The 115,343-nt window shown below is 38.7% G+C and carries 124 protein-coding genes and 1 tRNA gene (1 of these 125 running past the window's edge); 45 read left to right on the top strand and 80 right to left on the bottom strand.

Going from position 1 to position 115,343, the window contains the following annotated elements; translation table 11 throughout:
- Nucleotides 1-253: 253 nt before the first annotated feature.
- The 5 genes from CA834_RS03280 to CA834_RS03300 form a co-directional block, all read right to left on the bottom strand.
- The gene (locus tag CA834_RS03280; protein WP_094967254.1) at nucleotides 254-1,348 is read right to left on the bottom strand and encodes a DUF3644 domain-containing protein; all 1,095 of its coding nucleotides are present in this window, start codon (nucleotides 1,346-1,348) and stop codon (nucleotides 254-256) included.
- Nucleotides 1,349-1,525: 177 nt separating this feature from the next.
- Nucleotides 1,526-1,861 (bottom strand): hypothetical protein, encoded by a 336-nt coding sequence (locus tag CA834_RS03285; protein WP_094967255.1) that lies wholly within the window; start codon nucleotides 1,859-1,861, stop codon nucleotides 1,526-1,528.
- A 3-nt stretch (nucleotides 1,862-1,864) separates the two neighbouring features.
- Nucleotides 1,865-2,053, bottom strand: coding sequence for a hypothetical protein (locus CA834_RS14815; RefSeq protein WP_094967256.1), 189 nt, complete (start codon nucleotides 2,051-2,053; stop codon nucleotides 1,865-1,867).
- Between the two features lie 6 nt (nucleotides 2,054-2,059).
- Nucleotides 2,060-2,155, bottom strand: coding sequence for a barstar family protein (locus tag CA834_RS14820; protein ID WP_094967257.1), 96 nt, complete (start codon nucleotides 2,153-2,155; stop codon nucleotides 2,060-2,062).
- Between the two features lie 185 nt (nucleotides 2,156-2,340).
- The gene (locus CA834_RS03300) at nucleotides 2,341-3,402 is read right to left on the bottom strand and encodes a GNAT family N-acetyltransferase (protein WP_094967258.1); all 1,062 of its coding nucleotides are present in this window, start codon (nucleotides 3,400-3,402) and stop codon (nucleotides 2,341-2,343) included.
- Between the two features lie 273 nt (nucleotides 3,403-3,675).
- Here CA834_RS03300 and CA834_RS03305 point away from each other — a divergent pair, with 273 nt between their 5' ends.
- A complete protein-coding gene (locus tag CA834_RS03305; RefSeq protein WP_094967259.1) occupies nucleotides 3,676-5,406 on the top strand; it encodes a tetratricopeptide repeat protein in 1,731 nt (576 codons plus the stop codon).
- Between the two features lie 11 nt (nucleotides 5,407-5,417).
- Here CA834_RS03305 and CA834_RS03310 read toward each other — a convergent pair whose 3' ends face one another.
- Together CA834_RS03310 and CA834_RS03315 are read right to left on the bottom strand one after the other, a co-directional pair.
- The gene (locus CA834_RS03310; protein WP_094967260.1) at nucleotides 5,418-5,999 is read right to left on the bottom strand and encodes a non-canonical purine NTP diphosphatase; all 582 of its coding nucleotides are present in this window, start codon (nucleotides 5,997-5,999) and stop codon (nucleotides 5,418-5,420) included.
- Between the two features lie 12 nt (nucleotides 6,000-6,011).
- Complete coding sequence (locus CA834_RS03315) at nucleotides 6,012-7,187, bottom strand: hypothetical protein (RefSeq protein ID WP_240507434.1); 1,176 nt, start codon at nucleotides 7,185-7,187, stop codon at nucleotides 6,012-6,014.
- A 361-nt stretch (nucleotides 7,188-7,548) separates the two neighbouring features.
- Here CA834_RS03315 and hpf point away from each other — a divergent pair, with 361 nt between their 5' ends.
- Nucleotides 7,549-7,848, top strand: a complete 300-nt coding sequence (gene hpf / locus CA834_RS03320) for a ribosome hibernation-promoting factor, HPF/YfiA family (protein ID WP_094967262.1) — start codon at nucleotides 7,549-7,551, stop codon at nucleotides 7,846-7,848.
- 49 nt (nucleotides 7,849-7,897) lie between these two features.
- On the opposite strand, the gene rlmH is transcribed toward hpf, so the two are convergent.
- A complete protein-coding gene (rlmH, locus tag CA834_RS03325; protein ID WP_094967263.1) occupies nucleotides 7,898-8,371 on the bottom strand; it encodes a 23S rRNA (pseudouridine(1915)-N(3))-methyltransferase RlmH in 474 nt (157 codons plus the stop codon).
- Between the two features lie 90 nt (nucleotides 8,372-8,461).
- Between rlmH and nadC the strand changes: the two genes are divergently transcribed.
- Genes nadC through priA form a run of 4 tightly spaced genes read left to right on the top strand, consistent with a single transcriptional unit; the run spans nucleotide 8,462 to nucleotide 13,134 of the window.
- Nucleotides 8,462-9,319, top strand: a complete 858-nt coding sequence (gene nadC / locus CA834_RS03330; protein ID WP_094967719.1) for a carboxylating nicotinate-nucleotide diphosphorylase — start codon at nucleotides 8,462-8,464, stop codon at nucleotides 9,317-9,319.
- Nucleotides 9,320-10,258: a YihY/virulence factor BrkB family protein gene (locus CA834_RS03335; RefSeq protein ID WP_094967264.1), complete on the top strand. Its 939-nt coding sequence runs from the start codon at nucleotides 9,320-9,322 to the stop codon at nucleotides 10,256-10,258.
- A gap of 3 nt (nucleotides 10,259-10,261) precedes the next feature.
- Nucleotides 10,262-10,687 (top strand): DUF2147 domain-containing protein, encoded by a 426-nt coding sequence (locus tag CA834_RS03340; RefSeq protein WP_094967265.1) that lies wholly within the window; start codon nucleotides 10,262-10,264, stop codon nucleotides 10,685-10,687.
- On the top strand, nucleotides 10,684-13,134 hold the full coding sequence (priA, locus tag CA834_RS03345) for a replication restart helicase PriA (RefSeq protein WP_094967266.1): 2,451 nt from the start codon (nucleotides 10,684-10,686) through the stop codon (nucleotides 13,132-13,134). The genes CA834_RS03340 and priA overlap by 4 nt, the downstream gene beginning before the upstream one ends.
- A gap of 83 nt (nucleotides 13,135-13,217) precedes the next feature.
- Here the strand turns inward: priA and CA834_RS03350 are convergent, their stop codons facing one another.
- The gene (locus CA834_RS03350) at nucleotides 13,218-13,913 is read right to left on the bottom strand and encodes a LytR/AlgR family response regulator transcription factor (protein WP_076620930.1); all 696 of its coding nucleotides are present in this window, start codon (nucleotides 13,911-13,913) and stop codon (nucleotides 13,218-13,220) included.
- A 201-nt stretch (nucleotides 13,914-14,114) separates the two neighbouring features.
- Here CA834_RS03350 and rpsF point away from each other — a divergent pair, with 201 nt between their 5' ends.
- The 6 genes from rpsF to CA834_RS03380 all read left to right on the top strand — a co-directional run bounded on the left by rpsF (nucleotide 14,115) and on the right by CA834_RS03380 (nucleotide 17,501).
- Complete coding sequence (rpsF, locus tag CA834_RS03355) at nucleotides 14,115-14,465, top strand: 30S ribosomal protein S6 (RefSeq protein ID WP_094967267.1); 351 nt, start codon at nucleotides 14,115-14,117, stop codon at nucleotides 14,463-14,465.
- Nucleotides 14,465-14,764, top strand: a complete 300-nt coding sequence (gene rpsR, locus CA834_RS03360; RefSeq protein ID WP_206186849.1) for a 30S ribosomal protein S18 — start codon at nucleotides 14,465-14,467, stop codon at nucleotides 14,762-14,764. Before rpsF ends, rpsR begins: the two co-directional genes overlap by 1 nt.
- Nucleotides 14,765-14,776: 12 nt before the next feature.
- Complete coding sequence (rplI, locus tag CA834_RS03365) at nucleotides 14,777-15,238, top strand: 50S ribosomal protein L9 (RefSeq protein ID WP_094967269.1); 462 nt, start codon at nucleotides 14,777-14,779, stop codon at nucleotides 15,236-15,238.
- 119 nt (nucleotides 15,239-15,357) lie between these two features.
- Nucleotides 15,358-16,137 carry a DUF2490 domain-containing protein gene (locus CA834_RS03370; protein WP_133085447.1) on the top strand — a complete coding sequence of 260 codons (780 nt, stop codon included), beginning with the start codon at nucleotides 15,358-15,360 and terminating at the stop codon, nucleotides 16,135-16,137.
- Between the two features lie 15 nt (nucleotides 16,138-16,152).
- Nucleotides 16,153-17,034 carry a glycerophosphodiester phosphodiesterase family protein gene (locus tag CA834_RS03375; RefSeq protein ID WP_094967271.1) on the top strand — a complete coding sequence of 294 codons (882 nt, stop codon included), beginning with the start codon at nucleotides 16,153-16,155 and terminating at the stop codon, nucleotides 17,032-17,034.
- Nucleotides 17,031-17,501 carry a DUF6495 family protein gene (locus CA834_RS03380; RefSeq protein ID WP_094967272.1) on the top strand — a complete coding sequence of 157 codons (471 nt, stop codon included), beginning with the start codon at nucleotides 17,031-17,033 and terminating at the stop codon, nucleotides 17,499-17,501. The genes CA834_RS03375 and CA834_RS03380 overlap by 4 nt, the downstream gene beginning before the upstream one ends.
- A gap of 12 nt (nucleotides 17,502-17,513) precedes the next feature.
- Here the strand turns inward: CA834_RS03380 and CA834_RS03385 are convergent, their stop codons facing one another.
- Nucleotides 17,514-18,761 (bottom strand): ABC transporter permease, encoded by a 1,248-nt coding sequence (locus tag CA834_RS03385; protein WP_094967273.1) that lies wholly within the window; start codon nucleotides 18,759-18,761, stop codon nucleotides 17,514-17,516.
- Between the two features lie 235 nt (nucleotides 18,762-18,996).
- On the opposite strand from CA834_RS03385, the gene hisS reads away from it, so the two are divergent.
- Complete coding sequence (gene hisS, locus CA834_RS03390) at nucleotides 18,997-20,367, top strand: histidine--tRNA ligase (RefSeq protein ID WP_094967274.1); 1,371 nt, start codon at nucleotides 18,997-18,999, stop codon at nucleotides 20,365-20,367.
- A 56-nt stretch (nucleotides 20,368-20,423) separates the two neighbouring features.
- Here hisS and CA834_RS03395 read toward each other — a convergent pair whose 3' ends face one another.
- Both CA834_RS03395 and CA834_RS03400 read right to left on the bottom strand, forming a co-directional pair.
- A complete protein-coding gene (locus CA834_RS03395) occupies nucleotides 20,424-23,102 on the bottom strand; it encodes a LamG-like jellyroll fold domain-containing protein (protein ID WP_094967275.1) in 2,679 nt (892 codons plus the stop codon).
- 182 nt (nucleotides 23,103-23,284) lie between these two features.
- Nucleotides 23,285-23,689 (bottom strand): DUF2452 domain-containing protein, encoded by a 405-nt coding sequence (locus CA834_RS03400; RefSeq protein ID WP_094967276.1) that lies wholly within the window; start codon nucleotides 23,687-23,689, stop codon nucleotides 23,285-23,287.
- Between the two features lie 296 nt (nucleotides 23,690-23,985).
- Between CA834_RS03400 and CA834_RS03405 the strand changes: the two genes are divergently transcribed.
- Nucleotides 23,986-24,990, top strand: a complete 1,005-nt coding sequence (locus tag CA834_RS03405) for a 2-hydroxyacid dehydrogenase (RefSeq protein WP_094967277.1) — start codon at nucleotides 23,986-23,988, stop codon at nucleotides 24,988-24,990.
- 68 nt (nucleotides 24,991-25,058) lie between these two features.
- On the opposite strand, the gene CA834_RS03410 is transcribed toward CA834_RS03405, so the two are convergent.
- From CA834_RS03410 to CA834_RS03485, 16 genes are all read right to left on the bottom strand, one after another.
- The gene (locus CA834_RS03410) at nucleotides 25,059-25,691 is read right to left on the bottom strand and encodes a CDP-alcohol phosphatidyltransferase family protein (protein ID WP_094967278.1); all 633 of its coding nucleotides are present in this window, start codon (nucleotides 25,689-25,691) and stop codon (nucleotides 25,059-25,061) included.
- A 73-nt stretch (nucleotides 25,692-25,764) separates the two neighbouring features.
- A complete protein-coding gene (locus tag CA834_RS03415; RefSeq protein ID WP_094967279.1) occupies nucleotides 25,765-25,953 on the bottom strand; it encodes a YgaP family membrane protein in 189 nt (62 codons plus the stop codon).
- A 16-nt stretch (nucleotides 25,954-25,969) separates the two neighbouring features.
- Entirely contained in the window at nucleotides 25,970-26,275 is a 306-nt protein-coding gene (locus CA834_RS03420) for a hypothetical protein (RefSeq protein ID WP_094967280.1), read from the bottom strand.
- Entirely contained in the window at nucleotides 26,276-29,476 is a 3,201-nt protein-coding gene (locus tag CA834_RS03425) for an efflux RND transporter permease subunit (RefSeq protein ID WP_094967281.1), read from the bottom strand. It abuts the gene before it with no gap.
- A gap of 24 nt (nucleotides 29,477-29,500) precedes the next feature.
- Entirely contained in the window at nucleotides 29,501-30,592 is a 1,092-nt protein-coding gene (locus CA834_RS03430) for an efflux RND transporter periplasmic adaptor subunit (RefSeq protein WP_094967282.1), read from the bottom strand.
- A gap of 1 nt (nucleotide 30,593) precedes the next feature.
- Nucleotides 30,594-31,907 (bottom strand): TolC family protein, encoded by a 1,314-nt coding sequence (locus CA834_RS03435; RefSeq protein ID WP_094967283.1) that lies wholly within the window; start codon nucleotides 31,905-31,907, stop codon nucleotides 30,594-30,596.
- A gap of 22 nt (nucleotides 31,908-31,929) precedes the next feature.
- The gene (locus CA834_RS03440) at nucleotides 31,930-32,388 is read right to left on the bottom strand and encodes a DUF4405 domain-containing protein (protein ID WP_133085448.1); all 459 of its coding nucleotides are present in this window, start codon (nucleotides 32,386-32,388) and stop codon (nucleotides 31,930-31,932) included.
- A gap of 176 nt (nucleotides 32,389-32,564) precedes the next feature.
- The gene (locus CA834_RS03445; protein ID WP_094967285.1) at nucleotides 32,565-33,461 is read right to left on the bottom strand and encodes a hypothetical protein; all 897 of its coding nucleotides are present in this window, start codon (nucleotides 33,459-33,461) and stop codon (nucleotides 32,565-32,567) included.
- 68 nt (nucleotides 33,462-33,529) lie between these two features.
- On the bottom strand, nucleotides 33,530-34,186 hold the full coding sequence (locus tag CA834_RS03450; RefSeq protein ID WP_094967286.1) for a DUF6799 domain-containing protein: 657 nt from the start codon (nucleotides 34,184-34,186) through the stop codon (nucleotides 33,530-33,532).
- A gap of 332 nt (nucleotides 34,187-34,518) precedes the next feature.
- Nucleotides 34,519-35,556: a cytochrome d ubiquinol oxidase subunit II gene (gene cydB / locus CA834_RS03455; RefSeq protein ID WP_094967287.1), complete on the bottom strand. Its 1,038-nt coding sequence runs from the start codon at nucleotides 35,554-35,556 to the stop codon at nucleotides 34,519-34,521.
- 10 nt (nucleotides 35,557-35,566) lie between these two features.
- The gene (locus tag CA834_RS03460) at nucleotides 35,567-36,913 is read right to left on the bottom strand and encodes a cytochrome ubiquinol oxidase subunit I (RefSeq protein WP_094967288.1); all 1,347 of its coding nucleotides are present in this window, start codon (nucleotides 36,911-36,913) and stop codon (nucleotides 35,567-35,569) included.
- Nucleotides 36,914-37,056: 143 nt separating this feature from the next.
- The gene (locus CA834_RS03465) at nucleotides 37,057-37,806 is read right to left on the bottom strand and encodes a class I SAM-dependent methyltransferase (RefSeq protein WP_094967289.1); all 750 of its coding nucleotides are present in this window, start codon (nucleotides 37,804-37,806) and stop codon (nucleotides 37,057-37,059) included.
- A 43-nt stretch (nucleotides 37,807-37,849) separates the two neighbouring features.
- Nucleotides 37,850-39,166, bottom strand: coding sequence for an APC family permease (locus CA834_RS03470; RefSeq protein WP_206186838.1), 1,317 nt, complete (start codon nucleotides 39,164-39,166; stop codon nucleotides 37,850-37,852).
- 42 nt (nucleotides 39,167-39,208) lie between these two features.
- On the bottom strand, nucleotides 39,209-39,649 hold the full coding sequence (locus CA834_RS03475; RefSeq protein WP_240507435.1) for a methyltransferase family protein: 441 nt from the start codon (nucleotides 39,647-39,649) through the stop codon (nucleotides 39,209-39,211).
- 5 nt (nucleotides 39,650-39,654) lie between these two features.
- Nucleotides 39,655-40,998, bottom strand: coding sequence for an MBL fold metallo-hydrolase (locus tag CA834_RS03480; protein ID WP_094967290.1), 1,344 nt, complete (start codon nucleotides 40,996-40,998; stop codon nucleotides 39,655-39,657).
- 201 nt (nucleotides 40,999-41,199) lie between these two features.
- Nucleotides 41,200-41,928, bottom strand: a complete 729-nt coding sequence (locus CA834_RS03485) for a peroxiredoxin (protein ID WP_240507436.1) — start codon at nucleotides 41,926-41,928, stop codon at nucleotides 41,200-41,202.
- Nucleotides 41,929-42,165: 237 nt separating this feature from the next.
- Between CA834_RS03485 and CA834_RS03490 the strand changes: the two genes are divergently transcribed.
- Both CA834_RS03490 and CA834_RS03495 read left to right on the top strand, forming a co-directional pair.
- The gene (locus CA834_RS03490) at nucleotides 42,166-42,531 is read left to right on the top strand and encodes a hypothetical protein (RefSeq protein WP_094967292.1); all 366 of its coding nucleotides are present in this window, start codon (nucleotides 42,166-42,168) and stop codon (nucleotides 42,529-42,531) included.
- A 48-nt stretch (nucleotides 42,532-42,579) separates the two neighbouring features.
- The gene (locus CA834_RS03495) at nucleotides 42,580-44,682 is read left to right on the top strand and encodes a TonB-dependent receptor domain-containing protein (RefSeq protein ID WP_240507437.1); all 2,103 of its coding nucleotides are present in this window, start codon (nucleotides 42,580-42,582) and stop codon (nucleotides 44,680-44,682) included.
- A 78-nt stretch (nucleotides 44,683-44,760) separates the two neighbouring features.
- Here CA834_RS03495 and CA834_RS03500 read toward each other — a convergent pair whose 3' ends face one another.
- From CA834_RS03500 to CA834_RS03530, 7 genes are all read right to left on the bottom strand, one after another.
- Entirely contained in the window at nucleotides 44,761-45,777 is a 1,017-nt protein-coding gene (locus CA834_RS03500) for a c-type heme family protein (protein ID WP_240507440.1), read from the bottom strand.
- Nucleotides 45,778-45,923: 146 nt separating this feature from the next.
- Entirely contained in the window at nucleotides 45,924-46,598 is a 675-nt protein-coding gene (locus tag CA834_RS03505) for an ABC transporter ATP-binding protein (protein WP_094967293.1), read from the bottom strand.
- Entirely contained in the window at nucleotides 46,598-47,860 is a 1,263-nt protein-coding gene (locus CA834_RS03510; protein WP_094967294.1) for an ABC transporter permease, read from the bottom strand. Before CA834_RS03510 ends, CA834_RS03505 begins: the two co-directional genes overlap by 1 nt.
- A complete protein-coding gene (locus CA834_RS03515) occupies nucleotides 47,860-48,951 on the bottom strand; it encodes an efflux RND transporter periplasmic adaptor subunit (RefSeq protein ID WP_094967295.1) in 1,092 nt (363 codons plus the stop codon). Before CA834_RS03515 ends, CA834_RS03510 begins: the two co-directional genes overlap by 1 nt.
- The gene (locus CA834_RS03520) at nucleotides 48,952-49,560 is read right to left on the bottom strand and encodes a WG repeat-containing protein (protein ID WP_094967296.1); all 609 of its coding nucleotides are present in this window, start codon (nucleotides 49,558-49,560) and stop codon (nucleotides 48,952-48,954) included.
- An 86-nt stretch (nucleotides 49,561-49,646) separates the two neighbouring features.
- Nucleotides 49,647-49,946: a thioredoxin gene (gene trxA, locus CA834_RS03525; protein ID WP_094967297.1), complete on the bottom strand. Its 300-nt coding sequence runs from the start codon at nucleotides 49,944-49,946 to the stop codon at nucleotides 49,647-49,649.
- Nucleotides 49,943-50,317 (bottom strand): tellurite resistance TerB family protein, encoded by a 375-nt coding sequence (locus CA834_RS03530; RefSeq protein WP_094967298.1) that lies wholly within the window; start codon nucleotides 50,315-50,317, stop codon nucleotides 49,943-49,945. Before CA834_RS03530 ends, trxA begins: the two co-directional genes overlap by 4 nt.
- 143 nt (nucleotides 50,318-50,460) lie before the next feature.
- Here CA834_RS03530 and CA834_RS03535 point away from each other — a divergent pair, with 143 nt between their 5' ends.
- The 14 genes from CA834_RS03535 to CA834_RS03600 all read left to right on the top strand — a co-directional run bounded on the left by CA834_RS03535 (nucleotide 50,461) and on the right by CA834_RS03600 (nucleotide 63,116).
- Nucleotides 50,461-52,344 (top strand): PAS domain-containing sensor histidine kinase, encoded by a 1,884-nt coding sequence (locus tag CA834_RS03535; RefSeq protein WP_094967299.1) that lies wholly within the window; start codon nucleotides 50,461-50,463, stop codon nucleotides 52,342-52,344.
- Nucleotides 52,337-53,386 (top strand): response regulator, encoded by a 1,050-nt coding sequence (locus CA834_RS03540; RefSeq protein WP_094967300.1) that lies wholly within the window; start codon nucleotides 52,337-52,339, stop codon nucleotides 53,384-53,386. Before CA834_RS03535 ends, CA834_RS03540 begins: the two co-directional genes overlap by 8 nt.
- Before the next feature lie 77 nt (nucleotides 53,387-53,463).
- Nucleotides 53,464-54,309 carry a universal stress protein gene (locus CA834_RS03545; protein WP_094967301.1) on the top strand — a complete coding sequence of 282 codons (846 nt, stop codon included), beginning with the start codon at nucleotides 53,464-53,466 and terminating at the stop codon, nucleotides 54,307-54,309.
- 9 nt (nucleotides 54,310-54,318) lie between these two features.
- Nucleotides 54,319-54,705: a hypothetical protein gene (locus CA834_RS03550; RefSeq protein WP_094967302.1), complete on the top strand. Its 387-nt coding sequence runs from the start codon at nucleotides 54,319-54,321 to the stop codon at nucleotides 54,703-54,705.
- Between the two features lie 501 nt (nucleotides 54,706-55,206).
- Nucleotides 55,207-56,058, top strand: coding sequence for a universal stress protein (locus CA834_RS03555; RefSeq protein ID WP_094967303.1), 852 nt, complete (start codon nucleotides 55,207-55,209; stop codon nucleotides 56,056-56,058).
- A 12-nt stretch (nucleotides 56,059-56,070) separates the two neighbouring features.
- Entirely contained in the window at nucleotides 56,071-56,913 is an 843-nt protein-coding gene (locus CA834_RS03560) for a universal stress protein (protein WP_094967724.1), read from the top strand.
- Between the two features lie 11 nt (nucleotides 56,914-56,924).
- A complete protein-coding gene (locus CA834_RS03565; RefSeq protein WP_094967304.1) occupies nucleotides 56,925-57,755 on the top strand; it encodes a universal stress protein in 831 nt (276 codons plus the stop codon).
- A 68-nt stretch (nucleotides 57,756-57,823) separates the two neighbouring features.
- Complete coding sequence (locus CA834_RS03570) at nucleotides 57,824-58,675, top strand: universal stress protein (protein WP_094967305.1); 852 nt, start codon at nucleotides 57,824-57,826, stop codon at nucleotides 58,673-58,675.
- Between the two features lie 12 nt (nucleotides 58,676-58,687).
- Nucleotides 58,688-59,083, top strand: coding sequence for a hypothetical protein (locus CA834_RS03575; RefSeq protein WP_094967306.1), 396 nt, complete (start codon nucleotides 58,688-58,690; stop codon nucleotides 59,081-59,083).
- A 78-nt stretch (nucleotides 59,084-59,161) separates the two neighbouring features.
- Nucleotides 59,162-60,004, top strand: a complete 843-nt coding sequence (locus tag CA834_RS03580; protein ID WP_094967307.1) for an ATP cone domain-containing protein — start codon at nucleotides 59,162-59,164, stop codon at nucleotides 60,002-60,004.
- A 9-nt stretch (nucleotides 60,005-60,013) separates the two neighbouring features.
- Complete coding sequence (locus CA834_RS03585) at nucleotides 60,014-61,387, top strand: MBL fold metallo-hydrolase RNA specificity domain-containing protein (RefSeq protein WP_094967308.1); 1,374 nt, start codon at nucleotides 60,014-60,016, stop codon at nucleotides 61,385-61,387.
- Between the two features lie 89 nt (nucleotides 61,388-61,476).
- A complete protein-coding gene (locus CA834_RS03590; protein ID WP_094967309.1) occupies nucleotides 61,477-61,929 on the top strand; it encodes an Hsp20/alpha crystallin family protein in 453 nt (150 codons plus the stop codon).
- A gap of 68 nt (nucleotides 61,930-61,997) precedes the next feature.
- Nucleotides 61,998-62,441: a hypothetical protein gene (locus CA834_RS03595; RefSeq protein WP_094967310.1), complete on the top strand. Its 444-nt coding sequence runs from the start codon at nucleotides 61,998-62,000 to the stop codon at nucleotides 62,439-62,441.
- A gap of 3 nt (nucleotides 62,442-62,444) precedes the next feature.
- Nucleotides 62,445-63,116, top strand: coding sequence for a hypothetical protein (locus tag CA834_RS03600; RefSeq protein WP_094967311.1), 672 nt, complete (start codon nucleotides 62,445-62,447; stop codon nucleotides 63,114-63,116).
- 157 nt (nucleotides 63,117-63,273) lie between these two features.
- On the opposite strand, the gene CA834_RS03605 is transcribed toward CA834_RS03600, so the two are convergent.
- The 3 genes from CA834_RS03605 to sqr are packed head-to-tail and all read right to left on the bottom strand — an operon-like array spanning nucleotide 63,274 to nucleotide 65,357.
- Nucleotides 63,274-63,747 carry a DsrE/DsrF/DrsH-like family protein gene (locus tag CA834_RS03605; protein ID WP_094967312.1) on the bottom strand — a complete coding sequence of 158 codons (474 nt, stop codon included), beginning with the start codon at nucleotides 63,745-63,747 and terminating at the stop codon, nucleotides 63,274-63,276.
- Between the two features lie 36 nt (nucleotides 63,748-63,783).
- Nucleotides 63,784-64,092, bottom strand: a complete 309-nt coding sequence (locus CA834_RS03610) for a TusE/DsrC/DsvC family sulfur relay protein (protein WP_094967313.1) — start codon at nucleotides 64,090-64,092, stop codon at nucleotides 63,784-63,786.
- A 20-nt stretch (nucleotides 64,093-64,112) separates the two neighbouring features.
- Nucleotides 64,113-65,357 carry a type III sulfide quinone reductase, selenoprotein subtype gene (gene sqr, locus CA834_RS03615; protein ID WP_094967314.1) on the bottom strand — a complete coding sequence of 415 codons (1,245 nt, stop codon included), beginning with the start codon at nucleotides 65,355-65,357 and terminating at the stop codon, nucleotides 64,113-64,115.
- 330 nt (nucleotides 65,358-65,687) lie between these two features.
- Here sqr and CA834_RS03620 point away from each other — a divergent pair, with 330 nt between their 5' ends.
- Nucleotides 65,688-67,130 (top strand): OmpP1/FadL family transporter, encoded by a 1,443-nt coding sequence (locus CA834_RS03620; protein ID WP_094967315.1) that lies wholly within the window; start codon nucleotides 65,688-65,690, stop codon nucleotides 67,128-67,130.
- 130 nt (nucleotides 67,131-67,260) lie between these two features.
- Here CA834_RS03620 and CA834_RS03625 read toward each other — a convergent pair whose 3' ends face one another.
- Nucleotides 67,261-67,620 carry a DUF2237 family protein gene (locus CA834_RS03625; RefSeq protein WP_094967316.1) on the bottom strand — a complete coding sequence of 120 codons (360 nt, stop codon included), beginning with the start codon at nucleotides 67,618-67,620 and terminating at the stop codon, nucleotides 67,261-67,263.
- A 394-nt stretch (nucleotides 67,621-68,014) separates the two neighbouring features.
- On the opposite strand from CA834_RS03625, the gene CA834_RS03630 reads away from it, so the two are divergent.
- Complete coding sequence (locus CA834_RS03630) at nucleotides 68,015-68,449, top strand: hypothetical protein (protein ID WP_094967317.1); 435 nt, start codon at nucleotides 68,015-68,017, stop codon at nucleotides 68,447-68,449.
- Entirely contained in the window at nucleotides 68,446-69,747 is a 1,302-nt protein-coding gene (locus tag CA834_RS03635; protein ID WP_094967318.1) for a hypothetical protein, read from the top strand. The genes CA834_RS03630 and CA834_RS03635 overlap by 4 nt, the downstream gene beginning before the upstream one ends.
- 249 nt (nucleotides 69,748-69,996) lie before the next feature.
- Here the strand turns inward: CA834_RS03635 and CA834_RS03640 are convergent, their stop codons facing one another.
- Genes CA834_RS03640 through CA834_RS03655 form a run of 4 tightly spaced genes read right to left on the bottom strand, consistent with a single transcriptional unit; the run spans nucleotide 69,997 to nucleotide 73,782 of the window.
- Entirely contained in the window at nucleotides 69,997-70,731 is a 735-nt protein-coding gene (locus tag CA834_RS03640; RefSeq protein ID WP_094967319.1) for a DUF6339 family protein, read from the bottom strand.
- A 1-nt stretch (nucleotide 70,732) separates the two neighbouring features.
- Nucleotides 70,733-71,581 (bottom strand): hypothetical protein, encoded by an 849-nt coding sequence (locus tag CA834_RS03645; RefSeq protein WP_094967320.1) that lies wholly within the window; start codon nucleotides 71,579-71,581, stop codon nucleotides 70,733-70,735.
- The gene (locus CA834_RS03650) at nucleotides 71,568-73,541 is read right to left on the bottom strand and encodes a hypothetical protein (protein ID WP_094967321.1); all 1,974 of its coding nucleotides are present in this window, start codon (nucleotides 73,539-73,541) and stop codon (nucleotides 71,568-71,570) included. The genes CA834_RS03645 and CA834_RS03650 overlap by 14 nt, the downstream gene beginning before the upstream one ends.
- Before the next feature lie 10 nt (nucleotides 73,542-73,551).
- Nucleotides 73,552-73,782, bottom strand: coding sequence for a hypothetical protein (locus CA834_RS03655; protein ID WP_094967322.1), 231 nt, complete (start codon nucleotides 73,780-73,782; stop codon nucleotides 73,552-73,554).
- A 165-nt stretch (nucleotides 73,783-73,947) separates the two neighbouring features.
- Between CA834_RS03655 and CA834_RS03660 the strand changes: the two genes are divergently transcribed.
- The 3 genes from CA834_RS03660 (at nucleotide 73,948) to CA834_RS03665 (ending at nucleotide 76,043) form a co-directional block, all read left to right on the top strand.
- Nucleotides 73,948-75,006 carry a DNA cytosine methyltransferase gene (locus CA834_RS03660; RefSeq protein ID WP_094967323.1) on the top strand — a complete coding sequence of 353 codons (1,059 nt, stop codon included), beginning with the start codon at nucleotides 73,948-73,950 and terminating at the stop codon, nucleotides 75,004-75,006.
- Between the two features lie 103 nt (nucleotides 75,007-75,109).
- Entirely contained in the window at nucleotides 75,110-75,319 is a 210-nt protein-coding gene (locus CA834_RS14690) for a hypothetical protein (RefSeq protein ID WP_206186839.1), read from the top strand.
- On the top strand, nucleotides 75,282-76,043 hold the full coding sequence (locus CA834_RS03665) for an NYN domain-containing protein (RefSeq protein ID WP_094967324.1): 762 nt from the start codon (nucleotides 75,282-75,284) through the stop codon (nucleotides 76,041-76,043). Before CA834_RS14690 ends, CA834_RS03665 begins: the two co-directional genes overlap by 38 nt.
- A 303-nt stretch (nucleotides 76,044-76,346) precedes the next feature.
- Here CA834_RS03665 and CA834_RS03670 read toward each other — a convergent pair whose 3' ends face one another.
- Both CA834_RS03670 and CA834_RS03675 read right to left on the bottom strand, forming a co-directional pair.
- On the bottom strand, nucleotides 76,347-77,420 hold the full coding sequence (locus tag CA834_RS03670; protein ID WP_094967325.1) for a Fic family protein: 1,074 nt from the start codon (nucleotides 77,418-77,420) through the stop codon (nucleotides 76,347-76,349).
- 414 nt (nucleotides 77,421-77,834) lie between these two features.
- Nucleotides 77,835-78,221, bottom strand: coding sequence for a DUF7670 domain-containing protein (locus tag CA834_RS03675; protein WP_133085449.1), 387 nt, complete (start codon nucleotides 78,219-78,221; stop codon nucleotides 77,835-77,837).
- A gap of 765 nt (nucleotides 78,222-78,986) precedes the next feature.
- Here CA834_RS03675 and CA834_RS03685 point away from each other — a divergent pair.
- Nucleotides 78,987-79,229 carry a hypothetical protein gene (locus tag CA834_RS03685; RefSeq protein ID WP_094967328.1) on the top strand — a complete coding sequence of 81 codons (243 nt, stop codon included), beginning with the start codon at nucleotides 78,987-78,989 and terminating at the stop codon, nucleotides 79,227-79,229.
- A 37-nt stretch (nucleotides 79,230-79,266) separates the two neighbouring features.
- Here CA834_RS03685 and CA834_RS03690 read toward each other — a convergent pair.
- Nucleotides 79,267-79,340: transfer RNA gene (locus CA834_RS03690), tRNA-Met, on the bottom strand.
- A gap of 129 nt (nucleotides 79,341-79,469) precedes the next feature.
- Here CA834_RS03690 and CA834_RS03695 point away from each other — a divergent pair.
- Both CA834_RS03695 and CA834_RS03700 read left to right on the top strand, forming a co-directional pair.
- Complete coding sequence (locus tag CA834_RS03695; RefSeq protein ID WP_094967329.1) at nucleotides 79,470-79,862, top strand: START-like domain-containing protein; 393 nt, start codon at nucleotides 79,470-79,472, stop codon at nucleotides 79,860-79,862.
- A gap of 65 nt (nucleotides 79,863-79,927) precedes the next feature.
- Nucleotides 79,928-80,779: an aminotransferase class IV gene (locus tag CA834_RS03700; protein WP_094967330.1), complete on the top strand. Its 852-nt coding sequence runs from the start codon at nucleotides 79,928-79,930 to the stop codon at nucleotides 80,777-80,779.
- On the opposite strand, the gene CA834_RS03705 is transcribed toward CA834_RS03700, so the two are convergent.
- The 5 genes from CA834_RS03705 to CA834_RS03725 all read right to left on the bottom strand — a co-directional run bounded on the left by CA834_RS03705 (nucleotide 80,776) and on the right by CA834_RS03725 (nucleotide 85,322).
- Nucleotides 80,776-81,330 (bottom strand): YqgE/AlgH family protein, encoded by a 555-nt coding sequence (locus CA834_RS03705; RefSeq protein ID WP_094967331.1) that lies wholly within the window; start codon nucleotides 81,328-81,330, stop codon nucleotides 80,776-80,778. The two genes, CA834_RS03700 and CA834_RS03705, sit on opposite strands and share 4 nt — an antisense overlap.
- A 131-nt stretch (nucleotides 81,331-81,461) precedes the next feature.
- Nucleotides 81,462-81,734, bottom strand: coding sequence for an HU family DNA-binding protein (locus CA834_RS03710; protein ID WP_094967332.1), 273 nt, complete (start codon nucleotides 81,732-81,734; stop codon nucleotides 81,462-81,464).
- Between the two features lie 194 nt (nucleotides 81,735-81,928).
- Nucleotides 81,929-82,888, bottom strand: a complete 960-nt coding sequence (gene fmt, locus CA834_RS03715; RefSeq protein ID WP_094967333.1) for a methionyl-tRNA formyltransferase — start codon at nucleotides 82,886-82,888, stop codon at nucleotides 81,929-81,931.
- The gene (locus CA834_RS03720; RefSeq protein WP_165764750.1) at nucleotides 82,885-84,783 is read right to left on the bottom strand and encodes a RecQ family ATP-dependent DNA helicase; all 1,899 of its coding nucleotides are present in this window, start codon (nucleotides 84,781-84,783) and stop codon (nucleotides 82,885-82,887) included. Before CA834_RS03720 ends, fmt begins: the two co-directional genes overlap by 4 nt.
- Entirely contained in the window at nucleotides 84,780-85,322 is a 543-nt protein-coding gene (locus CA834_RS03725; RefSeq protein ID WP_094967725.1) for an AAA family ATPase, read from the bottom strand. Before CA834_RS03725 ends, CA834_RS03720 begins: the two co-directional genes overlap by 4 nt.
- A gap of 91 nt (nucleotides 85,323-85,413) precedes the next feature.
- On the opposite strand from CA834_RS03725, the gene CA834_RS03730 reads away from it, so the two are divergent.
- From CA834_RS03730 to murA, 3 genes are all read left to right on the top strand, one after another.
- A complete protein-coding gene (locus CA834_RS03730) occupies nucleotides 85,414-85,707 on the top strand; it encodes a DUF493 family protein (protein WP_094967335.1) in 294 nt (97 codons plus the stop codon).
- A gap of 88 nt (nucleotides 85,708-85,795) precedes the next feature.
- Nucleotides 85,796-86,443 carry a DUF4290 domain-containing protein gene (locus CA834_RS03735; protein WP_094967336.1) on the top strand — a complete coding sequence of 216 codons (648 nt, stop codon included), beginning with the start codon at nucleotides 85,796-85,798 and terminating at the stop codon, nucleotides 86,441-86,443.
- A 5-nt stretch (nucleotides 86,444-86,448) separates the two neighbouring features.
- Nucleotides 86,449-87,765, top strand: coding sequence for a UDP-N-acetylglucosamine 1-carboxyvinyltransferase (gene murA / locus CA834_RS03740; RefSeq protein WP_094967337.1), 1,317 nt, complete (start codon nucleotides 86,449-86,451; stop codon nucleotides 87,763-87,765).
- 162 nt (nucleotides 87,766-87,927) lie between these two features.
- Here murA and CA834_RS03745 read toward each other — a convergent pair whose 3' ends face one another.
- The 18 genes from CA834_RS03745 to CA834_RS03825 form a co-directional block, all read right to left on the bottom strand.
- Nucleotides 87,928-89,235, bottom strand: a complete 1,308-nt coding sequence (locus CA834_RS03745) for a cryptochrome/photolyase family protein (protein WP_094967726.1) — start codon at nucleotides 89,233-89,235, stop codon at nucleotides 87,928-87,930.
- Nucleotides 89,236-89,272: 37 nt separating this feature from the next.
- The gene (locus tag CA834_RS03750; protein ID WP_094967338.1) at nucleotides 89,273-89,734 is read right to left on the bottom strand and encodes an SRPBCC family protein; all 462 of its coding nucleotides are present in this window, start codon (nucleotides 89,732-89,734) and stop codon (nucleotides 89,273-89,275) included.
- Between the two features lie 17 nt (nucleotides 89,735-89,751).
- Nucleotides 89,752-90,216 carry a TspO/MBR family protein gene (locus tag CA834_RS03755; protein WP_094967339.1) on the bottom strand — a complete coding sequence of 155 codons (465 nt, stop codon included), beginning with the start codon at nucleotides 90,214-90,216 and terminating at the stop codon, nucleotides 89,752-89,754.
- Between the two features lie 3 nt (nucleotides 90,217-90,219).
- Complete coding sequence (locus CA834_RS14560; protein WP_110476924.1) at nucleotides 90,220-90,387, bottom strand: Lacal_2735 family protein; 168 nt, start codon at nucleotides 90,385-90,387, stop codon at nucleotides 90,220-90,222.
- A gap of 6 nt (nucleotides 90,388-90,393) precedes the next feature.
- Nucleotides 90,394-90,933 carry a glutathione peroxidase gene (locus tag CA834_RS03760; protein WP_094967340.1) on the bottom strand — a complete coding sequence of 180 codons (540 nt, stop codon included), beginning with the start codon at nucleotides 90,931-90,933 and terminating at the stop codon, nucleotides 90,394-90,396.
- Nucleotides 90,934-90,936: 3 nt separating this feature from the next.
- The gene (locus tag CA834_RS03765; protein WP_094967341.1) at nucleotides 90,937-91,620 is read right to left on the bottom strand and encodes an SDR family NAD(P)-dependent oxidoreductase; all 684 of its coding nucleotides are present in this window, start codon (nucleotides 91,618-91,620) and stop codon (nucleotides 90,937-90,939) included.
- Between the two features lie 8 nt (nucleotides 91,621-91,628).
- Nucleotides 91,629-91,856 (bottom strand): hypothetical protein, encoded by a 228-nt coding sequence (locus CA834_RS03770; protein WP_094967342.1) that lies wholly within the window; start codon nucleotides 91,854-91,856, stop codon nucleotides 91,629-91,631.
- 3 nt (nucleotides 91,857-91,859) lie between these two features.
- Nucleotides 91,860-92,552: a GTP cyclohydrolase I FolE gene (gene folE, locus CA834_RS03775; protein ID WP_094967343.1), complete on the bottom strand. Its 693-nt coding sequence runs from the start codon at nucleotides 92,550-92,552 to the stop codon at nucleotides 91,860-91,862.
- Nucleotides 92,553-92,607: 55 nt separating this feature from the next.
- The gene (locus tag CA834_RS03780; RefSeq protein WP_094967344.1) at nucleotides 92,608-92,880 is read right to left on the bottom strand and encodes a TIGR03643 family protein; all 273 of its coding nucleotides are present in this window, start codon (nucleotides 92,878-92,880) and stop codon (nucleotides 92,608-92,610) included.
- Nucleotides 92,877-93,308, bottom strand: coding sequence for a hypothetical protein (locus tag CA834_RS03785; protein ID WP_094967345.1), 432 nt, complete (start codon nucleotides 93,306-93,308; stop codon nucleotides 92,877-92,879). Before CA834_RS03785 ends, CA834_RS03780 begins: the two co-directional genes overlap by 4 nt.
- Before the next feature lie 102 nt (nucleotides 93,309-93,410).
- Nucleotides 93,411-94,901 carry a cryptochrome/deoxyribodipyrimidine photo-lyase family protein gene (locus tag CA834_RS03790; RefSeq protein WP_206186840.1) on the bottom strand — a complete coding sequence of 497 codons (1,491 nt, stop codon included), beginning with the start codon at nucleotides 94,899-94,901 and terminating at the stop codon, nucleotides 93,411-93,413.
- Complete coding sequence (locus CA834_RS03795; RefSeq protein WP_094967347.1) at nucleotides 94,894-96,378, bottom strand: cryptochrome/photolyase family protein; 1,485 nt, start codon at nucleotides 96,376-96,378, stop codon at nucleotides 94,894-94,896. Before CA834_RS03795 ends, CA834_RS03790 begins: the two co-directional genes overlap by 8 nt.
- Before the next feature lie 2 nt (nucleotides 96,379-96,380).
- Nucleotides 96,381-97,691, bottom strand: a complete 1,311-nt coding sequence (locus CA834_RS03800) for a DASH family cryptochrome (RefSeq protein WP_094967348.1) — start codon at nucleotides 97,689-97,691, stop codon at nucleotides 96,381-96,383.
- The gene (locus CA834_RS03805) at nucleotides 97,667-97,810 is read right to left on the bottom strand and encodes a DUF2256 domain-containing protein (RefSeq protein ID WP_094967349.1); all 144 of its coding nucleotides are present in this window, start codon (nucleotides 97,808-97,810) and stop codon (nucleotides 97,667-97,669) included. Before CA834_RS03805 ends, CA834_RS03800 begins: the two co-directional genes overlap by 25 nt.
- Nucleotides 97,807-99,228 carry an SDR family oxidoreductase gene (locus tag CA834_RS03810; RefSeq protein ID WP_094967350.1) on the bottom strand — a complete coding sequence of 474 codons (1,422 nt, stop codon included), beginning with the start codon at nucleotides 99,226-99,228 and terminating at the stop codon, nucleotides 97,807-97,809. Before CA834_RS03810 ends, CA834_RS03805 begins: the two co-directional genes overlap by 4 nt.
- Nucleotides 99,228-99,866, bottom strand: a complete 639-nt coding sequence (locus tag CA834_RS03815; RefSeq protein ID WP_094967351.1) for a flavin reductase family protein — start codon at nucleotides 99,864-99,866, stop codon at nucleotides 99,228-99,230. Before CA834_RS03815 ends, CA834_RS03810 begins: the two co-directional genes overlap by 1 nt.
- On the bottom strand, nucleotides 99,867-101,177 hold the full coding sequence (locus CA834_RS03820; RefSeq protein ID WP_094967352.1) for an ABC1 kinase family protein: 1,311 nt from the start codon (nucleotides 101,175-101,177) through the stop codon (nucleotides 99,867-99,869).
- Nucleotides 101,178-101,834, bottom strand: a complete 657-nt coding sequence (locus CA834_RS03825) for a TetR family transcriptional regulator C-terminal domain-containing protein (RefSeq protein WP_094967353.1) — start codon at nucleotides 101,832-101,834, stop codon at nucleotides 101,178-101,180.
- 273 nt (nucleotides 101,835-102,107) lie between these two features.
- Here CA834_RS03825 and CA834_RS03830 point away from each other — a divergent pair, with 273 nt between their 5' ends.
- Nucleotides 102,108-102,953, top strand: coding sequence for a DUF2911 domain-containing protein (locus CA834_RS03830; RefSeq protein WP_094967354.1), 846 nt, complete (start codon nucleotides 102,108-102,110; stop codon nucleotides 102,951-102,953).
- A 59-nt stretch (nucleotides 102,954-103,012) separates the two neighbouring features.
- On the opposite strand, the gene CA834_RS03835 is transcribed toward CA834_RS03830, so the two are convergent.
- The 11 genes from CA834_RS03835 to CA834_RS03885 form a co-directional block, all read right to left on the bottom strand.
- Nucleotides 103,013-103,990: a Gfo/Idh/MocA family protein gene (locus CA834_RS03835; RefSeq protein ID WP_240507450.1), complete on the bottom strand. Its 978-nt coding sequence runs from the start codon at nucleotides 103,988-103,990 to the stop codon at nucleotides 103,013-103,015.
- 2 nt (nucleotides 103,991-103,992) lie between these two features.
- On the bottom strand, nucleotides 103,993-105,792 hold the full coding sequence (locus CA834_RS03840) for a sodium:solute symporter (protein ID WP_094967356.1): 1,800 nt from the start codon (nucleotides 105,790-105,792) through the stop codon (nucleotides 103,993-103,995).
- Nucleotides 105,793-105,943: 151 nt separating this feature from the next.
- A complete protein-coding gene (locus CA834_RS03845; RefSeq protein WP_094967357.1) occupies nucleotides 105,944-108,451 on the bottom strand; it encodes a PIG-L family deacetylase in 2,508 nt (835 codons plus the stop codon).
- Between the two features lie 205 nt (nucleotides 108,452-108,656).
- Nucleotides 108,657-109,724 (bottom strand): magnesium/cobalt transporter CorA, encoded by a 1,068-nt coding sequence (corA, locus tag CA834_RS03850; RefSeq protein ID WP_094967358.1) that lies wholly within the window; start codon nucleotides 109,722-109,724, stop codon nucleotides 108,657-108,659.
- A gap of 11 nt (nucleotides 109,725-109,735) precedes the next feature.
- Nucleotides 109,736-110,269 (bottom strand): mechanosensitive ion channel domain-containing protein, encoded by a 534-nt coding sequence (locus CA834_RS03855; protein WP_094967359.1) that lies wholly within the window; start codon nucleotides 110,267-110,269, stop codon nucleotides 109,736-109,738.
- A gap of 46 nt (nucleotides 110,270-110,315) precedes the next feature.
- Nucleotides 110,316-111,251: a septum formation inhibitor Maf gene (locus tag CA834_RS03860; RefSeq protein ID WP_094967360.1), complete on the bottom strand. Its 936-nt coding sequence runs from the start codon at nucleotides 111,249-111,251 to the stop codon at nucleotides 110,316-110,318.
- A gap of 38 nt (nucleotides 111,252-111,289) precedes the next feature.
- On the bottom strand, nucleotides 111,290-111,874 hold the full coding sequence (locus CA834_RS03865; RefSeq protein ID WP_094967361.1) for a Maf family nucleotide pyrophosphatase: 585 nt from the start codon (nucleotides 111,872-111,874) through the stop codon (nucleotides 111,290-111,292).
- A gap of 5 nt (nucleotides 111,875-111,879) precedes the next feature.
- The gene (locus tag CA834_RS03870) at nucleotides 111,880-112,806 is read right to left on the bottom strand and encodes a geranylgeranylglycerol-phosphate geranylgeranyltransferase (RefSeq protein ID WP_094967362.1); all 927 of its coding nucleotides are present in this window, start codon (nucleotides 112,804-112,806) and stop codon (nucleotides 111,880-111,882) included.
- Nucleotides 112,807-112,813: 7 nt separating this feature from the next.
- Nucleotides 112,814-113,152 (bottom strand): hypothetical protein, encoded by a 339-nt coding sequence (locus tag CA834_RS03875; RefSeq protein ID WP_206186841.1) that lies wholly within the window; start codon nucleotides 113,150-113,152, stop codon nucleotides 112,814-112,816.
- Entirely contained in the window at nucleotides 113,133-113,666 is a 534-nt protein-coding gene (locus CA834_RS03880) for a KdsC family phosphatase (RefSeq protein WP_094967364.1), read from the bottom strand. The genes CA834_RS03875 and CA834_RS03880 overlap by 20 nt, the downstream gene beginning before the upstream one ends.
- The gene (locus CA834_RS03885) at nucleotides 113,653-114,414 is read right to left on the bottom strand and encodes a Rossmann-like and DUF2520 domain-containing protein (protein ID WP_094967365.1); all 762 of its coding nucleotides are present in this window, start codon (nucleotides 114,412-114,414) and stop codon (nucleotides 113,653-113,655) included. Before CA834_RS03885 ends, CA834_RS03880 begins: the two co-directional genes overlap by 14 nt.
- Before the next feature lie 122 nt (nucleotides 114,415-114,536).
- On the opposite strand from CA834_RS03885, the gene mscL reads away from it, so the two are divergent.
- On the top strand, nucleotides 114,537-114,986 hold the full coding sequence (mscL, locus tag CA834_RS03890) for a large conductance mechanosensitive channel protein MscL (protein ID WP_094967366.1): 450 nt from the start codon (nucleotides 114,537-114,539) through the stop codon (nucleotides 114,984-114,986).
- A 104-nt stretch (nucleotides 114,987-115,090) separates the two neighbouring features.
- A protein-coding gene (ccsA, locus tag CA834_RS03895) for a cytochrome c biogenesis protein CcsA (protein ID WP_094967367.1) crosses the window boundary here: on the top strand, nucleotides 115,091-115,343 show its 5' portion. The gene runs 2,945 nt beyond the window's last position; 253 of the gene's 3,198 nt are visible here — the first part of the coding sequence; its start codon is at nucleotides 115,091-115,093; its stop codon lies off the right edge, out of view.

Below are 115,343 nucleotides of genomic sequence, written 5' to 3' on the forward strand. Positions count from 1 at the left end.
TCCCAACCGATGTTGCAATTTGGTTTAGCAGGGCGTTGGGACGGATGTCCAAGGGGCGGGAATTGCGCAGCAATGTAGCGACTTGGTAGAAGCCGCAGGCTTTAAATCCGTCCCAACGGGCTAGTGTATGAGCAGTAGCGGATTAAAACCCACTAACTTTTCGGTTAAGCACTTACCTTTATTAATATTCATTTCATTTCAATTTAGCACCAAACCCGCTATTGCTTATACACATTGTTGGCATTTCGTTATTTTATCCATTCTCTTCAAATTCAGCAATATCAAAACTTTCTTTAGCTCTAAATTTCGCTTTCCAAATATCTTTTGTCAAAGTTCCTTCGTTTATTCCTCTTATAATTAATTCAGCCCAAGCATCTTGATAAACGTAGTCATCGTGAACTTCGTCATAGTGACAATAATTTGCATTAGTATCAAATGGGTCATCAATATTATTAGCACTTCCTGGTCTTATTCTAAAACAACAATATAGACACTTATGGTCGTAATGGTAAATTGTAAAATCTATTTCTGAATTCACTTTTGTAATTACATCACTTGGTTTTCTTCTTCCGGGATTAATTGCTTCTTTTTTGATGACCTTGTCCTTTATGATTGCTGTTACTTTTTCATAATTTTCACGGTCTGCCTCAGATATTGAATTCCAATTGACAAATTCTACTGCTAAGTCATTGCGATTAGTATTTGAAATTTTTGGCACTTGAATAAGCTTAATACTATATTCTTGAGTATTAAAAATTTCATCCGTTAATGAGTTTCTGTAAGTTTCAATAAAGTTTTTCAGTTCTTTAATCTCTTTTGATAATAATTTTTTGCTCGCTTTAAGTTGTGATTTTTTCCTAAGTCTGGAAAACTGAATAGAAAAAGATAAGCTTTCGTTTAAAGCATATTCCTCGCCAAAAAACTCTATCAAAGTATTTTCATAGTTATAAAGTAAAGATTGACATTCTCCAAATATCATTATTCCAACTTCGTCTCTGTCAATATGGCGATGTTCGATTTTATTTCTTAGTTTAATAAAGAAAGTCAAATTTGATTTTACGGAAGCTGGGATTCCTCCGTGTTTTGTTATACACGTTTTTAATTCCCAAGATTTTTTTTCTCCATCAATAGTTTGATATCTGCCATTAGAATTTTTGTAATAATATTTACTTCCAATTGTGTTATTAAAATGGGCGTGAAAGAGTCGAGTCCAAGCCATTATCATTTGAGTAATAAAACCCTCAACTCTAAATGGTGTTCTTGGTTTATTATAAATTTCCACTGCCAAAAGAGCTGATTCAATTGAGCTTTCAAGAGTCGATTTTGTTTTTCCTTTTCTTAATGTCATTTAGTTCTCAGCAGTTTTTCATAATGAATGCCAACGGATTTGTGTATGATTAGTGGCGTGTTCCACGCACTTAATTTAGCAAATAAAAACCGAATAGAAAATCCGAGAGGATTTCGTAAGTAAGCTCGAACCAGCCATTAATTATACACGGTGTTGTGTGTAGTTTTTTTATTCCGCTTATTGTTTTTCAAGGTTTTTCTTGATTCCGAGTTTTATTAAATTCAGAATTCCCAATGCTGGTAAATACATAAAAATTCCGATTATTAAATATGTGTAAGTTTTTCCTGCAACAAAACTGTCAAATTTAAAGTCCGCTGAATTCCATAACCAAGTCAGAAGTATTAAAATTAGTCCGATTACTCCTTGAATTATTAAGGTTTTATTAATTGTTTTTATCAGTCCGATAAAGTTGAAGGATTTCCAAAGTCCGTTTTTTCGAGCATTCCAAATTATTGGAACTCCGAAAAATATTATGACTAATATTGTTACAATTTCTATATCAGGAACAATCATTTTTTAATCTACTGCAATTATTAAATTCGGTTTTTCTCCTTGCTCTATTTTTCTATAATTGACAAAAGCTCCACACTCTAAAATAGCATTTAATAATTTAGGTTTATTTTCTTTTAGAAACTTTCCATTCTCAATTTGCAACAATGTTAGCTTTTCAGTCAATTCATCAACACAGTCAATCCAAGCATCCATATTTTCTCAGTAATAATCTGGAAAATTCAGTTCGGATTTAAATTCAGAGTGAAAAGAATTCCAATCAGTTAGTTTTTTACCATCGATTTTCAATGTTGTCATTTCGTTTTTCTCAAATTACACACAACGTGTTATATCAGAACAAATATATGTGTTTATCGTTTAATATGTAGGGATAACAGAAGTTTTGACCTGTTTTTTTAGGATTTTGTTAGCGCATCTAAAACCTCAATTAATCACTTCATAATCTACGAAGACACACCTCAAGCTAAGCCTTTCTTATTTTTCTAGAAATTGACTTCTTCAAGTCGGTTGCTGCCCTCTCCAAATTTAAAAAAACGACAGGCATTGAAGCCGCTTAAATCGTATCTGGAACCCTTTTTGGCCAACGTCTCTTCTGTTTCGGAATCAGACTCAAAACACACAACCCCGTAAATAGCATCCTGCCTACTATGGACGAAGGGATGTCTTTGCAAAAACCCTTTACTCGCTTCCCTAAGGCTATTTATCTTAAAAATAAACCCACTTCGGCCCACTGCCGTAAATCTGGCATTCCATTTCTTTTTGTACTGCAAAACGCCATCAGAGAGAAACGCACGGGACAAGCCCATGTCCATTTCCTTGTAGCCTTGTTCTGCCAAGTACTGGGCACAGAAAACATAGCTTGCCGAGGCCACGCCCGTTTTCCAATAGTCGGGGTCTGCATTTAGGATGCCTGTAGACCACAGGGTTGGTGTGCTGCCATGCTTGAGAATGATAGTGCCCGCAATAGCCTGCTCTTCCAAGGCTACCAATAGCAATTGTGCACCGTTAGTGGTGATTTCTGCCATCATTTTATCATAGGCCATAATTATAGCACGATCCTCGTGCCGTTGTGCCATACTAGACAAATACATCTGATGATAAAAATGATCGTATTCCGCAACGGTATTGGCCAGGCGGTAGTCTAGGTTATACTTGCGCATGCGCCGGGTATCATCCTTGGTGGAGCGGTTAGTGACTTTTAGGGGTATGGCTGCCTTAGCACCAAGCCACAAGGGAATGAAAAAATCGCTAGCACTCTGGTACCACCATTGCTGAAGGTTTTGACCTTCTATGAAGACCAGGTCGTACTGCACTTTGGTTCTGTGTATCAAACGTCGTAATGCCCAAAAGTTGTAGGTGCCCAAAAGCGTTTCGGAATGTTCACCACTGTAAATAAGATTGGCGATGTAATTTTTATGAACATCACGGCCTGCATAGATGACCGTGCAAGTGGTCTTACTTTGGAATTCCAAGCCACTGAGTTCCCACACCTCCGTTTTCCAGAAGGTAGATAAGGCCTTAAAAATAGTCTTCAAAAGCTGCATACGTCTAGCTTAGCATTTAAAAACGGATCTATCCGTTATTCTAACCGCTTAAAACTACATATAATCACTGCATTTTCTCCATTTTATTCGCCTAATAACGTCCTAATGAGGTTAAATTGTTTAGCGTTTATGATTTGATTGTATTTCAGAAATCAACTCTTTTTAATAATAAACCGATATGCTCAATTCAGGTTTTCGCAGCTGCGTGTAGTTTATGCGCAATATTAGTATCTTTAAGCCGGTTATTGTAAGCTAATCATATTCAGGCGACCTATGGAGGATACATTTTTTGAAAAGTTAAAGAAGCGAAGGGTATGGAAGACCATAGTGGCCTATCCTGCAGCATCATTTGTTATTCTTCAAGCGGTTGATTTCTTTATTTCCAAGTATGGCCTCAATCCCAAAGCCTTAACCTTCACCTTGATTCTATTATGCGGTGGCTTTTTTGTGGCTTTAATTTGGAATTGGCTGCACGGTGAGGTGGGTCATCAAAACTATACCAGGAAGGAAGGTTTGTCTTATGGTATAATTACCGTCTTTACCTTGGTTATGGCCTTTTATATTAACAGTAAGACGCCGACTACGGATTTGGTGTTGAATTCCATAAACCAAGAAAAGGCCTACCGTTTGGCGGTATTACCCTTTGAAGGGATTGCCGGGGATGCTACCCTAGACTACCTTGCGGAAGGTATCCCTGAAAACCTTATCAACCGTTTGGCCCAGAATACAAAGCTGCAATTGGTCTCCAGAGCCTCCTCTTTTATCTTGGATGCAAAGTTGCGAAGTGCTCAAGGAGTCTTGGAGCATTTAAAAGCCAACCTTATGCTCACTGGGCAGATTGAGCGTTTCAATGGCTCCCTTGTAGTGAATTGCCAGTTGATAGATACCGAAAACAATTCCCAGATTTGGGGTGAAAAGGTGGCCTACAACAGTGAGGATATTCTCGAGGTAGAAGAAAATATGGTAAACTCCCTCATTAGTACACTTCCTGAAAAATTTAAGAAAGCAGATGTCACATCTAAAGCTTGGAGCGATAATCCAGAGGCACAGGCACATTATATGAAAGGCAGAGCTTTAAGCTACGGATCTACGAGGGAAGAAGTTGAATCGGCCTTGGATCACTTTAGGGAAGCCATTAAACTAGACCCTAAATTTGTAGCGGCTTATGTGGCTATCGCCAATGAGCAACAGGTACAGGCCATGTTTGCGACCGACACGCGGTCAGAAATATTTAACGAGGCCCGCTTAGCCGTGCAAACCGCTTTGAGCTTAGACCCAAATTATGCGGAGGCCCATACGGTGGATGGGTCCATAAAATTTTATTTGGAAAGGGACTGGGAAGCAGCTGAAGCAGCGTATAAAAAAGCCATCCGTCTCGATGAAAATAATGCCACCGCATTGATACGCTATACGTTCTTTCTCACCACCTTTAAACGCTATGAGGAAGCTTTGGAGATGGCCCATAGGGCAGTAGTCCTTGATCCAATCTCTATTTCAAGCTTGCATAATTTAGGTTGGGCCAATCTGCTTGCTGGTAACTTTGCAGAAGCGGAAAAGGCTTTTGGTGACGCCTTGGAAATACATCCCAACTGGATATGGGGCTACATAAAACGCGGTTATGCACACGTGTATCAGAACAATTGCGAAGCCGCCTATAAGGATGAGGAAAAAGCCCGTGAAATGGTAGGGGATAGGGGCAGTGAGCTTCTCGAGTCCTGTTTAATATTTATTTTAAATCAGTGCAATTATGACGACTTAGTGGCCTCAGCGACGAAACGCTATTTTGATAAGTACAACAGCACCAATTATAAGGACCCCATGGCCATGGCCTTCGTTTACGCTGTAAACGAGAATTTTGAAGAAAGTTTACGTTGGCATCAGATAGCTATAGATGAAGAAACGACGGGTTTTTATCAATTCACCTTAGATTATGCTTATCCTAAGGAAATTCTAGAGGACCCTAGATTTAAGCAGATGAAAAAGGATTTGAAACTACCTCAATAATCCAAACGGTTTTAGTCTTTAGTCTGCTGCAAAAATTGAATCAGTTGTTTTACGGCTTTCCCGCGATGCCCAATAGTATTCTTTAAGGTTAAATCCATTTCAGCAAAAGTTTGCATGTATCCATCGGGTTTGAAAATGGGGTCATAACCGAAGCCTTTGTCACCCTGCTTTTCTAAAGTAATCTGTCCTTTGCAAATACCAGTGAATGTTTGGTGCACTCCATCGAGGTGCAGGGCCACTACCGTCTTAAACTGGGCTGCCCTAGAACTTTTGTCCTTAAGCGCGTGCAATAGTTTATCCATATTGGCATTGGCGTCGCGGCCGGGACCGGCGTATCGGGCGGAATAAACTCCAGGAGCACCGTCTAGGGCTTCTACTTCCAAACCCGTATCATCCGCAAAGCAGTCATAGCCGTAATTCGTCTTGATGTAATCGGCTTTCTGTTTGGCATTACCCGCAATGGTCAATTGCGTTTCGGGTATATCCTCATGGCAATCGATATCAGCAAGACTCAACAGTTGTATATGCGCTGGCAGTAAGTTCTGTACTTCCTTGATTTTGTTCTTGTTGTTGGTGGCGAAAACGAGTTGCATCAATACTAGTATCTATAAACGAACTTGTAGGATAATAGATTTTAGCTGTTGCTTCAAGTCTTCTCCAGAGTCAAAAATCATTTGCTCATTGGGTGGAAAGGGCACAGGTCCCCCTTGGGTTAAAACAACATCCTCATCATTTAAGGCCCTGTCATCGCCCCTAAAGGTGGCATAGATATTTTCAAAAATGAATCCACTTTCAATAGGAAATTGTTTTATAAGGGCATTGTTATTAACATCTAAAAACACTACCTGCCCTAAAATTTGTGACGATTTAAATTGCTGTACTTCAAATACCCTAGCACGCGCTTCGATAAACTTATCGATTTTAATGTCGTTGCCTAAACTGTCTTTCATCACATTACCGTTGCGGTCTAGTTGGTACTCCCAACCGTCCTTTACGCGTCTTTCCCTGAGGATTTCGCGTTCCTTCACTTGTTCTGGCGATAGGTTGATTTGTTGCAATTGCAATTGCATGGCATAGTCAAACGAGTCTTGAGGGGAAATTTCGGAATGATAAGCCGTCCAAAACTGATCTAAGCCATAGGTATTAAAATCGAGCAAAGCATCTTCAAGACGTCTCGGTATAACCTGTTCGGTATTATTTTCAATAGTCACTATAACATGGGCTATACCGCGCTCATGGGCTTCTGCCATAAGTGCTCGTGTTTGTTCATAGTTAGGATTGACTCGCTCGATATAGCTTAAATCTGAATGGGCTTCCCTTATGGCCACTTTATCGTCTAACTCCAACAATGCAATGGCTTTTTCATATAAAAAATCGGAAACGTTTTCCTTGGCGACTATGATATTGTGGTCGTAATTTTTAAACTTAAACCGCACCTCCTTTTCATCCACGTAAAGCGGGAGTAAGGGTTTAATACTTTCTTGTCGCAAATCAAGGGCCACGTAGGTTTCGTAGATTCTTTTGTAATATTCAGGATTGTTTGATGCCTTTAACCCTGAAATGGCATCAATGTCCCTGGCATTGGCCTTATCGTAAGCATCTTTTAGGAGCACAATGATATCTGCCTTGCGCCTAGCATCCTTATTGGTTCTTAATTTATCAACGGCATTGGCTATAGCCTGATTGTAGTTTCCGGAGTTAAGAGCTTTTTCCACTTGGCGTCTTGTACTGCAAGACAAAATGGAAATTGTTAATAGGGCAAGAAGTAATCGACGTATCATAAGCGTAGGTTTTAGGGTTGCAAAATAAGTTTTTTTCAGAAATCGTGCCAAAACCCAAGGATTTTAAATGAACCTATTTTTAATAGAGTCTTCTAAACCCCATGGAATTGGCCTCAAAATGAAATATAACAGCTAAGCTACTACTCCGTAACAAAGTTAGTATGGCTCATAAAACAGGATAAAACTTAGTTATTTAGGGTTGGTTGTAAGCTGCTCGTTTAGATGTGAATAGACGGATGTGGTTTTTGAAATGATTTTAAACCTATAGTTTTAGAATATATTTATGATAATTATCAGTTATAAGATTTAATGAAAGGCGTATATTAGAGGTAGAAATTAGTAATTAAAAATAAGATAGACTATGACGGTAAATTTTCAGTATGTCAATACGGACGTTAGTGAAGCCTTATCAGCTTTTACAACAGAACGACTAGAAAAATTGGCAAATAAATTTGAATTTATCATTTCTGCGCAAGTGTACATTAAGCATGATGACAATAAGCACGATGCAGGTAAAATTTGTAATATAGAGTTGAGTTTACCGGGCCCACGGATCTTTGCGACGTCCAATGAGCGCACCTATGAACTTGCGGTAACGGAAACCATTAACGATTTAACAAGACAATTAAAAAAGCGCAAGCAGACTTATAAAACACACTAACATACATAAAAAACGTTCCGACGTTTTATACCAGAGGGTTTACTGTTTTTCATCCGTGATGATAGGGTTCATTTCTTAAAATAGTAAACCCCCTGTATAACTGTTCTACAAAGAACAATCGTACCATCTGGTGGGAAAATGTCATTTTAGAAAGGCTTAGTTTTCCATTGGCTCTTTGGTAAATCGCATCCGAAAAGCCGTATGGGCCGCCAATAACAAACACCAACGATTTAATTCCTGAATTCATATACTTCTGTAAGTCATTGGCAAAAGCAACAGAGGTCAATGCTTTACCACGTTCATCTAAAAGCACAAGCACCTCTGGGTTTTGTACCTTTGAAAGAATAAGCTCGCCTTCCTTCTCCTTTTGTTGTGCTTCAGAAAGGTGTTTGGCCTTTTTTATGTCTGGTAAAACCTCAAATTCAAATTTAATATAATGGCCCAAGCGCTTTTCATAATCTTCTATAAGCGTTTGAAGGTTAGTATTGTCGGTTTTGCCTATGGCGAGGAGTTTAATCGTCATAATTTCAAAGTTATGTTTTTTTAGAAATTGACACTTGGATTTTCAAATATTTATCCTTCAATTCCTATTTTTACCTTAAATATCCAATCTATGATTTCCCAGGAGCAATTCAATCATGAAATAGAATTAATTATTGCCAATGCCATACGTGAGGACGTTGGTGATGGTGATCATAGCTCCTTGGCCTGCATCCCAGCTTCGGCCCAAGGAAGAGCTAAACTTTTGGTCAAGGATAAGGGTATTATAGCAGGTGTAGAATTTGCAAAGCAGGTATTTGCGCATGTGGACCCCACTCTGAAGGTTGAAACTTTAATTGAAGAGGGGAGCGCAGTAAAACATGGCGATGTCGTATTTTACGTTGAAGGAGCGTCGCAGTCTATACTCAAATCGGAACGTTTGGTGTTAAATGCCATGCAACGTATGAGCGCTATTGCTACCAAGACCAAAAAATTTGTGGATTTACTGGAGGGAACGGGTACTAAAATATTGGATACTAGAAAAACCACACCAGGTATTAGAGCTCTGGAAAAATGGGCGGTGAAGATTGGTGGCGGCGAGAATCATAGATTTGCCCTCTATGATATGATCATGTTAAAGGATAATCACATCGATTTTGCAGGTGGAGTAACCAAGGCCATTGAAAAAACAAAGCAGTATTTGAAGGATACAAATAGAGATCTAAAAATTATTGTTGAAGCGCGCGATCTTAATGAGATTCAGGAAATTTTGAACTGTGGTGGCGTGTATCGTATTTTGATAGATAATTTTAATTACGAACAAACGAGAAAGGCTGTAGAGCTCATAGGTGACCAATGTTTAACCGAATCTTCAGGAGGTATAAACGAGCATACGCTGCGCAAGTATGCTGAATGTGGCGTGGATTATATTTCATCCGGTGCCTTAACGCATTCGGTGTATAATATGGATTTAAGTCTGAAAGCCGTATAGATGTCAAAACCCATAGAAGATAAATTAGATAAAATCCCCATCCTCAATTTGGTGGTGCGTTTCTTTAAGCGCATCCGATTACCAGGGTTTGAAGGCTTGTCCATTTACGATTTGCTTGAATTGTATGTTATGGGAATTGTAAAAGGTGCCTTAACTACGCGCGCTAGTGCCATAGCCTTTAGCTTTTTTACGGCTATTTTTCCGTTTTTGTTGTTTGTGATCATTCTTATGCCTCATATACCTATTGAAGGTTTTGAAAAGGAATTTTTAGAGTTTTTAAATTCGTTTTTACCACCACAGACCTCGGATTTTTTCTTCTCAAATATTTTTGAAAACATAAGTAAAGGCGGAGAGGCAGGTTTGATTTCATCGGTATTCGTATTGTCCATGATACTTATGGCAAACGGTGTTAATGCGGTGTTTTCGGGTTTTGAATATTCCTACCATGAGCAGCTCAGCAGAAATGTATTTCAACAATATTTATACGCTCTTGGGGTGGCATTGATTCTCGCTATTTTGGTGTTGCTGACCGTTGCCGTATTTGGGTATTTTCAAATTTATATTATCCAACCGGTCTACGAAGGTATAACAGGAGACGTCCTGGAGATTAATTCTGATTACATTTGGATTCTCATTGCCAAGTACATGTTTTTTGTTTTAATGGTCTATTTGGCAACAGCCACCTTGTACTACTTTGGGACCAAGGAGGGAAGGCAAACCCGTTTTTTTTCAGTGGGAGCACTCCTCACCACCTTATTAATTATATTAACCTCTTATTTATTTGGAGTGTATATTGACAATTTTTCACAGTATAATGAGCTCTATGGATCCATTGGTGCATTGCTGATTTTGTTATTGTATCTTTGGTTAAACTCCAATATCTTATTGCTGGGTTATGAATTAAACGCCACGCTAAGGCAGTTAAAAAATCAAATTTAAGTGATGACAAAGTTTAGCTATACTCTTATATTTATGTTGGCCACATCCTTGCTAAGGGCACAGGATATTACGGGCAAATGGAAAACCATCGATGACGAAACCGGAGAAGAAAAGTCCATTGTTGAGATTTATGAATCTGATGGTAAGATTTACGGTAAAATTGTTGAGGTTTTAAACCCTAAAAAGAAAAATCCCGTATGTGATAAATGTGAGGGTGAAAACAAAGGAAAGCCTATTGTGGGCTTGCAGATTATTGATGGGCTTAAAAAAGATGATGACGTGTATAACGACGGTAATATATTAAACCCAAGCAATGGCAAGGTCTACAACTGCCGCTTAAAAATCGATGAAGACCCAAACACCTTGCAGGTGAGGGGCTACATAGCGTTTTTCTACAAGACCCAATATTGGAAACGGGTTAAAGAGTGACGCACTACCTCGATGTCATATTGCCTATACCGCTACAAAAGGCCTTTACCTATCATATAACCGAGGCTGAAGCAGATTTTATAACCACCGGTATACGTGTGGCAGTACCCTTTGGGAAAAGCAAGATTTATACGGCACTCGCCTATAAAGTGCATAATAAGGCCCCAACAGCCTATGAGCCTAAGACCATTCATCAAATCTTGGATGAAAAACCCATTGTTACGGAAAAACAACTGAAACATTGGGAGTGGATTGCCGAGTATTACATGTGCAGTCTTGGCGAGGTATTGCGCGCTGCTATGCCAAATGCCTTCATCTTGGAAAGTGAGACCGTGCTTAGTAAAAATGAAGGTATTGATATTGCGGATACCAGCTTAAAGGATGATGAGTTTCTCATTTATGATGCCCTACAATACCAATCGTCCTTAAAGATTGAAGACGTAATTTCCATTTTAGATAGAAAACGGGTATTGCCCGTTATTAATAGCCTGGTTGAAAAAGGTGTGCTCCAATTGCAAGAGGAGCTCTATGAAAAATATCAGCCTAAATTAGTGCGCTATGTAAAATTACGAGAGGAGTACAGGTCGGAAAATCAGTTACAAGAACTTTTGGCAGACTTAAATCGCGCCCCAAAACAGCGTGATGTTATTATGACATTGTTCGCCATAGAGACCGCGTTACATAAACCAATAAAAGTGTCAGAGCTGGTAGAGCGAAGTGGAGCGTCAACGGCTATTGTAAAGGCCTTGATAGATAAGGAGGTGTTAGATGAGTATTACATCCAGACCGACCGGACCCAATATGAAGGAAAAGAGGCGTTGCGTCTAGAATTAAGTACGGAACAAAAACAGGCTTTAAAAGCTATTGAAGATTGTTTCTTAGAAAAATCGGTCACTCTATTGCACGGTGTAACCTCCTCTGGCAAAACGGAAATTTATGTTAAGCTTATTGAAGCGCAATTGGCATTAGGCAAGCAAACACTCTATTTATTGCCTGAAATTGCCTTGACCACCCAATTGGTTCAACGATTGCAAGCTTATTTTGGAGAAAAAGTGGCTGTGTTTCATTCGCGATACTCTGGGAATGAACGGGTAGAGGTGTGGAGAAATTTACTCGAAAAGGCTGATAAGGCCCAGATTGTAATCGGTGCCCGATCGGCCCTGCTTTTGCCATTCTCTAACCTCGGTCTAATTATTGTTGATGAGGAACATGAGCAGTCGTACAAACAATTTGATCCCGCACCGCGCTATCACGCCAGAGATGCTGCCATAGTCTTAGCCAATTACCACAAAGCCAAGACGCTTTTGGGGTCGGCTACGCCGAGTTTAGAGTCTTATTTTAATGCGAGTGAAGGCAAATATGGACTTGTTGAATTGAATATTCGCTATAACAATGTGTTGCTTCCAGATATTGAGCTTATTGACCTAGCGGATAAATACAAGCGCAAACGTATGAAGGGTCATTTTAGTGACCGATTGATAGAGGAAATGCAAGAGGCCTTGGATGATGGCTTTCAGATTATCTTATTTCAAAATAGAAGAGGCTTTTCGCCCATAGTGGAGTGCCTTACCTGCGGTACTTCACCACAGTGCCCAAATTGCGATGTCAGCCTTACCTATCACCAATATAGGGACCAACTCCGATGTCATTATTGTGGCTATAACACGGTAATGATAAAGAATTGCCAGGCTTGTGGTAACGCTACTATGGATACCAAAGGTTTTGGTACGGAACAGATTGAATCGGAAGCTAAGGTGCTTTTCCCAGATGCAAATGTAGCACGGATGGATTTGGATACCACACGCGGTAAATTTGGTTTTGAAAGGCTCATTTCAAAATTTGAACAACGAGACATTGATATTTTGGTGGGTACCCAAATGTTAACTAAAGGATTGGACTTTAGATTTGTAAAATTAGTTGGTATCATGAATGCGGATAACCTTCTCAATTTTCCTGATTTTAGAGCCCACGAAAGGAGTTACCAATTGATGTCGCAAGTGTCGGGTAGGGCAGGTAGAACGGATATTAGAGGTAAAGTACTGATTCAAACCTATAATCCACACCACAAAATACTGCAACAAGTTTCTACCAATGCCTATAAGGAGATGTATATGGAGCAACTAAACGAGCGCTATAACTATAGATATCCTCCTATCTTTAGGTTGATTAGGATTACGCTAAAACATAAGGACTACAATAGGGTGAATATGGCCTCGGATTGGTTTGCTAAATCCTTGCGCCAAGTGTTTAAGACCCATGTTCTAGGGCCGGAGTTTCCCCCGGTTTCAAGAATTAGAAATCGTTTTATTAAAAATATTTTGGTAAAGATTCCACCAGGTCAGTCCTTGGGAAAAACAAAAGAGGCCATCGCTAAAATAGACAGCAGCTTCAATGCTGTAAAGGATTTTAGGGCTGTTCGGGTAATTATCAACGTAGATAATTATTAAAAAAGTATCCCGTTAGAGGAACGGGATACCTAAATTTTTGTGAGTTGGTATAATTCTGCCGAGATATATAAAGTTTGGGGATTTTACATATTATTTAAGGCATCCACCAATTGTGTCTTTTTATTTCGACTTAGTGGAATCTCATAAGCACCAACTTCAACATTTTTACTGTTAAAGCGATCTATTTTATCTAAATTCACAATATATGATTTGTGAATCCTTAAAAACTTACCTTCAGGTAATTCCTTTTCAAACGCCTTCATCGTTGATAATACAACCAGGCTGTTTTCTTCTGTTACGACCTTGACGTAATCGCCCAAAGCCTCAATCCATTTTATATCCTTAATGTAAACTTTACGTTTTTTAAGGTTACTTTTAACGAAGATGTGCTCGCCATCAGTTTCGTTAAAATCTAGTTTCAATTTGTGCTGTTCAATAGCTTTTTCGACAGCGGTATTGAAACGTTCCTTTGTGATTGGTTTTTGGAGGTAGTCCGTAGCATCGTAGTTAAATGCTTTAAAGGCGTATTCGGTTTTACCGGTAACAAAAATAATTTGGGGTTTGTTGTTGAGGACATCTAGGAGTTCAAACCCATTTAAAACAGGCATTTCTATATCTAAAAAGATAAGATCAACCTTATGGGTATTGAGGCCGTTTTTTGTCTCTAATGCACTGCTGTACTCCGCAATAAGGTTAAGTGAAGAATGATTCTCAATTAACTTTACTATAGAGAGGCGCTGAATCGCAGAATCATCAACAACTACACAGTTTAAAGTCATAACATTACATATTTATTAGGTTAAGATATCGACAATAGTACAATATTTTCGGTTAAAAAACAAATTTTACCGACCAACTGTAAAATTTAACAAAATATTTAGTGAATAACCTGTATAAAACTTTACATATCAAAACATTGCCAGAAATATATTTAATATGTATTTTTGCAGCCGTTTTAACATTAAACAATAGTACACATTATGAATCATTATGAAACTGTTTTCATCTTAAATCCCGTTTTATCTGAAGACCAGATAAAGGAGACAGTTAAGAAATATGAGGATTTTCTCGTTTCTAAAGGAGCTAAGATGATCGCCAAGGAAGATTGGGGCTTGAAAAAGTTGGCGTACCCAATCCAAAACAAAAAAAGTGGTTTTTACCACTTATTTGAGTACCAGGTTGCTGGTGAAGTTATTGAACCTTTAGAGTTAGAGTTTAGACGCGATGAGCGTTTTATGCGTTATTTAACTGTAAAACTAGACAAGCATGCTATTGCTTGGGCTGAGAGAAGACGAGAAAAACTGAAAGTTAAAGCAAAAGCAAAAGCGTAATTATGTCATCAATAGAACAACAAGCAAAAGGAAAAAAAGACGGAGAGATAAGATATCTTACACCGTTAAATATAGAGACAACCAAGGCTAAGAAATATTGTCGTTTCAAAAAATCTGGAATCAAGTATGTAGATTATAAAGATGCAGATTGGTTGTTAGGTTTTGTAAACGAGCAAGGCAAACTACTTCCAAGACGTTTAACAGGAACGTCCTTAAAGTATCAAAGAAAAGTATCTGTGGCCGTTAAGAGAGCTAGACATTTAGCCCTTATGCCATATGTTGCTGATTTATTAAAATAAAATATCATAACAATGGAACTTATATTAAAACAAGACGTTGAGAATTTAGGATTTAAAGACGATATTGTATCTGTAAAGAACGGTTATGGTAGAAACTTTTTAATTCCTCAAGGCCAAGCGGTCATGGCAACCCCATCTGCAAAGAAGGTGTTAGCTGAAACCTTAAAGCAAAGAGCCCACAAGGAAAAGTCAATTATTGAAAATGCAGAAAAAACAGCTGAAGCAATTAAGGTTTTAGATATAAAAATCACAGCTAAGGCTGGTACTGGTGCTACTGCTGGAGATAAATTATTTGGTTCTATAACCACTATGGACCTTGCAAACGCATTGCGAAATGAAGGACATGAGGTGGACAAGAAATTTATTTCTATTGGTGGAGGTAATATTAAGCGTTTAGGTCAATACGAGGCTGCAATCAGGTTACACCGCTCTGTTACTGTAGATTTGACTTTCGAGGTAATAGCAGACAAATAATCTAGTATATACTAGTAGAAAAACCACCTGATCAAGGTGGTTTTTTTTTATTAATTACTTTGAAGTTATTGGTATCCTCCATCTTGTCTTTCTAAATTTATATCCTTAAAACATTACCGTTGAAAATTAGTATTCTTAGTATAACGACTTTGGTTATTGTGTTGGTGCACATGGTATCATATACACAGGAAATACCAGATAAAGTGGTTAACGAGAATGCCCAATTTTGGATATCTACAAATAATGTATTCAGGGTTGCGGATCGTTGGGCCATATTAAACGATATTCATGTTAGGCGTACTAATTTTATGGCTGATCCAAATTTTTATTTTCTTCGAGTAGGTGGGCAGTATTACTTAAATTCTAATGTAAGATTAGCAGGAGGCTATGCGCATCTATGGTTAACTACCACTGGAGATTGGGATGCTTATCAAAATGAAAATAGAATTTACCAACAATTGAGTATCTCCAAACGTTACGAGAAGATGAATGCTTTGTTTAGAATACGTATGGAACAGCGATTTTTCAACAATGTACAAGATGGACAGTCACTAAACAATGATTTTTTTGTGAATAGATTTAGGTTTCTTGTAAGTGCAGGCTTTCCATTTAAACAAGGCGGTTCCACGGAACTCATAGTGGCCAATGAAATTCATTTAAATTTCGGTAAAGAAGTGGTCTTTAATACCTTTAATCAAAATAGATTCACAATTGGGATAAAGCATAAAATCAATAATAATTGGAAAGTAGATTGTGGCTACATGATGGTGTACCAACAATTGGCGGCAGGTAACGTATATAATTTAAATCATACGTTACGTTTATTTTTCTATGGAAGTTTTGACTTTAGAAAGAATAAAAACCTTCCATTTAATGAGGTGAGGCATGGAGAAGAATAATATTTGAATCGCGAAATGAAAAGTTTAAGAGTCCAATCCATTGTTCTGTTAGCAGTTCTGTTTCTAGGATTTGCCGTTTCGTGTAGAAAATCTAAAACGGCGGTTTATCTTAATAACTTCTCCTATACCAATGCTGAAAATATACCTGCTATAAGTGCGCACAGAGGGGGTAAGGGTATTTTTGGATATCCCGAAAATTGCCTTGAAACCATGATGTATGTCAACGATAAAATAAACGCTATTTTTGAAATTGATGTGGCACAGACTAAAGATGGAAAATTAGTATTGATGCATGATAACGCCATTAATAGAACGACAACGGGGGATGGGTTATTAAGAAAGTTGACCTATAAAGAATTATCTAGATATAATTTAGTGGATGATTATGGTACGGTAACTGATTTTAAAGTACCTCTATTTTCAGATGTTGTTAAATGGAGCATGGCTAATAATGTCATATTAACTGTAGACGTAAAACGCGGTGTGAGTCAGCATTCAGTTATAAAAGCTATCCAAGGATTGCACGCTCAAAGTACCTGCATTTTAATCACCTATGATTTAGAACAAGCTAAATCTGCCCATGAACTGGCGCCAGAATTAATGCTATCGGTTTCTGCCAGAAATGAAGAGGAGTTTAATCGGTTGTTAGGATCCAGAATACCAACTCAGAATATGGTGGCATTTACAGGTACTCGATTATCGCCCACTGAGCATTACAAATCAATTCACAATGAAGGTGTATTGTGTATCCTTGGAACTTTAGGTAACTTGGACAAGCACGCCCAAGCTCGTGGTGATCAGCTATATCTGTCTTGGGTCAATAAAGGTATTGACATCCTAGCAACGGATCGGCCAATAGAAGCCTATAATGCTATTTATAATACGATTGAAAAATGAAATTTGAGAGATTAACAAAGGAGCAGTTTGAAGAATTACATCAAGAATTTATTAATTTTTTGGCTACACAATCCATAACAGCCGATGAATGGAAGGCTATTAAACAAAATAAGCCTGAAGTCGCAGAGCAAGAGCTAGACGTATTTAGTGATTTGGTGTGGTATGGCGTCCTTGATAAAGTAGAATATCTCGAGCACATTTCACCACAGCACATTCACCTATTCAAATGCAAAAAAAACCATATGCTTTTGATTGCCCTTAAGCTAAAGCACGATAAGGTGGACTTTACAAGCAAAGAGGGGTTTCAGTGGCTTCGGGAGAACTTACTGTCAGACGATGTAGAATTTTTCACTTCCAAAAAAGCGTATTCGGAAGATAGGCATCAAGACCTATTCAAATTAATACAACAAGGCGCTAATATCACTAAAGGACAGTTGTTTAACTATTTTGAATCCTTAATAAGCTAAAGTCATTTAGCCTTATTCGTGTCTTAAGGCCTCTATGGGATCTAATTTCGCCGCTTTATTAGCCGGATAGACACCAGATATCAAGGCCACCACAAAAGCGATGCTTGTAGCCCAAATCATGGCTAACCATGGCGTGGAAAAGCTCAGGTCAAAGGCTTTTGATATGCCCCAGCCAATGGCCACCCCCAAAATTATGCCTAAAAGGCCGCCTAGTTGTCCTATAATCATGGTTTCTATAAAGAACTGGAAGGCAATGGTCTTGCGTTTGGCGCCCATAGCTTTTCGCACGCCTATTTCTCGGGTGCGTTCCGTGACAGACACGAGCATAATATTCATCAAGGCAATGGTTGAGCCAAAAATGGTAATGATACTTATAATCCATGCAGCGACGTAGAGATAACCGGAAATTGAAGAGATACGGTTTATAAGGTCGTCACTTCGGGTGATGCCAAAATTGTTCTCTTCTAAAGGCTTTAATCGTCTTACATTTCTAAAGGTTACCATAGCATCGTCCTGCGCGCCCTCTAGCATATCTTTTTTTGCTACTTTTATGCCTATACGGTAATCAGAACTGGATTCAGTATAAATAGTTCGTGCTTTTTGAATGGGTAGGTATAAAATCATATTTTGATTACTCCCAAAGGCTGAACTTTGTTCTTCAACGACCCCAATCACCTTGAGTTTCGCACCTCGTATACTTACCGTTCTGTTTATAGGATACTCATCTGGAAATAGGGCTTTTTTAAGATCACTACCTATGACGCACACAGCATTGTTGTTTTGAATATCAAAAACATTGAGTCCTCGACCTAGTTCAATATCGCGACCTTCTGTTTCCAAGAAATATTCATTACAGCCAAGAACACCAACCTCTGGTTCGGTTTTTCTGTTTTCGTACTTTACTTCTGTATCGCCTCTACCGGCAGGAAAGCCTAATGAAACCATTGTAAAGGGGTAGTTGTAACGGTCAATAAATTCTTGAGCCTCCGTATAGGTAATTTCTGGATTTATTTTTTTGCGTTGTCGCCTGCTACTTTGTTGCATAATGGAGAATTCATAACGCTGAATGCGAAATGTATTGGCACCCATGGATGAAAAATTGCCGGAAATGGTATTTTCTAAGGCTGCAATACCACTTAAGATACCAACTAAGGCCATAATGCCGATAGCAATTATAATCACGGTCAAAATGGTCCTGAGCAATTGACTCCTTATCGAAGTGATGGCAATCTTAACATTCTCGCGAAATAATGAAAACATATCCTATAATTAAGAAAGATTTGAGCGTTTTATCTATATGACTGTGCAACGGGTATAAAGTTACTATAAAAACGAAATAACTTTGTTTTGACTCTATATTTTATGATATTTTTGCAATTCCTGGTTATATTGGAACTATTGAGAATAGCGCACAAGTTTTAGTGGTATTTCTCAGTGCAACCAGATTATAGATTAATTTAAAATAAAGAGATTCTTAGATATAGAGGCGGTTATTATGGCACAAAAACCAACAATTCCTAAAGGCACCAGAGATTTTAATGCAGAAGAAGTCGCTAAACGCTCTTATATTGTTGAAACCATAAAGCGTCAATTTAAGCTTTTTGGATTCCAGCCAATTGAAACCCCCAGTTTTGAAAATTCTGATACCTTGATGGGGAAGTATGGCGATGAGGGTGACCGTCTTATTTTTAAGATCCTCAACTCAGGAGCATATCTGAATAAAGTGGACGATGCCGATTACCAGTCGAAATCTGAAACGCTTATAACACCAAAAATTTCAGAAAAAGCACTTCGCTACGATCTTACCGTTCCTTTTGCGCGCTACGTGGTGCAACATCAAAATGATATAGAATTTCCCTTTAAGCGCTATCAAATCCAACCTGTTTGGCGCGCAGATCGCCCACAGAAAGGACGTTTCAGGGAATTTTACCAATGCGATGCCGACGTGGTGGGCTCTACCTCACTATTTCAGGAAGTGGAGTTCATTCAACTCTATGACGCTGTTTTCACCGAATTACAACTTAAGGGGGTCACCATAAAAATAAATAATCGCAAAATTCTTTCTGGCATCGCTGAGGTTATCGGTGCGCAAGATAAGCTCATAGACTTTACGGTAGCTTTAGATAAACTTGATAAAATAGGCGAAGCTAAGGTCAAGGAAGAAATGCGATCAAAGGCTATTTCAGAGGAAGGTATTTCTAAACTTCAACCCCTGTTCGACTTAAAAGGGGATTTTGGGTCTCAAATAAAAACCTTAAAATCTATTTTAAGCAGCTCTGCAATAGGCATTAAGGGCATTGAGGAATTGGAATTCATAAACGAAATGATATCAAATCTAGGCCTTAAAACAGCCCATCTGGAATTAAGTGTTACCTTGGCTAGAGGTCTCAACTATTATACGGGAGCCATTTTTGAGGTAGCTGCGCCAGATGGTGTAGACATGGGTTCTATAGGAGGCGGTGGTCGTTATGATGATCTTACTGGGATATTTGGTTTAACGAATGTCAGTGGTGTGGGTATAAGTTTTGGGCTAGATCGTATCTATTTGGTTCTCGAAGCACTGGGTTTATTCCCTGAGGCCATAACTGAGTCTACAAAGGTTTTATTTATCAATTTCGGGGAAACCGAAGCTAGCGCCTGTTTGTCGGCAATAACCAAGTTGAGACAACACGGAGTGGTTGCAGAACTTTATCCGGACTCCGCAAAGATGAAAAAACAAATGACCTATGCCAATAGACGTAATATACCCTATGTGGTCCTAGTTGGTGAAAAGGAATTGCAGGCCAAACAATTTACCTTGAAAACCATGAGTACCGGTGAGCAGCTAACCCTAAATTTTGATGCTTTGCTAGCGGCATTAATATAAAAAGCCCCAGCAACATGGAGACTGGGACCTTTTAAACACTAACTAAAAAACTAACTCTAATTAATTATAATCTTCTTGGTTATTTCTCTATTTGGGGTTTTGAGTTTTATGATATAGGCACCCATACTTAAATCACCGACACTGTAGGTGTTGTAGGAACTCGTGATAATAGAGTCTATGGTCAATATGGATTGACCCATGATATTAAAGAGTTCTATGGATTCAATGTCAATACCTTTAGGGTTTACTAGGACGAGTTGTTCAATGTCATTTGAAAATAAGATATCCACATGGTTTACCCTGTTATCCTCAAGACCCAATGAGGAATCAGCATTTGAAAAGGTGATTTTAAATCGGTTTAAATATTCCCCTGCATTGAGAAAAATAGAATAACTCTCGGCTCTTAAATCATGATAGATATCGAGTTCTGCATCGTACAAATAGATATCCAAATCGTCGTCTATATTCTCCAAGGCATCAATACCTATGGTGTTGATACCATCGGTGTCTGTTCTAACGCCTAAGTCATAGATACTGTCTTCATTGACCTCGTTACTGGCTTGAATGACATAGGTTTCATCATTAATCAACCAAAACATATCATCCATTTGAACGTCTTTCATTTTAGCGTCGTAGGCCAAATCAATATTTGGCGTCGCGTTTTCATCAATAGTCAAGAGTAGCTGACGGTGAATGGTATTTACAGAGTTAAAGCCTATTCTAAATTTCATACGGTCATCGCCCTCGTAGTCATCTAAAAAAGCCTGGGTAGAATTGGCAAAATCGTTTCTCATAAATACAGATGACGAATTGCCTTCGGTGACAAAAACACGCTGACCGTTGTTAAAATTGATTTCTCCTGTACTTTTTCCGACAACAAAAAAGCCTTGTCCAACAGGGATATACCTACCGGGACGTTGGGTAGGTCGTCCTCCCGTAGCAATATTGGGGTCATTTGTGCCATAGGATGCTTCTGCAACGGCACCAGAGAAATTATAAGTGGCATAGCCGCCTTCATAGTCCGCTAGAACGTGAGACCCGCCTCCCCAATGTTTCCAGAAGTAGAGGGTACCATCAATTAAGGGGTTTTGACCTGAAGCATCATTACTAGGCCCAATATTATCTAGGATAAACTGGTTGGCATCAATAGCCGAAGGGTAGGGGTTCCCAATTAAATAATCGTTTTGTGCATGTATATTTAGGCTAATAGGTCCATTATTAGGCTTGCCACGGAAGACATAATTTTGTTTGCTGAAAATAGGTCCTGTCCCAGGTCCTTTCATCGTAAAACCTTCACCGGCGAATATGGTTCCGGTGCGTCTAACATGTTGCCAAGATGAATAGCTGTTATTGGGTTGATTGGCATATTTCCATATCCAATAATCGGCGATGCGGATAGGATCTGTAGCGGCCCCATTGTAGCCTGTAGATGAAAAATTGACAGGATTCGCTCCGTCATACATCACATCCCGGACCGAATAACTGTAATTATTTTTATCAATATCTATTGCGCCAACTGGAGATGACCAATAATTGTACGTAAACGTATCGGCAGTGCCCTGTTGATCTTTTTCAAGCTGGCCGCTGGATTCTACATCTAAATCACTGTGTAATTCTTGTACAAGCTGCGATTCGCCTTCTAGGTTTAGTTTACCTGTTAAGCGCAAATAATGCGATACGGTAAGACCGTTTCCTGTCCCAGCATCATTGTCACCATTAACCCTAAGTTCATTGGCATCAACGTAAAGTGCTAGAATCGTTCTGTTGCCCAATGTGCTCGATGGCAAGGAAGCGTTGTCCATATTGACGGCATGGGATGTCCTTACTATAGTCCAATCTATGGTTTTATTAGCATCGACAATGGAGACTGCTCCTGGGATATATTGCATAGTGCCATTTACCCATGTGTTGGGACTGTCCCAATCACCATCTTGAAAAGTTTTATAAGGTAGAGGTGCACTTTGATCGTCTAAAGTGGCTAAATATATAGTGCCCAGATTGCCGTTTCCGGAAACGTCCTCTAGATTATTGTTGGAATCAACAGACATGGGGAAATAGCCTACCAAATCTGACCACAGCAAGGATTCAATATCATTCTTGCTAAGTGGCATTGGTAATTCGGTGCCCCTAACCTGACCGTTGCTATTGATGATTTCTTGGTTCATCATAAACCTTAACTGCTTATAGGATAATGCTTTTCTCCACAGGCGCACTTCATCTAAATGACCTTTAAAATGTTGAAAGGGGGCATCAGTTCCCGCGGCACCAATAATAAAGGACTCCGTTGTTGGTATAGGCGGTGTTTTGGTGTCGGAGGTATCGAGAATTCCATCAACATAAATCGATACAAGGGTTCCGTTATAGACCACCGCAATATGGTGCCACTCGTTGTCAGGAAGTTTAGACCGTGATATTAAGACCTCAGAAGAACCATTTTTCCAAATAATTTGAATGCGATTGTCCGCTAGTAATCTCAGGTCATAACCGCGTTGAAAAGCTACATCGCGCTTGGATAAAATAGAAGTAATACCTGAACCAGAGGCCTCTGTTTTTACCCATACTGAGAGTGTAAAGCCAACTGAATTTAAATCGAGGTGGTCACCCATGTCTATAAAACCTTCGGTACCATCAAAATAAACGGACCTATCTGCAGAGGTTTGAGCCGTTATGGCTGCAACACTGAGGATAATGCACATAAATACCAATCCCTTCAGATGGAGGGTAAGACATTTCATAAGCGGTTAAATTTAGTTTGGGACTAAATATCGTTCAAATATATAAAAATATCTATGAAATGCAAAAAAATACGATAAAATGTAAATTAAGTGTAAGTTGTTATTTCAAATATGTGGTAAAATCATAGGGCATTTATAGCCTCGGATAATGACTTTGAGGTATCACCGTGTTAGGCTTCAATTCAATCGGTTTTATGCCAAATGCCGTCAGCACTTAAATAAAAGCTCCCTATATGGTTAAAATCACATTCTTCAGGTGCTATGATGGATAAAAATGTAGAATCGTTAGCTCTTTTATACAAGTGATAGGTATGGCCAACAACCGGTTCAAAATTAAAATGAGCGCTATAAACCAGATTGTTGTATTCGTATTGCGCCATCATTTCATCATAAGCCGATTTAAGCTCATTGTATTTGGCTTGAATATGCTTGTTAACCTTGTTGATATTTCTGTTTTTCCAAGCTAAGGTATCAGTTGTAGTAATCACCGGAGCTGATACATCCGTAGCATAAGGCTTCAGCGATGCGTCGTAGCGTTCGGTTTCCGTATTGTAGACCACCTGGTCTGGTTTCTTTTTCTTTTTCATTCTAAATATCTAGCAAAGTATTCTCTGCAAAGTTACACAGAAGTTCCGCCTTTAAAAAACAATAGCCCACACGAACCATGAATTTATATGTAATTGAAGTATGGACAAACCCTAAACCAAGGACATAGAAAACATAGAGGATTTAAAAAATAAGGCTTCTACTTCAAGTGTTCAATGCTTCTTGATTTTTAAGCTGTGAAGACCTAGTATTTATTATCCTTCATTCTGATTAATATCATTTACTATGTGCCATCTTATTCTTAGATTTAGCTGTGTTCTAATTAATCGCGGCTATCATGAAAGTCCTTATTTACAGTGCAAAAGGGTTTGAAATACCCTATTTAAAAAAAGCCAATAGTGGAAAGCATAAGCTCACCTTTATTGAAGAAGCCTTATCATCTCAAACTGCTGAAAAGGCCGTTGGCTTTGACGCTGTATCTATCTTTTCTGCTGATGAAGCTTGTTTTATAACTGTAGAAAAACTAAAGGATTTTGGCGTCAAGTACATTACCTTAAGATCTGTGGGTCATGATAATGTTAACCTCAGGGCCGCTTCAAGAGTGAATATTAGAGTGGCCAATGTACCAGCATATTCCCCATTCGCTATTGCCGAGCACGCAGCAGCTCTTTTGTTGGCTTTAAATAGAAAGCTGATCGAATCTAATTACAGGGTAAGTCATTATAATTTTAACCTGGATAATTTGGTGGGGATGGATCTCAATCATAAAACGGTGGGTATTGTCGGTACAGGTAAGATCGGTAGTGTCATGACGAAAATTATGCACGGTTTTGGTTGTAAGGTGTTAGGTTACGATATCAAGGAAGATGCCCAGTTAAAAGAGCAATTTCAAATAGACTATGTCCCACTCCTTGAACTGTGTCAAAAATCAGATATTATTTCCTTACATATTCCTTTAAATAGCGATACCCATCAATTGATCAATAAGGATGTGATTTCCGAAATGAAAGATGGTGTTATTCTTATTAATACGGCAAGAGGCTCCATCATAGAAACGAGTGATGTCATTGCAGCTCTAAGGTCGGGAAAGATTGGGGCCCTAGGTATGGATGTCTATGAAAATGAAAAAGCTATTTTTTTTAAAGATCGCTCCCAAAACGTGCCGGATGATAATTTATTCATTAAATTAAATGCCATGCCAAATGTGCTTATCACCGGACACCACGCTTACCTCACAAATGAGGCCCTCACCAATATTGCAGAGACCACTATTTACAATTTAGATTGCTGGGATTCTGGTAAGGAAACCGAAAACGAATTAACGGATTTGAGTGGTTCGTAAATTAAACCCCGTATAAGCGAGTAATATTAGAAAATGGTATTTGACCAGCTTCTCAGTTCACGGCCAATTCATTCAATATCCTCATTTTTTTTCTTGCCCTCAAATTTCTTAAACTTATGAGGTCTTGTGGCCCGTTTGTCGCTCAAGGCCATGTAAATGCCCTTGACATCAGATACCCAATAGTCATACATAAAGATCAGTATAATTTCCTCAATGGTTTCAAGTATGCCTAGGGCAATCATAAAATAAAATAGGTTTGTATTTGGTGCAAAAAAAAGGGCATGTAAAATAAAAACAGATTGCACCACTGCGGAGCCCTTCGCTAAATAGGTATGAAATGCCGTGGCCTTACCGTATTTAAAATAGGCAATAAACATCTGTATAAGGTAAGGTACAAAGGCAATGCCAATGACGGCCAAATAGGATTTTATAAATTCCGTCTCAAAGTAATAAAGGCCAACAATACCAACAATTAAGGTAAATTGGTCTCCGAAAGAGTCGAGTTGCGAGCCTCGCGGACTGGTAATTTTAAGCTTTCGGGCCAAAAACCCATCAATAGCATCTGTAGAATAGCTCACAAGTAAAAACCAACTGAACAGCACTCTTGCGTCTAGCCAAATGAGCAGCAGCAAAAAAGGGGCAGCTGCAATCCTGTAGAATGAGAACCAATCGGCAATGTTATAGTTTCTAAAGGTTAGCATAACGCAACTATTTGGATAAATGTAATCTTACAAATAGCATTATGAAATGATTAGTATCAGTCCTCTGGTAAAATCAATCCTTAACCCCAAATACTTTTTCCAATATAGTGTCCATAAGACACCATTTCGTCAATGAGGATTGCAATAGGTTAGCACCCACAAATGCGGTGAACCACAACCAATTAATATTTACGGAAATAGCCAGAATTATGCTAATTAGGATAAATGTGCCTGCTACACCGCGTACGATTCTGTTTTTCATCGTGTTTCGATTTTAATTAAATGAATTGTTCTATGGGGACAACAACCGCTCTAACAGGGTTGTTGCTTTCCAAATTTGAATTGAATACTTTGATCTCTTGAAATAATGCAGCGATGTGCGTCTCCTCTGCAAAGGAGAAAAACATCTCTGAATTAGCACCACCGTCTCTGGTGGCAAACCATCCAGACATTGAATCGTTTGCCTTTCTTGACTTGTAGCCTGCAATATCTAGCTGGCTAAATGTCGCTATACCTGCTTTTTTAAAAAGTTTTGAAACTTCTTTGATGTAATCATCTACAACGGTAACAATAACTAATTTCATTTACTTGTAATTTTTACGTTCTATCATATAATACACTAATGGGACAACCAATAAGGTTAGGAATGTTGACACTATGGTTCCGCCCATTAGTGAAATAGCCAACCCTTGAAATATAGGGTCGAATAATATCACAAAAGCGCCAATCACTACAGTGCCTGCAGTAAGCAATATCGGCGTTGTTCTAACAGCACCAGCCTCTATAACGGCTTGTTTCAAAGGAATACCATCTTCCAGTCTTAAGTTCACGAAATCAATGAGCAGCACTGAATTTCTAACCATGATACCTGCTAGGGCAATCATACCGATAAAGGAGGTTGCTGTAAAAAAGGCACCCATTAACCAGTGGCCTAAAATTATACCAACCAAGGATAGCGGAATAGCCACCATCATAACTATAGGCGCCTTAAAGTTTTGGAACCATCCGACAATGAGAATATAGATAATGATAATTACGCCTAAAAAAGCAATTCCCAAATCCCTAAAGACCTCTAAGGTAATTTGCCACTCACCATCCCATTTTACGGTAAAGTCATCTTCAAATTCAGGTTGATTGATGTAAAGCTCGTTCATCTTATAGCCTTTTGGCAAATCAATACCTTGTAGCTTATCGGTCATTCCTAGAATGGCATACACAGGACTTTCCAATTCGCCTGCCATATCAGCAAGGACATAGACTACGCGCTTTTGGTTTTTTCTATAAATACTTTTAGGTTTTATATTTTCTGAAATAGTTACTAAATCCAAAATTGGCACGAGATGTCCCTGACTTGATTTTACTTTAAGGGCTGCAATATCTTGAATGGTTGATTTCTCCTTTTCATCCAAGGCCAAAACAAGCCCCACTTGATTAGAGGCATTTTCATCATATAGATGGGTAATGGCTCTATTGGAAAGGGCCATATTCATGAGGTAGGCAATTTGCTGTGGTGCAATTCCATAAAGCATCGCTTTTTCTTTATTGATGATGAAATTGAACTCTTTTTGGTCGGCTTCTACCATCCAATCTATATCCACAACATCATCGGTATGGTGTAAGATGGTTTTAACCGAATCTGCAATTCGTATTTGCTCATTATACTCAGGTCCGTAAATTTCGGCCACAATGGTAGACAGTACCGGTGGTCCTGGAGGCACTTCAACAATTTTTACATTAGCATCATATTTTGAAGCGATAGTTTGAATGTCTGGACGCAATAACTTAGCAATATCATGACTTTGAGCACTTCTGTCGTGCTTATCCGTTAAGTTAACTTGGATATCGGCCACATTACTGCCACCGCGTAAATCGTAATGTCTAACCAAACCGTTAAAGGTAATAGGGGCAGAGGTACCTACGTAACTTTGATAATTGACCACTTCGGGTTGTGTGGCCAGATATTGCCCTATTTCTTTTGCGACTAATGAAGTACGCTCTAGAGTGGTCCCTTCTGGCATGTCAATAACCACCTGGAATTCGTTTTTGTTATCAAAGGGTAGCATTTTGACCGCTACTGATTTTGTAAAAAACAACCCAATAGAGCCTATCAACAAGATAAAGGTGATACCTAGGAAGAGCCAACGTTTGGTTCTATTTTCAATTAATGGGGTCTCAAATTTTGAATATACTTTGTAAATAAAGGAATCTGAAATCCCTGCGGTTTCATCGTCTTCAAGGGCTTCTGAGCTGCTGTTCTTTTCCCTTAGGAAAATAAAGCCTAAATAGGGGGTTATGGTCAAGGCTACAAAAAGGGATAATATCATGGCAATGGAAGCGCCAATGGGCATCGGACTCATATAAGGTCCCATCAATCCCGATACAAAAGCCATAGGTAATACTGAGGCTATAACCGTAAAAGTAGCTAGAATGGTTGGGTTACCAACTTCATTGATTGCGTATAATGCAGCTTGCCTAAAGGGCAAGCGTTTCATTTTAAAATGCCGGTGCATGTTTTCAGCAATAATGATCGAGTCATCTACCACAATTCCTGTAACAAAGACCAAGGCAAATAGGGTGATTCGGTTTAGGGTGTAATCCAACAAATAGTAGCTCAACAAGGTCAAGGCAAACGTGATAGGTACAGATAAGAACACCACCAAACCACCACGCCATCCCATGGCGAGCATTACGACAATGGTTACTGCAATTATCGCTCCAATAAGGTGAAGCAGAAGTTCAGATACTTTTTGCGAAGCGGTTTCACCGTAATTTCGCGTAATTTCTACATGTACATCATCAGGAATTAAGGTCGTTCTTAACTGTTCTACCTTATTGATGATGACATCTGCAATTTTCATGGCATCGGCACCCTTGCGCTTGGCAATCGATATGGTTACCGCAGGGTATTCGGACTTGTAGTTTAAGATTTTGTCGCTAGCACCACCAAATCCGAGGCTCACATAGTTCTGTGGAATTTCTGGTCCATCAACTATAGTTGCTATTTGGTTCAAATAGATAGGTTGATTTTGAAAAACACCTACCACCAAGTGTTCCACATCTTGTTTTGTTTTTAGGAACTCACCTGTTTTAACTAAAAACTCGGTATCATTTCTGTCAAAGCTCCCCGAATTGAGTTGCTGATTATTGGCTTTTATCATTTCAGCAACCGACAAAACATCTAATCCGCTACTTGCCAATTTATTTTTGTCCAATACAATGCGTAATTCCCTGTTTCTTCCTCCAATTTTGTGGGTTTGGGCTACATCGTTTACCTCCTCAATTTCATCGGTTACTTCTTGGGCGATTTGTTTTAATTGGAAATCATTGTACGTCTCGCTCCATAGGGTTAACCCTAGCATGGGCACATCATCAATAGCTCTTGATTTCACAAGCGGAAGCGTAACACCATCTGGCATTTGGTCCATGTGCTTATTGATTTCATTGTATAGCTTCACCAAAGAGCGTTCTATATCTTCTCCAACGTAAAATTGTACAATCACCATACCTTGCTCTTGCATGGATGTGGAATACACATACTCGACTCCTTTGATATTGGAAAGGAGTTTTTCTAAGGGTTTTATGACGCGCGATTCTACTTCCGTGGGACTGGCGCCAGGATAGCCCACAAAAATATCGGCCATGGGCACATCAATTTGTGGTTCTTCTTCGCGTGGAATAAGAAATGAACTATAAACTCCAATAACCATAAAAACAATCATCAAGAGCACAGTGAGCTTAGAGCTTATGAAGCCTTTGGCGATTTTTCCTGCTAAACCTTCTTTCATTTTTCTAAATGTTTTTGTGTGACCTTACTTAATATTGAGTTTGGCACCGTTGTATAGTTTCCCTTGTGATGAGGTAATAATAGTCTCACCTGCCGTTAAGCCCGATAAGACTTCCGTGTTCTCTCCCATGGACCGGCCAATTCTTATCCATCTCAAGATGGCTGTATTTTGTTGGCTCACTGTATATAAGCCTGTCAGTTGACCTTTATGAACTAATGCTTTTGTTGGAATAAAAATGCTTTGCGATGCAGAAGCGATGTCGCCTTCTATAGTTGGAAATTCAACAGATGCAAACATGCCTGATCGAATATTTTTAGTGGGTTCTTTAAGTGTTATTTTAACGAGGTATTGACCTCCGGATAAGGTGGATGAGGCACTTACCTCTTTTACTTTTCCATTAAAACGTGCATTGATAGACGACACATTGATGCGAACGTCCATATTGGGTTTAACCTTTGAGATTACATGTTCAGGAACCCTAACCATCACATCAAAATTATCTGGAGATTCTACAGATAGTAAAGGCATGCCTGGGTTTGCCAAAGTCCCGGCTTCAATATACTTGGCCGCGACGATACCCTTAAACGGTGCCCTGATATTGGTATAGGCAAACTGAGCATCCACCTCATTTTTCATTTGCTTAGCTGCTTCAAGTCTGGCCTTAGCCATATTATACCTAGCAGTTATATCATCAAGTTCCTTTTGGGAAGCACTGTTTTCTTCAAATAAATTCTTGAACCTTTGGTAATCTTTTTCTGCATTTTGAAATGCGGCATTAGCTTCAGTGATACTAGCGGTGACCTGTGCGCTTTTGGCTTTTAAATCACTACTATTAATGGATAGTAATAATTGCCCTTTGGTAACCACATCACCGACATCAACATAGATGCGGTCTACATAACCCATAAGACGTGTACTCAAAGTGGCGTTGTTAGTGGCTTCAATGCTTCCACTAACCGTTAATGCGCTATTGTCACTATTTGATGTCACGGTTTCAACGCTCACAGTGATGGGTGTGGCATCATTGAGGGTTATTTTCTTGTCATCCTCCTTACAGCTTACAAGTGATAGGATGACGCTAAGTGCGATGATTTTATATATGTGTTTTGTGTTCATGTTATAAAGTTGTTAGATAATTTAAATAGGCTTTAGTACTATTATAGTCATATACGGTTTGAAAGTATTCCAGTTGTTTTTGAGCATACTGTGTTTCTGCCATTAATACGTCTGTTGTTTTTTCCAAGCCTTCCTTAAAGCGGTTTGTACGAATCCGTAACGCTTCTTCAGATTGCCTTAGGGCCAATGCGGTGAGTTCTAATTTATGTTCAGCATCGCTTAACAAGCGGTTGGTCTGGTTCAGTTCAAGCTTACTTTTAGAGACGTATTGTTCGTATTCCAGTTTTGATTTCTCATAGGTAGCACGCGATTTTTGTGACTTGCCAAAACGACTGGTGCCTTTAAGGATATCCCATTTTAGTTCTGCCCCTATGATGTAACCATTAGCACCGAATTGAAATAGATTATTATCAAACATTTGATAACTACCAAAGGCATTTAAAGTGGGCAGAAAAGTGGTCTTCTCAGACTTGTACATGGATTTTTGAGCTTCAGTTGCCAAAGCCATTGCTTTAATATCTGCGCGTTCCTCAGGTACCATGGCATCCTCTTGCATGTAAGAAACGTTAGGTTGAAGATGATCTACAGGTTTTAGGATGGCTCCAGTCTCATCATGCATTAAGAAAGACAGATAATTTGAGGCGTTTTTCACATTGCTCCTTGCGCTCCTCAATTGGTTTTTAACCTCTGATACCCTAACTTCCACTTGGAGTAGGTCCGCTCGCTGCAGCAAGCCTTGTTTAAAACTGTTATCAGCCAATTGGTAATTGGCTTCTGCCGCTTGTAGTGCTTTTTCTAAAACCTCTACACCCTTATAAGCTAATTGTAATTGCATATAGGCCTTATCTACCTCGAAGGCTAAATAATCCTTAACGCGCTCAGTTTGAAGCGCCATGGCCTCCATTTTATTCTTGGCTGCTTTGCGCTGGTGGAAGCCATCCATGTTGATCAAGGGTTGTTGAAACTCAAAGATGGTGGCAAAGTTTTGCGTCTGGTCTGGGTTATTTAAAAGATCAGGATTAAAGTCGGCCTGAGTTAAAATTTCTTGGTTGAGCTTAGACCCAAATGCCATTAAGGGATTTGTGGTGGCAAAACCGGTATGAGACACCGAAATATTAGGCAGGAAAACAGCATTAGACTGCTTATAATCACCTTTAGCTTCGTTAAATGCTTCAATGGATATCTTTATACTTTGGTTCTGTTCTAAGGCTTGGTCTAAAACCTCTGCTCGAGAAACTTCCTTGAGGTCTTGAGCCTGCACGGCAGAAAGAAGACCAAAAACGGTTAAACTGATTTTATATAGAGCTTTTATCATTTTTAATTAATTTGAGTCAAAATTACATCGCGGTTATAGGAATGTTAGTAACTAATGTTACTTGCCGTCCGCTTCCTTTTTTAATAGGTTCAATGTTTGGTTTTATAAAAAATGAGAATATGATCATAACCGTGCAAAGGATTATAAAAACCACCACCAGGGCTTTTTTGATCAGTGGTTCTTTAATTATTTTGTTATAAACAGCGGTGATGACCTTCCAGTGTACCAGAATATGCAGCACTAACAACCCCAACAGCACAAACCCCAAAATGAGATGTAACATGCCCCATTGATGTCTGTCCATACCAAGCCAAAATAGTTCTGTAGGACCACCATAAATGGCCCAGCGTTCTTGTCCCGGAATCAACGTGTATTTGATTAAAAACCCAATACCAATAAGCGCAGACATGCAAAAGGCCATAAGTGTGTTTACGGTAAAATTAAAAACGGATTTGCGCATGGCTTTTTCGGACTTTTTCACGGTATTCACTACTATTCTAATGACAAGCAAAAGTATTTACCAACCAGAAATGCTACAATGACATTCATCATATTGGAACTTATAAAACCACAAAAAAAGCACCCTAAATAATGAGTGCTTATATGTACCGTTGACTGAAAAATCATATTAAATACGTCCTTACATAACCTTAGCTTTTAAAACCTATAATATATACCTGCAATAAAATAGAACGAATTATCCAAATCTTCTTTTACTAAGGCATCATCAACACGAAGTACAGCTTCATTTTGAGGAATTACAAAAGTCGGGATAATAACCACATAATATGATTTATAGGTGTACCAAATAGGTAAACTAAACTCTACGGACATAAGATTGAATTGATCACTTTCGTTGAGTACAACAGACGAGGATTGTAGAGTGTCTAAAGGGGTTTGCCCTTGCCCAGAACTTTGGCCTCTACCATTGCCAAATCGATTATTCACAAAGTACTGCTCGTAAAAATTTTGTGTTCCGAAGTAAATTCCGATAGTAGGTGAAAATTGAAACTTGTCATTGGTGGTCATAAAATCATGTCTTACCTCTGAGGATAAAAAGAAATCGGTACTGCTATCAGTATTAAAAAAAGAGCTAGCAGATAATCCCAAGGTAATGATGTCAAAATCATATTCTAAACGTGCCGTTATATCAGACCCAACTTCAGAAATCACATTGTAACTGTCCTCGTTGAAAAAATAGGCGGTAACGGAAATATCGCCATCCAATTTTCTGATGTTAAAATCGAAACCCACAGTTAACAAAAACAAATCCACTCGACCTTCATTGGCTTTTGTAAGATAAGACAAGGAGCTACTGGCATAAAACCCAGATTTATGGTGGTACAGAAACGTTGGGTAAATATAGGGTGCCGCAATAGAATCTTTTCGACCCATAAATACGGCATCACTTATATAATTAAAACTAAAGTAAACATAAGACGAATCATTGATTTTGCCAGTTTGTTCGTTGACATAAGTCGTTTGACTGTGAATGAGATTACAAAATAAAATGGCCAGTATGCCTAATGTCGATTTATAATTTAGAATCTTCATTATATTAAGTTTGAAAACAAAAAAGGGCTTTTAATTTTTTTAAAAACCCTTTTTTACATGGACATAAATCATCCTTTTTTATTTATTTTCTTTTGAGCTTTAGGTTTTTTTTGAGCCTTTGGCTTCATGCCCATTTTGTTCATATTCATTTTACGATGTTGATAGCTGTTTTTAAACATGTCGCCTCCCATATTAAGACATTCACCATCTTTTAATCGTAATTGTTTGCGATCTCTTGTTTGCAAGGTACCATCAGGATTTACAGTAGTTCCATTGCCAAGTTTGAGATTTTCTTGTAGTCTGTTTTGAAACTGATTTCTAATTTGTAATAGTTCACCATCAACCATCATATAATGGACTCTGTTTTGGTTTCTTTTCTGTGCTTGCTCTTTTGATAGACCTTTATTTTCCTGTTGCACTTTAGATCTGTACTGATATTCATTACGGTACTTTACGCCATCCATATCCAAACATTCACCATTTCGAAGCTTTAATTGCTTACGATCTCTACTTTGGTAAGTTCCATCAGGATTTACTACCGTACCATCATTTAAGGTAACCCTATCTCTTAAGCGTACCTGATCACGGTCCCTTATTTGAAGAACACTGCCATCTACTAGCATTAAGCGATCTTGGTCTTGGACTCTATCTTGATTTTTGTCTTGCGCAATCATAGCGGTTGTTCCCAGAACAACAAATACTATTATTAAAACTGCCTTTTTCATTTTCTTACATTTAAGTTAATACTGTTATAAATGTATTGTTATGGTATAGCTTATAAAATGACCTTGATCATTATACCTCATATAAAAAGACATATGTAACAGGTGTTACATAAAAAAAGCACCCAATTAAACTGAGTGCTTTTTTCTACTAACCAAAAAAATCAACCAAACTACGCTTAGTTTGCTCTTCTAAACTTAATTTATAATTATAACGTAGAAACGTTTATAGTATCAAAGTTAAGACAACCTCCGTTTTATGAATGTCACATTTGTTACATAAAAAAGAGCACCATATATGATGCTCTTTTCGCAAAACAGTTATTGCCCATACCTTAATAACTGGTATCGTCTAATTTTACTTTTCCATAAAATGTTTTGTATAAGAAAATAAAGTAACCTGCCAATAATGGTGTGCCTATGACAACAATTGTGAGCATAATGCCTAGGGATTTCTGAGATGATGCAGCATTATAAATGGTTACACTGTATTTTGGGTCAATCGTAGAGGGTAATAAAACGGGGTATAGCTGAAATGCCACCAACATTAATAGAAAGGCCATGGTTAACGATGAAAAAACCAAAGCATTAGCGTATTTCTTCTTTGAGACCAATCGTGGCACATTCGCTACCGCCAAAAAAGCGATTATTGGCAGAATGAAAAATATCGGATTTTCTTTAAACTTATCTGTTACACCCGGAAGAAATATTAAAGTATATAGGGATGTTAATGCAAAACTGATAATGAAAAAAATCATCCCTTTTTTTAATAAAAATGTAAGTCTTGTATGCAAACGGCCTTCGGTTTTTAGCAATAAGAAAATAGCGCCTTGAGTCATGAAAATAGAAAGGGTTGTGAAACCAACTATAAGCGCATAAGGATTAAGAAATGTAAAGAAAATGCCACCTTTATATCTGAAGTTTTCTTCAAGCTCAAAACCTTGAAGGATATTCCCTAAAACAACACCTAGTAAAAAGGCTATTAAAACATTAGACAAAAAATAGATAATATCCCATGTTTTACGCCACCACAGCATTTCTTCTGAACTTCTGAATTTTATGGCTGAAGACCGTAAGACCAAAAGCATTAAGAACAGCATAAAAGGAATATACATAGCAGACAACATAGTGGCATACATCACTGGAAATCCAGCAAATAACGCACCACCTCCAATGATGAGCCATACTTGGTTAGCGTCCCATATTGGCCCAATAGCATTAATGGCTATTCTTCTGCTGAGGTCTTTTCTAAAAAATAGATGCCAAGCACCAGCCCCGTAATCAAAACCTTCTAATATGGCATAGCCTGAAAACAATAAACCTACTACCAAGTACCATAACGTTGGATAATCTATACCTAAAAATGTTTCCATGGATGTCTTTTTAAATAATTTCTAATGCATTTTCCGCTTCATCGTATGGGCCATGTTTTATCTTCTTATTCAAGGAATATAAAAACAAGAGAAATAAAATAGAATAGACTACAGCAAACAGAACTAATGAAAATACAATTTGATTTGAGGATACTTCTTGCGAAAATCCTTGACTTGTTCTTAAATGGCCATAAACTATCCAAGGCTGCCTGCCCATTTCAGCTGCAAACCAACCAACTTGATTCGCTATTTGAGGTAAAATGACCGAAAAAGCAAAAATTGTCAACAACCATTTTTTATCAAATAGTTTACCTCGCCACCACAAAAAACTAGCATATAAGGTCAAGGCAATTAAAAACATACCTATGGAAATCATGATATGATAAAACTGAAAAACCGCATTCACTTGGCCTGGTTGATCCTCTTTTGGAAATGCGTTTAAACCAGTGATGGGTGCATCAAAATCTTGATGTACCAAAAAAGATAACCCACCTGGCAAGGCAATACCAGTAACATCTTGGGTGTCGTTATCTACCCAGCCAAATAGATATAAATCTGCAGGTGCCGACTCGTCGTAATGCCCTTCCATAGCTGCTAATTTTGCCGGTTGATTTTCGGCTACGCCATCCGCAGAACTATGACCTGACACTAATTGACCTAAAGAAAAAATAGTGGCTACCACTAAGGCAATCTTAAATGCTTTTTTAGAAATCTCAATATATCTGCCTTTAATAAGATAATAGGCATGCACGCTTAGCACTAAAAAAGCGCCCGCTAAAAAGGCACCTTGCCAAGTATGTATAATCCTATCTACACTTGATGGATTAAGAACCATGGCCCAAAAATCGGTGACCTCAGCTCTAGCGTTTAATCCTTCCCCAACGATATGATAGCCTGCAGGTGTTTGCTGCCAACTATTGGCGACAACAATCCAAACAGCCGAAAACATTGAACCCAAAAACACACCAAGGGTAGAAATAAAATGAACCTTTGGTGATACGCGATTCCATCCAAAAATGAGGACGCCTAAAAACGTGCTCTCTAAACCAAAAGCAAATAATCCTTCTGCTGCTAATGCACTGCCAAAAATATCACCTACGTACTTGGAATAGACCGCCCAATTGGTGCCGAATTCGAACTCCATGATTATTCCTGTGGCAACTCCGATTCCAAAGGTTATGGCGAATATTTTTAACCAAAAACGGGTTAAGACTTCATATTGTTTATGTCCTGTCTTTAAATATAACCCCTCAGTAATGACCATAATTAAACCTATACCGATGCTTAAGGGTGGATATATGTAGTGAAAGGCTATGGTAAAGGCAAATTGGATTCTGGCTAAGATTTCGGTATCCATAGTTTATTTTTTTTGAATAAAGATAAATACTATTTTAATCGTAAAATGTAACCAATGTCACGCCACCAATAAAAGTCGTTAGGTGCCATTATATGAATAAATCCTTCAGCAAAATAACGCGCGTTCCAAAAGTCTGTCATCATTTACTTCGCTCTCACAATAAATTGATATTGCAACAAATCAACATTGACATCTAATTCTGTGTATCCTGCTTTTTTCAATTCACTTTTTACCGTCTCCAAATCAATTTTATGATGCGCTGGTGGACCTACAGGAATGTCTTTTTTGAAGTAATCTATAACGACTAATTCTCCCTCTGGTTTGATTCCTTTTTTGACTCTTGAAAAATAATCAGCCCGGTTTTCAATATGATGGTAGGTATTTACAATCAATACCATATCGACTTCATTATCCGCCAAATTTGGACTGTCGTAAGGAATTTTCCGAAGTTCGATATTTTCAAGATTATTGTCCTCAATACGCTTTTTCAATACTGCTTGAAATTCATCACTAACATCAGCAGCAATAACTTGCGCTCCTTTTTCTGCTAATTTCATTGAAAAATAACCTGAACCAGCTCCAATATCCATTATTTTCTTTCCTTTTAAATCACCAAGATATTTCAGTACTTTTTCTGGCTTTTGGTAGGCATCACGTTCTGGAGATTCAAACCGTTTTATTAAATCTTCGGTATTTGATTGGTTCATATAATCATTTGCGGTTTTTGTTGTGTCCGATTTGTGATGTTTTCCATGATGACCGCCATGCTGTTCTGAAGCTTCTTTTGTTTCGTGGCTAGCGTCGTGCTTACCATTTTTTTCGTTATTTTCTTTACAAGCTGAAAATGCTAGTACCAAAGTCGCTGCAAGGAAAAGATGTTTTGCTGTTTTCATTGTTAAATACGTGTTTTAATATGTGTTAATTTTTAATGTATTTTTATTTTAGTTTTAAGTGGTTAAACTTCAATTTATTGCTCCACCAATAGGTTATAAATCCTATAAGAATATTACCAAAACCCACGACGACTTCAAACGGACTATTGATAAACGCATAGATAATCATCCATAAGGATAAGAGAATAAATATCAGTTGAAAAAGTGGAAATAATGGGCTTCTAAATCTATCGGTTTGTTCTTTTTTCTGTTGGTAGCGTAATTTAAAAACACCTGTAACGGTCGCCATAGAAGATATGGTTAATAAAATACCACAATAGATTAATATTTGTTCAAAAGTTCCTGTTAAAATCAATAAGGCACTTATGCCAAATTGCAGCCATAGCGCGCTTTGTGGAATGTTATTTTTTTTAGCCTTAAAGTAATTCCAAAAGCGATGATCTTTCGCAATGCTAGACGTTACCCTAGAGCCTACCCAAACCATGGCGCTTATACCGGAAACCAATAATAGAGAAATGGCCAAGCCGAATAAGCGTCCGTAATCGTCTCCAATCATTTTGTTCAAGGCAATGGTACCCACATTCAATTGATCTTTTAACTCAGGAATTGGCACATGTTTTAAAAACACATATTGTAATAATGCATAAAGTACCGTTACGATTAAGGTGCCGCCAATTAAGGCTATGGGCAAGGCTTTTTTGGGGTTTTTGAATTCTTCGGTAATATAGGCTGCGGCATTCCAACCGGAATAGGAATAACTCACATAAATCAATGCCACTGCAAATGCTGGTGAAATTAAATTGGAATAATCAGAACTCGATAAAAACCCTGTGTTATCAAATGATGGCTCTAACCAAATACCAATAAAAATTAGTATCACAATAATCCCGATTTTAAACAAGGTGCTGATATTCTGAAATTTGGAGCTTAAAGCTAAATTTTTAGTATGAATGAGTGTAATAATGGCAATTAGAATAATGCTTGTCCATTTAGGATTCAAATTAAAATAGGGAAAATAAGCCACAAACGCCATTGCAGATAATGCAATAGGTGCTGCAAAACCAACAGTAATGGAAATCCAACCCGATAAATAACCAACAAGTGGATGAAACAACTTTGTTAAGAAAGCATATTCGCCTCCCGAACGTTGGATATGTGTTCCGATTTCAGCATAACTGAATGCGCCTGATAAGGCAATAAGTCCACCCAAAACCCAAAGAATTAAAATAATAGTCGGATTCTGAAGGTCTTTTAACTGGAACCCTAAACTTGTAAACACACCTGTTCCTATCATATTGGCCACGACCAAGGCAATGCCTGTAAGTGTGCTGATCTTGTGAATTTGAATTTTCTTTGGCATTAAAAATTGATTCTAGAGCTCTAGTGAATTTGATTTATAATCCTAAATAAACCGTCGCGTTTTCTTTTTATAATCTGAATATTCCAAATATTTTTCAAAAAGTAATTGTTCTTCATACTTAGATTTAAAATAAAATAGAATCATCAACCCTAATGTAACCAACACTTTGTAGCAAGATGTTTGATATAAAGCATAACCCAAACCTGAAAGAATTATAGCGGTATAAATAGGGTGCCTAGATATGTTATAAGCTCCTGTTGTAATCAGCTTACCGTTTGAAACTGGAGTTGGAAATGGTGACAATTTTGTGTTGAGTTGTAACAAAGCTACTATTCCTAAAAAAATACCTAAAGCTAAAATAAGCAATCCCGAATAGCATAACCATTCGGGAATATTTATTTTGGTTATATTGACAGGAATAATATAGGCTACAAAAAGTACTACTTGAATGCCTACATATATAAAATCTTTTTTCGACTTCAAAACAATTAATTCTTAAAATGTATTATAGCATCACTTAAGTCGTAAACCTTTACTCCTTCTAATGCTTTTTGAAGAATACTAGTTCCTGCCGAACTTCGATAACCACCGGCACAATGTACAACGATGGGTTTATTTTTTGGGATTTCATTAGCTGTATCTCGTAGCTCATCTAATGGATGGTAAATCGCATTCTCAAAAAACTTCTCTTCCACAACTTCACTTTTATTTCTTATATCCACAATGGTGTAATGATCTGGATGCTTTTTGAAGTCTTCTAAATTCAACGTTTCGGAAGTTTCAAATGTTGAATCATCTAAGGTTAACAGGCCTATTACTTGTTTTTCGTATCCAATTTTTGCAATACGATGCAAAACGTCAACTTTATCTTCAACTGAATTTAAAACCACATAGAATTTTTCTTCAGGTACAACAATGGAACCTAGCCATGTTTCAAGCTTATCATCTTCGGTTTTTGCCATAATATTGATACTTCCTTTAATATGATTTTGTTTATATTGCTCAGCACTTCTAACATCAACAATTAAAACATCTTTTTCTTGAACGCCTTGCGCTTTTAAATGAAATTCTGGTTGTGCAATACTACGTTCAAAATTATCTGCACCAGATTTATTGATATCTACATTAAAACCAAAGTATGAAGGAATAAAGGGTTGATCTGCTAAGATATGATTTACAAATTCGTCTTCAGATAAATTCTTGAATGCCCAGTTTTCCTTACGTTCTCTTCCTAAAGTACTAGAAGCATCAGTACTCATATTTTTTCCGCAAAGTGAGCCTGCACCATGAGCAGGATATACAACTGTATGGTCTGGTAAACCATTAAATTTAGTTTGCATAGTTTGATACATGCTTTTTGCAAGTGCTTCGCGTTTAGCTTTCATATTACCTGCTTTTTCTCTTAAATCCGGACGACCTACATCACCAATAAATAAAGTGTCACCAGAGAACATAGCATAGTCTTCTTTGCGTTTTGCAATAATTGTGATACTATCTGGTGAATGTCCTGGTGTGTTTATTGCAAAAAACATTACGTCTCCTAAATTAAACGTATCTCCATCATCAAACGTTTTATGTGGATAATTGGCGCCTACCATTTTACTCACATAAATAGTAGCTCCCGTTTCTTTATGAATTTGCAAATGACTACTCACAAAATCAGCGTGTGGATGCGTTTCAAATACAGCAACTATTTTTGCGTTGTTCTTTTCAGCCAATTTATAATATCGTTTTGGATCTCTTGAAGGATCTACTAAAACCATTTTATCTTGACTAATTATCGCATAAGAATAATGCGCTAATGGCTTGTCTTCAAATTGTATAATATTCATAGCTTTTCTTTTTTTATGTATTTTAAAATAAAAAAATCGGTCCAAATTTAAGTTTTAGACCGACGTTTTAACATTAATTTTAAATAGATTACTATAAACAAATAATCTGCTTTTTTATAGCGTATCAAATATTAGTATAAGCACTGAATAAAAATTAATATTTACTAATAATGCACGTACAAATTATTAATCTTTTAAAATTTACTTTTTAAGAATTTCGTTTAAAACTAAATCTCTATCTAACTTTTTAGTACAGAAAAACCAATCTTCACATTCTAGCTCATCGCTACTGCTCATTCGTTCTTCTGCAACACCACAAGATCCTGCGGGTGAAATAATAACATCATCACCGGGGTTCCAATCGGCCGGTGTCGCTACATTGAATTTATCCGATGTTTGCATAGCTATTAGAGCTCTGTATATTTCGTCGAAGTTTCTGCCTAAGCTCAAAGGATAATAGATAATGGCTCTAACGGTACTTTCAGGATCTATAAAAAAGACAGCCCGCACCGCTTGGGTTTTGTGCTCACCTGGTTGAATCATCCCGTATTTCTTGGCGACGTTCATGGTGATATCCTCTATTAATGGAAACTTAACTTCTACGTTGTCCATCCCATTAAACTTAATTTTATCTTTTATGGTTCTTAACCAAGCGATATGGCTGTATAGCCCATCAACTGACAGACCAACTAGTTTGCAATTGGCCTGAGCAAACTTTTCTTCAAGATGGGCAAATGTCATAAACTCAGAGGTACATACAGGGGTGAAATCCGCTGGGTGACTAAATAAAATGACCCATTCACCCTTATAGTCTGAAGGAAAATTAATATCACCTTGGGTTGTTACGGCTTTAAACTCTGGTGCTTTATCTCCAATTCTTGGCATTGCAAAATGTGTGTCTTCCACATGGTTTTCATTCGTATTCATCATGTATAGTTATTTAAATTAGGTTAACAAAGATACACGCAATTATGACCCATATATGTAACCATTGTTACCTCAAAAAAGATTAATTCTTTGGACTTTTGATTTCTATTTTAAAAAGCCACTTCCAAGTAAAATGAGTTCAGGTTTTTTTACTATATTTGATACGTAAGTATGGTTGGTGAAGTATAATCGCATAATTGAATTGTGAAGGTCGCATCCTATATATTTTCGATAAGTTTCGTGTTTCTAATTCTAGTCAACAGTTTTTGGGCCACCTTAACCTTTTCCTATTATGAGCTAGATACTATTGGTTTCATTGAACGCTTATGCGAAAATAAAGATAAGCCAGAGCTTCAATGTAATGGCAAATGCCAATTAAAAAAAGTAGCTGAGTCTCAGAACAAAAAGCAAAAAACGCCAGAGAGCATTATTGAATTTAGAGACCTTATTTTATATCAACATTCACCAATAAGAGTCTCTGAGAATGGAATACTGTGCGCCACAAAAGACCAAAAATCAGTGCCCTATCAAAATCTGTACGCTTACCACATAGTCATTGATTGTTTTCGTCCGCCATGGGTTAAGATGAGTTATAGTACGTTGTAGTTCATCTACAACCAACAGTCTTATTTCTAAAAATTAAACCCTATAAAAATGAAACTATTTTATGGTGTGCTTTTTGGCATGCTATTTACACTAGCTTCTTTTGGGCAGGAACAACCTTTAGCCCAAAAAGACAGCTCAAAACAAAAATTAATAGCTCTCAATGAGGTTATATTAAGTGGCAAAATAAAGCGAGACCCTGTATTTTCAGTAGTATTTAATAAGTACGCTAAAAAGGTTGTTCAGCCTAAAAATGTGGCAGACCTGTTTAGTGACTTGAATGGTTTTAGCCTTATTAAACGAGGAAATTATGCCATAGACCCAAGTTTTAGGGCCGCACAATACGAACAACTTAACGTTCAGTACGATGGTGGAACCAAGGCCATGCACGCTTGTCCTAACCGAATGGATCCTATTACCACACATATTATACCAGAGGAAATATCAAAAATTGAAATCATTAAAGGTCCTTACACGGTCCGATATGGTCCTACTTTTGGCGGTATCGTTAACTTGGTTACCCAAAAACCAAATCTTTCAGACCAAGGTCTCAATGTTAAGGTAGCTTCAGGTTATGAAAGTAATGGTGGAAATATCGTAAACCTCGTTCAATTAGGTCAAACGGAAGAGAAGTATGACGTCTTAGCTACGTTTGGGCAGCGGGATTTTGGGAACTATAAAGATGGTGACGGCATTGAGATTCCTTCGTCTTTTAGAAGTTTGGATTACGGATTTAAGGCAGGATATAATTTTTCAGATAATGAAAGACTGCAGATGCAATGGCGACAATCTTTTGGCAGGGACGTTTTACATGCAGGCCTACCTATGGACACCGAATACGACAATAGTTCTATCGCTTCCCTAGATTATAAAAAATCTGATGTAAATAGTACAATTAACACCCTCACCGGGAAAATGTATTACAGTTATGTAGACCATTTAATGACCAATGCCAATCGACCATCTTTTATGATGACCGAAGCTCTAGCTGCTGTAGATGCAACAACCCTTGGTGGCAAGTTTGAAGTGGAGTGGAAGTCAATTGATGGGCTTACCTTTTTTTCAGGCGTAGATGCCATGCACGTTGCTAGAGATGGCAGTAGAACAAGATTGGTTAAACTAATGAATGGAACCCCCTTGCCGATGCCTATGGAATTTACAGATAAGGTCTGGCAAGATTCTTACATCACCGATTTGGGTCTTTTTACGGAAGCAATCTATCTACTAAACACATCCACTAACCTCACTTTTGGATTAAGGTACGATAATGTCGTTTCGGACATAAAAAATCCTGAAGATGATTTTGCTGATTTGTATGACTTAAAAAAGCGCACAGAGCACAATGTTAGTGGAACGATTTCTGTGAAAAAGGAAATCTCAGATCAATTTATGGTGCAGGCCGCTTACGGTAGAGGCGTAAGGTCGGCAAATATGATAGAGCGCTTTATTAATCACTTCAATGTTGGTCAGGATCCATTTGAATATATCGGTAACCCTGACCTAAAGGCTGAGGTTAATAATCAGTTTGAAATAGGTTTTATCGGGAAAGCACCGTTAACCAAGGGTTTTAATAGCTTTAGGTATGAAGCATCTTTTTACTATTCGCTATTTGAAAATTATATAGTGGGTATCATTGATGAAACTAAAACCAGAAAGTTTATGCCCATGCTCCAACCACAGAATCCTAAAGTATTTAGGAATTTGGATGAGGCTTTTAAAACCGGATTTGAACTTATGGCACAAGTCGATTTTTTAGATGATTTTTACCTTAAAACTGAACTAGCCTATGTTTACACTGAAAATCGCGATTTAAATGAGTCCTTGCCCTTAACACCGCCTTTAACCTCTAGGTTGTCTTTTGGCTTTGAAAAGTCTAAGTTTTGGGCCAATGCCGTGTTAAACTTAGTCTCGGAAGCAGTTGAAATTGCACCAAGTTTTGGAGAAATCAATACGGATGCCTACCAAACACTAGATATAAGATTTGGGATAACCCCAGTAAAAAACATAAATGTAGGGTTTGCGGCACTTAACGTGTTTGACGAAGCTTATAATAATCATCTTAATTTCTCATTTGTTAACCAAGCTGACTTTGGCAGAACACCAATAACAGACCCTGGTAGAAATTTTGCGGTATTTTTACAATATCAATTGTAATAGCTGACATAAAAAAAGAGAGCGCTCCACTAGCGCTCTTTTTTTGTTATAGAAACATCTGTTTTACCTTATGGTATATTATTCGTTTCTTTCAGTAAAGGTTACGTGCCAAATGCCTCTCACTTCATTTTCAGAATATCCTACGGCCAAATCCTTTGGATATAATTGCTTTATGATCTTATAATCACGGGCTGCTATATTGGTCTTGGGCTTTCCATGACATTGCAGGCACATGGTATTCGTAACGATAGGGTAATACACGTGCACCACACCATCTTTTGTTTCTGAAATGGGTTGGGGTTCTTCTTTATTTGCAATAACCTGTTTAAAGTTGTTGATATACCTCATCTCCTCAGCATTGGCCATATTATTTTGATTTCTAGGCTTATCCGTGACTCTCTTAATCGAGGCCTTATATTCGGTTGCCATACTGTCCGTAAGGTGATACGCGTTTTCGTTACAGAACTCTAGGGCTGCGGCAGTGCCTTCCTTTTGTAGTTTTGTCATAAGGTTCTTCCCTAAAACAGCTTTGGTGCCCAAGGCATATTGTAACCCAAGGTCTGCATGCGATAGATTGCTCACCGTCTGTTTGCCCTTCTTTTTTCCATTCTGTTTGCCCTTACCGTTTCCGCGACCCATTCCCTTTTTCTTGCCACGCATCTCGTTGTAATGACTTTCAAACCACTCGGGTTGATCAATATCATAATCATAAATGTAGTCGGCAATCTTTTCAATGGTTTCCTCTGGGTAGTATGCTTTTGGCATAACACCAAAACGTCTTACGGCGCCAGGCATCTTAGCGTCTGCTTCGTTCGGGTTTTTAACCCATGCTTGCATAGCTTTAATAAAGGCGTCCTTGGTTGTAGAGTCATTTATATAATGTTTTTTCACCGCTATCATCGGAGGTCCAATGCGGTTATCATGGCTCGCCGTAGGGCTATGGCACACATAACAATTGGTTTCCATCAATGTTTTGCCAGGATGCGTCTGCGCTTCTGTGCCCTTGGCTGCCTGAATGGACTCATATGGATTTTTATGGTCTTTACATCCCACTACACTGAATGAAAGCGCTACTAATATTATAAGGGTTCTCACAATTATGGTATTTTTTATGTTATTACGAAATTAATAGTTCAAAAATAGTAGTACTATGACAACCGTCATAATCAGGGAAATTAATTTCAAAACAGCCCATGGCTAATACTTACGCGTGCACAAGCTATTCTAATGGATAACTGATGCTATGTAATGATGCGTCCATCTTCCATGGTGATGATCCGGTCCGTTTTTTTGGCAAAGTCCTCATCATGGGTCACTACCAAAAGCGATAAGTGTTCTAAGTCACTGAGTTCCCTAAAAATAGTAAAGACATTGTCCGCATTGTGACTATCGAGATTTCCAGTGGGTTCATCGCCCATAATAATCGACGGACTATTTATGAGTGCCCGAGCTATGGCAACGCGTTGCTTTTCACCGCCAGAAATTTGAGAAGCGCGCTTTTTGGCCAAATGCTCTATGTTTAAAACCTTTAGCTTTTCAATAGCGTTGTGGGTAATCTCTTCAGGTGATTTTTCGGCAAGTTTTTTTGCCGGAAGCATCACATTTTCTAAAACTGAAAACTCAGGAAGCAGGTAATGGAACTGAAACACAAAACCGATATGTTTGTTTCTTATTTGGGAGAGCTCGTTTCTTTCAGCCCCTGTAATCAGTTGGTTATTTAGATATAATTCACCCTCATAGTCCGTATCCATCGTAGACAGAATATAGAGCAATGTGGATTTGCCACAGCCAGACTTACCCATGATGGAGGTAAATTCACCTTTGTGTATTTTAAAACTAATGTCCTTCAGTACATGAAATAATACGGGCTTTTTAAAGGATTTGTTAATATGTCTAGCTTCTAGTATAGGTTCCATTATTGTCCTCTAATGATTTTAACAGGGTCTATTTTTTGTGCCTTTTTGGAAGGCAAATAGCCTGCTAAGAAGGTTGAAAGCATGGCAAATGTAAATCCTATCACAAAAAATATGGGATTTTGATTTATAGGATAGGTTTCAATGGTTGGCAAGGCTTCTGTTTCAAAGGGAATGGTATCGATTAATCGCGTTAGGCCGTAACCAATGAGTAGCCCTAAAACCCCGCCTACAAAACCTATAATTATAGCCTGACTCATAAAAATAAATTGTACATCACGCCCAGAGAATCCTATGGCCTTGAGTATAGCGATATCGTTCATTTTTTCGTAAATGAGCATATTTAATATGTTGTAGATTCCAAAGCCAGCTACAATAAGTAAGGTGATGGAAACAGCATAAGTGATGAGATTTCTAATGGTGGTTCCTGTTTCAAATTGTGCATTGGCGGTTTTGATGTCAATAGCTCTTAAATTAAATTGGTCTTCTATGTCTTGCGCCATGGGTCTGGCCAATTCTATATCGTATAACTTCACGTTGATATCGGTGATGTAGTTGTTGGCTTTTCCCAGAATACGTTGAATTGTATTGATATTGGTAAAACTCTGGATGGCATCAATTTCGGCAATACCACTTTGATAGATCCCTACAATCTTTAGCGGAAAAAATCCACCTTCAAGTGGACTTACCTGAACGCGGTCTCCAACCTTTAAGGACATCTTTTCGGCTATCCCAGCACCGAGTAGAATACTGTTGTCCGTCTGCTCTAGGGCATCGGCAGAGCCTTCGACAATGTAATCTTTTAAATTAAAATAGTTGGCCTCTTCAATCGGCCGAATACCTGTTAGGTTTCCGCCAAGTTCAATAGAACCGGCAATGTAAAAAATTTGGGTTTTTATCTGAGGCAGAACCGCTTTTACATGCCTGTTGCTGCTCAAGTAATCTATAATGGGTAAGGCATTGTGGATTTTCTTTTGCGTGAGCCTGGGTTTAATGGAATGAACGCTGTTTATACTGTTTTCAAGTTTGTCATATAAGCTAACAGGTTGTTGTTTTGACGGTTTTATTTCATTGTAGATATGAATATGGGGTGTTTGGTTTAAGATGAGGTCATCTAGCATGGTGTTTAAACCGGTCATAAAACACACCAAGGTAATATAAGCACCAATACCAAAGGTGACGCCAAGGGCGGCCACACTCGTTTGCTTTACCTTGGTGAGCAAATGGGTTTTGGCAATGCTTAATATAAGACCCCAGTTCGTCACTATTGCGCTTTATAAATTACAGTATTTTCCGCCAGGCCAGACCGTATCTCCACGTATTCCATACTCTCTAAACCAATCTCTATGGTTTTGAGTCCAACATCGGTCAATACCTTAGTATCATCAACGATATAAGCCTTCGGAATAGTGAGCACGTCCTTGTGTTGGTCAATGATAATGTTGGCTTCTCCAGAAAGTCCGGGATACAGTTTTGGCGGTGGCACGTTAAAAAGGGCTTCTACCAAAAAGGTCTGGTTTCTTTCATCCTTCTTTGGAAATATTTTTGAGATTTTAGCTTCAAAGACCTGATCTTGATAAGCCTCTAGGGTTACCAATACGTTTTGCCCCAAAGAGACATTAACAATATCCACTTCGTCCACTAATAATTCAATAACAAAATGGGTGGCACTACCAATGGACGCCAATGGCTCCATGGTGGTAACCAATTCACCAGGCTCTTTGTATAAGGCATATAGTTTACCGGACATAGTACTCTTAATGGTAAAATCCTTGGTTGCTATGAGTGAGGATTTATAGTTGTTCTGTGCTTGTTCTAATGCCGTTTTAAGCTCATTTTCTGTACGTTTTAATTTATCTCTTAGGAGGTTTAAGGAATTGAGCGATAATTGATAGGCCAGTTTTTTACTGTCGTATTGCGCTTTGGAGCCAATATTCTGTTTCCAAAGGCTAGCTTGTCTAAAAAAATTGATGGAGTCGTTTCGATACCGAAGCTCTGCAGCATCGATTTCATCGGCGATACCTTTTAAGATAGCGGAGCTGCCCCGGTAATTTTGATAGGCAAGGTCATAGGCCAGTTTAGCGTTTTGGGTGTTGAGTTTTGGTGTGTTATTCGTAATCTGAATGATGGGTTGGTCCTTTACAATAAGGTCGCCCTCCTCAACAGGGATGTTGTCTATGATACCCGAAACAATGGCGTAGACCTCATAAATACTATCGGGTTGAACGATGACAGAGGCATAAATAGATTCGGTAATAGAGCGCCGTTGTACTGTAGTTTGCTCCTTGGTTTTAGCACAGGAGTAAACAACCAATACAAGCAAGGGCAGAGGCCATAATCGTATCCATCTAAACATTTAAATTTTTTTAATGGAATAGGTGTTGTTTTTGTCCTTGATAGCAATGACCTGTTTGTTTAAAAACTTAGATCTAATTTCCGGTGGTCTGGGCAAAAAATTCTTGGATAATGTAATATGAGTTGGTTTTTTAGATAAATAATGGACGATGTCTCCATTGGGGTTTATGGTTAACTCCATATAATTATAGTCAATCATGCGTTTATCCAGAACATCGTTTTGTCCAATAACATCTTTATAGAGTTTAAGGATAATGGCTAATCCATTATTAAAATTGGTCGCATTTAAAAACTGTGGCTCAATAACGGTTTTACCGCTTGTATCAATGTACCCAAAGTATGATATACCCTTTTTCTCTTCAACGATCAAACAACGTTCGGAATTAAAAACAGGATAGGCCATATCATCCATTGAAGAGACGACGACATCACTTCTATAGTCGATAACAAGCTCCCCATTAGTAGTAATGAACGCCCATTCATTTCCCTTTTTAATCGCTGCTAAACCTTCATGAAATGGCGAAATATAGTCAATCCCACTTATATCTTGAGGGTACATAAATAGGGGAAACATAATTATAGCCGTAAAAAAAAGAATCAAATGTCTCATGGTAAAAACGCTTTAAAAATTATCCTCTAAAACTAAACCCAATAGTGTAGTAAAACAATGACATTGGTCACTGTTGCATCCCCACCTTAATTGGAATTTTCAATGACCTTTATAAGGTCTGCTTTTTGTAAGACCCCAGACTGGCGCCAAACTTGCTTACCGTTTTTAAATAAAATCATCGTGGGCACACCTCTAACTTGATATTTTGAGGCCAGCAACTGATTTTTGTCTACGTCAATTTTAACTATCTTAACGCGTTCGCCAAGTTCTTCCTTAACGGCCTTTAAAACCGGTGCGAGCATTTTGCAGGGGCCACACCAATCGGCAAAAAAATCTACCAAAACGGGTGTGTCGGAATTGATGATAGTACTAAAACTAGATTTCATGTGTTTATTTTTTTAAATTCTAAACTCAATTTTGCTATATAATGTAATTCATTTTTGCTCATTTTGGCAAAGGCATAGGCTATCTTATTGGCGCTGCGCAATAGCAAGGTCCTCAGCGCTTTGGTAAACTCCTCGGGGTGTTGGTGCACGTAGGCTATAAATGCATCAAAACAAGATTCAGGAGATCTATTGGCTTTTTGTAATGCATTAAATTGTGTTGTAATCACTTCAATCTGTTCCTCATCCAAGGACGTCCAGTGCCTTTTCAAAATTTCCGTCAAACTGCGGTACTCATCCATTGACAAGGTGTTATCTGCCTTGGCAATGGCATAGAACAAATAACTGATATGTTGTAATAAGGCAACGGTCATAACACCAAATAAAAATAGGGGCTATAGTAATGGCTTACAAGGTATTTAAACCATTACTATTAAAGAATGATAATGATCAGATTCATCATTTAATAGGCACTAATTTCGTATCTTTAATACAGAATTTCTAGACACCTCGATGCATGCTGAGACAAGACCAGGAAATATTCAATATTCTTTTAGAGACGGTTTCTGAAGCCGTTATAATTGTCGATGAAAAACAGCGCATCATGGAAATCAACAAGGTTGCGGAAGGTGTGTTTGAATACGACAAGGAAGAGATTAAAGGCAAGCCCTTAACGATACTCATGCCTTCCAATTACCATGAAAAGCATCAGGAATATGTTGAAAATTTCATTGAGGAATATCAACAGCGCAAAATGGGTAAAACCACTGATGTTTATGGTCTCAAGAAATCCGGGGAAATTATTCCCATTGAAGTGGCCCTGAATCCGTTTAAGATCTATGATAAGATCTATGTCATGGCCTTAATTAAGGATGTCTCTAAGCAAAAGGAAAGTGAGCTCGACCTTATGTTGCGGAGTAAAGCTTTAGAATCCGCGAGTAATGGTATATTAATCACCGATGCGCTAAGGCCAGATAACCCCATCATTTATTACAATAGCGCATTCTTAGAGCTCACGGGCTATTCAAAAGAAGAAGTTTTAAATAAGAACTGTCGCTTTTTGCAGGGTGAGGATAGAGATCAAAAGGGATTGGATAAACTAAGGGAAGCAATAAAGCAAGGTGAGAATTGCTTGGTGACCTTACGTAATTATAAAAAGGACGGTACCTTATTCTGGAACGATCTGTATGTGACTCCGATTAGAAACGAAAGAGGTACAATTACTAATTTTATAGGTATTCAAAATGACGTTACGGAGCGCGTTAGGGCAGAAGAGGAGCGCAGCCATTTGGCAACCATCTTTAATGAATCCCTCAACGAGATTTATGTGTTCGACGCAAATACCTTAAAATTTATTAACGCCAACAGAGGGGCCTTGAAAAATATCGGTTATACCCTGAGCGAACTAAAAACAATGACACCCCTGGACTTAAAGGTGGTGAAAAACGAAAAACAGTTTAGGACGCGTTTCACAGAACCCCTTATCCATAAAGTGGAAGAGCGTCTGGAATTTGAGACCACCCATAAGCGAAAGGACGGGTCAACCTACCCGGTAAATGTGCATTTACAACTCTCCCATTTGAATGAAAGACCTGTTTTTGTGGCTATAATAGTGGATATTTCTGAGCAAAAGGAATATACCACAAAACTAGAGAAAAAGGTGGAAGAGCGAACCGAACAGCTACAAATGGCCTTGAGCAAGGAAAAGGAGCTCAATGAGTTAAAGACTAAATTCCTGTCCCTGGTCTCTCACGAATTTAAGACCCCATTGAGCGGAATCTCAACTTCCGTTATGCTGCTTGAAAAATACAAGCGTACGGAAGAACAGGACCGAAGAAATCGGCACCTGGCCATTATAAGGGATAAGGTGCAGTACTTGAATACCATTTTAAATGACTTCCTGTCCATTGAGCGTCTGGAGTCTGGCACCATCTATTATAAGTTCAATGAATTTAAATTGAGCAAGGTCATCAATGAAGTGGTCTATAATGCCAACATGTCCCTAAAGGAAGGACAGAACATCAATTACCCCTCAAATATCAATGAGATGAATATGTTTCAGGATGAGCGTATTATGGAGTTAGCCCTCACTAATATTGTTCAGAATGCCATTAAATATTCAGCAGAACATTCAAAAATCGATATCAGGGTATCACAGGATGATACATTTACGGTTATCGAGGTGGAGGACCAAGGCATTGGGATACCGGAGAAGGATATTAATAATGTGTTTTCGCGCTACTTCAGGGCCGAGAATACGCTCAATATACAAGGGACAGGCATAGGGCTAAATATCGCCCAGACCCATATTGAGAATTTAGGCGGTACTATCACCATAGCCAGCGAAGAGCATAAAGGCACCATTGTAACACTTAAAATACCCACGACCAAACATGACTAAAGTATTGATTATAGAAGACGATAAGGTATTAAAGGAAAATATAGCGGAACTCTTAGAGCTTTTGAAATATGATGTCGTAACGGCATCAGACGGAAAGGAAGGCCTAACACTAGCCAAGTCAATCCACCCAGACATTATCGTCTGCGATATCATGATGCCCAAAATGGACGGCTACGAGGTGCTGGATAATCTGTCTAAAAACAAACAGACAAAATACATTCCATTTATTTTCCTTTCAGCAAAAACAGAACATCAGGATATTAGAAAGGGTATGAATATGGGTGCAGATGATTACATCACCAAGCCCTTTACTGAAGACGAACTGGTAAGTGCCATTAAGAGTAGACTGGCCAAAGCCGCTATCTTGGAAGATCGCCGTAATTTAGGTCATGCGTCCATAGAGGAAGAGGATGAATTACGGTCCTTAAATGACTTAAAGAATTTCTTTGATGACTATGGTGAGATATTTAAGTACAAGAAAAATGACATCATTTACCATGAAGGGGATCACTCCAATTACATCTATTTAATTACCCAAGGCGCGGTTAAATCCCATAAGCTAGATGAATACGGCAAGGAATTAGTGACAGGCTTGTTTAAGGAAGATGATTTGTTCGGTTATACCTCCTTTACACATAACCTACCCCACAGAGAAACGGCCACTGCCATTAAGAAGACCGAATTAAGAGGTGTTTCCATACTTCAATTGTCGCAAATTCTCAGTGACAACCATAAGGTCGCCATAGAACTGCTAGACCTTTTGACGGATGATCTGTCAAACATCAAGGAACAACTCTTGCAAATGGCTTATAGTTCGGTAAATAAAAAAACCGCAGACACCATTATACAATTTGCCGAAAAAATAAACCGAAAACCAGAAGACCCCATAAAAATATCCAGGCACGATTTAGCAAGTGTGGCCGGCGTAGCCACAGAGACTTTTATAAGAACCCTTACCAATTTTAAAAAAGAGGGCATCATAAAAACAGAAGGTAGAAATATTGTGGTCATGGATTTAGAGCGTCTCAAGGAAATACAGTAGAAAAAACGATTAATGATTCTCGTCATTGTAGAGTTAATTTTAGGCTTATACTTTTAGATTCGTTAAACTAATGAATTATGAAAAGTGTTTTGCTTCCCACTGATTTTTCCGAGAATTCATGGAACGCCATCATATACGCACTCCAATTTTTAAAGGATACACCAGCAGTATTTTATTTACTTCATGTAAATACGGTTAATCATACTATTTTGAGCGATCCGGCTTATGTAGGTGCTGACAGCGTCATAGAAGAGGTTTATATTAAACCAGCCAAGACTAAACTTTTAAAACTTTTAAAACGTATTTCCAAGGTATCACATAATGTAAACCACAGGTTCTATACTATAGTGGACTATGGCTTTTTTATCGATTCCATCAGGAGTCAAGTCCTCGATAAAAATATTGATTTAATTATCATGGGCACCAAAGGGGCCTCGGGCCTCAAGCAAATCATCATTGGCAGTAACGCAGGTGATGTGGTGGTTAAGGTAAAATGCACCACCTTGGTAGTGCCCGAAAATGCCAAATTCCAAATTATTGATGAGCTCGCCTTTCCAACAGATTTTTCGTCGTTCAACAATTTCAGTATGCTTAAACCAGTATTGGAAGTTATGGAAAACAACAATTCCAAACTGAGCTTTTTGCATGTCCAAAGTAAAAATGAAAGCTTAAGTTTAGAACAAAAAAAGAATAAGGAGCTCTTGGAGGATTTTTTCAGTGGCTATGACTATGATTTTTATTTTCTCAGCAATAAGCGTTTAGAAGATGCTGTTCAATGCTTCACCGAAAGTAGGGGCGTGGGCATGATCGCCATGGTCGCTAAGAACCTCAATTACTTTCAGCAAATCGTATTTAACTCTAGGGTAGAAAACATTACCTATCACACAGATATACCTTTTTTAGTATTACATGAAACCACTTAATCATCAACTATGGAACTATCGTTATTTTTTGCAAAATTTTGGGGTTGGTATCTAATAATTTTCTTTTTGATTCTCAGCTTAAATCCCAAACGGATAAAACAGATTTTTGAAGATTTAAAAGATGAGAAATTTTTAATCCTAATTTCCTTTATTGCTATAATTATCGGTCTTACCAATATTATTTTGCACAATATCTGGGAGCTTAATTATAAGATTATCATTACGCTTATAGGGTGGTTCTCACTGTTTATAGGCTTGGCATTGTTTATTTTTCCCAAGTGGACCGTCGATTGGCTAAAGGTGACCAATGTAAAATTTGTTCAAGTGATGTACACCCTGCTTTTTTTGGTGGGTCTGTTCTTATTGAACATGGTATATCAAATTATTCCCTATTAGGGAAAACTGACCAATATCATTTTTACAGCGGTGTTGGTTTAATACATTTACAATCCATTAAGGTAGAGGATTCCTTAATTTTATTTATGTGCTATTAATCAATGGGAAAACCAGATTGTTATCTGGTTTTCCTATGTTTATAAGGAATCTATAAAAAAATGGTAAAAACTGATTTATATCATTTTATAGGTTGCCTTTATACACTAAATTAGTGCTTATTAAAAGGGGGCTTTTAATAAACATAATTAGGGCATTTGAAGCTATGATAGTGTTGTAAGTACTTTCAGTTTTTCTTAAGATGGAAAGATGTCTTTAAACTGCTACGAAAACAGTATTATAAAATTAAATGTCCCAGGAAACAGGAAGTTTAGGCTTCCTGTTTCTGCTTTTGGTACTTAGGCTAAGTTTTGCACCTGTTCTAACACCCCATATCGCTGATATAAATCATTGTAGCCCTTCCCGCAATGCCATAATTTTAATACGTTAAAAAATGTATCCAACATGAAACGTATACTCATACCTACCGATTTTTCCGAAAACGCCATGAATGCTGTTCGCTATGCCTTAGAATGTTTTAAAAACGACAAGGCTGAATTCTATTTGCTGCACGCTTACCAAGATGAGGTCTATAACAATCACGATTTACTCGAGGAGGAACTCTTTGAAGAGGTTCTCGAAATTGCTAAAAATCGCTCACAGCTAAAGTTAGACTTGCTACTCAATGAAGTGAAGACCATTGCACCAAACCCAAAATTTAAATTTCATCTCGTATCGGCCTATAATGCGCTTCTAGATGAGGTTGATAAATTGGTTATAGGTAAGAACATAGACTTGATCGTGATGGGTACAAAAGGAGAAAGTGCCAATAAGAGCTACGCTTTTGGAAGCAACACGCTTCAGGTATTAAAATATGTGTCTTGCCCCGTATTGGTTATTCCAGAATATTACGGCTATAAACAACCGAAACACGTCCTTTTCCCAACCAACTTTTTAATCCCTTATAAAAAACGAGAAATGGAGTTAGTAGCTGATATGCTATCACCCTTTAAATCAGTGGTAGAGGTACTCTATATTTCAAAGGTGGCCAAATTATCCAAACGTCAAAAGGATAATCAAGAGTTCATAAAGGACGAACTAGACCAACTAGACCTTAATTTCAAGACCATTCAAAGTAAGAAGGTTTCAAAAGCCATAACCGCCTATGCGGCAGACCATAAAATCGATTTATTGATCATGGTCAATACTAGCCAATCCTTTTTAGAGGATATGCTATTTCGGTCTAAGGTAGACGATATATGCCTGCATACCGATATTCCGTTTTTGGCCTTACAAAATATCAGAAGAACCGTTTAAATGACCATAACGATGAAAAAGATCTTATTACCCACCGATTTTTCAGACAATTCCTGGAATGCCATAAAATATGCCTTACAGTTACTTAAGGATGAGGACTGTAGCTTTACCATCCTGCACACCTATACACCAATTATTTATCAGGTAGAATTTGTGCTTATTGGTCCGGCTCAAAATGGTTTGGGTGATGCCATTAGGGATGTGGCCGAAGGTAAAATGAAGGCGCTATTGGACAGAATAGATACCGAATTCCCCAATAGCAAACACCAATTCGAGGGCCATTGCATATTTAGTACCTTGATTACTGAAATTAAGGAACTTACGGAAAAGAAGCAGTTCGACTATGTCATTATGGGCACTAAAGGAGCCACAGGCGCCAAGGAAGTCCTATTTGGGTCTAATACGGTCCAAGTATTTAAACATGTAAAGTGTCCTATTTTGGCCATTCCAGATGATTTTGAGTTTGAACGACCTCTTGAAATCCTATTCCCTTCAGATTATGAGGTCACCTTTACGGAAAGTCATATCAAACCCCTTTTAGATATAGCAAAAGCCTACAACAGTAGAATCAATGTGATGCATGTCTCCTTTGGTTATGAGTTAACGGACACCCAGAAAAAAAACAGAGATCTCCTAGAAATTTATTTTGGTAGCGTCGCCCATTTATTTCACGACATGCGCCATGAGAATTTAACCGATGCCATTGATGAATTTCAATTAAAGGCCAGGGTTAATTTGTTGGTGATGCTAAACAATAAGCACTCGTTTTTTGAAAATCTATTTTTCAAGTCTACCCTAAATCAAATAGGGTTCCATCTTAACATACCATTTTTGGTTATCCCATCACAATTATAAAAACAGGACTTATGAAACGCCAGATATTATTACCAACGGATTTTTCAGATAACGCCTGGAGTGCCATTGCTTATGCCATTAAACTTTTTAAAAATGAGGAATGTACCTTTTACATTTTGAATTCAATAGCCTTAAAGGCATCCACCATGTCCACATCTGCAACTAAGGTGTTAAGGGCTATGGAGGATAATGCCAGAAAGGAACTTTACGAATTGAAAAACCAGATAGAAACCTCAGAGACCAATACCGGTCATGAATTTATAACCATTATAAGTACACTAGACCTCTATGATGCTATTGAGGTAGAGATGGAGAAAAACCATATCGATTTGGTAGTGATGGGCACCAAAGGAGCCACGGGCGCCAAGGAGTTTTTCTTTGGCAGCAATACGGTTAAGACCATAAAGAGAATGAATAAAGGCGCCATTCTTGTCGTGCCCGATGAGTATGATTATGTCACCCCAAGACAAATAGCCTTTCCAACCGATTTTAATCGAAACTTTAGCGAAGAGGAGTTGCAGCCATTAAAAGTTATGGCGGCCTTGCACAACTCCAAAATCAGGATTTTGCACATCCACGAGGAAGAGAAATTGAGTCCAAAACAAGAACACCATTTCGATTGCTTAATAAATCATTTCGAAGGTTTTGAGTACAGTTTTCATTGGATGCCAGATTACAGTACCAAGGAAAGGGAGATCAAGGAATTTGTGGAGGACCTAGAAATTGACATGCTTTGTATGGTCCATACCAAACACAGCTGTATAGCGCGCATAACGCATGAGCCAGTAATCAATAAAATAGGGTTTAAGCCCATAGTGCCATTTTTGGTGATATCGGTTTAAGTTGATCGATATCATTGTTACAGGCCTAAGACCAATGTAAATTTAAGACCTATCCAAAATCAACAGTGATGAAACGTAAGATATTATTACCCACAGATTTTTCCAAGAATTCATGGCATGCTATTAATTATGCCCTAGAGCTTTTTGGATCAGAACCATGCCAGTTCTATCTCTTCAACGCTTTCTCCGCGACTAATGATTTAATGCAGAGCCTAATGAATATGATGCCCGGAACAGAGCTTTACGAAAAGGCAAAAGCCCACTCAGAAACAGGTTTGGCGCAAATGATGGATATGCTGGTGCTCAATCAGGACACTAAAGCCATCCATAAATTTGAGACCATTTCCATGTTCAACAGCCCTGTTGAGGGCATTAAAACCCTTGTGGATAAAAAGGATATCGAGATGATCATTATGGGCACCAAGGGCGAAACGGCCTCCATTTCCATGACTTATGGAAGTACCGCTGTAAATGTTATGGAAAAAGTGCGCCATTGCCCTGTACTGGTCGTGCCAGAAAAAGCCAAACACAGCATCCCTAAGGAAATTGTTTTTCCTACGGATTACAAGATTCCTTTTAAAATGAAGGAACTGAAGTACCTCATTGACATTGCAAAAATCACCCATGCCACCATTCAGGTCGTTCATATTGATGAAGGTGAGTTAAGTGAGGACCAGTTAAGGAATAAAGCCTTATTGCAAGACTATTTGGGTACGGTTAAGTTTAATTTTAGGTTGATGAGTCGCATGCACGTACCCACAGCAATCAAGTGCTTTGTAGAAAGCAGGGAGAGCGATATGTTGGCCTTTATCAATAAAAAGCACCTCTTTTTTGGAAGCATCTTAAATCAGGCATTGGTTAAGGAGATAGGTCACGATGCTAAGGTACCCATATTGGTACTACACGATAAAACTAATTAAAACATAAACATCATGAAAAATAAACTCATTTGGATAGATAAGGAAAAGGCGCAGGTCTTAACGGTTTTAAATGATACGGTAGATATGGAGTCTATACCATCTACGCCAGAGACCCCTGCAATTGAGGATTTGGAAAAACCTGGAGGCGCCACGGAAATTATAAAGGATAGAAAGGTGTTGGAGCGTCAAAAGCAACAGACCAAACAATTTTTTGATACGCTGACTTCCCATCTTGAGGATACTAAGCGCTTTACGATAATAGGAACAGCAGAAATGGGGCAGCACTTTGCCAGCTATTTAGAAGAGCAGCAACCCGATTTAAGTGCTAAGCTCACCGAGGTGCTAAAGTCAGATAAACTAACCGAAAACCAACTTAAGGCTAAGGCTAGGGAATTGTACAGCTCGTAAGCGCTAGTAGCATAGCATTTGGGCTAATTTAAATAGGCAGCCAGATTTCAAAACCGTACGTTACCTAAGACGTTAATTATGACACATAAATCTATAGAGGTTATCAAATCAAGTGGTAAGAGGGTCAAGTTTTCATTGAGTAAACTGCGGTCCTCCCTGAAGAGAAGTGGCGCCAGCAAGGAAACGATTGACTCTATCATCGATACGGTACGCGACGAACTCTATCAAGGTATTTCCACCAATGAAATATACAACAGGGCTTTTGCGCTTCTTAAAAAGAAAAAGAGCTCGCTCGCCTCTAGGTATAAATTAAAAAAAGCCATTTATGAGCTCGGCCCAACAGGTTTTCCTTTTGAGCGGTTTATCAAAGAGGTATTGAGCTACTCCGGCTATACCGCTGCGGTTGGGGAAATACTTCAGGGTAAGTGCGTCTCTCACGAAATTGATGTCATCGCCCATAAAGGTAAGGAGACCACAATAGTAGAATGCAAGTTTCACAGGGAACAAGGCTTAAAATGCGATGTTAAGGTGCCTCTGTATATCCAATCGCGTTTTAAGGATGTGGAGGCGTATTGGGTGGCCAATAGAAATAACCATACGGTACTTACCCAAGGTTGGGTGGTAACCAATACCCGGTTTACCGAGGATGCCATTCAATATGGTCGTTGCTGCGGCTTGTATCTCTTAAGCTGGGATTACCCAAAAGGGGAAAGCCTGCGAGACCGCATAGACCAGTTGGGACTATACCCCATTACCGTCTCTACGTTGCTGACCAACCGGGAAAAGCAGTTCTTGCTCAGTCGTAATGTGGTCCTGTGCAGGCAATTGATAGGTGATGCCTTTTATTTAGATCATCTCGGAGTTTCGGACACAAGAAAAGAAAAGATACTCAATGAGATCCAAAACCTCTGTAATGCGTAATACGGAATTATGAAACCAATAGTAACATTACATTTTTTAGGAGGTGCGGGTACCGTAACGGGCTCCAAGTTTGTATTGGAAACCTCTGAGATTAACCTTATGGTAGACTGTGGTATGTTTCAGGGCCTTAAGGAATTGCGGCTATTGAATTGGGAGGATTTACCCGTTGATGTGGCAGCCATAGATATGGTCTTGCTCACTCATGGCCATTTAGACCACGTGGGCTATTTACCGCGATTGGTAAAACAGGGCTTCAAAGGAAAGATCATGGGTACGGCACCCACTCTGGCTATCGCAGAAATCATTCTTAAGGACAGTGCCAAAATACATGAGGAAGACGCTGAACGGGCCAATAAGGAACACTATACCAAACACCAGCCGGCCCTACCATTTTACACGGTTAAAGAGGCCGAAAATACCCTGAGCTATTTCAAAGTGGCACAGGTCGATGAGTGGTTGCCCTTATCAGAGCACGTTTCGGTGCGATTCCAGTATAATGGCCATATCATCGGCGCTACCTTTATTGAGTTAGATATCAATGGTAAACGCTTTGTATTCTCTGGGGATGTGGGTAGAAACAATGACTATCTGCTAGACAATCCAAAAAAGCCCGAGTGGGCCGATTATCTTTTTATAGAAAGTACCTATGGCGATCGCAGGCACCCAGAAGAGGATCTAGACACTATTTTTGTCAATTTAATTATGGATACCCTTCAAAAAAAGGGCAACCTTATTATCCCAAGTTTTGCGGTGGAGCGCCTGCAGACCCTGATGTATGTGCTTTGGAAACTCTATCAGTCGCATAAGATTCCCAATATTCCTATTTATATCGATAGTCCCATGGGGCATAATGTACTCCAGGTATTTAAGCGCTTTCCCAATTGGCATAAACTTTCAGATGCGGAATACAACGCCATGTGCCAACACGTTAACATCGTGAGCTCCTACAAGGAAACTTGGGAGACCATTGATAATAAACGGCCTAAGGTGGTGATTGCCGGTAGTGGTATGGTTACGGGCGGAAGGGTGCTAACCTATTTGCAACAGTTCATTGATGAGCCCAGTACTACCGTACTGCTAGCGGGTTATCAAGCCGAGGGTACCCGTGGCCGACAACTTTTGGACGGCGCACACGAACTGAAGTTTTTCGGCAAATATTATCCGGTAAAGGCGAGAATTGAACATATAGAGAGTCTATCGGTCCATGCCGATCAAGAGGAGCTCTTGGAGTGGGTGAGTGGTATTAAGAACATCCCCGAACAGGTCTATTTAATACACGGTGAGGCCTGCGCCCTCAACGCCTTTAGGGTAAAACTTGAAACCACCTTAAAGTGGAGGGTAACGGTACCGAAAATAAATAGTACGGAGCGACTTGTTATTTAGTAGCAAACTGATTTATATCATTTTAGGAAATCTATAAGAGCATTACATTTAGGTTAGAAATTTTGTTTAACACTTTAAAACTAATTGATATGTCACTTATTAAATTTAACAACCGAAACCGTTTATTCCCTTGGAATAATACCCCACTAAAGGATTTCTTTAGTTCTGATGATTTCTTCTTTAACGATGGCTTCTTGGAAGAAGATTCTTTGATGCCCGCAATGAATGTTAAGGAATTAGACGATGAGTTTGAAGTTGAATTCGCAGCGCCTGGATTTAAAAAATCTGATTTCAAGGTTACTTTAGATGATCACATACTTAATGTATCTGCTAAAAAGGAAACCGAAAAGAAAGAAGAGGATAAAGATTTTATGCGTAGGGAATTTAGCTACAGCACTTTTGAACGTTCATTAAGATTACCAGAGACTGTAGATAACAAGGCTGATATCAAAGCTACCTACAAGGATGGTATACTTAAATTAGACCTTCTTAAAAAAGAACCTGTAAAGGAAACACCTAAAAAAGTTATAGAGGTTATCTAGAAATCAAAATCCAAGGCAGAGTGTATCTTTAGGTGTTTTACACTCTGCTTTTTTTAATACGCACAATCATGAAAACAATACATACCAAGGCAAGGCATACCGAATGGTTAAGTGCTGAAGAAATGCACGATGCCTCTAAATTATGGTTATCCGAATTGAAGTTCTTCGCTGAAGAACAGATCTTCTTGGAAGACTTGATCAAATCCCATACCCTGGAGTTGATCGATAAAAAGCACTTCGAGGAAAGTAAGGCTATAATCGATAGGCTTTCTGTGATGGTGAAGCAAACCAAGACCTTGACAAAAGCCGTGAAAACACACGAGCGCAATTTGTCCATAATGGTGGATGGCAAGGACCAATTAGAGGAAGAGGCCAATTATAGAAAGGAACACAGAAATCTTATAGAGCTCATAGGCGAGTTCAAGAAACGCTACCAAACCGCAAAAACCGATATATTTAAATTGGTTTCAACGGTGATGAAGGAAGGAAAGCAAAAACGACTTTTAACATAAATCATGAGATATATAGCACTCATACTATTAATGGTAATGGCTTGGAGTTGTTCGGAAACGCAACTGGTCGATTATTGGAAGAATCCAGATATTGAAACCTACAGTCCGGCTAAGGTGCTGGTAGTGGGCTTATCTTCCAATGCTGCGGCAAGGCTTCAGTTTGAGGACCAATTAAAAACGGCACTCGAGGAACGGGGCATTATGGCGGCACGGGCCACGGATATGGCCAACCTAAGTTCTGGCTCCAAAACTTTAACCGAGGAGGCCCTTAACCAACTAGAGGCCGACCTCACTGATCAAAGCTTCGATACTATTTTGTTTTCCAAAGTCATTGGCATTGAGGATAAGGTGGCCTATAAAACCAATTATGAGGGCTTTGATGAAACCTATGTGCGGTTTAAGGAAGATTTCCTGCGCTATCAAGACATGTATTACAATCCAGATTACTATGATGAATACACCATTTATCATGCTGAAACCTCCATGTACTGTATTTGTCCAACCAAGGACAGGGAACTTATTTGGAAAGGCTATATCGATATTACCGATCCACGGGAAATCGATAAGACGGTAAGCAGCTATGTCAATCTGGTGGTGATAGCGCTTGAAGAGCTCAATTTAATCGAACCTGTTGGTATGCATCCACCTATTGAAAGTGAAACTTTGGTGAACTAGAACGGGAAGTACCCGTGTAACCAAGGGTGTCGATAGGAGAGGGCCAATGCGGTAGATGCGGATAATACTATCTGATTCTCAGATGGCCATAGCAGAAAAAAAGGGTTTAGAAACCATAGTGGTATTCTAAACCCTTTTAATTTGAAATTAAAATCCTTTAAATAAACAGGAGCTGAGTACCGTCTTGATCGGCACGTGCATAGAAATCGCCGATGGTCAAAATACCATCCAACTCATCGATAAGGTCGTCTTCAGTAAGATGGAACATATCGATGGCTAATTTACAGCCCCATAGTTTACAGCCGCTATCGGAAAGGATTTCTAAAAATTCTCCTATAGGCGGCATATCCAGTTTTTCCATTTCTTTTTTCATCATCTTCGTGGCCAAGGCCTCAACACCGGGCAAACCACCAAGCATGGTGGGGATATTCATTGCCGGGTTACCCACGGTAGCCACGTGCAGATGCTCCAGTTTTTTCTTTTGTATGGCCTCTAGGCCAAAAAACGTAAAGAATATTTCGGACTCTATACCTTCCATCCGTGCACCGTTGGCCATCACAAAAGCAGCGTAGGCGTTTTCAATGGTACCCTTGGAAAGGATGAAGAGCATTTTTTTAACTTTAGTACTCATAATAGTATTTTTATTGGATTAATGAATAAAGTTGATTTATATACAGCTTTTTGGTTTTGGGATACCGGCTATTAAGGTCGATTTTTTCAACGGTCCTCCAGGGAACAGGTCGTAAAACTCCTTAATGTTGATAACTCCACTTTTTTTGATGCCCCTTATGGACAAGGCTTCATCGTTTTTGTACTTGTCCTGTAGGTAATCAATAACCTCCCAGTGTTTGTCGGTCATGTCAATACCTTGTTCCTTGGCGAGTTCAGTACCGACCTCTTTGGTCCATTGCGAGACGTCTTCTAAATACCCTTCTTCATTAACATCGATTTCTTTATTGGCGATTACTTTTTTCATGATTATATAATTTTTATAAATTAAACGATTGCTTCAATTTTTTTCCCTTTTTCAGACATGGCAGATGATACAAAAGGAATAGGGATTCCCTTGAGCAGCATATTCCAATAGACCCATCTAAAGGCCAGTTTTCCCATATGGTTCATTCTATTTTCCTTTAAGAGACGTAATGGGCCAATACCTGGGAAAGGAAAACTACCCTCAACAGGTTCTTGGTCGTAGTTAAAGTCTATGAGTAAGGCCTTGCCGCCACCGGTTTCAATAAAACAGTTGGCATGCCCGTCAAATTCGGCATCCAAAGGTTTGCCGGCCACATAGCGCAGTATATTTTCCGTAAGGATCTCGGCTTCAAAATGGGCCACGGATCCCGCTTTGGAAGTGGGTACGTTGGTAGCGTCTCCAATCACAAAAACATTCTCGTAGTCCTTGGACTGCAGTGTGGCTTTATGGGTGGGCACATAGTTGAGGTCGTCTCCCATGCCAGAACGCGCTATAACCTCATCCCCCATATTGGTAGGCACGGTGACTAGCAGATCATAGTCTACTTCGGTTTCTGCGTAATCTATGATTTTATGGTTGTCGTAATCTACGTGTTCTATATTAAAATTAGTGACTTCCTTTATGCCCTTTTCCTCTAATAAATGGTGTAGGGCTTGGGCGGCTTTTGGAGTGGTAAAGGCACCGTCCAATGGCGTCACATAGGTAATATCTACCTTATCGCGCATGCCTTTGTGCTTAAAGTAAGAGTCGGCTAAAAAGGAAAATTCCAACGGGGCAACCGGACATTTAATGGGCATCTCGGTAATATGCACTACCAGTTTTCCACCTTTCCAGTCGCGTAGTTTATCGCGTAGGGCCTTGGCGCCTTCATAGGTGTAAAAATCAAAAATGCTTTTGTGCCATTCCGGTCCGGCCATACCCTCAATTTCCTCTGGGGCTATTTTGGAGCCGGTGGCTACGATTAAAATATCATAATTGAGCGTTTCGTCCGCGTCTAAGGTCACGGTATTGGCCTCAGGGCTAATGCGCTCTATCTTTTTCTGAATGTAATTGACCCCTTTAGGGATAAACTTTTTCCCTTCTTTTTTCACCTGGTCCTCAGTGTATATATCAAAGGGGAGAAATAAAAATCCAGGTTGGTAATAATGGATTTTGTACTGATCTACAATGGTAATCTTCCATTCGGCTTTAGGCAGTTTGGATACCAAATGGTTGGCCATCATCGTTCCAGCGGTTCCTGCGCCTAATATAACTAAGTGTTTCATCGTGTTTGTGTTTTGGTGGTGTCGGTTTAGACCTAACGTTTTATTAGAACAAAGTTAATTGTAACTCAGACTATGAGACATGATATTTGTCATGTATGTGTGTAACATATGTTACATAAGGTTACCTCTTGAAACCATTGTTTTTACTGGGTGTTTCAGAGGTCTTTAATTATTTTATATCCAGGGTCCCAATACTGATATTTATCATAATTCAGCCCTTATGCTTCACCTAACTTTGTGTTTGATAACGTATTAATCAACAGGCTATTTGCAACGAACCAACCGTTAAAACGCCAGTTTTTTGCAATGTGTTTTTAAAACATTCTAATTATGAAAACAACATTTCTTAGATCACTTATTCTACTTTTTTCAATAGGCCTATATGCCCAAACCGGTCATATTATGCAAGGGGTTGGGTCCTTTAATATGTCTATGGGAGGGGCCGCCACGGGGCAGCCTTTGGATATTTCTGGTGCACTGCACTGGAATCCAGCGGCCATTTCGGCCTTTGACGACAAGATTATCAAATTTGATTTGGGCTTGTTCTATTCATCACCCGAGATAAGTTCTAGCTTACCAGCAGGGCTTCTATTTCAAGAAGGCGACTTCGGTCCGGGTTCGCCCGCCTCACCTCCGGTGTTTGGTACTACTAAGGATGATAGAGGGGTCTCCTACATGCCAGCTTTGGCCATGCTATGGGGCAATGCAGACAGCAAGCACACCTTCGGGGTATCGGCCTTTGGTATTAGTGGCTTTGGGGTAACCTTTCCACAGGAAACCAATTTACCTAGCGATTTAGAAGGTAATCCCAATCCGGATTGGAATCCCAATAATTCGAATCCGATTAACTGGCCACAAGGCCTACGGGGCTTTGGTCGTATAGAATCAGACTACATGTTGTTACAGGTGGCAGGTACCTGGGCTTATGAAATTTCAGATAAGTTCTCCTTGGGTATCCAGCCCAATATTAATTATGCCGCTTTGGAATTAGAGCCCAATCCTTTAGCATCACCAGACTTTCCAGAGTCTATGGGTGGTTCAGGTCGTGGGTATCCTAAAGCCGATAGGGCCTCAGCCATAGGCTTTGGTGCACAATTCGGACTCTTTTACGATTCAGGATCAGGGCTAAAATTAGGCGCCTCCTATAAAACCGTACAATCCTTTAGTGCCTTTGATTTTGACAATACCTACTTGGACGGCACCGCTGCACCAAATGTGGAGTTCACCATGGATTATCCCGCCATTGCCTCTATAGGTCTGGGTTACTCTATGGAAAACTTTGATATCGCTCTAGATTTTAGACGCGTGTATTACGAGGATACCGAGGGTTTTGAAGCCAGCGGCTGGGAAATTGGCGATAACGGCTTCCCCACAGGCGCGGTAAAAGGCTTTGGTTGGAAAAATATGTCCGTTGTATCGGCAGGTCTTCAATTTAAGGGTATCGATAGATTACCATTGCGTGTAGGCTATACTTATAGTTCAAATCCTATTGATGACGACTTGGCATTTTTCTCTGCACCAGCAACAGCCATTATAAAACACGCCTATCAGTTCGGATTCAGTTATGAAATTAATCCTAACTGGAGACTTGATGCCGTCTATCATTACGGTGAAAGTGGCAATGCCACTGAAGGACGCTTACTCGACCCGTCACAGATTACACCAGATAATCCGCTTGGTGAAATTCCCGGAACATCGGTATCTTATGAAATGACCACCTCCATGTTTATGGCAGGCGTTAATTATACCTTTACTAAAAAAGCGAAAGACTAAACAGTGGCTTAAGTGTCACAGGTTTTTTTGATAAATGACGAAAAAAAATCCAGCACCAACGTGCTGGATTTTTTATGTTATATCCTGTTGTAAATCTCTTAGGTGTCTCTTACCAGAGCTTACAGCCGCCTTATTGTACTGCATAAGATTGTAGCAAGGCTAGCTCGGTAAATTCCAAGGCTTTTTCGTGGGTGGCCTCCAAAATAAGTCTTGGGGCACAGCCAGAGGCTTCAGCCTCTAACCAGCGGCTGATGCACAAACACCATTTATCGCCCGCCTTTAGTCCAGGAAATTGCCATTCGGGCCGTGGGGTGCTAAGGTCGTTACCTTTTAAGCGGGTAAAGTTGAGGAAGGCATCCGTCATTACGGCACAGACCACATGGGTACCCGTATCTTGAGCCATGGTGCGGCATAGCCCATCCCTAAAATACCCCGTCATGGGGTCTAGACAACAAGGCTCTAATGCGGTTCCTAATACATTGCGTAGCATAAGCGGTTGGTTTTATTACAAAAGTATAAGGTATAGATGTCATTATATGTTAAAGTTGGGCTAAAGCTTGGGTGTGTTTTTAAGCAATAACAAAATTAAATGTAGAAGACACAAGTTAGCAGAATAACGACTTGGAAATTGTAAGGCTTTTTTTATCTTTAAAGTCCCTAAGCAATAATTCTCGTTGACTCCTTTATTGTAATTTAATAAACACCTGTATGTTTCCATAGGATTATTTGTTATGACGCATAAAGAATGCTTAGGTATTTTTGTTCTGATAATTATCTCGAAAAAAAGTACAAAAAACTAATATTATCCCAAAAACATAGATGGTATAACAATTAAATTTATACTCATATAACAAGTTGTACACAATTAAAAGAAACGATATCTAATGAATAGACATAAATACGCTGAAGACATTTCTAATTTGGATTGTGATTGTCCACCATCTGAAAATTATGTTGAAGAAGAGAAAGTGGCTTATCGTTGGGTTCATTCTGATATTGAACATCCATATAATTTTATCCCAGTTTTGAAAATTGACCCAAATAGAATTGATGATTTTGATGACTGTGATGATAAATGTAAAGGTTACGGTTTGTCTTTATTCAATGATTTAAAAAAGGCTGAAAATCGATTGACTAGTTTTTTGAAAAGAAAACCTCTGTTGGCTAAAACTTTAGGAAATGCAATTGCAGAGGGAACAATTGAAAAAAATGAGGGAATTGCTAGTGAATCTGACAAAAGAGGACATTTTACTTTTCACGAAGATGAAAGTTGTGATTTAAAACCTAAATTTACCATCGTAAAACAATTAAATAGTTGAACCAAGATTTAAGACATATAAAAGGATTCAAAATTGAAACTCTACCTTTCGAACTCGAAAAAGTAGGTGACTTAATGTATTTTGATGGTTCACTAATGAGTGTTTATAAAGACATAAATAACAATCCATTTATATTTGATTGGGTTGACTCTAACGAAGAGTTCAATAGGTGGTTAGTTTATCAAATTAATTCAACTTCTCTAAATTCATACATTATTGGAGAAAGCACTCATTATAATTTATTGAACAATCCATTAAATTCAATTGTATTCGTTTTAGACAAAGACAATGAAAATGTAATACGAAATTGTCAGGTTTGCTCACCAAATAATTTGCCTTATGACTATTTACCACATTCAGGTTTAAAATTTGAAGAAGACGATTCCAGAAATCTTGAATTAATAATTGAAAACTTCGAACTTGATTTAACTTCAGCTCAAATAGAAACCAAAGTTTTTGATATTCTGGAAGAAGCAAAAAAATCGAGCGAAGAATTAATAAATATTCATATCAAATCAACAAATAGAAAGGTTGGTTATGGCAAAATATATAGCTCGATATTAGGAAAAGCATTAACTAATTATACAGATTTAAATAAAGCAACAGCTCTTAATATTTACGACACAAAAGCTAAAATTCCAATTGAAGAAAGACCTAGGCGTAAGAAAGGAGAATTGAAAAGTATTAAAGAGATGGGCGAATTAGAATTTGTTTATGCAAAAGCTGCATCTTTTAGTATCTTCCTCAGACCTATCACAAAGCAGACTGAATTATTTGATAATCAAACTAGTTCTGAAAAAATAACTCAAACACTTTTTCAACTTTTTGATGCTAGTAAAGACTTAGAAACACTACGTGAATTCAAAACTACTTTGAATGAAGATATGTTAAATTCATACAACTCGTTCTTAAAAGAAATCAAAGAAGACGATATTGCGATTAATGTTCAATATGCAAATCCAATCAATGAAACTGTACTTATTGACACATTTAATTCAACAAAAGCAAACAACATATTAGGTAATCTCAATTCATTGGAATTCGAAAATGTTAAGGAAATAAAGACCAAAGGTGTATACAAAGCTCTAGATTCTATCTATTCTAGTTTCAAGTTTGAAAGTTTTGATGGAGATATTTATTCCGGAAAATTTTCTAAACAATTAAAAGATGGTGTTCATTTTTTAAATCTTCAAGACACATATCAAGTAACAATAGAAGTATTAGAAACAAAAAAGTCTGGAAAAAAAGGAATTAAAGAAAAAGATACTATTGTTTCCTCTGTAAAAGTTGAAGAATAACTGTGTACAACACCGTGTATAATTCATTGCTAGTTATCGCCTACTTACGAAAGTCCTCTCGGACTTTCTATTCGGTTTTTATTTGCTAAATTTATTGCTTAAACACGCAACGAAATCATACACAAACACGTTCTCTGCAAGCTGAAAAGCCAACCGCACAAACAGCGCATTTGGTTTTTGCCGACACGCAAAGCCAACGCTGAAAAAACCAAAAGAGGTGTTTCTTTTCAACGCTCGATAGAAATGAAACTATATTGAAGAAATTGAATTCGAAACTTTTTCCAACTCGGATTTGAAAAAATAACGGTCGTAATATGAAATCGGTTTAACTCCACCTATAACATTAAGATGCTTTGTCACAAAACGGGTTTTGGCCTCGAATTTACTTTTAAATAAATCTTCGTTCTCTTGAATAAATTCCAAAATACCAAGAACCGCTTCTTTGTGGCGACCGAGTTTATATGTCCCCAAAGTACGGGTTGGAAAATCTAACTGACGAAACAAAATTCTTGTTAGCTCATACTCATCTTCCTTGCAATCGTCAACCGATAAATATACCGACCACCATAATCCAGCTAAAGCGTGTCTTAAAAGGCTACTTTGAGCAGAGGAATCCAAAAACCAATGGTCGGCTATGTATTTCTTGGGGTTTGATGATTTTCCTTCATAAACATCAGCCCAGCGCTTAACCATGTATGGATATAAGTCTGCGTGAGCCAAATAAACCCATAATCGTCTGTCTGATGCTTGAATTGGCTCTAATTTTTTTAAGGCTTGATATATTGAAATTGCAGTTTTGAAATCGTCATTTACATCTAATTGACTTACCAAATCTGGAGTTACTTCTATATTTGGCAACATCAAAACTTGCTTTTTGTCATAGACAAATTCATTCCCTTTATAAAATTCTAATGTACTACCCGAATCAAGGTCATTTTTCAGTTTTTGAACATATTTGTCTTTAAAAATCAGTTGTTTTCCCATATCATACTTCGTTTTCGGATTCAATAATTACATTCAAACCTTCTAATAGGCGTTTAAAGGGATTTCCCAAAAGCCTTTGGGCTATCTCGGGAATATTTTCTTTCTCGGCAATATCCAACAACTTAAATTGCTTTTCTTCTTTCAAACGATAGGCTATCACTTTTGCCCACAAATAATCTTTATGCTCATCAAGATTATACAAAGCGGTCAAAAGTGCATTCAACACTATTGAGGAGTGAAAAACTGGAACAAATTTTACTTCTTGGGAGATGAAATCACTTCTATAAATATTGTATGAATCTGTTGGAAGCTGTATTTCAATTTTATTTTTCTTTAAATCAACATTTGTGAATTTCAAATCCTCATTTTCTACAATTTCCATAAAAGAGGAAACCGCTTTGAGCTTCTCGTATTTAATGTCTGCATTAAACGAAAATTTCCCAAAATAAGCCAAAACATCTCCTTTGTCTAAATCAAAAATATATCCATTATAATCTGGATGAGCTTCTGTATTGGAATAATCGAATATATTTTCTTTAGTTACCAAAAGACAGATAAATTCCACTTTACCTTTAACCTCTTTTTTAGGTATTTCAAACTCTATTTTACCTTTGTTGCTCACAAACAATTTCCGGAAAAGCGTGTTCGTGCAGGTAACTTCAAACAAAAATTCTGCTTTATCTTCAATTAGTAAGGTTTTTAGGTCTGCATTATCGTGCTTGCAGTGAATTTTTATTTCATAATCATCTTGCATTGAATTTATTTCTGGATTGCCCAAATCTGCAGTTCCCAAAATCGCATCTCCTAACCCCAAAACTGGATGTGGAAAACTTATATCATTGAATTTCATACGCTTTCATTTTTACGGTGTGTTTTAAATTATCTGCAAAACGCACAGTTATAAGGTTTCTTCCTGAATTCAGAGTTACATTTTTCAATTTATTATTAGAAATATTTCCATTATCTGTTGACAAAATTTCAAGACTATCATCTCTGTCATTATCTGACCCTACAAGCATTTCCAACTCTGCGTTTTCAATATCATTTTCAGAATTTATAATCATATGATGAAACACATATCCGTTTTCAACTTGTGAGGCGACTTTAAACCCTACTTTAATCAGGACTTTACTTTCCGTTGGTTCTTCTTTAATCTTTCCTTTTTCAATTTCATCAATAGGACCAGGTGGTATTGGATGTGGTGGACCATCTCCTCCACCTCCGCCTCCAGTAGTTATATCCAATTCTCCATCCTTGTCTGGTATAACATCATCTTCTTCCTGAACTTGTTGTTTTTTGGTAATAGTAGGTTGGATTTGAACTGGTTGATTATCGGTTGTTTGCAGTCCTGTTTCATCATCGGTAACTTCATTACTCATTTCTCCAGAAACACTATTGGTTAAATCACCCTCAAAATCAAATTCTTCTTCCTTTTCCAATAAATCTTCGGGAATAGATAAATATTCTTCCAATCCTTGAAATGCCAATTTTTTTCCAGTCTTAATTTTGGACAATGATTCAAGCGACCTAATAATAAAATCGCTAATTTCAATCTCAGCTTTCCGTGCCGTTTTATGGATTTTTCCTTCATTTTTGGGATGATTTTCCTTTTTCCATTCGTTATGAGCAGGGTTTTCCATTAAGCGAAGAATTTCATTTCCTCTGTCATTATCGCAAATAAATACAGCTGAATAACCATTTATCTTTCTTCGCGTTTGTTTATAAACTACCATTTTCGGCTTTCTGAAGTAAGAAGTTCGATTTGGCAAACCCTTTTCTAAATAAACGTACAGTCTTACAGTACCGACTGATTTTAATTCTTCTTCAAATAGATGAAACTGGTCCGTGGATTTTGCATATTTTACGGCCTTTAGGTATGACTTTGGATTCCAACTTTCGATTTCGTTTGCGTTACCGCTTTCAAAACCATCAGAAGAAAAGTATTCATCGATAATTTGCTCTAAATTATCTTTAGCTATTGTAACATCATCTACTTGAACGATTAATTTATTGTCGTGAATTGCTAACCAAAAATTATTTAGAACAGATTTAATCATTAGTCTTTTTCGTTTTGGTTCGTCCCATAAACCAATAATGTTTACGTCTGTTCCCGCTTCTGTTCTTTTAAAAAATTCTGGAATATTGTCTTCTAACTGAACAGGTTCACCATTATTATTGTCATAATATCCGTATGCAGTCAACTTATCATTATCACTATTTTTGTGAGTTGTCAAAATAGTTGAGCCTTCGAAAAAGAAATCATTAGAGTTAGTTAGTGTAGAAACAATAATGGTTTTTATGGGAGAAAGTGTGTAATAAGCTCCTTTACCAAATCCAAATGACCCTCCTGAACCTTGACTTTTTGCACTTACACCACCAGCACGCAAAAAAGCATAAAAAGGAGATTTTGTATTATTTTCATCATACCTCATTCCAATCGTATTATAATCTGAAATTTTCAAGCAAGACAGATTTAGCCTTTTTTTTCCGTCAACGTCACCATTGAGGTAGTACAACATATCTTTGAACAGCCTTTCGGCGTTGTCATTATCGTGATAATAAGACTTACATTGTTCTATATTTTTCTCTATATCAAAAAGATTGGGATAGTCATTTCTGTTTAAATCGAAGAACGAAAAATTAACCTTTACAGGTTTGTTTTCATCATTAACAGCATCTAAAGAATTTTGAATGGCTTCCCTAACAATTGAATAGTAAGGTTGGCCTTTGAATTTCTCGTCAACTGGATCGTTTGGCCCAACATCTCGACCACCTTCTGCTTTAAAATGCCATTTACATCGTTTTTCCATTATGATAATATTAAAAAGAAAATCCTCCTTTATTGCTTTTGTTAAGTTCTTTATCGTACAAAATTCTCGTTTCTTTTAAAGTCCGATTGATTTCTTTAAACATTAACTCTACATCTTTTTGAGTGTATTCGTAATTGTTTTTATTGGCACAATTACCGAGTAAGTTTAGGTAATCTATAACTTTTTGAACCCTGTTAGATGCTACTTTTTCAAATCTATCTCTGCGTTTTGAAGCCATCATATATATTTTAAAAGGTAAATATAGGGTACATTTAGCTTTATTACAAATAAAAAAACTATATATTTTATATGTAGTGTATATAAACAACATATAAATCATTATTAAAAGCAAATAAAATTCACGGAAATTCGTTATTTTGTGGTCAAATATCTTTTAAAATATTTAATGCAAAATCGTACGATAAAAGCAGTAGATTTTTTTTGTTCTGGAGGCGGTATGAGCTTCGGAATGCAACAAGCTGGCATAAAAGTTATCGCTGGAATTGATTTTGATGAAAGCTGTAAAGAAACATACGAATCAAATATAAAAGATGCAAAATTTATTCATGCTGATGTTTTTGAACTAAAAGAAAAAGAACTAGAAAAGAATCTTTCTCTCAAAAAAAATGATGACAAACTCGTACTTATCGGTTGCAGTCCTTGCCAATTTTGGAGTATCATAAATACCGATAAAACAAAATCGGCCAAATCCAAAAATCTTTTAGTTGAATTTTCTCGCTTTGTCAAATATTTTAGACCTGGATATGTTGTAGTAGAAAATGTTCCTGGAGTATTGAGAAAGAAAGAAGAAAGTGGGTTGAATGAATTTATAGAATGGCTAAAAACAAATGGTTATTCAAATCCTCATTTTAAAGTACATAACGTAAATAACTTCGGTGTTCCACAAAATAGAAAGCGATTTACCTTAATAGCTACGCGTCTATCAAAACAGGAAATTCAACCTATCGAAATAGAAGGGGAAAAGCTTACGGTAAAAGATGTATTGGGAGAAGAAAACGGATTTCCAAAAATTGAAGCTGGACACAAAGACTTAACAACTTTTTATCATAGTGTACCAAACATAAGCGACACAAATAAAAAACGTCTAAAAAAAGTAGCCAAGAATGGTGGGAACAGATTTGGTTTTTCAAATGATCCGGAATTGCAATTAGATTGTTTTGTTGGTAGAGATGATTCATTTAAAGATACTTTTGGTCGCTTGTGGTGGAACAAGCCTTCGCCAACCATAACTACAAAATTTTTCAGTATTTCAAACGGTCGGTTTGTACATCCAGAAGAAGATAGAGCCCTGTCAATAAGAGAAGGTGCTACTTTACAATCTTTCCCGAAGGACTATATTTTTAAAACAATGAGTATTGCAAAAACTGCACGAATGATAGGAAATGCTGTTCCACCCAAGTATGCAGAAGCGATTGGTAGGGCAATAATTAATGCCAATGCCTAAAGCCATACACATTTGCAATTCGCTAAGGCCAAAACACAAGCCGAAAATTACGTGCTAAAATCCACTACTTTTCATATACAATACCGTTTGTAGAAAGTTAAAAGTGAACTACCAACCACTCATCACCAAACACGCCTCACGCCTCACACATCACCACATCACCGCCTCACCGCATCACCGCATCACCGCATCACCAATCACCATTCACGCCTCACGTTTAGTCCCCTTACTTTTTCACTACCTTTACAAAAAATCAACACAGACTATACCATACAATGGATATAAAATTAGCAGTACTTATAGATGGGGATAACATCCCTTCGGCCTACGTTAAGGAAATGATGGAAGAAATTGCCAAATACGGCAACCCTACCATCAAGCGTATTTATGGCGATTGGACCAAGCCACATCTGTCCAAATGGAAACACATGCTCTTGGAAAATGCCATTACGCCCATACAGCAATATGGCTATACCACGGGAAAGAACGCCACGGATTCTGCCATGATCATCGATGCTATGGATATCCTCTATTCCGAAAAAGTGGATGGCTTTTGCCTGGTCTCTAGCGATAGCGATTTTACACGTTTGGCCACCCGACTACGCGAAGCGGGTATGCTGGTCTATGGCATTGGCGAAAAGAAAACCCCAAATCCCTTTATCGTGGCCTGCGATAAATTTATCTATATAGAGATTTTAAAGCATCAGGTGGCCCAAGGCGCATCAGATACCACAACCACTGAAAAAACGACGAAGAACGTCTACGATAAGATCACGCAAAAAGAGATTCGGTTTATCGCCTCTACCATTGAAGATATTGCCGATGAGGATGGCTGGGCCTTTTTGGGCGATGTGGGCAGTTTACTGCAAAAGAAACAACCCAATTTTGATTCGCGAAATTATGGCTTTCAGAAATTAACGCCTTTGATTAATTCCATTCCTAACTTTGAGATTGAGCGCCGTGAAGACGCTAGAGGCCGTATGAAACTGATTTATGTGCGGATTAAGGAAACAGCGGGCAAGGGGAAACGACGGTAAATCGGTGATGCGGTGATGCGGTGATGCAGGCAAGCCATGGGTTGATTAGGTTTATGGGCGGAGTACAAAGCTGGTATTCTTGATTGTTCAAGTTTGACGGGCCAAGACCCAAGAACCAGGAACCAAGAAGCAAGACCCAAGAGTCAAGAACCAAGAGTCAAGAGCCAAGAGCCAAGAGCTAAGGGCCAAGAGCCAAGAGCTAAGGGCCAAGACCCAAGAGACACGAGCGGGCAGTGGGAACTGTGCGTTAGCAAATTTTTGTAAGTAAGCTGGCCTAGCAATTAATTTTATACGGTGTTGTACTTAGTGCTTTTTTAATATTTCAATTAATTTTGTATTTACATACACAATTTCTCTTCCTATTTTTTGAGATTTTAATATACCTATTTTTTCCATTTTTTTTAAATATCGAGAAGCTGCTTTCCTCTCTACATTTAACTTTTCAACAACAAACTCTATTTTAGAATAAGGTTGCTCAAAGAGTAATTCGATCAATTCTTTTCTATAAATTTTTGGTTCTTTTTCTTGTGCAAATAGTATCGTTTCATCTAATAATATTTTTATTGAGTTTATTTTTTCAATAGTTCTGGTTGATGTTACTTCAACTGCTTTTAACATATAAATTATATACTCAGACCATTCATCTTTATTATTGACGGTATTAAGTAAACGATAATACTCTGCTTTGTTTTGATTTATATATGAACTTAAATATAGAATAGGAATATCTAGAAGTTCGTTTATAATTAGGTATAGAATGTTTAGAATTCTTCCAGCTCTTCCGTTGCCATCATAAAAAGGGTGAATACTTTCAAACTGATAGTGTAAAATAGCTAAATTAATTAGTGGGTTTAAATCGTTCTGTTTAAGGTTATAATGTTCTAAGAAATTACCTAACAAATCCAAGATCTCGTCTTTTTCTTGTGGTGGTGTATAGACAATTTCTCCAGTTTTATCGTTTTTTAATACAGTTCCAGCCGTTGAGCGAATTCCAGCATTATTTTCAATAATTGTTTTTTGAATTGTTTCAATATCTTTTAACTTTAAAAATCCTTGTTTTTTTATGAGCTCGAAACCAGAAAAAATAGCTCTTCTATAATTTATAACTTCTTTAACTTGAGTTGGTTGTTTAGTGTTTGTAGCTAACGCTTTATATAGTTCATCTTGAGTGGTAATAATATTTTCTATTTCTGAACTATCTTTAGCTTCTTGTAGAACAACTGCATTAACCAACATTTCTTGATTGGGAATAGTTTTAGCAATTCCTTTGAGTTCACCTAATGAATTTGAAGATTTACTCAACTGGCGCAGAATCTCAATGGTTTCTACTTTTTCCCTTTTTGGTGGAAGTTTTGAAAGTGTATTGATTTGGGACATTTTATCTCTTATAATTTTAATATGTACCAAAAATACGTAAAATAGTACAAATTAAAAAGATATGTGACTTTTGTCCCGCATTAAGTACCATACCCAACAGCTAAGGGCCAAGAGCTAAGAGCCAAGATTCAAGAACCAAGAATCAAGAACCAAGAGCCAAGAACCAAGAGTCAAGAACCAAGAGTCAAGAAGCAAGAACCAAGAGTCAAGAACCAAGAGTCAAGAGCCAAGAGCCAAGATTCAAGAACCAAGAATCAAGAACCTAGAGCCAAGGGCCAAGAACCAAGAGTCAAGAACCAAGAGTCAAGAAGCAAGAACCAAGAGTCAAGAACCAAGAGTCAAGAGCCAAGAGCCAAGAACCAAGAGTCAAGACCCAAGAGCCAACAGCCAACAGCTAACAGCTAATGGCCAATCCTAAGAATGAGCTTGTCGTTTTTTCTTAAAATAACTGAGGATAAACAAAAGGCCCACCAACACAAAGGGGATGGTAATGCCCGCCACAATCCAAAGGCTAAGGGCCATGGAATGGTTCATAGCATAATTATGGTTGTAAATAATAGGCGTGAACACAAGACCTATAATCATAAAAAGCAGACCGCCAATTAATTCCTTTTTCCAAGCCAAAATGAGTAAGCCAATTAAAATATAGGACGGTATAAGGTGGATTAAAAATCCTGTGATTTGTTCCCAGAGTGGGAGTTCAGGTGAAAAGGCGTCCAAGGCAAAGAGACTTATAAATAAAATGGCCAGTATACAGAGTACACGCGGTGACCAATGTAGTATGTGTTGTGACCTTGTCATGGGTTTTACCTAAGTGTAGCACTAGGCTACAGGATTTATAGAATTAAAGGTAATTAGGACGGCAGCAACGCGCAATGAGGACGGTCAGTTTTTCTGTTTTTAGGTTTAAAAAGTTCAGAGAATTAGCTAGCGCTGATTCTTTAGGGGGAGGCTGTACAACAGCAAAAGTCCATGTCACCTGCGGTGCCACAGGTACTTTTTTTTGCACCAAGGTTTAGAAGCTATTTTGAGAATTAGCTAGCGCTGATTCTTTAGGGGGAGGCTGTACAACAGCAAAAGTCCATGTCACCTGCGGTGCCACTGGTATTTTTTTGTACCAAGGTTTAGAAGATGTTTAGAGAATTAGCTAGCGCTGATTCTTTTGGGGGAGGCTGTACAACAGCAAAAGTCCATGTCACCTGCGGTGCCACTGGTATATTTTTGTACCAAGGTTAAGAAGATGTTTTGAGAATTAGCTAGCGCTGATTCTTTAGGGGGAGGCCTTACAACAGCAAAAGTCCATGTCACCTGCGGTGCCGTTGGTATTTTTTTAACCAAAGGTTGGAAGTCGTTTGGAGAATTAGCTAGCGCTGATTCTTTAGGGGGAGGCCTCACAACAGCAAAAGTCCGTGTCACCTGCGGTGCCACTGGTATATTTTTTCACTGAGGTTAAGAAGATGTTTTGAGAATTAGCTAGCGCTGATTCCTTAGGGGGATGCCTCACAACAGCAAAAGTCCGTGTCACCTGCGGTGCCACTGGTATTATTTCACACTGAGGTTTAGAAGATGTTTGGAGAATTAGCTGGCGCTGATTCTTTAGGGGGAGGCTGTACAACTGCAAAAGTCCATGTCACCTTCGGTGCCACTGGTACTTTTTTTTGTACCAAGGTTAAGAAGCTATTTGGAGAATTAGCTGGCGCTGATTCTTTAGGGGGAGGCTGTACAACAGCAAAAGTCCATGTCACCTTCGGTGCCACTGGTACTTTTTTACCCCACTTCACTTTGAGCAAGCTCAAGTTTGTGGTATAAAAAAATCCAGCACGTTCGTGCTGGACTCTTGCTGTTGTAGCGAGATCGAGAATTGAACTCGAGACCTCCGGGTTATGAATCCGACGCTCTAACCAACTGAGCTACCTCGCCATTATTGCGGCTGCAAATATATAAACAAAATCATCGACTGCAAACAGATGAATCTAAAAAAATATTTTTCTCAGATAGTTTTGAATTGTACCATAATTGTATATATTGAGCACATAATACAAAGCTTATATGGACGACAAAGAAAAATTTGAAATGGAGTTTGTGATTCACGCTTCGCCATCATTATTATACCAGTATCTCTCTACACCATCAGGGCTTTCCGAGTGGTTTGCAGATAATGTCAATTCCCGCGGCGAACTCTTTACCTTTATCTGGGACGGCTCCGAGGAAAAAGCAAAACTGCTCAGCAAGAAAAGTGGTGAGCGCATTAAGTTTCGTTGGCTGGTTGATGAGGAGGATGGGTATTCCTATTTTTTCGAAATGCGTATCCAAGTGGATGAGATTACAAAGGATGTGTCTTTGATGATTACGGATTTTTCTGAGGAAGATGAAATTGAAGAAGCCAAAATGTTATGGGATAACCAAATCTCTAGCCTAAAGCAAGTTTTAGGTTCGGCTTAACAAAAGACCAACTATTCTAAACTATATTTGTCTCGTTTTTATCTAAATAAAACGAGATTTTTTTTATGATTAATGTCAACGGCGCTTTACTTCCAGAAACCGATGTTACCTTAGCTATAGAAAATAGGGGCTACAAGTATGGCGATGCCCTTTTTGAAACCCTCAAGGTCGTTAATGGTAAGATTTTCTTTTGGGAAGATCATTATTTTAGATTGATGGCGTCCATGCGGATCATGCGTATGGATATTCCTATGAGCTTCACCATGGAATTTCTAGAAGCCGAAATTTTAAAAACCCTAGACGCCAATGACCTCCTAAAGTCCAGTGCCAGGGTACGACTTAATGTAGATAGAGGCGTGGGCGGTAAGTACTTGCCTTCTGCTGACGCTGAGGTCCAGTTCAACATTGTTGTGGAGCCGCACGATAATCCGTTTTATACCATTGCAGAAGAGCAAGACTATGTGGTGGATCTCTATAAGGATTATTATATGGCGCCCGGCTTGCTGTCTGGCTTAAAGTCCAACAACAAAGCGCTTCAAGTGATGGGTAGTATCTACGCCGAGGAAAACGACCTGGCCAATTGCCTCGTACTCAATACCAACAAAAGTGTTATCGAGGCCCTTAACGGCAATCTCTTTTTGGTGAAGGGCGACCGTATTAAAACACCACCGTTGGAGGATGGCTGCCTAAAAGGCGTGATGCGCAAACAAATCCTTGAGGTGCTGTCTAAGGATGTCAACCTGTATGTGGAAGAGGCCTCCATTAGTCCCTTTGAACTCCAAAAAGCCGATGAGCTCTTTATCACCAATGTCATAAAGGGCATTGTGCCCATAACCAAGTATCGTAAAAAGGACTACGGTAACGCCTTTGCCAAAAAGGTGCTGATGAAGTTAAATACGCAATTGCGCTTGACTTAATTGTAGCTTGGATTTTCGGGAGCGTTAGACCATATGCTGTAATCTCCACCGAGTTCCAACATTTTGTCCCGCCAAAACGTACTGCAGGATTTTGCGATGATGTCGTTAGCGTACACATTTTCGGTAACCAACCAGGCATTGGATTGCAATTCATTGTCCAGCTGCTCTTCCGCCCAGCCCGCATAACCCAGAAAGAAGCGGATGTCGGTTTTTGAGATACGCTCGGTATTGATGAGTTCTAAAACCACACTAAAATCACCACCCCAAAATATCCCATTGGATATTTCTATACTGTTGGGAATTAAATCGGGCGACTTATGTATAAAGTAGAGATTATCCTGTTCCACCGGGCCACCGTTATAGACGGTAAAATCGGCATCGGTACCTTCAACGAGGTCCTGGAGTTTGTAATCTAGTGGTTTGTTTAAGATAAAACCAACAGAACCTAGGGCGTTATGATCGGCCAAAAGAATAACCGCGCGATTAAAAGATAAATCACCAATTATGGACGGTTCTGCAATCAAAAGACTGCCTTTTTCCGGTCTGCTCATAGGTATAACCTTGTTTTAAGACGTTTAAATCTATACTATTTTTATTAAATAAACAAGGTAAACGGTTTAAACTTAGCACAAAAAAAACCTGCTCGATAGAGCAGGCTTTATATTTTAAAAGGAAATTGCTTTTAGTTAACAGCATTGCTTAAGTCAGAACCTGCCTTAAACTTAACTACATTTTTTGCTTTAATCTTGATAGTCTTTCCAGTTTGTGGGTTTCTTCCTTCTCTTGCAGCTCTTCTAGATACTGACCAAGAACCAAAACCTACTAAAGAAACTCTGTTTCCTTTTTGTAAAGCGCCTTCAATGTCAATTAACATAGAATCTAATGCTTTTTTTGCAGCTGCCTTAGTAATTCCAGCATTCTCTGCCATACCATTGATTAAATCTGTTTTGTTCATAAAGTTTTAATTTAAATTGTTAAAAATTAGGTTTTATAATAGTATTTGTTAAAACCGTATACAAATTTATTAGTAAAATTAAGCTACGCAAGGAATAGCAAGGGAAATCGGCGTTTTTGTTGATAAGTCAAGCCATTTGTTAATAAAGGAATGTCATTTGTCGGATTTTTTTCTATACCACTGGTTACAAGGGTTTACAATAGTTTGGCCTTTTTTGAAAATGTATACCCATTTAAAAGCGATTTAACATCCATTTTTCGCTTTCCGGGAAGTTGTAGCTCTAGGATTTCAATAAAGCCACCCTCGCAGGCTACTTTTAGGCTGTCTTTGGCGGCAATCAACTGTCCAGGTTCTAGGTGGTGGGTATCGCGCTCTTTGCTAATACCATAGATCTTAACCGTGAGCTGTTCCCGGTCATCGTTGGCCAAATAGCACGAGGCAGCTGGAAATGGATTTAAGCCTCTTATTTTATTGTAGATCGTGTCCAAGGGTGCCGTCCAGTCGATCTTACAATTATCGCGGTTGAGTTTGTAAGCGGTTTTTAAGGGGCCCGTTTGGGCTTGTACTTGGGGTGCTACCGCATTGGCCTCGATCTGTTGCACCGTTTTAATGACCAGTGCACTGCCAAGGGCCATCAGTTTATCGTGAAGTTCACCAACCGTAGTGTCTTCGTCTATCGCAGTTCGCTCGCTTAAGATAATGGCGCCTGTATCGATTTTATCATCAATAAAGAAGGTAGTGACCCCAGTTTCGGTCTCACCATTGATAATGGCCCAGTGGATAGGTGCCGCGCCTCTATACTGTGGGAGCAAGGAGGCATGGAGGTTAAAGGTGCCGTAGTCTGGCATTTGCCAAACCACTTTGGGCAACATCCTAAAGGCCACCACAATTTGTAAATTTGCTTCTAGGGCCTTGAGTTGCTCTATAAAGGTTTCGGATTTCAGATTGGTGGGCTGCAATACGGTTAAGTTGTGCTCCAAAGCAAAGGCTTTAACGGCCGAGGCTTTTAGTTTTTGTCCCCTTCCGGCAGGGCGGTCTGGTGCCGTGATAACACCAACCACGTTATAGTTGTGATCTAACAAGGCCTTTAAGGTAGCCACAGCAAAATCTGGCGTACCCATAAACACGATTCTCAGGTCTCTTTTGGTTGTCATAATAGGGTGTAGGTGTTTTTAGCGGTTAAGGTTATTTTTTTTAGTTCCAAGAGTTCATTAAGGCCGTGGATCAAGGCTTGCTCCGAACAGTGCATGGTATCGAGTAACTGACGCGAAGATAAGGCTTCGGTCTGAAGTGTCTCTAAAATAGCAGCTTTAAGTCCATCAAGGTCCGTGCGGTGTGTTTTAGGCTGTTTGGATTGGCATACCGAACATATACCACAAGCCTCATGACCGGTTTCCCCAAAATAGTCCAACAGATAGAGGCTCTTGCATACGCTATCATTATTGACATAGCTGATGACCGCTTCAATCTGGCGCTGCTTCAGTTGGTTTTGTTGTTCAATTATTTTGGCAATAGGATTAATGGTAATATCGTCTTCCCGCGGTTTTAAAAAGGTGATTTCAGAATCGGTATGGGCCATTTCAAGGCTAATGATACCATCTTTCTCTAAGCGCTGTAACTGTTCGATAACCGTTTTTTCAGGAAGATTACACTTCGTTACCACCAAGTTAAGGTCTACCTTGGTATCATAATCAAAAATACCACCGTAGGTGCGCAATAGTACCTTGACCACGGTGTTGAGTTCCATATGCTTTTCCAGATAGCTGAATAAGGTCGTATTTGAGGTAATGAACTGTATCTTGGTCCTAAAGTTAAAGTGCTGCACCAACGCTATAATACCGTTTCTATCCAATACCAACAGGGCATTGTAGGTGTTACTGGCGCTGAGCTTATAGGTGTTACAGAATTTTCTGAAATCGAGTTGGTGGGAACTGTTTTCGCCTTCACCATAGGAGACCTGGAAATAATTACACAACTTATTGTATACCAATTTTACGTCGCTCACATCAGGTAAGCTATTTAGGAACTGTGACTTAAGATGATCTTCATCGATCTTCTGTTTTAAGATATAGGCATAGGCCGCTTCACCATCTCTTCCGGCTCTACCGGCCTCTTGATAATAACTCTCTAGGCTTTCAGGTAAATTAAAGTGAATCACAGTCTTGACATTGGCCTTGTCGATGCCCATGCCAAAGGCCGTAGTGGCCACCATGATTTGTTGTTGTTCGTTCATCCATTGCACCAAGCGTTGTTGCTTTTCCTTGTTGGTTATGCCTCCGTGATAGAAAGTAGAGCTAAATCCTTGCGCCTTTAGGTAGTTATGGATGTCCGTCGTGGCCCTGCGGTTTCTCACATAGATAATGGAAGGCCCCTCGTGGATTTTTAAAATATGCTGTAATTGAAAGAGCTTATCATCGGTATGAACCACGTGATAGGCAATGTTGGGCCTTTCAAAGGAGGCCTTGAAGATTTTGGGATCTATAAAATCTAGATTCTCAATGATATCAGCGACCACATGAGGTTTGGCCGTGGCGGTCAATGCAATGCAATTGACCTGTGGTTGCAGTTCCCTAAGGGTTTTAATGTGCTTATAGGCCGGTCTAAAATCATTGCCCCATTGGCTGATGCAGTGGGCCTCATCCACAGCAATGAGGTTGACGTTCATACGTTGGATGCGCTCTTGTACTAGGGTCTGCTGAAGCCGTTCGGGCGATAAATAGAGAAACTTATAGTTGCCGTAAATACAATTGTCCAGTAGGGTATCCAAGTCGGCATAAGAGATGCCAGAGGTAAGGGCTATGGCCTTGATGCCTTTTGTTTTAAGACTGTTTACTTGGTCCTTCATCAAGGCAATTAAGGGCGACACCACAATACATATCCCATCTCTTATTAAGGCTGGAATTTGAAAGCATATGGATTTGCCACCGCCTGTGGGCAATAGGGCGAAAGTATCCTCATTGGCCAATACCGCTTCTATAATCTCCTCCTGAAGTGGTCTGAAAGACCTGTGGTTCCAATACCGTTCTAAAACCTCAATGGGGTGCATCATTTTAAATTTAGCGTATCTAACAAGAAGTTAGTTCTTTTTTCAATGGATTCAAAAGGAACATCGATTAAATCGTAGCCAAAACGGGTATAGGTCTTGACGAGCTGGTCGTGTATGGCAGAGGCTTCTTCAAAATTTTCATAGCGCTCACTGTCGCTAACAAAAATATCACGCCATGGAGCCAAAATAAAAACCTTGTCGTATCTATGGGTTTTACAGGCTTCTACAAAGTGATGCGGGTAGGAGTCGCCGGAATATTCCATATAGGCTACAATATCCGGAATGCCGCGGTCTAAAAATACGGCGGGCTGTCCTTCGTTATGGGCCTTGTGGAATTGTTCGGCTCGACCGTCTAGTAATTTTTGACTAAATAGAAGTGGTTCAGATAAAAAAAGTTGATCAATGCCATTTTGTCGCGCTTCTAAGGTAATATCCCGAGCGATCTCGTCATAGCAAGTAAAGCCTAGGTTTTTTAGGTGGTTTATGATGGATGATTTTCCTGTGCCGGGCCCTCCGGTGATCACGACTTTCTTAGAATTCAAACTGGCAGTATTTTTGAAGTAATGTGGGTAACAAATAATAACACTGAAAAATGCGAAGATAGCTGTATCTTTGCAATTGAAAAATTTTAGCATGGACGAAAACCGTAAAACAGAAGAATTCTATATAAAGTTAAAAGGGCAACTGCAGGATACTGCACTTTGGCCTACCGAATATCTTTATAAATTTATCGTCATTACCGAAGAGGCCAAGATAGATGAGCTAAAATCCTTATTTAACCATCAGGGTGCCGTGATAACCACGAGATTATCAAAGAACGGCAAGTACACCAGTGTCTCTGTGAACGTGCGTATGAAAAACCCAGATGCTGTTATCGTAAAATATAAGGAAGTGGCCGCAAAGATAGAAGGTGTAATTTCTCTTTAAAAGTTCGGGGAAGCTCCGTATTTTTTTGTACTTTGCGACAGACCTAAACGCTACGGGTTAACAATAACACACTACACAATTTACCATTTTGATTGACGATTTAGAATACAACACAGAGCGGGAACATTTAATTATACCAGAATATGGCCGTCATCTTCAAAAGATGATTAACTATGCCAAATCTCGCGAAACAAAAGAAGAACGCAATAAATTAGCAAAGGCCATTATTTCCGTTATGGGAAATTTGCAGCCCCATCTTAGGGACGTACCGGATTTTCAGCACAAGTTATGGGATCAGCTTTTTATTATGGCCGATTTTGAATTGGATGCAGATTCACCATATCCAAAACCCTCCAAGGAAGAACTGAGCTCAAGACCTGACCCTTTAAGGTACCCACAAAACCATCCCAAATACCGCTTTTACGGCAACAATATCAAGACCATGATAGATGTGGCCTGTACTTGGGAAGAAGGTGACATGAAAGAAGCTTTGGTCTATACCATTGCTAACCACATGAAAAAATGCTACCTCAATTGGAATAAGGATACCGTTGAGGACGAGGTCATCTTCAAACATTTATATGAATTGTCCAACGGGAAAATCAACCTTAAGAACAGCGAGGAAGACCTTACCGATGCAACAAGCCTTATGCGCACTAAGTCCAAGTACAGCGGACATAAAAGTGGCTCAAAAAAAACTAAAAAGAAATATTCCAGCAATAGAAAACGTTATTAAAACGTATGGGAACATTTAAAATCGAAGGTGGCCACAGGCTTCAAGGTTCTATCAAGCCTCAAGGCGCCAAAAATGAAGCATTGCAGATTCTATGTGCTGTACTGCTCACACCAGAAACCGTTACAATACACAACATTCCTGATATTGTAGATGTCAACAAGCTTATAAACTTACTGTCTAATCTTGGGGTAAAGGTAGACCAATTAGGTCCTAATTCGTATAGCTTTAAGGCCGATAATATCAACCTGAACTATTTAGAATCCGAACAATTTAAGATCGAGGGAGGCAGCTTAAGAGGTTCCATTATGATCGTGGGGCCATTGTTGGCTCGCTTTGGTAGAGGTTATATACCAAAACCTGGAGGCGATAAAATTGGGCGTCGCCGTTTAGATACTCATTTTGAAGGTTTTATTAATCTCGGAGCCAGTTTTAGGTACAATAGAGAGGACCACTTCTACGGTGTAGAGGCCGAAAAATTAAAAGGTACCTATATGCTTCTGGACGAAGCCTCGGTAACCGGAACTGCAAATGTGGTGATGGCAGCTGTTTTGGCCGAAGGTACCACAACCATATATAACGCTGCATGTGAGCCTTACCTGCAACAATTGTGTAAGATGCTTAACCGCATGGGCGCGAAGATTTCAGGAATAGGGTCTAATATGCTCGTCATTGAAGGGGTGGATAGCTTAAAAGGTACCGAGCATACCATGTTGCCGGATATGATTGAAATTGGTAGCTGGATTGGTCTTGCTGCCATGACAAAAAGTGAGCTGACCATTAAAGGTGTGAGTTGGGATGACCTAGGGCAAATACCCAATGTATTTAGAAAATTAGGGATTACCGTTGAACAGCAGGGAGACGATATTCATATTCCCGCACATACGGATGGTTATCAAATCCAAAAGTTTATTGATGGCTCCATACTTACGGTAGCGGATGCACCATGGCCCGGTTTTACACCAGACCTTTTAAGTATTGTCCTGGTGATTGCCACACAGGCCAAAGGGGAGGTATTGATACATCAAAAGATGTTTGAGAGCCGCTTGTTTTTTGTGGATAAGCTAATTGATATGGGCGCCAAGATCATTTTGTGCGATCCGCATAGGGCAACAGTCATAGGGCACAACTTTAAATCACAGTTAAAGGCCACCACCATGACCTCTCCAGATATAAGGGCAGGTATCTCTTTATTAATAGCGGCATTGTCTGCCAAAGGTACATCGACCATACATAATATAGAACAAATTGATCGCGGCTACGAGAATATAGAGCAGCGCTTACGGTCTATTGGTGCTAGGATTCAGCGTTTGGATACCAACTAGTTTTAGTAGAATTTAAAATAGAAGCAACTAAAAAGCCTTGAGACTAATCAAGGCTTTTTTAATTGTTTATTGAAATGGTTATTTCTTTGAAGACATCGCTGTCTTACATTTTGTAACGTCAGGGATTTGTTTTTATTGTGCTGCGCATTAAAAATTTATAATTTATTGATTTAAGGCTGTCTTATAGGTTTCTAGGCAGCGTTCCCTTGCCACTTTATGATCTACCATTTTTTCCGGGTACTGCTCCGTATCAAATTCTGGAACCCATTTTTTTATATAGGCTCTATTTTTATCGAACTTGTCGATTTGTGTCGTTGGATTAAAAATCCTAAAGTAAGGTGCCGCGTCTACGCCAGATCCTGCAACCCATTGCCAGTTGCCCACATTGCTCGCCATCTCGTAATCGTGTAGTTTCTCAGCAAAATAAGATTCACCCCATCGCCAGTCAATTAAGAGGTGTTTGCACAAAAAACTACCCACTAACATACGCACACGGTTGTGCATAAAACCGGTCTCATTCAGTTGCCGCATACCGGCATCAACCAAGGGATAGCCTGTTTTTCCCTCGCACCATTTTTTAAAATCGTCTTCGTCATTTCGCCACTCAATACGGTCGTATTTAGACTTAAAGGACTTGTCCTTGGTCTTTGGGAAATGCCACAGGATTTGCATAAAAAATTCGCGCCATATCAATTCTTGCCAAAAGGTCTCGTTCTCCTCGGCCATGGCTTTTTGCATCATCTTGCGAACGCTCACTGTTCCAAAGCGCAAGTGCGGTCCCAAACGTGAGGTCGCTTCCTGGGCAGGAAAATTCCGGGTGTCTTCGTATTCCTTGATGAGCGTTGGGGACACATCGTAGGGATGGATCTTCTGGGAAGATCTTTCAAAACCAATATCTGACAGGCTTAGGTTAGGCAAGCGCGAATGGGCCACGAGATTATCGAGAGCGTCTTCAGTATTGTAAATAGTAAAGTCTATTGTTTTGAAGGTGTCCTTCCAGGTGCGCATATACGGCGTGTATACCACGTAAGGGTCGCCATCTTTCTTAACGACCTCATCCTTTTCAAAAATAACTTGGTCCTTAAACGTATGGAATGCTATAGCATGTTCGGTTAGAAGTGCCTCAATTTCGCTATCACGTGTTCTGGCATAGGGCTCGTAATCACGGTTGGTATAGACCGCAGCTATATCGTAATCTTTAACAAGGGTTTTAAAGATGTCTATAGGCTTACCATGGAATATCGCTAAGCTACTGCCATACTGGTCTTGAAGGGTTTGCCTCATGGCTTGTAAGGTATCATGGATAAAGCTGACCCGAGCATCGTCTTTGGGCAATTTATCTAAAATTTCAGAATCAAAGATAAAGATGGGCATCACAGGGCGCTCGGCTTTTAAGGCCTTGTAAAGTCCAACATTATCGTCCAATCTTAAATCGCGTCTAAACCAAAATATACTAATAGGGTCATTCATGATGAAACCATTGTTTAATTCGTTAATAAAGTTTGAGTTAATAGTTGCCAAAAATAGCTTCCATCTGTTCTTTTCTAAACTGGAAAATAGCGTCTAGCTTAGGCTTTACTAAAAAAGGGTGCACCCATTGGCCTAGGATTCCAAAAGGGACCTTGTAATCTATAATATCTTCCATTTCCACACCACCATCAATTTTGTGGATAAAATGCTTGTGGTGCCAAAAAGCGTAGGGCCCGTAGAGCTGCACATCCACAAAATACTTACCCTCGTCGTACTGTGTAATCTCGCTCACCCATTTGGTCTTAAAGCCAGGCAAGGGGGTTACGCTATACTGTAATACTTGACCTGCATACATCGGTCTGTCTGCCCCAGAAATTATTGTCATCTGCATTTCTGGCGGTGTTAATTTTGACAGGTTTTTAGGATTGCTCAAGAAATCCCAAGCCGTTGCCATGTCAATGGGTAAGCGTTGGGTTTTATGTAAGGTGTAAAGTTTCACAGATTCTTAGGTTATGTTTAGTTATTAAATACCACATAGCCATTTAATGAGGTCGCTATGCACAACCAAATCAAATAGGGTAGTAGGAGGTATTTGGCGTATTTTAAACGGTCGTTCCTAAAGGTTATAAAATAATAGAAGATGACTAAGGTCAGTAGGGCTATAGCTAAAAGGGCATAGGTCACTTGATGCTGATTAAAGAATATCCAGTTCCAACTGACATTAAGTACCACCTGCAAGGCATATAGCCACCACAAAAACTTAGACGCCCTATTGGCAAACAATTCTGCCAGATACCATGAAAAACAAATCATGATGAATGTCCAAGCTGCTCCAAAGACCCAACCTGGTGGTGTCCATGGGGCTTTATTTAAATTGCTATACCATTCTGAGGTTGGGCCACCGTCCATAAACCAGCCTCCCAAGGCCAATCCGCCAAAGTTAATGACGAGGAACAGTATGGCGTAATATGTCTTTTTCAAGTACTACCCTTTTAAGGCTTCGATGCGCTCCAAAACCTTTTGGGCTTCGGCATATTTTTTATCGCTCTCAGCCCTGTTAGTCGTAGAAAGTTTATGCCAATCAGCCATTAGTTTTTCATATTGCTTTTGCAATTTATCTAATTCTGAGGTCTTTTTAAAAAGTCCGAACATAATTTCTTATTTAAGATGTGAGGTAATACGTGAATTCATCGGTTTGGTGATAGAGTAGAAGTAGTCTACAAATTGACCCTGTTCATCCACCAAATATTTTTGAAAATTCCACTTCACGGAAGAATTTTGCTTGCCGTTGATGGCTTTTGTCGTTAACCATTTGTACAATGGATGCTGCTGTGCCCCTTTAACATCTACCTTTTCCGTGATAAGGAAGGTAACACCGTAATTGACCTCACAGAATTCCTCGATGTCCTCAGAACTGCCTGGTTCCTGCTTTCCAAATTGATTACAGGGTACACCAATGACCACTAGGGTATCCTTATAGGTGTCATGCAGTTGCTGTAGCTCGCGATATTGCGGTGTAAAACCGCATTTTGAGGCCACATTCACAAACAGTATTTTCTTTCCTTTAAATTCCGATAAATCGATAGGCTTACCTTGTAAGCTATTAATTGCAATATCGTAGATAGGCTGCTGGGCATCTTGTGTTACATCCTTGTCTGTTGTTGTAATAGTGCCCACAAAGGCCTTAAGTGGATTCATAGATTATATTTTAAAGCTTACAATACCACAATCCATCTCAAATATTTGACCTGAAAGCGACGCGGCTTTGTCTGATAGTAAAAAGTTGGCCATCTCCGCAACTTCCTCGGGTTGTAAATATTTTTTAAGCGGGTGACGCTCTTTCATGTTTTCTATCATTCTATCATTGCGTAACAATTTAGACGCTAAGTCCGTATCGGTTACGGTGGGTGCAATAGCATTGACACGAACAGTTGGCGCAAGCTCGGCACCTAAGGATTTGGTTAAACCTTCCACAGCCGATTTTGATGCAGCTACGGACGCGTGAAACGGCATGCCTAATTTAGACGCAACGGTACTAAATAACACCACAGATGGGTTAGTGCCATTTTTAAGCGCTGGCAAGTACTTCTGAATCGCCGTAACGGCTCCAAGAACATTAATTTCAAAATCATTCTTAAAATCTTCGGTACTTAGACGGTTTATGGGCTTTAAGTTAATGCTTCCTGGGCAGTAAACCAAACCATCGGCTTCATCAATATCCGGGAGGTCGCCCTGAAGGACATCACAAGTGTAGTGCGTCAAGTTTTCATGGGCTTCATCAGGCTTAGTTCTACTTATGTTTATCACCTTATGTGAAGGAAGTAAGGTTTTGACAATAGCGTTGCCTATACCTTTACTTCCCCCAATAATTATTATCTTTTTCATATAGTGTTTTATGCGGCGGTTAAAGGTCTTCCTTTTAACCGTTTTTCTATTTTCTGTTTAATGACGGTTAGACGTTTCATTAAGTCCATAAGCTTGGCATCCTTTTTCTTTTTGTAAATTTCGTTGACACCAAGAATTAAGTCCTTAGCCTCTCGTGCAGCGACTATTCTATCGCTGGTTGTTTTAAATGAGAGCTTCCTGTTTTCAAATTCAACTGCTTTTTCTATAATATCCATAGCTTAATTGTTTATATAGTTTTGAAGTTCATTGATTTTTTCTGGAGTATTAAAGGCACCGCTGTAATGCGTTGTCACTGTAGCAGAAGTATCATCTTTAATGCCTCGTGAAGATACACAGAGGTGTTTGGCATCTATAATCACGGCAACGTCCTCAGTACCTAAAATGGTTTTAAGTTCATTGGCAATCTGCTCTGTTAAGCGCTCTTGCACTTGTGGCCGTTTGGCATAGTACTGTACTATACGGTTAAGTTTAGATAGTCCAATGACCTTTCCTGAAGAGATATACGCCACATGTGCCTTCCCTATTATTGGAACAAAATGATGTTCGCAATTAGAATAAAAGGTGATATCCTTCTCTACCAACATTTGATTGTATTGGTACTTATTATCAAACAGGGCTACCTTGGGTTTATTCTTAGGGTCTAGGCCTGAGAATATTTCCTCTATATACATTTTGGCTACCCGATCTGGTGTTCCTTTTAAGGAGTCATCCGTTAAATCAAGCCCCAACACGTCCATTATTTCTGAAAATAATATAGAGATGCGTTCTTTTTTCTCCTCATTCGACATCTCAAAAGCATTTGGCTTCATAGGTGTGTCTAGGCCTGTAAATAAATGGTCATCACCGATATCATCAATGGAGAATCCGTTTAATTTGTGACCATTCTTTTTTGTAAGTGTTTCTGTTTTCATAGAATCTTTTTAATGTGCTGTCTTTAAGTACTCCAAACTTAAATCAAAGCACGGTTTATCGTTTTGATATAGAGTTATTTGAAATTGTTCTTTGACGGGAGCATTTAAATCTACCCTCGTCAAAGGTTCTTTTTTTACTGTGTTTTGTAGCTCTGCCTTGAACGCGAGCCCGCCACATTCTAAAACTGCTGGGTTTCATTTCGCGCCGCATCAATTCTATGATGTCTTGCTCTTTCAAACCAAATTGAAAGGTAATCGCATCAAACGGTGTGCGGTCTTCCCAGGCCATTTCAATGATTCGGTCTATGTCTCTTGGCGTTAATGTCATAAGTCAGTCGGCATTGCATAGGTCATATCGTACTTTACTTTCGCATCCAAGAGCTTGTCAAAAAAGCGCTTATTCTCCCTGAACGTGGTATTATCCTTAAAATGGATAAAACGTCCTTGGGCATGAATACTCGATCCATTCACCTTATAGATTACCAATTGGTAAAAAGGTATGATCCAGGTAAAGCTTTTGTGCCCTTTCGTAATCATTATCAATATGCCTTTTGGCCTAAGCTCAATATTGGCATAATTGAGGTCCGAGACCACATTCATCATAGACTGCATATTAGGACTTACCTCATCCACAATCATACGCTTAGAGCCCACACCCTTCATCTTCAACTTCTGTACCAAAGAGAAAGCAGGCCCTACCAAATCTTCAATGATTTGCTTGTGGTCTTTATTAAAATGGGTCGTGTTAAGTATCATACTGATGTAAAGTTACAAATGTTTAACCTTTTGATGTAAAAGTTGAACAAAAATTAACAGAGAATTATGAATGTAAGAATTTACATCTATTTTGACCTTCAATCAGTCTGTTTTAAGCATTCGGCTTCTGTCGCTTAGAGTATGTCGTTTTAATATGCGAAAACTTTCACGGACGACCTCCGGGTCGTTTTTCATATTCCATAAAATATCGCTGGCACGTTTCCAATTGTCCTTTATGTCTACAATTGGTTCGGGATAGTCTTCTCCACGTTTAAAGTTGTAGAAGGCTTGTTCCATCTCTGTCATGATATAGGGCTCATGTACAAATGGCGTATCGAGTTTGGCAAGTTCGGGCACCCATTTTCTTATAAAAACGGCATCTGGGTCGTGCTTTAAACTATTGGCTACCGGATTGTATATTCTTATATTATTGATTCCAGTTTCTCCTGCCTGCATCTGTAATTGCGGAAAATGGATTCCTGGCTCAAAATCCAAGAATTGTTGGGATAAATGGGTCGACGCGTCTTGCCAGGGTTGCCATAGAATATGAGTGAAGAAAGATACTAGCATGGCCCGCATCCTAAAATTGACATAACCCGTTTCAATTAAACAGCGCATACTGGCGTCTACCAAGGGAAATCCAGTTTGTCCTTCACGCCAGGCTTTTTGATAGCGTTCAGAGATTTGTTTTTTTAGTTTATGATAGCCTTTGTTGACACTTTCTTGCTCCATGGTATGCTCCATTTCAAACTTTTGGATGAAATGGGCCTGCCATCGCAATCGTGACATAAACGCAGTGATATGCCTTTTATCCTTGGTTTTTTCCTTAACCTCTTTAGCTTTTTGAAACACTTGACGTATAGACAGGTTACCCCAAGAAATATACGGTGAGAGCCTACTACAGCTGGTACGTGAAGCTTCAGGTTTTGAAATGTTGAACATATAGTCACTGTGACGTTGCTCAAAAAATGAATTAGCATACGCCCAAGCTGTAGTGCTTCCACCTTTTTGAAATTCTGATTCTTCCGGAGTGTCGAGGTCCGTTATCGACAGTACCTTCTCTAAATCTGCAATAGCGTTAAAATCCAGGAATTGGTGGGGTTCAGGATTAAAGGTCTCTAAATCGGCATTCATATAATCATCCCAGCTTTCAAACCAATGATCTCTGTTAACCAATCCACGTTCAACGCCATTATTTTTGTTCTCAACCCATTTAATGAAATTATTGCGGCAATACCTTGTAAATTCCTTATCGCGATTATAGGTTAATAAAATCCCCGTTTCCACATGCGAAAACACCGTATCGATTTTATAAAACTCCTGAATTTGGTTAAAGGCGTTGGTAATGTCGCTGGTTACTGTTAATACCTTAGTGCTAAAGCGTGCTAACTGGGTATTTAGGTCTTTGATGGATTCCTTTATAAAATTGAAATGCCGCGCACTGTAATGCTTGTCATTTAATAGCATATGCTCAAAAACATAAAGCAAGAGCACAGGCTTTTCTGCGGATAGCGCATTGCTTATAGCTTCGTTATCCTCCAAACGTAGGTCGCGTTTCAACCAAACGACATTAATAGGTTCTTTCTTATTCATTATCTAGGGCCTTCAAAAATTGTGCTGCATTTTTAAAATGCGTCTCCTTGGTGTCTTGGTTCATTCGATTAAGGTTGCCCAGGAGCATACCTAATCTGGGATTACTTGAAAAAAAGTCGCTGTGCTTATCCATAAAGGACCAGAATAAGCCATCCCAAGTATCTTGCCAATCCCCTTTGGCATAGTTGCTCATCTTCATGATATAGTTACTACTGCTAATGTAGGGTTTGGTAGACATAAGACCACCGTCAGCATATAGACTCATACCGTAAACATTGGGAACCATTACCCAGTCGTAAGCATCAATAAAAAGTTCCATAAACCATTTGTAGACCTCATCCGGGTCAAATTCGCAGAGCACCATAAAGTTGCCCAATACCATCAAGCGTTCTATATGATGTGCATAGCCGGTCTTTATAACTTTAGTAATGACATCATCAACAGGTTGTATACCCGTCGTGCCTGTATAAAAGGACTTCGGGATTTTTCTGGAAAACTGCCAAAAATTCTTGGTGCGCTCTTCGGTGCCTTTAACCTCATAAACCCCTCTGATAAACTCACGCCAACCTAATATTTGACGAACAAAGCCTTCGGTGGAATTAATAGGAACCTTATGTTCCTCAGCATAGGCAATCGCCTTGTCTATCACATCAGAAGGACTAAGGAGTCCGACATTTATCAATGGAGACAATAAACTGTGATTTAAAAAATGCTCTTCCTTAACGATAGCATCTTCATAGGCGCCAAACTCATGAAAGCGCTGTTCAAGGAAGCCTTGTAACCAGGCTTCAGCAGATGAAAAATCAATGGGATAGAGCACAAAATCGCTTAACTCACCGTAATGGGAATCAAAATGTTCATTTACATAAGTTTCAGCTTCCTTGTGGTATTCGCTTTTATCTGGAAACTGAAGGCTAGGGGGCGTTTTATCCTTTGGATATTTCTTTCGGTTCTCCGTATCGTAAGTCCATTGACCACCCTCAGGCTCGCCAGAAACCATCAGTAGGTTTCTGCGCTTTCGTTCCGACTTATAAAAGGAGGTCTGAAAAAATTTCTTTTTAGAAGGTTTAAAAAAGTCATTTAAATCCGCCTTGGTATTTATAAATAAAGGGTTGTCGTACCACTCTACCTTTACATTTTTTGATGACGCCTTAATCCGCTTTTCCAACCAATTATCAGTGGGATCTGTGATGTGAACGGTTTCAACACCTTCCTTGGTCAAGTGTGCCAACAGGGATCGAATGTCACTTCGGTCATCGGTAGCTTCTACATAAGTTACTTTTTTTTGCCTCGAGTCTAGATATTGAGCATAGGCCTTCATGGAAGCCCGATGGAATGCGATTTTTTGTTTGTGAAATTTATAATGTTTAAAGAACAAAAACTCCTCAACAAGATATATGACCTCTACCGCATCAAGAGCTGCCGAGGTCTTGAACAATTGATGTGGAAATATTATATGTACATGATGCTGGTCCATACTTAAAACAAACTTGGTTGTAACCACAAGGCTCTATACTTTCCATTACTGTCATAACGTTCGGCCTGCAGTTTTACATTAAATTTTCGATCTCTTGGGTCATTGCCTACACCAGCGACATACATCCAGTTGCCGTAATTGCTATGCACGTCATAATCAATCAATAGTGACTCAAAATAAGCAGCGCCAATGCGCCAATCGAGCTCCAGTTCTTTGGCAAAATAGGAGGCCACGTTTTGCCGTCCGCGATTGCTCATCCAACCGGTTTCCTTTAATTCAATCATGTTGGCATTTACAAAATCCGAATGGGTTTCACCATTTATCCAATTATCGATTTGATTTTTATCTTGTGACCACTCGTAATCCTTTCGTAAAATACCTTCTAACTTAAATATCTGATTGCCATGCTTCATGGATACATATTTGAAATAGTCGCGCCATATCAGTTCAAAAATCAGCCAATAAGTGGATTGGTTTTTGTAGTGTTCCTGTTCAAATTCCTTTACCTTCCAGTAGATGGTTCTGGGAGAGAGACTACCGTTAGCAAGCCATGGTGAAAACTTGGAACTGTAGTCCACCCCAACCAGGCCATTTCGTGTTTTTTTATAGTAGCCTAATTTCTTGGTTTGGAAGAAGTAATCGTTCAAACGTTTTAAGCCTTCGGTCTCTCCGCCTTTAAATGGAAAGGCTGAATGTGGAGGCTGTTCAAAATCCTCAAAGCCTAAATCCTGTAACAACGGCATACTTGTAACCGGATCAATACGGTTAGATTCTGGTCGTTTTGAGCATATAACTTCCTTTCGAATAGGGACGTACTTCTCAAGTTTCTTTCGGAATACCGTAAAGACCTGTGGTGTTTTTGATATGTCGAAATTGATATCGTCCGGGTGATAAAGTAACTGATTGTATAGTGCATGCCAGTTGACCTTGGAATTTAAAGTCGACTTCACCTGGTTTTCCATATCTACTTCCTCTTGGGTCCATTCCTTCTGCAAGAAAAGGTCTGTCACTTGGTACTGTTGGCAAATTTTAGGAACCGTAGTCTCTGGTCTATCGAGGTATATGAAGAGGTCAATATTTAGTTCCAGAAGTTGTGCTTTTAAGTTCCTTAAGGTTTCGAGTAAAAACTTAGCGCGGTATCTTTCGGTTTTTTTAAATCCGTAGGCCGTCGGTTCAAAATGTCTTGGATCTATACAATAAAGTCCAATTACCCTGGCGCTGGAGTCGCAAGCCTTATGAAGTACGGCATTGTCTCGCAGGCGCAAGTCGTTTCTAAACCATACTAAATTTATGTTGTTTTCTGTCTTCTGCATCGTTCACTACAATAGATTACGTTGTCCCAATCTTTTGACCATTTTTTGCGCCATGTGAAGGGCCGCCCACAAACGGGACATATCTTTGTGGGTAAGTTCCCTTTTTTAACACCTCTCATTGGGGCTCTATCAAGGCATTGATCATTCCTTTAAATACAAAGGCATGAAAAGGCAGTACCATATACCAATACAGTCGCCCCCAAACACCTTTAGGCCTAAATACAGCCCGTTGGTAGAGCCTGTTTTTCACAATCTTAAACTCGAGCCAAGCTTCACCGGGAAGTTTCATTTCCGCAAAGAGCAATAGGCGCTTTTCCTCCTTATCAGCAAATAAGACCCGCCAAAAATCTAAGGGGTCGCCCGCCTCTAAATAGGAGTCGTGCGTTCTGCCACGTCTTAGACCCACACCTCCAAACAATTTGTCGATATAGCCCCTTATTTTCCATAGCTTATTAAAGCTATACCAACCGTTTCTTCCCCCAATACTCCATATGCGGTTTAAGGTGTAGGCTTCGTCTTTGATTTCGCGGAAGCGAACATCCTTAAAACAGCCGTACTGTGGTAATTCTATGTGCTTTGAGAGCTGGTCCTTAAATACACCGCTACTCACAGCGTCCTTCCAACTGGAAACCACCGATTTTTGTTGAATACGTTGGAAAGCGAGTTCTACTGCCGCCTTGTAAGACATTGGGTTTACGTCTATATAGTCATTGATATCGCTAGGTTTACCGATAACCTCTACCTTCATGCTGTCCACCAAAGCTTGAGCCAATTGAAACGAGGTAGACGTCACAAAGTATAGCCAATACGATGATAGTTTCGGGGTTAAAACGGGTAAGGTGTATATTCGTCGCTTTAGCCCACGAACTTCGGCAAATTGAAGCAGTAATTCTTTATAGGTTAATATCTCAGGACCATAAATATCATACGCCTTATGGTAAAGTTCTTTTTTGCCGAGAGCCCCAGATAAATAACTCAGTACATCTCTAATACCAATAGGTTGTGTTTTGGTATTCAACCATTTTGGTGTTACCATAACCGGCAGCTTTTCTACAATGTCCCGGATAATCTCAAATGATGCGCTGCCACTGCCCACAATAATCCCAGCTCTAAAGGTGGTTAAGGCATAGCTATCGGACTTTAAGGTTTCCTCTACCTGTAATCTCGACTTGAGGTGCTTGGATAATGAATCATCGTTAACAATACCACTCAGGTAAATGACCTGTTCGCATCGAGTAGGTTCAATAAGTGTTTTAAAGTTTTGGGCACACTCCTTTTCCAAACGTTCAAAATCATCTGAATCTGTGGACATGGAATGGATTAAATAGTAGGCCGCTTCAATATCCTCAGGAATTACAGCCTGTTCGGGCTTTAAAAAATCAACCTTAATGAATGTGCAGGAGGGATGATCTTCTATTTCATCAGGAATACGCTCCATATCTCGGACGCAGCATACGAGCTCATGCTCCTCTTCGAGTAGCTGAAGGGCTAGTCGCTTGGCTATATAGCCAGTAGTTCCTGTGATTAAGATTTTCATTAGCCATTATCCTTTATAAATTGAGGCTTTGGCCGTTGGTATTCTAGTCTTGCTTTTAACTCCGGAACGGCATAGCCATCAAGTCCGTTAATTGTAGCGACTTGCCCTTTGGACAGATTGATAAAGCCATCTTTCTCCAATAAACTATCTGGAACAAATAGTTTTTCTATTCTGCCAATGAGCAAAATAGTATTATTCGCTTTTATGGGATATTCTTCCACGTAGGACATAGCCATTTGTACAGGACAATCCTTAACAAAGGGTGCACTACAACCCTCTTTGTATTCCTCCTCAAGTTGTGTGACATTAAACTCTGAAATGCCCTTATCGTATTTAGCTGAGGTGTGGTGCGCGTCTTCCAGTATATTATTATGGATATGATTTATGGTGTATTGTCCCGTAGCCTTTATATTGTCATAGGTATTTCTAATTACCGTCGTTGGTCTTAAAAAGAAGCCAAGGAGACCTGGATTTGAGCCCAAATGCGTGATAGAACTAAAAACAGCAACATTACTTATACCGTCAGAACACTTAGTCCCAATAAGGTTTGCCGATTTGTAGCCACTACAACTGTTTATTAAGTTGATGCGGTACAAGTGATGCATCTGGTCAATATCCTTACGACTAAATTCTGCCATTTATAGGTTTATAAAATTGTTGATTTTAACATTCTCAGCTTTCAAATCGAACATGAGATTGTAAAGCCCAAAGAAGGTTCTATTGATATATATAAAATGCTTTGATCCTCTATTACCGTTCATATTGCGAAGCTCTGTACTTTTAGAGTAGCGTTGACCCATTTCTGACACTTGATTGAAAAATGCTGGATCTGAAAAATCAAAGGTATCATGGTGAAAGGGCTGGGTAAACAAACTCAACAAATCGTGGAACATAGTGCTGAAAAAAGCTATTTCCTCTTTAGAATCGTCTGGTCTTAAAATCTCCAACTCGTATAATTTTTTGGTAAAAAATTCTGGATTTTCAAGACTTTCCTTCTTAGCCAATTCGAAATAGGGGACGTAGAACTCTTCAGGAATGGCTTTCATACAGCCGAAATCCAAAGCGATTAACTCACCATCTTCCGATATTAAAAAATTTCCAGGATGTGGATCGGCATGAACCTTTTTTAATTTATGTATTTGGAACATGTAGAAATCCCAAAGCGCTTGCCCCAAAGTATTAGACCTATCCTGATCGGTATTATGCGCTACAAATTCTGAAAGATGTTCCCCTTTCATGTAGTCCATGGTAATAATACGTTCCGAGGATAATTCCTCGTAATACTGAGGAAATTTTAAATTTGGGATGTGTTTGCAAGCCTCTACAACCGCTTTACTTTGTTCTACTTCAAGGATGTAATTTGTTTCTTCGGTCAATTTGTTTTCAACTTCCTTGAAATATTTATCGGAATCCTTTCCTTTAATATTAAACATCTTAATGGCAATGGGCTTTACCAAGGCCAAATCTGATGCAATACTTTCTGCAACCCCAGGGTATTGAATTTTCACAGCAAATTTTTTCCCATCTTTACTTGCAAGGTGGACCTGACCAATACTGGCAGCGTTTACTGAGGTTGCATTGAAAGTATCAAAAAGGTCTTCGGGATTTTTCCCAAAATATTTTTTAAATGTTTTTATGACTAGTGGTGGTGATAACGGTGGCACCGAGAATTGAGAGAGTGAAAATTTCTCTACATAAGCCTGCGGCAGAATACTTTTCTCCATACTAAGCATTTGAGCAACCTTGAGTGCACTACCTTTTAATTGCTTTAAGCTGTCGTAAATATCCTCAGCATTGTTTTGATTAAGGCGTTCCTTGGCATCATCCTTGGAATTAACCATTTTATCACCGTAATACTTAAGGTAGTTTACACCAACCTTGGCACCAGTGGATACGAGCTTGCTCGCTCGTGATATTTTAGTAATAGGTATACTGTCTATGCTTTTCATCTAAGTCATTTGCACTTTTTCCTTGAACAAAAATTTGCCAAAGTCCACTATGCTTTTTAGCGGTGTTACGTCAATTAAATCAAAACTAGCCTGAACTGATTTTTCTATAAATATATCTGTCTTTTCAAAAGAAGGGGAGGTGTCGTCTAGCCAAAATTTCATGGTAACTAATAATTGAAACCATGCGGATTCCTTTAGACTTCTGTTTTGAATTTTTGTAAGTTGCTCTTGGTTTAGGTCAATGGTTTTGATACCCAATTGTTCTATATAGTTGGTAAAACTCTTCTTAAGATGCGAGAGTAGTTTTAATGATTTCATCGAATTCTTGTGACTGTCTAAGGCATGTACCACATAACTTCTGTTCGCCGTAAGATTTTCAAAAAACGTATAGTAAAAGCTGAGTAATTTATTGCGTGCATCGAACGACTGATATTCTTCACTCTTATCTAGCGCCGTATGTGTGTTGTCAAAAAAGACCTTAAAAATAGATTGTTCTAATACGTCGAAAGAACCAAAAAACTCATAGAATTTCGATTCGTCAAAATTGTTGTCCTTTGCAAAAGCATATACGGATTTTGGTTTATGATCGTGCATTAGCACGTAATCCATGTAGAATCCTATAAGGTCTGATTGTGAGATTGATTTTTTCTTTGCCATTGGATTGATTTTATACTGTAAAGATAATAATGTTTAATCATTTTGATATAAGGTTAAACAAAATTTAACAAGACTATATGAGATGTCGCTAAGTTGGGCTTCAGATTCCTGTTAATTAAGTGAAACCAAGCTGAACATTTAATTGTCTTCGTGCATTTTAGAGGACGCTGTTCTAAGTTGGACCTTTATCATTTTAAGGATTTATTAACAGATTTCGGTCCCTCGAAGTTGTAATTTTAACGCATTGAAACTAACAACTTAAACACGCTTAAAATGAAAAAACTAATACTGTTTGCATTTGCATTGACGCTTATATTCTCTGTAAATGCACAAATTGAAACGCCTCAACCAAGTCCGTTTAGTAAGGTAGAACAAAAAGTTGGTTTAACTGACGTTACCTTGGAATATTCTCGGCCAAGTATGAAAGGCAGAACTATTTTTGGGGATTTGGTCCCTTATGGTAAATTATGGCGCCTAGGTGCAAACAAAAATACCATGATTTCTTTCAGTGATGATGTCACAATTGATGGCCAAACACTAAAGGCAGGCTCTTACGCTATATTTGCGACACCAAATGCGACTTCATGGGATGTAGTATTTTATTCAGATACCAACAATTGGGGAACTCCTGCAAAATGGGATGACGCGAAAGTAGCTGCAAAAACAACGGTTGAAACGGCGGAGATGCCTATGAACGTTGAGACCTTTACCATCATGTTTGGAAACTTAACGAGTAATTCGGCCGATCTTGGATTTATCTGGGAAAATACTTATGCTGCAGTAAATCTTGAGGTGCCAACAGATGACATCGTTTCTGCGTCAATCGAGAAAACCATGGCGGGTCCGGCTGCTGCAGATTATTATAATGCTGCTGTATATTACTCTACAGAAGGGAAGGATTTAAAAAAGGCAGAGGAGTGGATGAACAAGGCTATGTCCATGATTGAAAAACCAGGATTTTGGCAGTTGAGACAACAGTCCTTGATTTATGCTAAAATGGGAGACAAGAAAAAGGCCATAGAAATAGCCAAACAATCTCTTGAGGGTGCTAAAGCTGCAGGTAATGCGGACTACATAAAAATGAATACAGAGTCCCTAAAGGAATGGGGGGCCATGTAAACTCCCTTATGCTTTAATATATTGTTTAAAAAACACGACTCCTCAAGAGTCGTGTTTTTTTAGGTATAATCCAGTCCTATTTTGGCTCTGACCTTATCTAATATATGGATGAGTTGCCTACTGGTTTCAAAGGGCATAATGGGACTTTCCGTTTTGCCTTGTCGCAATAAGGTATTGAAATGTTCAATTTCGTAGTTGTAACCGAATCGCGTACAGTTAAAATCCTTGGTTTTATAATCCCCATTACCTGATATTAGAGTTACGGTAGTCGGTTGGTGGAAGCGTCCATTCATCTTAATTAGGCCACGCTCACAATGGAAAATTGCCTCAGTTTTTGTCTCTTCTAAAAAGGTACTTTTAAGAATAGCCTGTGCATCATCGTAATTGAATTCCATGGTGCAGGTAGCATCAGTACCATTAGGGAAATACGTAGCCTCTGCGGTTATGGATTTTGGAACTCCAAGGGTTGAAAGGGCCGCAAAGACAGGATAAATACCAATATCCAAAAGACTGCCTCCCCCAAGTGATTTTTTAAATACTCTGGACGTTTCGTCATATTCTGGATTAAACCCAAAGTCGGCTTCAAGTTTAAGGACTTTTCCAAAATGGCCATTTTTTACAAGATTTAGGACATATTGAAAATGAGGTAGGAACATGGTCCACATCGCTTCCATCAATAAGGTGTTGTTGGCTTTTGAACCCTCAATCATAGCGTCAACCTCCTCCAGGTTCATAGCAAATGGTTTTTCACAGAGCACCGCCTTGTGTTGGGCTAAGGCCAGTAAACTATGCGGTTTATGAAAGCTGTGTGGTGTGGCGATATAAATTGCATCAATTCCGCTATCATCTACTAAGGCTTCGTAAGAGCCGTAAGCTTTTTGTGCCTTGTGTGTAAGCGCAAATTGTTTGGCCTTTTCCAAATCTCTTGAGGCAATAGCCAGCAGTTGGCAATTAGAAACACTATTGAGGTCTTCAGCGAACTTAGCGGCAATTCGTCCAGCACCTATAATACCCCAATTGATAGTTTTAGCACTCAAGATTAATACGATTTGGAAAACATAGGCTGAAGCACATGAGCTATTGCAATAACCAAAGTACAGCCAAATAGGTTGAGCCATAAATAGGGCATCCAATCAAGCCACCAACCAACAACCACAATAACTTGAGTTATTAATGCAGATAAGAAGACGGCATTACCCTTAATAGGCTTAAAGAAAAAGGCCAGCAGAAAAATACCTAAAACGTTCCCGTAGAAAATTGAACCGATAATATTTACAAGCTGAATAAGGTTTTCCGCTAAATTGGCAAAACATGCAATTATAATCGCAATAATTCCCCATGCTAATGTAAACCACTTCGTTACCTTAACCATATGGTCTTCACTTTTATCTTCCTTTTGGTTCCTGCCGTACAAATCCATAGAGGTGATGGTGGCCAAAGCATTTATTTCTGAGGCCGTAGAGGACATAGCTGCAGATAATATTACGGCCAACAATAATCCGATAAGCCCAGTTGGTAAGTAGTTTAGTATAAAGGTAATGAACATATAGTCCCTGTCATTGGTTTGCGTGTCCTTAGCCGCATACTTATACAATTCATCAATCTCTGTTTTGGTATTATTATAGGCTTCGGAATTGGGGTTTAAATCCCTTAGACTTGTTTCGAGTCTTTCGTAGTTTTGGGCGTATTCTGAATCAATGGCTTTCTTTATAAGAAACTTGGCTTTTAGGCGGTAGTTTTTGTCTAGGCTGTCCAGTTGAGCCAATTGCATGATAAGACTTTCATTTTTTTGTTTGGCCAAAACAAGGCTAGTCGCTTGTTTTTTGTTGTAAAGAATAGTCTGTTTTTTTTGAAGTGCTTTGTATTCGGCAGCATAATCTGAGGCCAAAACCGTTTGGGTTGATGCATCAATAAAATTTAGAGGGGCATTGTTAAATTGGTAAAAGACAAATACCATAACACCTACCAAAAGGATAAAAAATTGCATGGGTACTTTCAGTAAACCGTTAAATAAAAGTCCCATTTGCATTTCCTTAATCGATTTTCCCGATAGATAGCGCTGCACCTGGCTTTGGTCTGTACCAAAGTAGGATAAGGCTAGGAAGGTGCCACCGATAAGGCCCGACCAAACGGTATACCGATTATCCAAATCAAACGAAAAATCGAGAACCTGCATTCTGCCTGTGGCACCTGCAATATCAATGGCATCTACAAAACTTACCTCTTTAGGAATTAGGTCGACAACAACAAATAGCGCGGCTAGCATCCCTGCGAAGATCACAAACATTTGCTGTTTTTGAGTTACCGTAACGGCTTTGGTGCCACCAGAAACCGTGTAAATGATCACCAAAACCCCAATGATAATATTTAGGGTTATAATATTCCAACCAAGAACTACGGAAAGAATAATAGCTGGGGCGAAAATGGTGATACCAGCCGCTAATCCCCGTTGGATTAGAAATAGCGCAGCTGTTAGACTTCTTGTTTTTAAATCGAATCGATTTTCCAGAAATTCGTAGGCGGTGTATACCTTCAGTCGGTGGTAGATTGGAATAAATACCAGGCATATAATAATCATGGCTATAGGTAAGCCAAAGTAAAACTGTACAAAGCCCATACCATCTGAGAAGGCTTGCCCTGTTGTAGATAAAAAAGTAATGGCACTGGCCTGGGTGGCCATAACAGATAGGCCAATAGTCCACCATTGGGACGTATTTCCGCCTTTAATATAATCTTGAGCGCTTTTCCTTCCCCTGGTTTTCCATGTACCGTAACCGACAATAAAAAGTAAGGTTGCCGCTAATACAGTCCAGTCAATCCAATTTAAGGTTTGAAACATTTTAAGCGAATGAGGCCGTTATGAAGTAAAACAAAACAATATACAGTGCATTTGCTACGAGCACAATAGTATACATCTTATCCCATTTTTGTTTTGGTTCTTGGTCTTGGTCGTTGTGCATAATAATCAATTTAAAGGATTAGTTTTTTAATCATTGAGGAATGTATTTGCCTGCTGACAGCAGATTGGCAAAAAGGCGATAAGCCCCAGAGACTCCGGCGGGAAATTCCCTAAAAAAGCTCAGGCCTGTATAGATGTAATTACCTTTACCATAACTGGCGATAAGCAAACTACCTTCCTTGGTAGATTCGCCTTTATCCTTCATGGCCAAGAGCGGTGTGAATTCAGCAGCCCAGCTATCAGGAAAATATAAGCCGCGCTCTTGAACCCATCCCTCAAAATCTTCTTCAGTGATTTTATTTGGCCAATTTAAAATGGGATGCTCCGGGTTTAGTATAGTGACCTTAGCATTTTCATCGGTGACCCTATCTCTTGAAAGATTCAGCTCATAAGGTGCTAATTCGTTTGTTTTAATACCTCGACTTGTGTTGTATTGGATAATGAGGTTGCCGCCTTCTTTGACGTAATCTAAAAGAAACCGTTGCTTGAACCTTAATTCGTCTAAAATATTGTAGGCACGAATCCCAACTACTACAGCATCAAATTTAGAAAGGTAATCGGCAGAAATAGCGTCTGGCTTAATAATGGTGACATTATAGCCAATTTGTCTTAAGCTCTCTGGAATAACATCGCCAGCACCTTCAATATAACCGATATTATCACCGCGCTTTTCAATATTGAGTCTTACAACCTTGCTTTCACTTGGGATGAGAACAGTTTGAAAGGGAATATGTTCATAATCAATTTCAATCCGTTCGTCAGTGTAATAGGTGCCGTCTACATTAACCATCGGGGATATTTTACCCTCGCTCTGTGTGTTAGGCGGAATTAAGGTAAACACAACCTTTTGGATATCGTCCTTGTTTGTAATAGTTATAGGTTGAATTTCTGGATGTACCTCCCAATCATTAGGATGGGCTAGGGACACCATGCCTTGAAGATTATTTTTACCGGCTTTAACCGTTACAGTTATATCTTTAGGTTTGGAATCTTCAAAAATTATAACATTACCATCTATACTTGCTGTAGCGGGTGGAATAATTTCAAATGGCCTGTAAAGCTCACCTTTATCAGGTTTGGAAAACCGATGAATAACCGCTTTGGTGATGGTTATGGGTGTGCCTTCAACCAATAGATTGAAATCGACGTAAAGTGCTCGCGGTGTCTCGGGTAATCCAATCCATTCCTGTTTATCGACATAATACATGCCCAGACTACTTTTTTTATTTACCCAATACGGAGCAGTGTAGTCCATGTTTTGAGGTATACTTAATTGATCTTCAAAGTTGAATCGTTGGTTTTCCGTTAAAATTATATTTTTTGAAATGCCGTCATCAAAGGTTGAAAACCTGTATGATGCCAAACGTATATCTTTCTGGCTTCGGTTTAAGACTTCGATACTGAGGTCAATATTTGACGATGGTGAGGTTGTTGGTGTGCTTGCCGATGCTTCCAAATAAAGCCCTGCACAAGCTTCAATAATCCTTAATAACTCTTGCGACTTTATCGTTTTCCAGTGCTTATCCTCTATGCTTTGAAGTAACCTATAGGCTTTAACCAATTCTGGTATATGACTAGCGGGATCTATAAAATTAAAATTGGCTTCAACACCTTTTAAAATTGCACCAATTGCCTTTCCGCCCTTAACTCTAGTCCATGAAATGTCAATGCCTGAAAAGGGATTGTAGTTGTCAGCTAAAGGGTCACCTTTTAAAAATTCAATAAATTCCTCTTGACTACCGCGTTGTGACAAACGACCGAAACCTTGGCACAAGTGCTGGCTGCTGGCTAGAGCAGCAACTTCATTATTTGATAGACCCTTTGTAGGATAATACACTCCGATGTCAAAATTAATTAAATTGCCCTTATCAGCTTCCTCAAACTTTTCCCTACTACCGTAAAACCACCAGGAGGTATTAAAAAATAAACGTTTAGGTTGCCAAGTTTCCGTTAAATTGAGTTGAGATGGGTACTTGTTTGGATTATTGGCCAAATCAAAGGCTTCTACACTTAACATGGCGGAGCTGGTATGATGGCCATGTGTTCGACCTGGTGTACGATGGTCAAAGCGATTGATGATAATATCGGGCTTAAATTGTCTTATGGCCCAAACGACATCTGCTAAAACCTCATCCTTATCCCAAATTGATAGTGTTTCATCAGGATGTTTGGAGTATCCAAAATCATTGGCCCTAGTAAATCGTTGTTCACCGCCGTCAATGCGTCTTGCCGCAAGTAGTTCTTGTGTTCTAATAACACCTAGCAATTCCCTAATTTCCGGTCCAATAAGGTTTTGGCCACCATCACCGCGAGTCAGCGATAAATAGGCTGTCCGGGCTTTGACTTCATTGGACATGTACGAAATGAGCCGCGTATTTTCATCATCGGGATGCGCGGCCACATATAAAACAGAAGCCAATACATTCAGTTTTTGTACAGCTTCATATATTTCTGAAGAATTAAGCTTTTTGGGTTGTTGGGCCCCAACAGACAATATACTGCATAGAAAAATAAGCAGGCCTAGTCTTAGTTGATACATGCGTGTCGGTTTGTTACCTTTCAAATATATAAAAGATAGCTAGGCGAGTTGGGCTTTTTAATTTTATTTAACGTTGAATTATGAAATGTAATGCAGTGGTTCAGGACTCCAACTTTATACTTCCAAGGCTCTAGAACAATTATTACCTCTCCAATAGATTGCTCTTTTTCTTGAGCAAATCAATTTATGTAAGGTCTTTTTAATCTTACAACCATTTTTTCCGTTTAAAGTAAATGAGCATACCTAAAAACAATACGATCATAATACCCCACAGGATAAAGTAACTATATCTATAATGAAGTTCAGGCATATGTTCAAAATTCATACCGTATATACCAGCAATAAAGGTCAAGGGAATGAAAATTGTAGCGATGATCGTAAGGACTTTCATAACCTCGTTCATCCGGTTGCTAATACTGGTCATGTACATATCCATTAAACCCCAAATCATTTCACGGTAGATATCAATGTTTTCTGACACTTGGATAAGGTGGTCGTAGATATCCCTATAGTAGGTGATCGTACGCTGATATATCAAGGTGTGGTCGCCTTTTTCGATTCTGTTGATAATTTCCCGTAATGGAAAAATGGCACGACGTACTTTTAGGATTTCATGTTTAAGCTTTTGTACTTCCATGCTTACATCTTCTCTAGTAGCACCGGTAAATAGCTCTAATTCTAAATCCTCAATTTTATTTCCAAGGGTTTCGATAATAATAAAGTAATGGTCTACTACCGCGTCAATGAGCGCGTAGAGCAAATAATCCGATTTAAGCGTACGGATACGACCTTTAGAATAACGTAAACGTTCCCTAATGGTGTTGAAGACGTCGCCTTCCGCTTCTTGAAAGGACAACACATAATTTTTACCTAATACTAAGCTAACCTGTTCTATTACGATATTTTCTTTATCGTCGTAATACAGCATTTTAAGTACAACGAAAATGTAATCTTCATACTCGTCAATTTTTGGGCGCTGACCCGTGTTAACGATATCTTCCAAGACTAGTGGATGAAGACTATATTGCTGACCAATCTGTTCAATTTCTTGAATGTAATTTAAGCCGTTAATGTTTATCCACGTTACGGAATCAGTATCCTTAAATGGTGCTGCTTCCTCAATGTTCAGTAAGACGGTTTCTTCAAGCGTGTCTTTGGTATAGTCAAAACACTCAATTACCAGTTTATTGGTTGATTTTTTCCCGGTATAAATTAATGTTCCCGGAACTTGTCCGATTTTCTTTTTGTAATGCGATGTACGTTTTTTACCCATAGCATTTAAAATTACAAAATGCTATTGTCATCTAAAGCATCTTTTTGAATTAGTGTTACGGCTTTTTGCAATATTAAATTATTAGGATAGGTCACAAGGTCCCCACCATCCTCTCTAAGATGAAGCTGAAAAGCGCGTATATCCTCTATAACCGCTTCAATCGGATAATCCTTGTCATGAATACGAATCTTGTCTCCCACTTTGTAAGGAAAGGAAAAAAACATAATGACGCCCGAGGTAATGTTACTAAGAATAGACCAAATAGCGAACAAACCAATACCGATTACAGCAAAGACCGAGGAAAACAAAAGCGCAATATCACTGGCGTCAACACCTAGAATGAAAGATTCCACAAGCAATGCTAAGGCCACTAAGGTTACAGTGATGTAGCGGCCGATTAGTATGGCACGTGCTTCAGAGGTGCCGCTTTTTTTACCTATTTTTTTTACCGTAAGGACAATGATTTTCCTAATGACAAGTAAAACGATAAGTAGTATGACCGATGAGATAATCTCGGTTAAATAGGTTTGAAAATATTGTACCATGTTAAGCCAATTAAGTCTAAACAAATATACCTAGAATGTTACAATTTTATTCCAATTTTAGCATTTCTCTTAAGCCTTCATTCGCATTGCTATTTTTGGTCCAATAGGCAGATTTGATGCTCTCTAATTTGGTGGCTTTCGTTGTAAGTGTTTTCGAATTTGCGCCGTAGCCGCTAACCGTTGTCTCTTCCCAACCCAAAATATCATAAGGGAAATCAGTATTAAAATTTATTTTTAGGGTTCTGTCTAAATCTGGATAGGTCACGGTATAGCTAGAGTTTTCAAGTGTAGCAAAGGCCTCATACGCTTTTATGGGTTTGTGCCTTAATCTTGTAAATTCTAGGGAAGGTACTATTTGTAGAGTCCCAGTTGGTAAACTTTTAGGGTCAATTCTGAGTTTAGCCCACAATTCATTTTCGGTCCATGTTTTTTCTATCTCATAAGAGGTATCGGCCTCACCTTGGAAGTAGGAGTGTAAAGTGATTTCAAATTTATCCCTGTTATTGAGTTGGGCATAGGTTAACCCGCACCATTCCTGTATTGAGGCAGAGGCCTTAATGGCATGACCGCTATTAGCCACAGGATAAAATGTACTTTGCATGATCGAATACGGGTAGATTCCGGTATTGAAGTTCTTGGTTGCATTTAATTTTAATACGGGAATATTAGTATCACTGTACGTATCTGCTTTTACTTGAGCCTTTGGCAGAAAATCTTCAGTGACAAAAACCAAAACGGCAGTACCGTCCCTCATTTCACCATATCTTGCTTGTTCCAATTTGTATGAGGTTATCTCAGCCTCACCAGCATACCAATAGTCCTTAAACGCATTTGAAAGCGTTGGTTTTGGTCGGTCTATTTTTGTATTTTCCTCTAATTTCAATGCAACATCATTCGAATTGGATGTTTTATCAATACAAGAGTTTAATGTTAAAAAAGTAATTGCAACAACGAAAAGTTTATGGCACGTGTTTAGAGTCATAGCAGAGATTTTAAAACAAAGTTACAATGTTAACCTCCTTATGCAATGGCATTTAACGTTTCATAAAGTAAGTGAGTCGGTAGGCCCACTACGTTGTTGTAAGACCCTTCTATTTTGGTAATTCCTACGGCGCCAATCCATTCTTGTATGCCATAGGCTCCGGCCTTATCTAAGGGTTGGTATTTATCAACATAGAATTTGATTTCTTCATCCTCTAAATTCCTAAAAGTTACCTTGGTGATCGTATTCTTGGTAATTTGAGTTTTTATGGTGGTAATACATATAGAGGTAATTACCTCATGTGTATCACCACTAAGGGTTTTGATCATGTTAAAGGCATCCAGGTCGTTTTTTGGTTTTTCAATCGCACGGTCCTTATGCCACACAATAGTATCAGAAGTAATTAGGATATCCTTTGGACCAAGAGCGTTTTTTAGAGATGCAGCTTTTAACCTTGCCAGATAATCCGTGATGGCCTCTTTACTGAGATGTTCTGGGTACACTTCTTCTACGTCCGGTACTTTTATTTCAAAATCCAATAACATAGATCTAAGGAACTCATGTCGTCGCGGTGATGCGGAGGCCAGGATGAGATTATAAGCTTTAAGTCTATTATGGAGCATAAAAATTATTTGAGGATATATGGATACAATAACATGGATAGCATTCCAGTTAACATAACGAGTTTTAACATTACACTGATATGTGAATATTCGGGTTTTTCCTCTACACTAAATAATTTAATACTGATATAGATTAAAGGGCCAATGACCAGAAGAAGAAAATAACCAACGACTTCAACCTGCTTGAATAAATAGGTAATGACATAATATATGACGGCTAAAATAGGAATTAAGGAGAGTGTAAATATAATTTTATTAGCCCGATTCCTTCCTAAAACAATGGGCAAGGTTTGTAAACCGACTTTATAATCACCTTTAATATCTTCCATATCCTTAACCAACTCCCTTATGAGATTAATACTAAATGCAAAGACGGCATAGTCTAAAATAATTTTGAAAAAGGTGATTTGAACCGCCCTGTTACTTGGGTTGATTGTTGGTAACAATTCAAAAACCCCAACCAGCAGTATGCTTAAGGCCACCATGAGTGATACTGTTATATTTCCAACTATGGGCAATTGCTTTAAGTAAGACGAGTACAAGTAAAGCAAAGCTGAGGCAATAAAGAAGATCACAAAAAAACCGGATTGGCCTATGCCATTAGACAGATAAAACCCTAAACCAACGCCTATGATGTTTAAGCCAATAAAGACATATGTCGCTTTTTTTTCCGAAATGTATCTATTGATAATAACCTTGTGAGGTTTGTTGACCTTATCGGCCTCAATATCATAAATGTCATTAATAATATACCCAGCCGCTGCGATACAAACCGTAGCGAAAACCAAAAGAAAAAAAGCTAAAGGACTAAGCGTTGTAACCACACCATGACTTTCAAAAAAGGGTAGTAGCAAGGCATATTTAACAAGTATTTGGACCAAGGCGATGAGTGCCAGATTTTTCCATCGGATTAAATTGAGAAAATGAATCATGCTAAAATTAACGGGATATAATTTGATTGATAAGGTAATAGGCTGTATAGGCTACACCTGCAAAAACAACAAGGCTGATAATGGCTGTTCTAATAAAAAGTTGACGTTCTTGCTTGCGTATTTTTTCTTTTATTTTTTCTTTTTCGGCTTTGGTTAAATCCTTGTGCAGGAATTCCATTTTATAGTGCAGATGCGCTTCAAGGTCTAGCTTTTCCTTATAAACAGAAAAAGGGGTACTGGTTTTTTGATTAAAGGTCTTTTGGTCATTGCCAAATCCTATATACCCAAAACCAGTACTATGTCTTCTGCCTCTTCGTCCCATAGCCTCAGTCGTATTGAGCGTCAAAATTACCGTTCCACTTATTTTGAACTTTTAAAACCTGTTCAATGACATCTCTTGCCGCACCTTTACCACCGTTTTTATGTGATACATATTTTGAGATAGCCTTAATTTCTGGTGCTGCATCTTGTGGGCAACAGGGTAAACCAACAGCCTTCATGGCTATGAAATCAGGAATATCGTCACCCATAAACAAAACATTTTCAGGTTTAATTGAATGGAGGTCGAGATAGGCGTTGAGTTGTTCTATTTTATTATGTACACCAAGATAAATATCAGTGAGTCCTAAGCCCTTGAGCCGTAATCTTACCCCTTCATTGGATCCGCCAGAAATGACACATACGTGAAAGCCACTATCTACTGCTGTCTTTAAGGCAAAACCATCTTTGATACTCATTGTGCGAAGCATTTCCCCTTTCGTGGTTACGGTTATGCTGCCATCCGTTAAAACACCATCGACATCAAATATAAATGTAGTGATATCCGCAAGATATTCTTTATAACTTTTATCGTTGTCCATGTGTCTTTTTTATTGAAGCAGTTAACAATTCGTAAATTGCCTTGTGTTGTTCGTTTTCCAATAGCTTTAGGTGACGCTTAATCGTTTTCTTGTCATTTCGTTTTGCAGGTCCGGTTTGTGCCATATAAGGTGACATATATTGAACTTTTCGTGCTGTTTCTAATATTAACGGCTTCAATATATCAAAATTTATGCTTTTAGCATCGCTTATTTCATGAGCTACTCTATAGAGTTGGTTCACGAAATTATTTACAAAAACTGCAGACAGATGCAAGGTTTGTCGTTGTTCAGTATTGATTTTGTATGTTTTGCAGTGCAAAGATGAGGCTAGTTCCTGAAGTATTTTTAAGTTAGGTTTTTCTAGAACCTCAATACAGATGGGTATTTCACTAAAGGTTAAGTCAGCATCCTTGGAAAAGCTCTGTAATGGATAAAATACGGCACGCTGGTGTTTTTTATCCAAGTCGTGTATGGAAGCGCTTCCTGAACAATGCGCTACAAGCCGATTGTCGAAGGGCAGCTTTTCCGATAGTTTTGAGATGGCATCATCGCTAACAGCTAACAGATAGATATCTGCTTGCTTTAAATCATTTAGATGGTCTGTGATATGGGTGTCGTTGGCATACGACGAAATTTTGTCGATGGAACGGCTATACCATTGAAGCACATCAATATTGGCACTCTCCTTAAACGCTCTGTAAAGATGTGAAGCAACATTTCCTGCACCGAGTAAAACTACTGAAATCATGGTGTAAAAATACTAAGTTTTTTACGGTGCCACAGAATTAGATGCATTTTTATACAATGAAAATGTAGGAGGCTATTCAAGTTTGTAACTTTGTGCTTTTAATAACCAAAACCAAACGAAAAATGAAACTAATTAAGGAATTTAAGGAATTTGCAGTGAAGGGCAATATGATAGATATGGCTGTCGGTATCATTCTGGGAGCCGCTTTCAATAGCGTTGTTGACGTCTTGGCCAAACAGGTCTTATTACCGCCAATCTCCCTTCTTTCTGAAGGGGTGAATTTCGCTGAAAAAAAACTTGTTTTGCGCGATGCTGTTGCAGATGCCTCTGGTAAAATAACTACTTCTGAAGTTGCTATTGCCTATGGTCAATTGGCCGAGGTATTTCTCGATTTTATTATCATAGGGATTACAGTGTTTATGGTGGTTAAATTTATGAATAGACTAAGAACTAAGGCCCAAGATGTTGAAGAAAGCAGTGTTGTAACACCCAAGGATATTGAATTGCTATCAGACTTAAAAAAATTGATGGAAGAACAGAACAAATTGCTAAAAGCTAATATTTCAAAGTAGACCCTCTATTTTCAAGAAATTTAACACCTTTTGAAGGTGTAAAACATTTATTCAAATAGACAAAAAGCCTTATCTTTGCACGAGCTTAAAATAAGCAATCTGCTATGCAAAAGAAAATCGCGAATTTCCTATTTTCAACTAAACTAACTGCTGTCTTATTTATCGTTTTCGCTGTTGCTATGGCAGCAGGAACTATACTGGACAGAAACATGGAAACGTCTCCAACGCCTTACACAAGACAATTGATATACAATGCCTGGTGGTTTGAAGCTATTATGGTATTTTTTGTTATCAATTTTGTAGGTAATATTTTTAGATTTCGTTTACTGCGTAAGGAAAAATGGGCCACCCTAACAT

The sequence above is a fragment of the Winogradskyella aurantia genome (assembly GCF_002266855.1).
In the GTDB taxonomy this organism is placed as follows: domain Bacteria; phylum Bacteroidota; class Bacteroidia; order Flavobacteriales; family Flavobacteriaceae; genus Winogradskyella; species Winogradskyella aurantia.

Coding starts and splice junctions, on each gene's coding strand:
- CA834_RS03280 (WP_094967254.1), bottom strand. CDS start 1,348: ATGACATTAAGAAAAGGAAAAACAAAATCGACTCTTGAAAGCTCAATT.
- CA834_RS03285 (WP_094967255.1), bottom strand. CDS start 1,861: ATGATTGTTCCTGATATAGAAATTGTAACAATATTAGTCATAATATTT.
- CA834_RS14815 (WP_094967256.1), bottom strand. CDS start 2,053: ATGGATGCTTGGATTGACTGTGTTGATGAATTGACTGAAAAGCTAACA.
- CA834_RS14820 (WP_094967257.1), bottom strand. CDS start 2,155: ATGACAACATTGAAAATCGATGGTAAAAAACTAACTGATTGGAATTCT.
- CA834_RS03300 (WP_094967258.1), bottom strand. CDS start 3,402: ATGCAGCTTTTGAAGACTATTTTTAAGGCCTTATCTACCTTCTGGAAA.
- CA834_RS03305 (WP_094967259.1), top strand. CDS start 3,676: ATGGAGGATACATTTTTTGAAAAGTTAAAGAAGCGAAGGGTATGGAAG.
- CA834_RS03310 (WP_094967260.1), bottom strand. CDS start 5,999: ATGCAACTCGTTTTCGCCACCAACAACAAGAACAAAATCAAGGAAGTA.
- CA834_RS03315 (WP_240507434.1), bottom strand. CDS start 7,187: ATGATACGTCGATTACTTCTTGCCCTATTAACAATTTCCATTTTGTCT.
- hpf (WP_094967262.1), top strand. CDS start 7,549: ATGACGGTAAATTTTCAGTATGTCAATACGGACGTTAGTGAAGCCTTA.
- rlmH (WP_094967263.1), bottom strand. CDS start 8,371: ATGACGATTAAACTCCTCGCCATAGGCAAAACCGACAATACTAACCTT.
- nadC (WP_094967719.1), top strand. CDS start 8,462: ATGATTTCCCAGGAGCAATTCAATCATGAAATAGAATTAATTATTGCC.
- CA834_RS03335 (WP_094967264.1), top strand. CDS start 9,320: ATGTCAAAACCCATAGAAGATAAATTAGATAAAATCCCCATCCTCAAT.
- CA834_RS03340 (WP_094967265.1), top strand. CDS start 10,262: ATGACAAAGTTTAGCTATACTCTTATATTTATGTTGGCCACATCCTTG.
- CA834_RS03350 (WP_076620930.1), bottom strand. CDS start 13,913: ATGACTTTAAACTGTGTAGTTGTTGATGATTCTGCGATTCAGCGCCTC.
- rpsF (WP_094967267.1), top strand. CDS start 14,115: ATGAATCATTATGAAACTGTTTTCATCTTAAATCCCGTTTTATCTGAA.
- rplI (WP_094967269.1), top strand. CDS start 14,777: ATGGAACTTATATTAAAACAAGACGTTGAGAATTTAGGATTTAAAGAC.
- CA834_RS03375 (WP_094967271.1), top strand. CDS start 16,153: ATGAAAAGTTTAAGAGTCCAATCCATTGTTCTGTTAGCAGTTCTGTTT.
- CA834_RS03380 (WP_094967272.1), top strand. CDS start 17,031: ATGAAATTTGAGAGATTAACAAAGGAGCAGTTTGAAGAATTACATCAA.
- CA834_RS03385 (WP_094967273.1), bottom strand. CDS start 18,761: ATGTTTTCATTATTTCGCGAGAATGTTAAGATTGCCATCACTTCGATA.
- hisS (WP_094967274.1), top strand. CDS start 18,997: ATGGCACAAAAACCAACAATTCCTAAAGGCACCAGAGATTTTAATGCA.
- CA834_RS03395 (WP_094967275.1), bottom strand. CDS start 23,102: ATGAAATGTCTTACCCTCCATCTGAAGGGATTGGTATTTATGTGCATT.
- CA834_RS03400 (WP_094967276.1), bottom strand. CDS start 23,689: ATGAAAAAGAAAAAGAAACCAGACCAGGTGGTCTACAATACGGAAACC.
- CA834_RS03405 (WP_094967277.1), top strand. CDS start 23,986: ATGAAAGTCCTTATTTACAGTGCAAAAGGGTTTGAAATACCCTATTTA.
- CA834_RS03410 (WP_094967278.1), bottom strand. CDS start 25,691: ATGCTAACCTTTAGAAACTATAACATTGCCGATTGGTTCTCATTCTAC.
- CA834_RS03415 (WP_094967279.1), bottom strand. CDS start 25,953: ATGAAAAACAGAATCGTACGCGGTGTAGCAGGCACATTTATCCTAATT.
- CA834_RS03420 (WP_094967280.1), bottom strand. CDS start 26,275: ATGAAATTAGTTATTGTTACCGTTGTAGATGATTACATCAAAGAAGTT.
- CA834_RS03425 (WP_094967281.1), bottom strand. CDS start 29,476: ATGAAAGAAGGTTTAGCAGGAAAAATCGCCAAAGGCTTCATAAGCTCT.
- CA834_RS03430 (WP_094967282.1), bottom strand. CDS start 30,592: ATGAACACAAAACACATATATAAAATCATCGCACTTAGCGTCATCCTA.
- CA834_RS03435 (WP_094967283.1), bottom strand. CDS start 31,907: ATGATAAAAGCTCTATATAAAATCAGTTTAACCGTTTTTGGTCTTCTT.
- CA834_RS03445 (WP_094967285.1), bottom strand. CDS start 33,461: ATGAAGATTCTAAATTATAAATCGACATTAGGCATACTGGCCATTTTA.
- CA834_RS03450 (WP_094967286.1), bottom strand. CDS start 34,186: ATGAAAAAGGCAGTTTTAATAATAGTATTTGTTGTTCTGGGAACAACC.
- cydB (WP_094967287.1), bottom strand. CDS start 35,556: ATGGAAACATTTTTAGGTATAGATTATCCAACGTTATGGTACTTGGTA.
- CA834_RS03460 (WP_094967288.1), bottom strand. CDS start 36,913: ATGGATACCGAAATCTTAGCCAGAATCCAATTTGCCTTTACCATAGCC.
- CA834_RS03465 (WP_094967289.1), bottom strand. CDS start 37,806: ATGAAAACAGCAAAACATCTTTTCCTTGCAGCGACTTTGGTACTAGCA.
- CA834_RS03470 (WP_206186838.1), bottom strand. CDS start 39,166: ATGCCAAAGAAAATTCAAATTCACAAGATCAGCACACTTACAGGCATT.
- CA834_RS03480 (WP_094967290.1), bottom strand. CDS start 40,998: ATGAATATTATACAATTTGAAGACAAGCCATTAGCGCATTATTCTTAT.
- CA834_RS03485 (WP_240507436.1), bottom strand. CDS start 41,928: ATGATGAATACGAATGAAAACCATGTGGAAGACACACATTTTGCAATG.
- CA834_RS03495 (WP_240507437.1), top strand. CDS start 42,580: ATGAAACTATTTTATGGTGTGCTTTTTGGCATGCTATTTACACTAGCT.
- CA834_RS03505 (WP_094967293.1), bottom strand. CDS start 46,598: ATGGAACCTATACTAGAAGCTAGACATATTAACAAATCCTTTAAAAAG.
- CA834_RS03515 (WP_094967295.1), bottom strand. CDS start 48,951: ATGTTTAGATGGATACGATTATGGCCTCTGCCCTTGCTTGTATTGGTT.
- CA834_RS03520 (WP_094967296.1), bottom strand. CDS start 49,560: ATGAGACATTTGATTCTTTTTTTTACGGCTATAATTATGTTTCCCCTA.
- trxA (WP_094967297.1), bottom strand. CDS start 49,946: ATGAAATCTAGTTTTAGTACTATCATCAATTCCGACACACCCGTTTTG.
- CA834_RS03530 (WP_094967298.1), bottom strand. CDS start 50,317: ATGACCGTTGCCTTATTACAACATATCAGTTATTTGTTCTATGCCATT.
- CA834_RS03535 (WP_094967299.1), top strand. CDS start 50,461: ATGCTGAGACAAGACCAGGAAATATTCAATATTCTTTTAGAGACGGTT.
- CA834_RS03540 (WP_094967300.1), top strand. CDS start 52,337: ATGACTAAAGTATTGATTATAGAAGACGATAAGGTATTAAAGGAAAAT.
- CA834_RS03545 (WP_094967301.1), top strand. CDS start 53,464: ATGAAAAGTGTTTTGCTTCCCACTGATTTTTCCGAGAATTCATGGAAC.
- CA834_RS03550 (WP_094967302.1), top strand. CDS start 54,319: ATGGAACTATCGTTATTTTTTGCAAAATTTTGGGGTTGGTATCTAATA.
- CA834_RS03555 (WP_094967303.1), top strand. CDS start 55,207: ATGAAACGTATACTCATACCTACCGATTTTTCCGAAAACGCCATGAAT.
- CA834_RS03560 (WP_094967724.1), top strand. CDS start 56,071: ATGAAAAAGATCTTATTACCCACCGATTTTTCAGACAATTCCTGGAAT.
- CA834_RS03565 (WP_094967304.1), top strand. CDS start 56,925: ATGAAACGCCAGATATTATTACCAACGGATTTTTCAGATAACGCCTGG.
- CA834_RS03570 (WP_094967305.1), top strand. CDS start 57,824: ATGAAACGTAAGATATTATTACCCACAGATTTTTCCAAGAATTCATGG.
- CA834_RS03575 (WP_094967306.1), top strand. CDS start 58,688: ATGAAAAATAAACTCATTTGGATAGATAAGGAAAAGGCGCAGGTCTTA.
- CA834_RS03580 (WP_094967307.1), top strand. CDS start 59,162: ATGACACATAAATCTATAGAGGTTATCAAATCAAGTGGTAAGAGGGTC.
- CA834_RS03585 (WP_094967308.1), top strand. CDS start 60,014: ATGAAACCAATAGTAACATTACATTTTTTAGGAGGTGCGGGTACCGTA.
- CA834_RS03590 (WP_094967309.1), top strand. CDS start 61,477: ATGTCACTTATTAAATTTAACAACCGAAACCGTTTATTCCCTTGGAAT.
- CA834_RS03595 (WP_094967310.1), top strand. CDS start 61,998: ATGAAAACAATACATACCAAGGCAAGGCATACCGAATGGTTAAGTGCT.
- CA834_RS03600 (WP_094967311.1), top strand. CDS start 62,445: ATGAGATATATAGCACTCATACTATTAATGGTAATGGCTTGGAGTTGT.
- CA834_RS03605 (WP_094967312.1), bottom strand. CDS start 63,747: ATGAGTACTAAAGTTAAAAAAATGCTCTTCATCCTTTCCAAGGGTACC.
- CA834_RS03610 (WP_094967313.1), bottom strand. CDS start 64,092: ATGAAAAAAGTAATCGCCAATAAAGAAATCGATGTTAATGAAGAAGGG.
- sqr (WP_094967314.1), bottom strand. CDS start 65,357: ATGAAACACTTAGTTATATTAGGCGCAGGAACCGCTGGAACGATGATG.
- CA834_RS03620 (WP_094967315.1), top strand. CDS start 65,688: ATGAAAACAACATTTCTTAGATCACTTATTCTACTTTTTTCAATAGGC.
- CA834_RS03625 (WP_094967316.1), bottom strand. CDS start 67,620: ATGCTACGCAATGTATTAGGAACCGCATTAGAGCCTTGTTGTCTAGAC.
- CA834_RS03630 (WP_094967317.1), top strand. CDS start 68,015: ATGAATAGACATAAATACGCTGAAGACATTTCTAATTTGGATTGTGAT.
- CA834_RS03640 (WP_094967319.1), bottom strand. CDS start 70,731: ATGGGAAAACAACTGATTTTTAAAGACAAATATGTTCAAAAACTGAAA.
- CA834_RS03645 (WP_094967320.1), bottom strand. CDS start 71,581: ATGAAATTCAATGATATAAGTTTTCCACATCCAGTTTTGGGGTTAGGA.
- CA834_RS03650 (WP_094967321.1), bottom strand. CDS start 73,541: ATGGAAAAACGATGTAAATGGCATTTTAAAGCAGAAGGTGGTCGAGAT.
- CA834_RS03655 (WP_094967322.1), bottom strand. CDS start 73,782: ATGATGGCTTCAAAACGCAGAGATAGATTTGAAAAAGTAGCATCTAAC.
- CA834_RS03660 (WP_094967323.1), top strand. CDS start 73,948: ATGCAAAATCGTACGATAAAAGCAGTAGATTTTTTTTGTTCTGGAGGC.
- CA834_RS03665 (WP_094967324.1), top strand. CDS start 75,282: ATGGATATAAAATTAGCAGTACTTATAGATGGGGATAACATCCCTTCG.
- CA834_RS03670 (WP_094967325.1), bottom strand. CDS start 77,420: ATGTCCCAAATCAATACACTTTCAAAACTTCCACCAAAAAGGGAAAAA.
- CA834_RS03675 (WP_133085449.1), bottom strand. CDS start 78,221: ATGACAAGGTCACAACACATACTACATTGGTCACCGCGTGTACTCTGT.
- CA834_RS03685 (WP_094967328.1), top strand. CDS start 78,987: ATGTTTGGAGAATTAGCTGGCGCTGATTCTTTAGGGGGAGGCTGTACA.
- CA834_RS03695 (WP_094967329.1), top strand. CDS start 79,470: ATGGACGACAAAGAAAAATTTGAAATGGAGTTTGTGATTCACGCTTCG.
- CA834_RS03700 (WP_094967330.1), top strand. CDS start 79,928: ATGATTAATGTCAACGGCGCTTTACTTCCAGAAACCGATGTTACCTTA.
- CA834_RS03705 (WP_094967331.1), bottom strand. CDS start 81,330: ATGAGCAGACCGGAAAAAGGCAGTCTTTTGATTGCAGAACCGTCCATA.
- CA834_RS03710 (WP_094967332.1), bottom strand. CDS start 81,734: ATGAACAAAACAGATTTAATCAATGGTATGGCAGAGAATGCTGGAATT.
- fmt (WP_094967333.1), bottom strand. CDS start 82,888: ATGACAACCAAAAGAGACCTGAGAATCGTGTTTATGGGTACGCCAGAT.
- CA834_RS03720 (WP_165764750.1), bottom strand. CDS start 84,783: ATGATGCACCCCATTGAGGTTTTAGAACGGTATTGGAACCACAGGTCT.
- CA834_RS03730 (WP_094967335.1), top strand. CDS start 85,414: ATGGACGAAAACCGTAAAACAGAAGAATTCTATATAAAGTTAAAAGGG.
- murA (WP_094967337.1), top strand. CDS start 86,449: ATGGGAACATTTAAAATCGAAGGTGGCCACAGGCTTCAAGGTTCTATC.
- CA834_RS03745 (WP_094967726.1), bottom strand. CDS start 89,235: ATGAATGACCCTATTAGTATATTTTGGTTTAGACGCGATTTAAGATTG.
- CA834_RS14560 (WP_110476924.1), bottom strand. CDS start 90,387: ATGTTCGGACTTTTTAAAAAGACCTCAGAATTAGATAAATTGCAAAAG.
- CA834_RS03760 (WP_094967340.1), bottom strand. CDS start 90,933: ATGAATCCACTTAAGGCCTTTGTGGGCACTATTACAACAACAGACAAG.
- CA834_RS03765 (WP_094967341.1), bottom strand. CDS start 91,620: ATGAAAAAGATAATAATTATTGGGGGAAGTAAAGGTATAGGCAACGCT.
- CA834_RS03770 (WP_094967342.1), bottom strand. CDS start 91,856: ATGGATATTATAGAAAAAGCAGTTGAATTTGAAAACAGGAAGCTCTCA.
- folE (WP_094967343.1), bottom strand. CDS start 92,552: ATGAAAACAGAAACACTTACAAAAAAGAATGGTCACAAATTAAACGGA.
- CA834_RS03780 (WP_094967344.1), bottom strand. CDS start 92,880: ATGACATTAACGCCAAGAGACATAGACCGAATCATTGAAATGGCCTGG.
- CA834_RS03785 (WP_094967345.1), bottom strand. CDS start 93,308: ATGATACTTAACACGACCCATTTTAATAAAGACCACAAGCAAATCATT.
- CA834_RS03790 (WP_206186840.1), bottom strand. CDS start 94,901: ATGAATAAGAAAGAACCTATTAATGTCGTTTGGTTGAAACGCGACCTA.
- CA834_RS03795 (WP_094967347.1), bottom strand. CDS start 96,378: ATGGACCAGCATCATGTACATATAATATTTCCACATCAATTGTTCAAG.
- CA834_RS03800 (WP_094967348.1), bottom strand. CDS start 97,691: ATGCAGAAGACAGAAAACAACATAAATTTAGTATGGTTTAGAAACGAC.
- CA834_RS03805 (WP_094967349.1), bottom strand. CDS start 97,810: ATGAGAGGTGTTAAAAAAGGGAACTTACCCACAAAGATATGTCCCGTT.
- CA834_RS03810 (WP_094967350.1), bottom strand. CDS start 99,228: ATGAAAATCTTAATCACAGGAACTACTGGCTATATAGCCAAGCGACTA.
- CA834_RS03815 (WP_094967351.1), bottom strand. CDS start 99,866: ATGGCAGAATTTAGTCGTAAGGATATTGACCAGATGCATCACTTGTAC.
- CA834_RS03820 (WP_094967352.1), bottom strand. CDS start 101,177: ATGAAAAGCATAGACAGTATACCTATTACTAAAATATCACGAGCGAGC.
- CA834_RS03825 (WP_094967353.1), bottom strand. CDS start 101,834: ATGGCAAAGAAAAAATCAATCTCACAATCAGACCTTATAGGATTCTAC.
- CA834_RS03830 (WP_094967354.1), top strand. CDS start 102,108: ATGAAAAAACTAATACTGTTTGCATTTGCATTGACGCTTATATTCTCT.
- CA834_RS03840 (WP_094967356.1), bottom strand. CDS start 105,792: ATGTTTCAAACCTTAAATTGGATTGACTGGACTGTATTAGCGGCAACC.
- CA834_RS03845 (WP_094967357.1), bottom strand. CDS start 108,451: ATGTATCAACTAAGACTAGGCCTGCTTATTTTTCTATGCAGTATATTG.
- corA (WP_094967358.1), bottom strand. CDS start 109,724: ATGGGTAAAAAACGTACATCGCATTACAAAAAGAAAATCGGACAAGTT.
- CA834_RS03855 (WP_094967359.1), bottom strand. CDS start 110,269: ATGGTACAATATTTTCAAACCTATTTAACCGAGATTATCTCATCGGTC.
- CA834_RS03860 (WP_094967360.1), bottom strand. CDS start 111,251: ATGACTCTAAACACGTGCCATAAACTTTTCGTTGTTGCAATTACTTTT.
- CA834_RS03865 (WP_094967361.1), bottom strand. CDS start 111,874: ATGCTCCATAATAGACTTAAAGCTTATAATCTCATCCTGGCCTCCGCA.
- CA834_RS03870 (WP_094967362.1), bottom strand. CDS start 112,806: ATGATTCATTTTCTCAATTTAATCCGATGGAAAAATCTGGCACTCATC.
- CA834_RS03880 (WP_094967364.1), bottom strand. CDS start 113,666: ATGGACAACGATAAAAGTTATAAAGAATATCTTGCGGATATCACTACA.
- CA834_RS03885 (WP_094967365.1), bottom strand. CDS start 114,414: ATGATTTCAGTAGTTTTACTCGGTGCAGGAAATGTTGCTTCACATCTT.
- mscL (WP_094967366.1), top strand. CDS start 114,537: ATGAAACTAATTAAGGAATTTAAGGAATTTGCAGTGAAGGGCAATATG.